Source organism: Streptomyces sp. NPDC101118, from assembly GCF_044759445.1.
Taxonomy (GTDB): Bacteria; Actinomycetota; Actinomycetes; order Streptomycetales; family Streptomycetaceae; genus Streptomyces.
The window spans coordinates 57672-167901 of sequence record NZ_JBIVZG010000005.1 but is presented as its reverse complement, the minus strand read 5'-3'; the positions used below and the strand labels follow the sequence as shown (position 1 = coordinate 167901).

General features: G+C 72.5%; 113 protein-coding genes and 2 pseudogenes (2 of these 115 only partly in view). 62 read left to right on the top strand and 53 right to left on the bottom strand.

The genetic code is table 11. From position 1 onward, the window contains the following. The 3 genes from ACIQUQ_RS11880 to ACIQUQ_RS11870 all read right to left on the bottom strand — a co-directional run. Positions 1-436, bottom strand: the beginning of a protein-coding gene (locus ACIQUQ_RS11880) for a sigma-70 family RNA polymerase sigma factor (RefSeq protein WP_403974200.1). 542 nt of this gene lie to the left of the window's left edge; only the first 436 of its 978 coding nucleotides appear in the window; the start codon lies at positions 434-436; the stop codon falls past the left edge of the window. Between the two features lie 73 nt (positions 437-509). Continuing rightward, positions 510-1247: a L,D-transpeptidase gene (locus tag ACIQUQ_RS11875; protein WP_403974197.1), complete on the bottom strand. Its 738-nt coding sequence runs from the start codon at positions 1245-1247 to the stop codon at positions 510-512. Between the two features lie 100 nt (positions 1248-1347). After that, a complete protein-coding gene (locus ACIQUQ_RS11870; protein WP_403974195.1) occupies positions 1348-2619 on the bottom strand; it encodes an MFS transporter in 1272 nt (423 codons plus the stop codon). A gap of 98 nt (positions 2620-2717) precedes the next feature. Between ACIQUQ_RS11870 and ACIQUQ_RS11865 the strand changes: the two genes are divergently transcribed. Next, positions 2718-3665: a LysR family transcriptional regulator gene (locus ACIQUQ_RS11865; RefSeq protein ID WP_403974521.1), complete on the top strand. Its 948-nt coding sequence runs from the start codon at positions 2718-2720 to the stop codon at positions 3663-3665. A gap of 501 nt (positions 3666-4166) precedes the next feature. On the opposite strand, the gene ACIQUQ_RS11860 is transcribed toward ACIQUQ_RS11865, so the two are convergent. Next, complete coding sequence (locus ACIQUQ_RS11860) at positions 4167-5360, bottom strand: LuxR C-terminal-related transcriptional regulator (protein WP_403974192.1); 1194 nt, start codon at positions 5358-5360, stop codon at positions 4167-4169. 155 nt (positions 5361-5515) lie between these two features. Between ACIQUQ_RS11860 and ACIQUQ_RS11855 the strand changes: the two genes are divergently transcribed. Then, positions 5516-6691 carry an ATP-grasp domain-containing protein gene (locus ACIQUQ_RS11855; RefSeq protein ID WP_403974189.1) on the top strand — a complete coding sequence of 392 codons (1176 nt, stop codon included), beginning with the start codon at positions 5516-5518 and terminating at the stop codon, positions 6689-6691. A 70-nt stretch (positions 6692-6761) separates the two neighbouring features. Here ACIQUQ_RS11855 and ACIQUQ_RS11850 read toward each other — a convergent pair whose 3' ends face one another. Further along, entirely contained in the window at positions 6762-7463 is a 702-nt protein-coding gene (locus tag ACIQUQ_RS11850; RefSeq protein WP_403974187.1) for an alpha/beta hydrolase, read from the bottom strand. Between the two features lie 114 nt (positions 7464-7577). On the opposite strand from ACIQUQ_RS11850, the gene ACIQUQ_RS11845 reads away from it, so the two are divergent. The 3 genes from ACIQUQ_RS11845 to ACIQUQ_RS11835 all read left to right on the top strand — a co-directional run bounded on the left by ACIQUQ_RS11845 (position 7578) and on the right by ACIQUQ_RS11835 (position 9987). Then, positions 7578-8726: an adenosine deaminase gene (locus ACIQUQ_RS11845; RefSeq protein WP_399946393.1), complete on the top strand. Its 1149-nt coding sequence runs from the start codon at positions 7578-7580 to the stop codon at positions 8724-8726. A 139-nt stretch (positions 8727-8865) separates the two neighbouring features. Further along, a complete protein-coding gene (locus ACIQUQ_RS11840) occupies positions 8866-9135 on the top strand; it encodes a hypothetical protein (protein ID WP_403974184.1) in 270 nt (89 codons plus the stop codon). A gap of 126 nt (positions 9136-9261) precedes the next feature. Continuing rightward, on the top strand, positions 9262-9987 hold the full coding sequence (locus ACIQUQ_RS11835) for a hypothetical protein (protein WP_403974182.1): 726 nt from the start codon (positions 9262-9264) through the stop codon (positions 9985-9987). Positions 9988-9997: 10 nt separating this feature from the next. On the opposite strand, the gene ACIQUQ_RS11830 is transcribed toward ACIQUQ_RS11835, so the two are convergent. Genes ACIQUQ_RS11830 through ACIQUQ_RS11820 form a run of 3 tightly spaced genes read right to left on the bottom strand, consistent with a single transcriptional unit; the run spans position 9998 to position 11500 of the window. Beyond that, on the bottom strand, positions 9998-10201 hold the full coding sequence (locus ACIQUQ_RS11830; protein ID WP_399946401.1) for a PspC domain-containing protein: 204 nt from the start codon (positions 10199-10201) through the stop codon (positions 9998-10000). 36 nt (positions 10202-10237) lie between these two features. Then, positions 10238-10825 (bottom strand): VanZ family protein, encoded by a 588-nt coding sequence (locus tag ACIQUQ_RS11825; protein WP_403974180.1) that lies wholly within the window; start codon positions 10823-10825, stop codon positions 10238-10240. A 51-nt stretch (positions 10826-10876) separates the two neighbouring features. Further along, positions 10877-11500 (bottom strand): PH domain-containing protein, encoded by a 624-nt coding sequence (locus tag ACIQUQ_RS11820; protein WP_403974178.1) that lies wholly within the window; start codon positions 11498-11500, stop codon positions 10877-10879. A 150-nt stretch (positions 11501-11650) separates the two neighbouring features. Between ACIQUQ_RS11820 and deoC the strand changes: the two genes are divergently transcribed. From deoC to ACIQUQ_RS11805, 3 genes are read left to right on the top strand one after another with little or no spacing between them, the layout of a single operon-like run. Further along, on the top strand, positions 11651-12610 hold the full coding sequence (gene deoC, locus ACIQUQ_RS11815) for a deoxyribose-phosphate aldolase (protein ID WP_403663909.1): 960 nt from the start codon (positions 11651-11653) through the stop codon (positions 12608-12610). A gap of 5 nt (positions 12611-12615) precedes the next feature. Next, on the top strand, positions 12616-14052 hold the full coding sequence (locus tag ACIQUQ_RS11810; RefSeq protein ID WP_403974176.1) for an aldehyde dehydrogenase family protein: 1437 nt from the start codon (positions 12616-12618) through the stop codon (positions 14050-14052). After that, a complete protein-coding gene (locus tag ACIQUQ_RS11805) occupies positions 14045-14938 on the top strand; it encodes an aldehyde dehydrogenase family protein (RefSeq protein ID WP_403974174.1) in 894 nt (297 codons plus the stop codon). The genes ACIQUQ_RS11810 and ACIQUQ_RS11805 overlap by 8 nt, the downstream gene beginning before the upstream one ends. 73 nt (positions 14939-15011) lie before the next feature. On the opposite strand, the gene ACIQUQ_RS11800 is transcribed toward ACIQUQ_RS11805, so the two are convergent. Beyond that, positions 15012-15353 (bottom strand): hypothetical protein, encoded by a 342-nt coding sequence (locus tag ACIQUQ_RS11800; RefSeq protein ID WP_403974172.1) that lies wholly within the window; start codon positions 15351-15353, stop codon positions 15012-15014. Between the two features lie 284 nt (positions 15354-15637). Here ACIQUQ_RS11800 and ACIQUQ_RS11795 point away from each other — a divergent pair. Continuing rightward, a pseudogene (locus ACIQUQ_RS11795) lies at positions 15638-15835 on the top strand (zinc ribbon domain-containing protein); the annotation flags it as partial. 64 nt (positions 15836-15899) lie between these two features. Beyond that, a complete protein-coding gene (locus ACIQUQ_RS11790) occupies positions 15900-16544 on the top strand; it encodes an ATP-binding protein (RefSeq protein ID WP_403974169.1) in 645 nt (214 codons plus the stop codon). A gap of 336 nt (positions 16545-16880) precedes the next feature. Here the strand turns inward: ACIQUQ_RS11790 and ACIQUQ_RS11785 are convergent, their stop codons facing one another. Then, positions 16881-17576, bottom strand: coding sequence for a SigE family RNA polymerase sigma factor (locus ACIQUQ_RS11785; RefSeq protein WP_403974166.1), 696 nt, complete (start codon positions 17574-17576; stop codon positions 16881-16883). 191 nt (positions 17577-17767) lie between these two features. On the opposite strand from ACIQUQ_RS11785, the gene afsQ1 reads away from it, so the two are divergent. The 4 genes from afsQ1 (at position 17768) to ACIQUQ_RS11765 (ending at position 21447) form a co-directional block, all read left to right on the top strand. Then, positions 17768-18445, top strand: coding sequence for a two-component system response regulator AfsQ1 (afsQ1, locus tag ACIQUQ_RS11780; protein WP_399946423.1), 678 nt, complete (start codon positions 17768-17770; stop codon positions 18443-18445). Then, positions 18442-19932 (top strand): ATP-binding protein, encoded by a 1491-nt coding sequence (locus ACIQUQ_RS11775; protein ID WP_403974164.1) that lies wholly within the window; start codon positions 18442-18444, stop codon positions 19930-19932. Before afsQ1 ends, ACIQUQ_RS11775 begins: the two co-directional genes overlap by 4 nt. Next, entirely contained in the window at positions 19929-20534 is a 606-nt protein-coding gene (locus ACIQUQ_RS11770; protein ID WP_403974161.1) for a hypothetical protein, read from the top strand. Before ACIQUQ_RS11775 ends, ACIQUQ_RS11770 begins: the two co-directional genes overlap by 4 nt. 121 nt (positions 20535-20655) lie before the next feature. Beyond that, complete coding sequence (locus tag ACIQUQ_RS11765; protein ID WP_403974158.1) at positions 20656-21447, top strand: VOC family protein; 792 nt, start codon at positions 20656-20658, stop codon at positions 21445-21447. Between the two features lie 162 nt (positions 21448-21609). On the opposite strand, the gene ACIQUQ_RS11760 is transcribed toward ACIQUQ_RS11765, so the two are convergent. The 4 genes from ACIQUQ_RS11760 to ACIQUQ_RS11745 form a co-directional block, all read right to left on the bottom strand. Continuing rightward, on the bottom strand, positions 21610-22047 hold the full coding sequence (locus ACIQUQ_RS11760) for a CBS domain-containing protein (RefSeq protein ID WP_403974155.1): 438 nt from the start codon (positions 22045-22047) through the stop codon (positions 21610-21612). A gap of 122 nt (positions 22048-22169) precedes the next feature. Continuing rightward, complete coding sequence (locus tag ACIQUQ_RS11755) at positions 22170-23819, bottom strand: phospho-sugar mutase (protein WP_403974152.1); 1650 nt, start codon at positions 23817-23819, stop codon at positions 22170-22172. Between the two features lie 41 nt (positions 23820-23860). Then, the gene (locus ACIQUQ_RS11750) at positions 23861-24667 is read right to left on the bottom strand and encodes a purine-nucleoside phosphorylase (protein ID WP_399946438.1); all 807 of its coding nucleotides are present in this window, start codon (positions 24665-24667) and stop codon (positions 23861-23863) included. A 159-nt stretch (positions 24668-24826) separates the two neighbouring features. Continuing rightward, complete coding sequence (locus tag ACIQUQ_RS11745; protein WP_399946441.1) at positions 24827-25264, bottom strand: gamma-glutamylcyclotransferase; 438 nt, start codon at positions 25262-25264, stop codon at positions 24827-24829. A 219-nt stretch (positions 25265-25483) separates the two neighbouring features. Here ACIQUQ_RS11745 and ACIQUQ_RS11740 point away from each other — a divergent pair, with 219 nt between their 5' ends. After that, complete coding sequence (locus tag ACIQUQ_RS11740) at positions 25484-26923, top strand: NAD(P)H-quinone dehydrogenase (RefSeq protein ID WP_403974148.1); 1440 nt, start codon at positions 25484-25486, stop codon at positions 26921-26923. A 165-nt stretch (positions 26924-27088) separates the two neighbouring features. Continuing rightward, on the top strand, positions 27089-28030 hold the full coding sequence (locus ACIQUQ_RS11735) for a DeoR/GlpR family DNA-binding transcription regulator (RefSeq protein WP_403974145.1): 942 nt from the start codon (positions 27089-27091) through the stop codon (positions 28028-28030). A gap of 65 nt (positions 28031-28095) precedes the next feature. Here the strand turns inward: ACIQUQ_RS11735 and ACIQUQ_RS11730 are convergent, their stop codons facing one another. Further along, positions 28096-29859 carry an acetyl/propionyl/methylcrotonyl-CoA carboxylase subunit alpha gene (locus ACIQUQ_RS11730; RefSeq protein WP_403974142.1) on the bottom strand — a complete coding sequence of 588 codons (1764 nt, stop codon included), beginning with the start codon at positions 29857-29859 and terminating at the stop codon, positions 28096-28098. A 385-nt stretch (positions 29860-30244) separates the two neighbouring features. Here ACIQUQ_RS11730 and ACIQUQ_RS11725 point away from each other — a divergent pair, with 385 nt between their 5' ends. Then, a complete protein-coding gene (locus tag ACIQUQ_RS11725; protein ID WP_403974140.1) occupies positions 30245-30685 on the top strand; it encodes a hypothetical protein in 441 nt (146 codons plus the stop codon). Between the two features lie 118 nt (positions 30686-30803). Here ACIQUQ_RS11725 and ACIQUQ_RS11720 read toward each other — a convergent pair whose 3' ends face one another. The 4 genes from ACIQUQ_RS11720 to ACIQUQ_RS11705 form a co-directional block, all read right to left on the bottom strand. Further along, positions 30804-31415, bottom strand: coding sequence for a Maf family protein (locus ACIQUQ_RS11720; protein WP_403974138.1), 612 nt, complete (start codon positions 31413-31415; stop codon positions 30804-30806). Between the two features lie 11 nt (positions 31416-31426). Further along, a complete protein-coding gene (gene mmpB, locus ACIQUQ_RS11715) occupies positions 31427-31555 on the bottom strand; it encodes a morphogenic membrane protein MmpB (protein WP_403974135.1) in 129 nt (42 codons plus the stop codon). Between the two features lie 150 nt (positions 31556-31705). After that, positions 31706-31912 carry an acyl-CoA carboxylase epsilon subunit gene (locus ACIQUQ_RS11710; protein WP_403974132.1) on the bottom strand — a complete coding sequence of 69 codons (207 nt, stop codon included), beginning with the start codon at positions 31910-31912 and terminating at the stop codon, positions 31706-31708. 23 nt (positions 31913-31935) lie between these two features. Beyond that, positions 31936-33531 carry an acyl-CoA carboxylase subunit beta gene (locus ACIQUQ_RS11705; protein ID WP_403974130.1) on the bottom strand — a complete coding sequence of 532 codons (1596 nt, stop codon included), beginning with the start codon at positions 33529-33531 and terminating at the stop codon, positions 31936-31938. 107 nt (positions 33532-33638) lie between these two features. Between ACIQUQ_RS11705 and ACIQUQ_RS11700 the strand changes: the two genes are divergently transcribed. The 5 genes from ACIQUQ_RS11700 (at position 33639) to hutH (ending at position 39608) form a co-directional block, all read left to right on the top strand. After that, positions 33639-34511, top strand: coding sequence for a biotin--[acetyl-CoA-carboxylase] ligase (locus ACIQUQ_RS11700; protein WP_403974128.1), 873 nt, complete (start codon positions 33639-33641; stop codon positions 34509-34511). 167 nt (positions 34512-34678) lie between these two features. Beyond that, the gene (locus ACIQUQ_RS11695; protein ID WP_403974126.1) at positions 34679-35845 is read left to right on the top strand and encodes an adenylate/guanylate cyclase domain-containing protein; all 1167 of its coding nucleotides are present in this window, start codon (positions 34679-34681) and stop codon (positions 35843-35845) included. A 25-nt stretch (positions 35846-35870) separates the two neighbouring features. Then, on the top strand, positions 35871-36686 hold the full coding sequence (locus ACIQUQ_RS11690; RefSeq protein WP_403974123.1) for an enoyl-CoA hydratase/isomerase family protein: 816 nt from the start codon (positions 35871-35873) through the stop codon (positions 36684-36686). A gap of 209 nt (positions 36687-36895) precedes the next feature. Beyond that, positions 36896-38011 carry a diguanylate cyclase domain-containing protein gene (locus ACIQUQ_RS11685; protein ID WP_403974120.1) on the top strand — a complete coding sequence of 372 codons (1116 nt, stop codon included), beginning with the start codon at positions 36896-36898 and terminating at the stop codon, positions 38009-38011. Positions 38012-38063: 52 nt separating this feature from the next. Next, entirely contained in the window at positions 38064-39608 is a 1545-nt protein-coding gene (gene hutH / locus ACIQUQ_RS11680) for a histidine ammonia-lyase (RefSeq protein WP_403974518.1), read from the top strand. Positions 39609-39685: 77 nt separating this feature from the next. Here hutH and ACIQUQ_RS11675 read toward each other — a convergent pair whose 3' ends face one another. Next, positions 39686-39967, bottom strand: coding sequence for a hypothetical protein (locus ACIQUQ_RS11675; protein ID WP_403974118.1), 282 nt, complete (start codon positions 39965-39967; stop codon positions 39686-39688). Between the two features lie 107 nt (positions 39968-40074). On the opposite strand from ACIQUQ_RS11675, the gene ACIQUQ_RS11670 reads away from it, so the two are divergent. The 3 genes from ACIQUQ_RS11670 to ACIQUQ_RS11660 all read left to right on the top strand — a co-directional run bounded on the left by ACIQUQ_RS11670 (position 40075) and on the right by ACIQUQ_RS11660 (position 43032). Next, positions 40075-40443, top strand: coding sequence for a hypothetical protein (locus ACIQUQ_RS11670; protein ID WP_403974116.1), 369 nt, complete (start codon positions 40075-40077; stop codon positions 40441-40443). Between the two features lie 105 nt (positions 40444-40548). Next, on the top strand, positions 40549-41817 hold the full coding sequence (locus ACIQUQ_RS11665) for an Ig-like domain-containing protein (protein ID WP_403974114.1): 1269 nt from the start codon (positions 40549-40551) through the stop codon (positions 41815-41817). 237 nt (positions 41818-42054) lie between these two features. Continuing rightward, positions 42055-43032 (top strand): GNAT family N-acetyltransferase, encoded by a 978-nt coding sequence (locus ACIQUQ_RS11660; protein WP_403974112.1) that lies wholly within the window; start codon positions 42055-42057, stop codon positions 43030-43032. Between the two features lie 47 nt (positions 43033-43079). Here the strand turns inward: ACIQUQ_RS11660 and ACIQUQ_RS11655 are convergent, their stop codons facing one another. Further along, positions 43080-43541 carry a GNAT family N-acetyltransferase gene (locus ACIQUQ_RS11655; protein ID WP_403974110.1) on the bottom strand — a complete coding sequence of 154 codons (462 nt, stop codon included), beginning with the start codon at positions 43539-43541 and terminating at the stop codon, positions 43080-43082. Next, a complete protein-coding gene (locus ACIQUQ_RS11650) occupies positions 43538-44401 on the bottom strand; it encodes a helix-turn-helix transcriptional regulator (protein WP_403974108.1) in 864 nt (287 codons plus the stop codon). Before ACIQUQ_RS11650 ends, ACIQUQ_RS11655 begins: the two co-directional genes overlap by 4 nt. A gap of 153 nt (positions 44402-44554) precedes the next feature. On the opposite strand from ACIQUQ_RS11650, the gene ACIQUQ_RS11645 reads away from it, so the two are divergent. Next, complete coding sequence (locus tag ACIQUQ_RS11645; protein ID WP_403974106.1) at positions 44555-45625, top strand: NAD(P)-dependent alcohol dehydrogenase; 1071 nt, start codon at positions 44555-44557, stop codon at positions 45623-45625. Between the two features lie 52 nt (positions 45626-45677). Here ACIQUQ_RS11645 and ACIQUQ_RS11640 read toward each other — a convergent pair whose 3' ends face one another. The 4 genes from ACIQUQ_RS11640 to ACIQUQ_RS11625 form a co-directional block, all read right to left on the bottom strand. Next, complete coding sequence (locus ACIQUQ_RS11640; RefSeq protein WP_403974104.1) at positions 45678-45950, bottom strand: hypothetical protein; 273 nt, start codon at positions 45948-45950, stop codon at positions 45678-45680. After that, entirely contained in the window at positions 45947-46300 is a 354-nt protein-coding gene (locus tag ACIQUQ_RS11635; RefSeq protein WP_403974515.1) for a hypothetical protein, read from the bottom strand. Before ACIQUQ_RS11635 ends, ACIQUQ_RS11640 begins: the two co-directional genes overlap by 4 nt. Positions 46301-46392: 92 nt before the next feature. Then, the gene (gene msrA, locus ACIQUQ_RS11630) at positions 46393-47058 is read right to left on the bottom strand and encodes a peptide-methionine (S)-S-oxide reductase MsrA (RefSeq protein WP_403974102.1); all 666 of its coding nucleotides are present in this window, start codon (positions 47056-47058) and stop codon (positions 46393-46395) included. Between the two features lie 99 nt (positions 47059-47157). Continuing rightward, positions 47158-48264, bottom strand: coding sequence for a hypothetical protein (locus ACIQUQ_RS11625; protein WP_403974100.1), 1107 nt, complete (start codon positions 48262-48264; stop codon positions 47158-47160). Positions 48265-48524: 260 nt separating this feature from the next. Here ACIQUQ_RS11625 and ACIQUQ_RS11620 point away from each other — a divergent pair, with 260 nt between their 5' ends. After that, the gene (locus ACIQUQ_RS11620) at positions 48525-49109 is read left to right on the top strand and encodes a hypothetical protein (protein ID WP_403974097.1); all 585 of its coding nucleotides are present in this window, start codon (positions 48525-48527) and stop codon (positions 49107-49109) included. Between the two features lie 63 nt (positions 49110-49172). After that, complete coding sequence (locus ACIQUQ_RS11615; RefSeq protein WP_399954260.1) at positions 49173-50321, top strand: cystathionine gamma-synthase; 1149 nt, start codon at positions 49173-49175, stop codon at positions 50319-50321. 90 nt (positions 50322-50411) lie between these two features. Here ACIQUQ_RS11615 and ACIQUQ_RS11610 read toward each other — a convergent pair whose 3' ends face one another. The 3 genes from ACIQUQ_RS11610 to ACIQUQ_RS11600 all read right to left on the bottom strand — a co-directional run bounded on the left by ACIQUQ_RS11610 (position 50412) and on the right by ACIQUQ_RS11600 (position 51773). Then, positions 50412-50663, bottom strand: coding sequence for a hypothetical protein (locus ACIQUQ_RS11610; RefSeq protein ID WP_403974095.1), 252 nt, complete (start codon positions 50661-50663; stop codon positions 50412-50414). After that, on the bottom strand, positions 50660-51193 hold the full coding sequence (locus tag ACIQUQ_RS11605) for a sigma factor-like helix-turn-helix DNA-binding protein (protein WP_403974091.1): 534 nt from the start codon (positions 51191-51193) through the stop codon (positions 50660-50662). The genes ACIQUQ_RS11610 and ACIQUQ_RS11605 overlap by 4 nt, the downstream gene beginning before the upstream one ends. A 70-nt stretch (positions 51194-51263) precedes the next feature. Continuing rightward, positions 51264-51773: a MarR family winged helix-turn-helix transcriptional regulator gene (locus tag ACIQUQ_RS11600; protein ID WP_403974089.1), complete on the bottom strand. Its 510-nt coding sequence runs from the start codon at positions 51771-51773 to the stop codon at positions 51264-51266. 144 nt (positions 51774-51917) lie between these two features. Here ACIQUQ_RS11600 and ilvA point away from each other — a divergent pair, with 144 nt between their 5' ends. The 3 genes from ilvA (at position 51918) to ACIQUQ_RS11585 (ending at position 55136) form a co-directional block, all read left to right on the top strand. Beyond that, positions 51918-53147 carry a threonine ammonia-lyase gene (gene ilvA / locus ACIQUQ_RS11595; RefSeq protein ID WP_403974086.1) on the top strand — a complete coding sequence of 410 codons (1230 nt, stop codon included), beginning with the start codon at positions 51918-51920 and terminating at the stop codon, positions 53145-53147. A gap of 127 nt (positions 53148-53274) precedes the next feature. Beyond that, on the top strand, positions 53275-54291 hold the full coding sequence (locus tag ACIQUQ_RS11590) for an ATP-binding cassette domain-containing protein (RefSeq protein ID WP_403974084.1): 1017 nt from the start codon (positions 53275-53277) through the stop codon (positions 54289-54291). Further along, complete coding sequence (locus tag ACIQUQ_RS11585) at positions 54288-55136, top strand: ABC transporter permease (RefSeq protein WP_403974081.1); 849 nt, start codon at positions 54288-54290, stop codon at positions 55134-55136. Before ACIQUQ_RS11590 ends, ACIQUQ_RS11585 begins: the two co-directional genes overlap by 4 nt. 144 nt (positions 55137-55280) lie before the next feature. Here the strand turns inward: ACIQUQ_RS11585 and greA are convergent, their stop codons facing one another. Together greA and ACIQUQ_RS11575 are read right to left on the bottom strand one after the other, a co-directional pair. Beyond that, on the bottom strand, positions 55281-55778 hold the full coding sequence (gene greA / locus ACIQUQ_RS11580; RefSeq protein WP_399954284.1) for a transcription elongation factor GreA: 498 nt from the start codon (positions 55776-55778) through the stop codon (positions 55281-55283). Positions 55779-55899: 121 nt separating this feature from the next. Further along, entirely contained in the window at positions 55900-56307 is a 408-nt protein-coding gene (locus tag ACIQUQ_RS11575) for a DUF4307 domain-containing protein (protein ID WP_399954287.1), read from the bottom strand. 120 nt (positions 56308-56427) lie between these two features. Here ACIQUQ_RS11575 and mca point away from each other — a divergent pair, with 120 nt between their 5' ends. Then, positions 56428-57309 carry a mycothiol conjugate amidase Mca gene (gene mca / locus ACIQUQ_RS11570; RefSeq protein ID WP_403974078.1) on the top strand — a complete coding sequence of 294 codons (882 nt, stop codon included), beginning with the start codon at positions 56428-56430 and terminating at the stop codon, positions 57307-57309. Continuing rightward, a complete protein-coding gene (locus ACIQUQ_RS11565) occupies positions 57302-57538 on the top strand; it encodes a hypothetical protein (protein WP_403974075.1) in 237 nt (78 codons plus the stop codon). The genes mca and ACIQUQ_RS11565 overlap by 8 nt, the downstream gene beginning before the upstream one ends. Before the next feature lie 88 nt (positions 57539-57626). Here ACIQUQ_RS11565 and ACIQUQ_RS11560 read toward each other — a convergent pair whose 3' ends face one another. Continuing rightward, positions 57627-60869 carry a tetratricopeptide repeat protein gene (locus tag ACIQUQ_RS11560; RefSeq protein WP_403974073.1) on the bottom strand — a complete coding sequence of 1081 codons (3243 nt, stop codon included), beginning with the start codon at positions 60867-60869 and terminating at the stop codon, positions 57627-57629. 275 nt (positions 60870-61144) lie between these two features. Here ACIQUQ_RS11560 and ACIQUQ_RS11555 point away from each other — a divergent pair, with 275 nt between their 5' ends. After that, complete coding sequence (locus tag ACIQUQ_RS11555) at positions 61145-63190, top strand: thioredoxin domain-containing protein (protein ID WP_403974071.1); 2046 nt, start codon at positions 61145-61147, stop codon at positions 63188-63190. A 102-nt stretch (positions 63191-63292) separates the two neighbouring features. On the opposite strand, the gene ACIQUQ_RS11550 is transcribed toward ACIQUQ_RS11555, so the two are convergent. Beyond that, positions 63293-63952: a hemolysin III family protein gene (locus tag ACIQUQ_RS11550; protein ID WP_403974069.1), complete on the bottom strand. Its 660-nt coding sequence runs from the start codon at positions 63950-63952 to the stop codon at positions 63293-63295. Positions 63953-64179: 227 nt separating this feature from the next. On the opposite strand from ACIQUQ_RS11550, the gene ACIQUQ_RS11545 reads away from it, so the two are divergent. Continuing rightward, complete coding sequence (locus ACIQUQ_RS11545) at positions 64180-66003, top strand: phosphoenolpyruvate carboxykinase (GTP) (protein ID WP_403974067.1); 1824 nt, start codon at positions 64180-64182, stop codon at positions 66001-66003. A gap of 187 nt (positions 66004-66190) precedes the next feature. On the opposite strand, the gene ACIQUQ_RS11540 is transcribed toward ACIQUQ_RS11545, so the two are convergent. The 7 genes from ACIQUQ_RS11540 to ACIQUQ_RS11510 all read right to left on the bottom strand — a co-directional run bounded on the left by ACIQUQ_RS11540 (position 66191) and on the right by ACIQUQ_RS11510 (position 74066). After that, a complete protein-coding gene (locus ACIQUQ_RS11540) occupies positions 66191-67159 on the bottom strand; it encodes a S41 family peptidase (protein WP_403974064.1) in 969 nt (322 codons plus the stop codon). A gap of 42 nt (positions 67160-67201) precedes the next feature. Next, entirely contained in the window at positions 67202-67816 is a 615-nt protein-coding gene (locus ACIQUQ_RS11535; protein WP_403974062.1) for a hypothetical protein, read from the bottom strand. Next, complete coding sequence (locus tag ACIQUQ_RS11530; protein WP_403974060.1) at positions 67803-69383, bottom strand: substrate-binding domain-containing protein; 1581 nt, start codon at positions 69381-69383, stop codon at positions 67803-67805. The genes ACIQUQ_RS11535 and ACIQUQ_RS11530 overlap by 14 nt, the downstream gene beginning before the upstream one ends. Beyond that, positions 69380-70564 (bottom strand): toxic anion resistance protein, encoded by a 1185-nt coding sequence (locus tag ACIQUQ_RS11525; protein ID WP_403974058.1) that lies wholly within the window; start codon positions 70562-70564, stop codon positions 69380-69382. The genes ACIQUQ_RS11530 and ACIQUQ_RS11525 overlap by 4 nt, the downstream gene beginning before the upstream one ends. Continuing rightward, on the bottom strand, positions 70564-71655 hold the full coding sequence (locus ACIQUQ_RS11520) for a substrate-binding domain-containing protein (protein WP_403974055.1): 1092 nt from the start codon (positions 71653-71655) through the stop codon (positions 70564-70566). The genes ACIQUQ_RS11525 and ACIQUQ_RS11520 overlap by 1 nt, the downstream gene beginning before the upstream one ends. A 52-nt stretch (positions 71656-71707) precedes the next feature. Beyond that, positions 71708-72787: a diiron oxygenase gene (locus tag ACIQUQ_RS11515; protein WP_403974052.1), complete on the bottom strand. Its 1080-nt coding sequence runs from the start codon at positions 72785-72787 to the stop codon at positions 71708-71710. 280 nt (positions 72788-73067) lie between these two features. Next, positions 73068-74066 (bottom strand): LuxR C-terminal-related transcriptional regulator, encoded by a 999-nt coding sequence (locus ACIQUQ_RS11510; RefSeq protein WP_403974050.1) that lies wholly within the window; start codon positions 74064-74066, stop codon positions 73068-73070. Between the two features lie 326 nt (positions 74067-74392). Between ACIQUQ_RS11510 and ACIQUQ_RS11505 the strand changes: the two genes are divergently transcribed. The 4 genes from ACIQUQ_RS11505 (at position 74393) to ACIQUQ_RS11490 (ending at position 77560) form a co-directional block, all read left to right on the top strand. Continuing rightward, positions 74393-74569 carry a hypothetical protein gene (locus ACIQUQ_RS11505; RefSeq protein ID WP_403974048.1) on the top strand — a complete coding sequence of 59 codons (177 nt, stop codon included), beginning with the start codon at positions 74393-74395 and terminating at the stop codon, positions 74567-74569. A 385-nt stretch (positions 74570-74954) separates the two neighbouring features. Further along, positions 74955-75764: an SDR family NAD(P)-dependent oxidoreductase gene (locus tag ACIQUQ_RS11500; protein ID WP_403974046.1), complete on the top strand. Its 810-nt coding sequence runs from the start codon at positions 74955-74957 to the stop codon at positions 75762-75764. A 4-nt stretch (positions 75765-75768) separates the two neighbouring features. Beyond that, entirely contained in the window at positions 75769-76521 is a 753-nt protein-coding gene (locus ACIQUQ_RS11495; RefSeq protein ID WP_403974044.1) for a TSUP family transporter, read from the top strand. 61 nt (positions 76522-76582) lie between these two features. Then, on the top strand, positions 76583-77560 hold the full coding sequence (locus ACIQUQ_RS11490) for a TauD/TfdA family dioxygenase (protein WP_403974042.1): 978 nt from the start codon (positions 76583-76585) through the stop codon (positions 77558-77560). A gap of 90 nt (positions 77561-77650) precedes the next feature. Here the strand turns inward: ACIQUQ_RS11490 and ACIQUQ_RS11485 are convergent, their stop codons facing one another. Together ACIQUQ_RS11485 and ACIQUQ_RS11480 are read right to left on the bottom strand one after the other, a co-directional pair. Continuing rightward, entirely contained in the window at positions 77651-78028 is a 378-nt protein-coding gene (locus ACIQUQ_RS11485) for a hypothetical protein (protein ID WP_403974040.1), read from the bottom strand. Positions 78029-78187: 159 nt separating this feature from the next. Beyond that, a complete protein-coding gene (locus ACIQUQ_RS11480; RefSeq protein ID WP_403974037.1) occupies positions 78188-79399 on the bottom strand; it encodes a pyridoxal phosphate-dependent aminotransferase in 1212 nt (403 codons plus the stop codon). Between the two features lie 289 nt (positions 79400-79688). Here ACIQUQ_RS11480 and ACIQUQ_RS11475 point away from each other — a divergent pair, with 289 nt between their 5' ends. Together ACIQUQ_RS11475 and ACIQUQ_RS11470 are read left to right on the top strand one after the other, a co-directional pair. Next, the gene (locus tag ACIQUQ_RS11475; RefSeq protein ID WP_403974035.1) at positions 79689-80126 is read left to right on the top strand and encodes a MarR family winged helix-turn-helix transcriptional regulator; all 438 of its coding nucleotides are present in this window, start codon (positions 79689-79691) and stop codon (positions 80124-80126) included. Between the two features lie 58 nt (positions 80127-80184). Beyond that, positions 80185-80772 carry an isochorismatase family protein gene (locus ACIQUQ_RS11470; protein WP_403974033.1) on the top strand — a complete coding sequence of 196 codons (588 nt, stop codon included), beginning with the start codon at positions 80185-80187 and terminating at the stop codon, positions 80770-80772. A 28-nt stretch (positions 80773-80800) separates the two neighbouring features. Here ACIQUQ_RS11470 and ACIQUQ_RS11465 read toward each other — a convergent pair whose 3' ends face one another. The 3 genes from ACIQUQ_RS11465 to ACIQUQ_RS11455 form a co-directional block, all read right to left on the bottom strand. Continuing rightward, the gene (locus ACIQUQ_RS11465) at positions 80801-81811 is read right to left on the bottom strand and encodes a YdcF family protein (protein WP_403974031.1); all 1011 of its coding nucleotides are present in this window, start codon (positions 81809-81811) and stop codon (positions 80801-80803) included. Between the two features lie 67 nt (positions 81812-81878). After that, positions 81879-83450 (bottom strand): amidohydrolase family protein, encoded by a 1572-nt coding sequence (locus tag ACIQUQ_RS11460; RefSeq protein WP_403974029.1) that lies wholly within the window; start codon positions 83448-83450, stop codon positions 81879-81881. 66 nt (positions 83451-83516) lie between these two features. Further along, positions 83517-84806: an alanine racemase gene (locus ACIQUQ_RS11455; protein WP_403974026.1), complete on the bottom strand. Its 1290-nt coding sequence runs from the start codon at positions 84804-84806 to the stop codon at positions 83517-83519. Between the two features lie 118 nt (positions 84807-84924). On the opposite strand from ACIQUQ_RS11455, the pseudogene ACIQUQ_RS11450 reads away from it, so the two are divergent. The 3 genes and pseudogenes from ACIQUQ_RS11450 to ACIQUQ_RS11440 all read left to right on the top strand — a co-directional run. Then, a pseudogene (locus tag ACIQUQ_RS11450) lies at positions 84925-85788 on the top strand (sugar kinase); the annotation flags it as partial. A 177-nt stretch (positions 85789-85965) separates the two neighbouring features. Then, complete coding sequence (locus ACIQUQ_RS11445) at positions 85966-86766, top strand: IclR family transcriptional regulator (protein ID WP_403974512.1); 801 nt, start codon at positions 85966-85968, stop codon at positions 86764-86766. 9 nt (positions 86767-86775) lie between these two features. Next, positions 86776-87186, top strand: a complete 411-nt coding sequence (locus ACIQUQ_RS11440) for a RidA family protein (protein ID WP_403974024.1) — start codon at positions 86776-86778, stop codon at positions 87184-87186. A gap of 115 nt (positions 87187-87301) precedes the next feature. Here ACIQUQ_RS11440 and ACIQUQ_RS11435 read toward each other — a convergent pair whose 3' ends face one another. Together ACIQUQ_RS11435 and ACIQUQ_RS11430 are read right to left on the bottom strand one after the other, a co-directional pair. After that, positions 87302-88633: a M14 family metallopeptidase gene (locus ACIQUQ_RS11435; protein ID WP_403974022.1), complete on the bottom strand. Its 1332-nt coding sequence runs from the start codon at positions 88631-88633 to the stop codon at positions 87302-87304. 158 nt (positions 88634-88791) lie between these two features. Then, positions 88792-90486, bottom strand: coding sequence for a chitinase (locus ACIQUQ_RS11430; protein ID WP_403974020.1), 1695 nt, complete (start codon positions 90484-90486; stop codon positions 88792-88794). Positions 90487-90891: 405 nt separating this feature from the next. Between ACIQUQ_RS11430 and ACIQUQ_RS11425 the strand changes: the two genes are divergently transcribed. The 15 genes from ACIQUQ_RS11425 (at position 90892) to ACIQUQ_RS11355 (ending at position 104347) form a co-directional block, all read left to right on the top strand. Beyond that, complete coding sequence (locus tag ACIQUQ_RS11425) at positions 90892-91737, top strand: hypothetical protein (RefSeq protein WP_403974017.1); 846 nt, start codon at positions 90892-90894, stop codon at positions 91735-91737. Positions 91738-91976: 239 nt separating this feature from the next. Beyond that, positions 91977-92678 (top strand): Flp pilus assembly protein CpaB, encoded by a 702-nt coding sequence (gene cpaB, locus ACIQUQ_RS11420; RefSeq protein ID WP_403974015.1) that lies wholly within the window; start codon positions 91977-91979, stop codon positions 92676-92678. Between the two features lie 7 nt (positions 92679-92685). Next, entirely contained in the window at positions 92686-93996 is a 1311-nt protein-coding gene (locus ACIQUQ_RS11415; protein ID WP_403974012.1) for a CpaE family protein, read from the top strand. Positions 93997-93999: 3 nt separating this feature from the next. Beyond that, entirely contained in the window at positions 94000-94386 is a 387-nt protein-coding gene (locus ACIQUQ_RS11410) for a TadE family protein (protein WP_403974010.1), read from the top strand. 1 nt (position 94387) lies between these two features. Then, complete coding sequence (locus ACIQUQ_RS11405; protein ID WP_403974008.1) at positions 94388-94759, top strand: TadE/TadG family type IV pilus assembly protein; 372 nt, start codon at positions 94388-94390, stop codon at positions 94757-94759. A gap of 8 nt (positions 94760-94767) precedes the next feature. Next, the gene (locus tag ACIQUQ_RS11400) at positions 94768-96105 is read left to right on the top strand and encodes a CpaF family protein (protein WP_403974006.1); all 1338 of its coding nucleotides are present in this window, start codon (positions 94768-94770) and stop codon (positions 96103-96105) included. A 26-nt stretch (positions 96106-96131) separates the two neighbouring features. Beyond that, positions 96132-97070: a type II secretion system F family protein gene (locus ACIQUQ_RS11395; RefSeq protein ID WP_403974004.1), complete on the top strand. Its 939-nt coding sequence runs from the start codon at positions 96132-96134 to the stop codon at positions 97068-97070. 13 nt (positions 97071-97083) lie between these two features. Beyond that, positions 97084-97971 (top strand): DUF5936 domain-containing protein, encoded by an 888-nt coding sequence (locus tag ACIQUQ_RS11390; RefSeq protein WP_403974510.1) that lies wholly within the window; start codon positions 97084-97086, stop codon positions 97969-97971. Positions 97972-97974: 3 nt separating this feature from the next. Further along, a complete protein-coding gene (locus ACIQUQ_RS11385) occupies positions 97975-99288 on the top strand; it encodes a sensor histidine kinase (protein ID WP_403974002.1) in 1314 nt (437 codons plus the stop codon). Positions 99289-99341: 53 nt separating this feature from the next. Next, positions 99342-100238: a response regulator gene (locus ACIQUQ_RS11380; protein ID WP_403974000.1), complete on the top strand. Its 897-nt coding sequence runs from the start codon at positions 99342-99344 to the stop codon at positions 100236-100238. A gap of 197 nt (positions 100239-100435) precedes the next feature. Then, a complete protein-coding gene (locus ACIQUQ_RS11375) occupies positions 100436-100669 on the top strand; it encodes a hypothetical protein (protein ID WP_403973998.1) in 234 nt (77 codons plus the stop codon). Beyond that, positions 100669-101289 carry a pilus assembly protein TadG-related protein gene (locus ACIQUQ_RS11370; RefSeq protein WP_403973995.1) on the top strand — a complete coding sequence of 207 codons (621 nt, stop codon included), beginning with the start codon at positions 100669-100671 and terminating at the stop codon, positions 101287-101289. The genes ACIQUQ_RS11375 and ACIQUQ_RS11370 overlap by 1 nt, the downstream gene beginning before the upstream one ends. Positions 101290-101322: 33 nt before the next feature. After that, entirely contained in the window at positions 101323-101919 is a 597-nt protein-coding gene (locus ACIQUQ_RS11365) for a hypothetical protein (protein WP_403973993.1), read from the top strand. A 4-nt stretch (positions 101920-101923) separates the two neighbouring features. Continuing rightward, on the top strand, positions 101924-102583 hold the full coding sequence (locus ACIQUQ_RS11360) for an OmpA family protein (RefSeq protein ID WP_403973991.1): 660 nt from the start codon (positions 101924-101926) through the stop codon (positions 102581-102583). Positions 102584-102856: 273 nt separating this feature from the next. Further along, positions 102857-104347 (top strand): hypothetical protein, encoded by a 1491-nt coding sequence (locus ACIQUQ_RS11355; RefSeq protein WP_403973989.1) that lies wholly within the window; start codon positions 102857-102859, stop codon positions 104345-104347. Here the strand turns inward: ACIQUQ_RS11355 and ACIQUQ_RS11350 are convergent. Together ACIQUQ_RS11350 and ACIQUQ_RS11345 are read right to left on the bottom strand one after the other, a co-directional pair. Further along, the gene (locus ACIQUQ_RS11350) at positions 104344-104931 is read right to left on the bottom strand and encodes a Uma2 family endonuclease (RefSeq protein WP_403974508.1); all 588 of its coding nucleotides are present in this window, start codon (positions 104929-104931) and stop codon (positions 104344-104346) included. The two genes, ACIQUQ_RS11355 and ACIQUQ_RS11350, sit on opposite strands and share 4 nt — an antisense overlap. 58 nt (positions 104932-104989) lie before the next feature. Then, positions 104990-105598: a TetR/AcrR family transcriptional regulator gene (locus tag ACIQUQ_RS11345; RefSeq protein WP_403973986.1), complete on the bottom strand. Its 609-nt coding sequence runs from the start codon at positions 105596-105598 to the stop codon at positions 104990-104992. Positions 105599-105733: 135 nt separating this feature from the next. Here ACIQUQ_RS11345 and ACIQUQ_RS11340 point away from each other — a divergent pair, with 135 nt between their 5' ends. Continuing rightward, entirely contained in the window at positions 105734-106144 is a 411-nt protein-coding gene (locus tag ACIQUQ_RS11340) for a nuclear transport factor 2 family protein (protein ID WP_403973983.1), read from the top strand. A 10-nt stretch (positions 106145-106154) separates the two neighbouring features. On the opposite strand, the gene ACIQUQ_RS11335 is transcribed toward ACIQUQ_RS11340, so the two are convergent. The 4 genes from ACIQUQ_RS11335 to ACIQUQ_RS11320 form a co-directional block, all read right to left on the bottom strand. After that, a complete protein-coding gene (locus tag ACIQUQ_RS11335; protein ID WP_403973980.1) occupies positions 106155-106712 on the bottom strand; it encodes an RICIN domain-containing protein in 558 nt (185 codons plus the stop codon). A gap of 161 nt (positions 106713-106873) precedes the next feature. After that, positions 106874-107701 (bottom strand): hypothetical protein, encoded by an 828-nt coding sequence (locus tag ACIQUQ_RS11330; protein ID WP_403973977.1) that lies wholly within the window; start codon positions 107699-107701, stop codon positions 106874-106876. 104 nt (positions 107702-107805) lie between these two features. Further along, positions 107806-107997 carry a hypothetical protein gene (locus tag ACIQUQ_RS11325; protein WP_403973975.1) on the bottom strand — a complete coding sequence of 64 codons (192 nt, stop codon included), beginning with the start codon at positions 107995-107997 and terminating at the stop codon, positions 107806-107808. Positions 107998-108006: 9 nt separating this feature from the next. Then, on the bottom strand, positions 108007-108858 hold the full coding sequence (locus ACIQUQ_RS11320; RefSeq protein WP_403973972.1) for a helix-turn-helix domain-containing protein: 852 nt from the start codon (positions 108856-108858) through the stop codon (positions 108007-108009). A 268-nt stretch (positions 108859-109126) separates the two neighbouring features. Between ACIQUQ_RS11320 and ACIQUQ_RS11315 the strand changes: the two genes are divergently transcribed. After that, entirely contained in the window at positions 109127-109651 is a 525-nt protein-coding gene (locus tag ACIQUQ_RS11315; RefSeq protein ID WP_403973969.1) for an ATP-binding protein, read from the top strand. 284 nt (positions 109652-109935) lie between these two features. Further along, positions 109936-110230 carry the beginning of a restriction endonuclease fold toxin gene (locus ACIQUQ_RS11310; RefSeq protein WP_403973967.1) on the top strand. Its footprint extends 6737 nt past the window's final position, so the window shows 295 of its 7032 coding nt (coding positions 1-295); its start codon is at positions 109936-109938; its stop codon lies beyond the right edge, outside the window.

The window sequence follows — 110230 nt, the reverse complement described above, 5'->3', positions numbered from 1 at the left end:
TGGCCGGCAGGTGCTGGAGCGCGGCCATGAAGGCCAGCCGCACGGACTCCTTGGCCAGCGCCATCTCCGCAGGGTCCGCGGTCTGCGGCAGCACCCGCCCGTCCGGCACCGGCTCCAGCCACGTCACCTCGGGCCGGCTGTTGAGCACCGCGGTGGCCTGGTGCCCCTGGTCGGTGAGGTCCATCGGGCGGGCCCGCTTGTTCCCCGCGTTCAGCTGGTCCAGGCAGACGTTGGTCGCGATGCGGTAGAGCCAGGACCGCAGCGAGGAACGGCCCTCGAACCTGTCGTACGAGCGCCAGGCGCGCACGAAGGTGTCCTGCACCGCGTCCTCCGCGTCGAAGGACGAGCCGAGCATGCGGTAGCAGTACCCGGTCAGTTCCCGCCGGTACTGCTCCATCGCGGCGTCGAGTTCGGGTCGTGTCGCCAGATCGCTCATGCCTGCCGTCCCCCAGGTAGGTCCTTTCCTCCGGAACCTACCCGAGGGCACTGACAGCGGCAGCCGGAAAGGCTCAGGTGCCCGGCTTCCGCCCGTACACGAACACGTCCTCGCCGTTCTTGAGCAGGTTCCAGTACGCCTTGGCGTCCGCGGGCCGCATGTTCACGCACCCGCCGGAGCCCGGCGGGTTCCACATGGACTTGTTCGTGGAGTGGAAGGCCTGCCCGCCGTCGAAGAACTGCGAGTACGGCATCCACACCTTGTAGATCGTCGACCAGTGGTTGATGTTGCGGTAGTAGATCTTCTTCAGGCCGGTCCTGGTCTCGGTGCCGTCCTTGCCCGTCCGCACCGGCACCGGCCCGTACTTGAGCGTCCTGCCGTCCTGGATCCAGCTCAGCTGCCGGGTCAGGTCGACGCACGCGATGCGCCCGCGGTTCACCGGGCAGGTGCCCGCCTTGTTCGGGTTGTTGCCCGCCGCGCGCTGGGCCAGCATCGTGCTCATCGTGCGCCAGGTGAGCGGCCCGGCGTACCCCACGGTCGGGGTGATGCCGTGCTTCGCCTGGAAGGCCCTGGTGGCCTCGCAGTCCGCGAGCGACTGCCGGCCGTCCACCGGCCGCCCCAGGAACTTCTCCACCTGCGACTGGTAGGGGCCCGTGCTCAGGTTGCACGACGCCGCCTGTGCCGGGGTGCCCCCGGCCACCACCGCGAGCGGCGCGGCGAGCGCGGCCACCGCACCCGCCAGTCCGGCCCTGCGTCCCAGCCGTACCTTCCGCCCCGTCCGTACCTTGCGTATCGCCGCCAACGCCCCCATCGCGTCCTCCCGTCCCCGCACACCGTGATAGGTCTCGGGGGTTGGACGCGTGGGGGAGCGGGGGCAGTTGCGCGGCGAACGGCCGTAGATGTGCCCGTACTTACGCGGTACGCGGGCCCAGACGCTCCAGCCGGGCCACCCGGGACCCGTACAGCGTGATCGACACGACGCCCAGCACGGCGCCGAGCCCCAGCGCGACCGTCGCCCCCCACCCGGCGGCGTGGTAGGCCATCGCGCCGAGCGTGCCGCCCGCGCTGGACCCGAGGTAGTACGCCGACTGGTAGAGCGCCGAAGCCTGCGCGCGCCCGGTCTTCGCCGCGCGGCTCACCGACGAGGACGCCACCGCGTGCCCCGCGAAGAACCCCGCGGTGATCAGCACCAGCCCCGCCAGGATGGCCGCCAGCGCGTCCGAGAGGGACAGCAGCAGGCCCGCGGTCGTGGTCGACACCGCCAGGTACAGCGCGCCGCGCCGGCCCGTCCTGGCCACGAGCTGCCCGGCCGCCGCCGAGGACGCCGTACCGACCAGGTAGACCAGGAAGACCGAGCCCACCACGCCCTGCGGCAGCGAGAACCCGTCCACCAGCCGGTAGCCGATCACCGTGTAGACCGCGCCGAACACGGTCATGAACAGCGCGCCGATCCCGTACAGCCTCAGCAGCAGCGGGTCCCGCAGGTGGCCGGCGACGGTACGGCCCACCGCGCGCGGGTCGAGGGAGGCGGGCGAGAAGAACCGCGCCCGGGGCAGCAGCAGCCGGAAGACCACCGCGCACGCCAGCGCCAGCACGCCGACCGCGGCCAGCCCGGCCCGCCAGCCCCACAGCTGCGCGGCCCAGCCGGTCACCAGGCGGCCGCTCATCCCGCCGACGGAGTTGCCCGCGACGAACAGGCCGATCGCGCCGACCAGGGCCCTGGGCCTGACCTCCTCCGCCAGGTACGCCATCGCGCTCGCCGGCAGCCCCGCCAGGGCGGCTCCCTGCACCGCCCGCAACGCCACCAGCCACTCCAGGTTCGGCGCGAAGGGCACCAGCAGCCCGACGCCGACGGCCACCGCGAGGGAGGCGGTCATCATCCGGGTCCGGCCGAACCGCTCCGACAGGGCGCTCAGCGGCAGGACGAACAGCGCGAGCGCGCCGGTCGCCGCCGACACCGTCCAGCTGGCCTGACCGGCCGTCACCCCGAAGGAGGCGGAGACGGCGGGCAGCAGCGCCTGCGTGGAGTAGAGGAGCGCGAAGGCCGCGAGTCCGGCGGCGAAGAGCGCGAAGCTCATCCGGCGGTAGCCGGGGGCGCCGGGGTCGAGGGGGGCGGGCGAGCCGGGGGACGACGGGGTGGAGGCACCCAGGGTGCTGGGTGCCCCGGTATGAGCGGGAGGCATGCCTCAAAACTAGGCCCGCCCATTTCATGCGTCCAATGCGTGAATTCGGGATAATCGATGCGCTGACGTATGAGCAGAGGTCACAGGGGTGGATGTCGATGAGCCGTTACGAAGAAGATATTGCGGTGACACAGTTGCTCGCCCCCCGCCTCGCCTGGTTCGAGGCGGTCGCCCGCCACGAGCACGTCACCCGGGCCGCCCACGAACTGGCCGTCCCCCAGCCGACCTTGTCCCGCGCGATGGTCCGTCTGGAGGCCGACCTCGGGGTGGCGCTCTTCGCCCGCAAGGGCCGCACGGTCTCCCTCACCCCGGCCGGGCGCGCCTTCCTCGCCGGCACCGAGAAGGCCCTCGCCGAGGTCGGCCGGGCCGCCGACTCCGTACGGGCGGACGCCGACCCGTCCACCGGCAAGGTCGCCTTCGGCTTCCTGCACACCATGGGCTCCGAGACCGTACCCGCCCTGCTCCGGGCCTTCCGGGTGGACCACCCGGGGGTGCGGTTCTCCCTCGTCCAGAACTACGGCGAGGCGATGATCGAACGCCTCCGGGCCGGCGAACTGGACCTCTGCCTGACCTCCCCCGTGCCGGAGGCCCCCGACCTGGTGGCCCGGCGGCTGGACGAGCAGCGGCTGCGGCTGGTCGTCCCGGACGACCACCGCCTGGCCGGGCGCAAGCGGATCCGACTCGCGGAGGCCGCGGAGGAGACGTTCGTGACCCTGGAACCGGGGTACGGCCTGCGCCGCATCACCGACGACCTGTGCGCCGAGGCCGGCTTCAAGCCGCGGGTGGCGTTCGAGGGCGAGGAGGCCGAGACGCTCCGCGGGCTGGTGGCGGCCGGACTGGGCGTCGCCCTCCTGCCGCCGCCCGCGGTGGCGCGGCCGGGGGTGGTCGAACTGACCGTCACCGCCCCGCGGGCCGTCCGCGAGATCGGCGTCGCCTGGCTCGACGGCCACCCCGACACCCCACCGGTAGCCGCCTTCAAACGCTTCCTCCTCTCCCGCCGTGGCTCCCTCCTCAGGGACGCGCACGCCGCCGCCGCACCCGAATGAATCCACCCCTCCCCGCACCGGGACTCCACCCCTCCCCGCACCGGGACTCCCCCCCTTCCTGAACCGGGGCTCCGCCCCGGACCCCGCGCCTCAAACGCCGGCGAGGCTGGATTTCGCCGAGCGAACCCAGCCCCCGCCGACACATCCCTCGCCACAGGCACATCCCGCGCCACCAGAGCATCCGCGCCGCAGGCATATCCCGTGCCGCCGGCACATCCGCGCCGCAGGCATATCGAGTGCCGCCGGCAAATCAAGCCCCTCCGGCGTTTGAGGAGCGGGGGTCCGGGGGCGGAGCCCCCGAAGGGGTCCGGGCGAAGCCCGGGGAACGGAGGAAGGGCGGGTAGGGGACCAGCCCCGCAGGGCAACGGACCCGCCCCCGACAACGCCCCGCACCCGATCGGCACGGCACGGCACCGGCAACGGCCCGCACCCGGCACGGGACCGGCACCGGCACGGGACCCGCACCCGGCAACGACGGCGCACCCGGCACGGGAGCGGGACCTAATCCGCCCCCGGCACGGGACCGGCACCCGGCACGGGACCGGCACCCGGCACGGGACCGGCACCCGGCCCCAGCGGCGGGAGCGACCCGGCACGGATCAGGTAGCCCGCCTGGAAGCGGCTCTTCGCCCCCACCCCCCGCATGATCTCCGCGATGTGCCGCTGGCACGTCCGCTCCGACATCCCCAGCCGCCGCGCGATCGCCTTGTCCTCCAGCCCCTCCGACAGCAGCCGCACGATCGTCCCCCGCAGCTCGTCCGAGATCGAGCGCGCCAGATCGGGACCCACCGTCGTGGGGAACGGCTCCGCCCCCAGCCAGGACCGCTCGAAGGCGCCGGTCATGAAGTGGACGACGTTCGGCTCCCGCACCACCAGCGCCGCGCCCCGCGTGTCCCGCACCGCCATCAGCCCCGTGTGCCGGTCGAAGATGATCATCCGCATGAGCCCGTCGCCGAGGGTGCGGACCTGCGCCCCCAGCGCCGTCACCCGCTCCACGTACGCCGCCGTGGGCCGCGAGTAGCGCGCGGTGTGCTGGTAGATCGTCCGCATCCGCACGCCCCGGGCCAGCATCGACTCGTCCCGCCCGATGGCGTCCTCCAGCGCGTCGACCGGCCGCCCGCCACCCGGCTGCGAGGTCAGCAGTTCGTGCTCGCAGGACTCCGCCAGCTCCGCGATGATCCCGCGGACCGTGCCCAGGTCGGTCACCAGCTCCAGCGGCCCCGCCCGGCCCGCGTCCCGCTGCGCCGCGCCCGCCTCGTACGCCGGCACCAGCGCCTCCAGCGCCGCGCTCAGCCGGTCCATCTCGCCCTGCGCCTCCCGGACCTGCCGCGCCAGCGGGGCCAGCGCCCGGGCCGCCGCCGCCCGCGGCGCCACGGCGCTCCAGCGGTCGCCGCCGCCCGGCGCGCGCTGGAGCAGGTGCCCGGCGGTCAGCTCGGCCAGCGCGCCGTCCGCGTCCGCCCCGAAGGCGCACACGGCCTCCTGGGTGCCGAAGGAGTGCCGGTCGACGGCCCAGGCGTACAGGCGCCGGGCCTCCGGGCTCAGCAGCGGCTCCGCCGCGTCCTCCGGCGGAGGCGGACCGGCGGGCGGCTCGGCGGAGGGCTCGGCGGGCGGCTCAACGGAGCGCTCGGCAGGAGTCCCGGCGGAGCGCTCGGCTGGGGTCCCGTCAGGCACCCCGGCGGGCAGGTCGGCTGGCATATGCGTATTGGTCCCGGTATCCGATGCTTTGTAAACCCCTCGTGTTCCCGTCAGACGCGAACCTGACGCCTGGATCCGCCACGACGGCATATGACACCGGGGCAGAGTGGTCGCACGGCGTGAAGGGGGAGCGCGGTATGCGACGAGGACGGCCAGTGGCGGTTCTGCTGAGCCCGCGCCCCGCCGTGCTGGCGGCGGCCCGCCGGGCCGGCGCACAGCCCGTGGTGGTCGCGCCCGGCCTGCCCGTGCCATCCGACCGTGAGGGGGCGGAGCGGCGGGTACGGACGGACTGGCGCGACCACCCCCGGCTGGTCGGCGCGCTCGGCGGCCTCGCGGAGGTGCGCGCCGGGCGCGCCGCGGTCTTCGGCTTCGGCGCCGCCAGTGCGCTGGCCGCGGCCCGGGCCAACGAGGAGCTGGGCCTGCCGGGCACGCCCTCCGCGGCCGTCACCGCCCTGATGGACAAGGCCTCGCTGCGGGCCCGGGTCAACGGCCTGGGCGGCCGCCCGGTCTCCTTCGCCCGCTGCGGGCGCGCCGACCTGCTGCCCTTCATCGCGAACCTCATCGGCTACCCCTGCGTGGTCAAGCCCCGGGCAGGTGCCGACGGCGAGGGGGTCCGCCGGATCCTCGACCCGGCGGACGCGGTGGTCGCCGCGCCGGCCTACCCGGCGATCACGGACCTGGTGGTGGAGGAGTTCCTGGAGGGGCCCGAACTGACCGTCGAGGCGTTCTCGCGCGGCGGCCGGCACCGGATACTCGGCTGGGCGCGCCGGCTGCCCGCGGGCGACGACCGCCTCGCCGCGACCGGGCACGAACTCCCGTACTCCCTCAGCCCGTCGGTCCGCGCCGCGGTCCACCGGCTGGTGGCCGCCGTACTGGACCTGACCGGGCACCGCGACGGCCCCTCGCACACCGAGCTGATCATCACCGAGCACGGCCCCCGTCTCGTGGAGACCCATGCCCGGCCCGGCGGCGAGGAGCTGGCCGCCCTGTTCCGCCTGGCCCACGGCACCGACCCGCTGGCCCTGGCCCTGGCCGCCGGCCTCGGCCTGCCCGAGCCGGTACGCCGCCCGGGCGCCCCGCACGTGGGCCTGCGCTACCTGGACTTCCCGCCGGGGCACCGGACCTCGCAGCGGGAGCTGGCCGCGGCCCGCGCGGTGCCGGGCGTGGTCCGGGTGACGCTCAGGATCCCGGTCGGGGCGACGGTACGCCGGCCCCCCTCGGGCTCCTTCCACCACGCGTACGTCCTGGCCACGGCGCGCACCGCCCCGGCCCTGGCCGCCACGCTCGCCCACGCGTCGGCCCTGCTGCACCCGGTCGCGAGCCGGCGCTAGGCCGTTTCCTCCGGATCGGGCCGGGCCCGCGGCCGAAGGACCCACGGCGCCGGGCCGGCGCCTGCCCGCCCTATCCCCGCAGCGAGCGGCCGAAGCCCGAGGCCAGCGGCATCCGCAGGCCCAGCGGCGGCGGGGCGGCCAGCGCGTCGGTCACCGGGCGCGAGTACCGGCGGGCGAGCACCGCGCCCAGTACGAAGTCCACGGCCAGGGCCACCACTTCGGCCCGGTGCTCACGCAGTCCGTGGCCGTCGGAGTGCACCTCGAAGCGGGCCGTGCTGCGGTTCGCCTTCTTCGCGCGGGCGGCCAGCCGGAACGACAACTCCGGGTCCGTGCGGGCGTCGTCGGTGCCGTGCACGATCAACACCTGCCGCCCGGAAAGCTGTTTCACCGGTTCAGGGGAGGGCCCCGCCTCGCCGTCCGGCACGCAAGGCGCAAGTGCCAGGGCCGAGTTGACGGCCCCGTGCCCGGCCGCGCGCAGTGCCGCCAGTCCGCCCGCCCCGAAGCCGGCCAGGCATATCGGTACGTCGCCGTAGCGCCGTACCGCCTCGTCCGCGCCCCACTCCGCGTCACGGGCCAGGTCCCCGCGCCGGTCCCCGTACCGCACGACGTGGGTGACCAGGCCCTCGGCCGCCCCGGCCCGCGCCAGCCCCCGGGCCAGTGGCCGGACGGGACCGGGGAGTAAGGGGGAGGAACCCGGCAGCAGGAGCACCACACCGCTGACCGCCCGTGCCGTGCCGTTCGCCCGTCCGAGACGGGCCACATGCCGATCCATGGCGGAACAGTCTCAGACCGGGAGGTGTACGCCACCCGTCCGCACGGTCACTGTTACGTATCGACCGACACCGTTGCCGCAGCGCTCTACGCGCGTAGGCGTTAAAGTGCGGAGATGACGAGCGAGACCCCCAACCTGCCCACGCCGGATCAGATCCGCCGCTCCCCGAAGGTCCTGCTGCACGACCACCTGGACGGCGGGCTGCGCCCCGGGACGATCATCGAGCTGGCCGCCGAGGCGGGCTACGAGAACCTCCCCGAGACCGACGCCGACAAGCTCGGCATCTGGTTCCGGGAAGCCGCCGACTCCGGCTCCCTGCCGCGCTACCTGGAGACGTTCGCGCACACGTGTGCCGTCATGCAGACCCGGGACGCGCTGTTCCGCGTCGCCGCCGAGTGCGCCGAGGACCTGGCCGAGGACGGCGTGGTCTACGCCGAGATCCGCTACGCGCCCGAGCAGCACCTGGAGGGCGGCCTGACCCTCGAAGAGGTCGTCGAGGCCGTCAACGAGGGCTTCCGCGAGGGCGAGCGCCGGGCCAAGGCCAACGGTCACCGCATCCGCGTCGGTGCGCTGCTGACCGCGATGCGCCACGCGGCCCGTGCCCTGGAGATCGCCGAGCTGGCCAACCGCTACCGGGACAACGGCGTCGTCGGCTTCGACATCGCCGGCGCGGAGGCGGGCTTCCCGCCCACCCGCCACCTCGACGCGTTCGAGTACCTCAAGCGCGAGAACAACCACTTCACGATCCACGCGGGCGAGGCCTTCGGCCTGCCGTCGATCTGGCAGGCGCTCCAGTGGTGCGGCGCCGACCGGCTCGGCCACGGCGTGAAGATCATCGACGACATCGAGGTCGCCGCCGACGGCAGCGTGACGCTGGGCCGCCTGGCCTCGTACGTGCGGGACAAGCGCATCCCCCTGGAGATGTGCCCCACCTCGAACCTGCAGACCGGTGCGGCCGCCTCGTACGCCGAGCACCCGATCGGCCTGCTGCGCCGCCTGCACTTCCGGCTGACGGTCAACACCGACAACCGGCTGATGAGCGGCACCAGCATGAGCCGCGAGTTCGAGCACCTGGTCGACACGTTCGGCTATTCGCTCGACGACATGCAGTGGTTCACCGTCAATGCCATGAAGTCCGCGTTCATTCCTTTCGATGAACGACTTGCGATGATCAACGACGTGATCAAGCCCGGCTACGCCGAGCTCAAGTCGGAGTGGCTCTTCCGCCAGACCGCCTCCACCAGCGGTTCTGTCTCCGCCTAGCGGCCGGACGGCTGACACGGTGAAGCGCCCGGGAATCAATTCCCGGGCGCTTCCTCGTATTTAAGGATGTTTGCGGGACGTGGTTTGGCATGGCTAGTTTGCGGAGCCGCTCAATTCCCCGTCGCAAGGACTGGATTTCATGAAGCAGTCAGCTGCCAAGACCCTCGGTGTCGCCGTCCTCGGCGCCGCCTTCGCCGCGGCCGCCGCCGGCACCGCCTCCGCGACCCCGGCCGTGGGCGTCGCCGACGCGCTCGGCACCGTCGCGGGTGTCGCCGGTCCGCTCCAGAACACCCTGAACCACACCCAGGACGCCGAGGGCGGTCAGGTGTCCCAGAGCGACTCCTCCGACCCGGTCGCCGGCCTCACCGGCCTGCTCGGCGGCGTGCCGCTCGGCGGCCCCCTCGGCTGACGTTGCCGCGCTCGAACGCGGGCACCCTGGGGCGCACACCCTTTCGACCGGGTGTGTGCCCCACCGTGCACTGTGCCACCATCGCCCCCAACTTCCGCTCTACATCCGGATGATGAGGTCACCATCATGCGCGTGAAGGCCAGGGGCGCGGCGGCGCTCCTCACCGTCCCTGCCCTGCTGCTCGCCGCGGGATGCGGCGGCGGCACGGAGAACCGCCCCGAGGGCAAGAGCTCCGGAAGCCCCGGCGCGAGCGGTGCCCCGGGCGCCGCGACCCCCGCCGGCACCCCGCTGGAGCGGGCCGCGCTGGTCCAGGGCGACCTGACCGGCTACCAGATCTCGGCACAGGCCAAGAACCCCTCGGCACCGGACGGCCAGCCGCAGGCCGACAGGAAGGCCTGCCAGCCGCTGGCGGACGTCATGGGCGACAAGCCCGACCCGGCCGCGGGCGAGACCGTGAACCGTGGCATCGGCTCGCAGAAGCAGGTCGGCCTCGCGGTCTCCGCCTCCCTCAGCAGCTATGCCGAGGCCGACGCGAAGCGTCTGGTCGACCGGCTGCGCGATGCCGTGGCGGCCTGCGGCGAAGGGTTCTCCGCCACGGTCGAGAAGCAGACCGGCACCTACACCGAGGTGCGGGCGGCCGACTACCGGGTGGGCGGCGACGAGAGCATCAGCTGGACCACCACCGCGGCCGCCGAGGGCGTCTCCGCGCCGGTGCACCTGGTCGTCGTACGCAAGGGCTCCACTGTCGTCCGGATGATGGCGCTCAACGTGGCCGCCGCGGGCAAGAAGGCCGAGGTCCCCCACGAGGTGGCGGACAAGCAGCTGGAGAAGCTGGCCCACGCCGCCCACTGAGCGGCGTGTCCTACCAGGCGGTCTTCGGGCTCTTCTCCGAGGGCAGCAGCGCCCACAGCGCCAGGTACAGCAGGAACTGCGGACCCGGCAGCAGGCACGACACCAGGAAGATCACCCGCATCGTGGTCGCCGAGGTGCCGAAGCGTCGCGCCAGCGCGGCGCAGACGCCGCCGATCATTCGTCCTTCGGAGGGGCGGATAAGAGGCGCGCTCATGGTCACTCCTTGTGTCGGCTCGCTTTCTGCGATGCCTCAATACTCCCGCGGCACCGCGGACAGAACCTCGCTCCACGGGGCGATCCCGACCCTGGAAATCCTCGGGGTCGACCCCTGAGATCCGGGCCCGGCGGGCGGCTCGGCGGCCCGCGCCGCCGCCCGCGCGCGCCGCAGCCGCGCCCGCAGCACCGGTACGACGGCCAGGTGCGCCAGTGCCACGCCGACGGTGTTCAGCAGCAGCGAGTCCACGTCCACCACCTGCCCCGGCACCCCGGTCTGCAGCAGCTCGATGGCCGACGAGACGAGCGCCCCGGCGGCGGTGGTGCGGACGAACGAGGCCAGCGGCGAGACGGTCAGCCGCCCGCCGGCCAGCGGGAGCAGGACACCGAGCGGCGCCAGCAGCACGAGCCCCTCGCCGATCCTGCGCGCCGCCTCCACGGGCCCGTACGCGAGGTCCGCCCGGATCCCCTCCAGCGGGCTCAGGTTCGCGGCCGCCGCCCACGGCACGTCAAGCGGGCGCAGCGTCACCCAGCCGACCAGCGCGAGGTGCGCGAGGAGCAGCACGCAGCTCACGGTGCGGAGTCGTATGGCGGCACTGCCGCCCAGCTCATGACGGTGTTGCACGCCTTGAGTGACGCCGGGGCCGCCCGGCGCGGTTCCGGGTGGTTGCCCGGGTCACCCTGTGGCGAGCAGCACCACGAACATGACCACCCCGGCGGCGAGCGGCACGAGGATCTCGTACGCCCAGCGGACCGTGATCTCGCCCTGCGCGGTCGGCCGCCCGGCGTTCCGCTCGTGGAGTTCGTTCAGCTCCGCGATGGTGCGGTCGGCGGTGGCCCGGCGGTCCTCCCTGGGTGCCGCGGCCGACCCGGCCGAGGTGCCGGTGATCGCGTCGCGGCGGCTGAAGGTGCGGTTGGCACGCTTCCGCTGGCGCAGGGAGACCGGGACCGACCAGAGCTGGTACTTCCTGCCGCCCGCGAGCAGTTCCGCGGAGTACGCGGCGCGCAGCGCGTCCACGGCCCCCCAGGGGGCCACGATCAGCCGGAACGGGTTGCGCACGCGCAGCCGGTCGTCGTTGGCGAAGACCACCGGCCGCAGGGTGAAGGCGACGATCAGCGGCACGCCCAGCAGCAGCGAGGCCCCGGCGAACCAGGGCGCCCGCCCCGTGCCGCGCACGATCGCGTCCCCGCACAGCCAGCCGAGGAGGCCCAGCAGCAGGACGCCGGCCACCAGCGCGGCGGGGGACCGGTAGGTGCGGTCCGCGTAGACGGGCTCGGCGGGGGGCGGGGGAGTGGTCATGTGCGCGATTCTGCCTCACCGCGCCCCGCGGGACGCAGCGGAGAGGTGCCGTCGGCGGCCCCCACCCATCACAGATGTGTCACGTCGGGCTCGGAGGAGCGGTGGGGGGTGACAGGTCGCTACGCGCGTAGATATGCTCATCTGGTGACCATGCCCACCATCACCGCATTCGCTGACGTGACGACGTCCGACAGCGCACTGCGCCGCTTCCTCCACGGGCTGCCCGGCGTGGACGCCGTCGGCCTGGAGGCGCGCGCTGCCGCGCTCGGCACCCGTTCGATCAAGACCACGGCCAAGGCGTACGCCATCGACCTGGCCATTTCGATGATCGACCTGACGACGCTGGAAGGCGCTGACACCCCGGGCAAGGTCCGGGCGCTCGCCGCCAAGGCCGTCAACCCCGACCCGACCGACCGCACCACCCCGATGACCGCCGCCGTCTGTGTCTACCCCGACATGGTGGCCACGGCCAGGGAAGCGCTGAACGGCGCCGACGTGAAGGTGGCCTCCGTGGCCACGGCCTTCCCCGCCGGCCGCGCAGCCCTCCCGGTGAAGCTCGCCGACACCCGCGACGCCGTCGCCGCCGGTGCCGACGAGATCGACATGGTCATCGACCGCGGCGCGTTCCTCGCGGGCCGCTACCTGGAGACCTACGAGCTGATCAAGGCCGTCAAGGAGGCGTGCGTCCGCGAGGACGGCAGCGCCGCCCGGCTGAAGGTCATCTTCGAGACCGGCGAGCTGTCGACGTACGACAACATCCGCCGCGCCTCCTGGATCGGCATGCTCGCGGGCGCCGACTTCATCAAGACCTCGACCGGCAAGGTCGGCGTCAACGCCACCCCCGCCAACACCCTGCTCATGCTCGAAGCCGTTCGTGACTTCAGGGCGCAGACTGGAATCCAGGTGGGCGTGAAGCCCGCCGGAGGCATCCGGACCACCAAGGACGCCATCAAGTTCCTGGTCCTGGTCAACGAGACCGCGGGCGACGACTGGCTGACCAACGAGTGGTTCCGCTTCGGCGCGTCCAGCCTGCTGAACGACCTGCTCATGCAGCGCCAGAAGCTGAGCACCGGCCGTTACTCCGGCCCCGACTACGTGACGGTGGACTGATTCCCATGGCATCCGCATTCGAGTACGCACCGGCGCCGGAATCGCGTTCCGTCGTCGACATCGCACCGTCGTACGGCCTGTTCATCGACGGCGAGTTCACCGAGGCCGCCGACGGCAAGGTCTTCAAGACCGTCTCGCCGTCCTCCGAGGAGGTCCTCGCCGAGGTCGCCCAGGCCGGTGCCGCCGACGTCGACCGCGCCGTGAAGGCCGCCCGCAAGGCCTTCGCGTCCTGGTCCGCGCTGCCCGGCTCCGAGCGCGCCAAGTACCTCTTCCGCATCGCCCGGATCATCCAGGAGCGCAGCCGCGAGCTCGCCGTCCTGGAGACCCTGGACAACGGCAAGCCGATCAAGGAGACCCGCGACGCGGACCTCCCCCTGGTCGCCGCGCACTTCTTCTACTACGCGGGCTGGGCCGACAAGCTCGACCACGCCGGCTACGGCGCGAACCCGCGCCCCCTCGGCGTGGCCGGCCAGGTCATCCCGTGGAACTTCCCGCTGCTCATGCTGGCCTGGAAGATCGCCCCGGCGCTCGCCACCGGCAACACCGTGGTCCTGAAGCCGGCGGAGACCACCCCGCTCTCGGCGCTGTTCTTCGCGGACATCTGCCGCCAGGCCGGCCTGCCCAAGGGCGTCGTCAACATCATCCCCGGCTACGGCGACACGGGCGCGGCCCTCGTCGAGCACCCGGACGTCAACAAGGTCGCCTTCACCGGCTCGACCGCGGTCGGCAAGGCCATCGCCCGCCAGATCGCCGGCACCGACAAGAAGGTCACCCTGGAGCTGGGCGGCAAGGGCGCCAACATCGTCTTCGACGACGCCCCCATCGACCAGGCCGTCGAGGGCATCGTCAACGGCATCTTCTTCAACCAGGGCCAGGTCTGCTGCGCGGGCTCCCGCCTGCTGGTCCAGGAGTCGATCCACGAGGAGCTGCTGGACTCCCTCAAGCGCCGCCTGTCCACCCTGCGGCTGGGCGACCCGCTGGACAAGAACACCGACATCGGCGCCATCAACTCCGCCGAGCAGCTCGCCCGCATCACCGCCCTCGCCGAGACCGGCGAGGCCGAGGGCGCCGAGCGCTGGTCCCCGGCCTGCGAGCTGCCCTCCTCCGGCTACTGGTTCGCCCCGACCCTGTTCACCAAGGTCACCCAGGCCCACACCGTCGCCCGCGACGAGATCTTCGGCCCGGTGCTGTCCGTGCTGACCTTCCGTACGCCGGACGAGGCCGTCGCGAAGGCCAACAACAGCCAGTACGGCCTGTCCGCGGGCATCTGGACGGAGAAGGGCTCCCGCATCCTCGCCGTCGCGAACAAGCTGCGCGCCGGCGTCGTCTGGGCCAACACGTTCAACAAGTTCGACCCGACCTCGCCCTTCGGCGGCTACAAGGAGTCGGGCTTCGGCCGCGAGGGCGGCCGCCACGGCCTGGAGGCTTACCTCGATGTCTGAGTCGACCCGTCTGAACGTCTTCAAGACCTACAAGCTGTACGTCGGGGGCAAGTTCCCCCGCTCCGAGAGCGGCCGGGTGTACGAGGTGACCGACAGCAAGGGCAAGTGGCTGGCCAACGCTCCGCTCTCCTCGCGCAAGGACGCCCGTGACGCCGTCGTCGCGGCCCGCAAGGCCTTCGGCGGCTGGTCCGGCGCGACCGCGTACAACCGCGGCCAGGTCCTCTACCGCATCGCCGAGATGCTGGAGGGCCGCCGGGACCAGTTCGTGCGCGAGGTCGGCGAGGCCGAGGGCCTGTCGAAGTCCAAGGCCGGCGCGGTCGTGGACGCGGCGATCGACCGCTGGGTCTGGTACGCGGGCTGGACCGACAAGATCGGCCAGGTCGTGGGCGGCGCCAACCCGGTCGCGGGTCCGTTCTTCAACCTCTCCACCCCGGAGCCGACCGGCGTCGTGACCGTCGTCGCCCCGCAGGACTCGTCCTTCCTGGGCCTGGTCTCGGTGGTCGCCCCCGTGATCGCCACCGGCAACACGGCCGTCGTGATCGCCTCGGAGAAGTCCCCGCTCCCCGCCCTCTCCCTGGGCGAGGTGCTGGCCACCTCCGACCTGCCCGGCGGCGTGGTCAACATCCTCTCCGGCAAGGCCGCGGAGATGGGCCCGCACCTGGCCGCGCACCAGGACGTCAACGCGATCGACCTGGCGGGCGCCGACGCGGCCCTCGCCAAGGACCTGGAGGTCGCGGCGGCGGACAACCTGAAGCGCGTCCTCCGTCCACAGCCTGTGGACGACTGGGCGGCCGACCCGGGCACGAAGCGCATGACGGCCTTCCTGGAGACGAAGACCGTCTGGCACCCCACGGGCTCCCTGGGCGCCTCCGGCTCCTCGTACTGACCCGCAGGACCCCGTACGGAGCCCCCGGCCGCACACACCGCGGCCGGGGGCTCCGTCGTACCCGGTACGCGCCTCAGCCCGGCAGCAGCGGCGAGAGCAGCGCGACCCCCGGCAGCTCGCCGATCTTCGCGCCCCTGGTGACCGTGTCCGTCACCGCCGTGGTGCTGACCGGCTTGAACCCGCCCACGGAGGTGCCCACCCCGTTGTCGAGCGGGTCCACCCCGGTGTTGGCCAGCGGATCCACCTGCAGCCCCTTCACGGGACCCACCGCCCCCGCCAGCGCGTGCGGCACGGAGATCTCCTCCGCCTGCGCTGCCGAGCTCGCGATGCCGAGCGCCGCCCCGGCCATCGAGACCGTCAGTCCCGCGCCGAGCAGCGCGCGCCGGGTGTTTCCTGGGAGTGCGTGACGTGCCATGGGATCCCACCTGATCGGGGTAATCGGATGCGCACGCAGCGTAGTTGACATGTGATGCCGAATACCAACAGGGCCTCCGATGGGTCCCCTACGCGGGGGACCGCGCAGTCACCCGTTCGTGGCCGGTTCCGCGAAGCCGGCCCCGCCGCCCGGCGCCGGAGCTACGGTCGGCTCCGTGACGACAACCCCCAGGCCGGCCGGCACCTCGTACGCCCGGTTCACGTACCGCCTCCGGGTGTCGTCGACGGCCCTGACCGCACTGCTCGGCGAGTGGGACCGCTGTCCTGGACTGCGGACGGTGCGGAGCGAGAGCCAAGCACGCGCTGCCGCTGTCGGAACGAACCCATACCTGCACCGCGTGCGGCGCGGTCTCTCCCCGGGACAAGAACTCCGCGCGCGTGATGCTTACCCGGGCCGGTCTCGCCCCGGCTGGTGCTGATCGCGGAAGACCCGGCAGGCCGACGGCCCGCCGGGCTGCGTGAGCCAGGAATCCCCTCCTTGCAGGCCTTTTGGCTTTTGGAGAGGGAGGAGTCAAACTGGTGTTCCGTGAGCTGTTCATCTCCTCTTCCGACGCGCGTCGTCCTGCTGACGGGTCCCTCGGGGTCCGGCAAGTCCTCGCTGGCCGCCCGGTCCGGGCTGCCCGTGCTGCGCCTCGACGACTTCTACAAGGAGGGCACCGACCCCTCCCTCCCCCTGGTCGAGGGCAGCTCCGACATCGACTGGGACTCCCCGCTCTCCTGGGACGCCGACACGGCCGTGGCCGCCGTCGCCGCGCTGTGCCGCACCGGGCGCACCGAAGTGCCGGTCTACGACATCTCGACGAGCTCGCGCACCGGCACGGAGACGCTGGACATCTCCCGGACCCCGCTGTTCATCGCCGAGGGCATCTTCGCGGCGGACATCGTGGCCCGGTGCCAGGAGCTCGGGCTGCTGGCCGACGCGATCTGCCTGCGCGGCCGGCCGTCGACGACGTTCCGCCGCCGGCTGCTGCGCGACCTGCGCGAGGGCCGGAAGTCCGTGCCGTTCCTGCTGCGCCGCGGCTGGCGGCTGATGCGGGCCGAGCGCGGGATCGTCGCCCGGCACACCGCACTGGGTGCCCACGCGTGCGCCCGGGACGAGGCGCTGGGCCGCCTCGCCGCGGCGGCCGCCGGCCGGCACCGCTCCACGGCCGACACCACCGCCGCCGCGTAGGCCGTGTCTTTCGGATCAGGCCGGGCTCGCGGGGCCTGGCACGCACGCTCGCCGCGTTGTCGTCGGTCGCCAACGTCCCCCAGCTACCGCTGGGGGTGCCCCCACCGCGTTGACTCTCTCCTCCGCCTTGCGATCGCACGCACCAGGCCCCGCTCCCTGATCCGGCCTGATCCGAAAGACACGACCTAGCCGCGTCGTACGGAAACGCGAAGGAGCGGGACCTTCAGCCGACCCCCGACGGCTTCCGGTCCCGCTCCCTCATCCCCCATGGCCCCCGTCCCACCCCCGTAGGACGGTCCCCCGTGGCCGGTGGTACCCAGCTGGTGGCGTGTGCGACTACGCCACCAGCTCGCCGAAGGACTCCGCCTCGGACTGGCCGAAGCTCAGAGTCTCGTCGTCGCGCAGCCGGCGCAGGGAGCGCCAGATGCTCGACTTCACGGTGCCGACGCTGATGTCCAGGATCTCCGCGATCTCCGGGTCGGTGCGGCCCTCGTAGTAGCGCAGCACCAGCATCGTGCGCTGCGGCTCGGGCAGCTTCGCCAGCGCCTGCCAGAGCACCGCGCGCAGCTCGGTGCCGCGCATCGCGTCCGTCTCGCCGACCGTCTCGGGCAGCTCCTCGGTCGGGTACTCGTTGAGCTTGCGCCGGCGCCAGGCGCTGATGTGCAGGTTGGTCATCGTGCGGCGCAGGTAGCCGCCGACGGCCGCCTTGTCGCTGATCCGGTCCCAGGCGCGGTAGGTGGAGAACAGTGCGCTCTGGAGCAGGTCCTCGGCCTCGTGGCGGTCGCCCGTCAGGTGGTACGCGGTCGCGTAGAGCGAGGCGCGGCGCTCCTGGACGTAGGCGGTGAACTCGGCCTCGGCCGTCGAGGAGAGCTGCTCCTCGACCGGGACCCCGTAGGTGTTCGCGTCGATGGCCACCACGTGTGCGGACCGCTGGCGGATCCCGGTACGGACACCCGCACCACCCGCTCGACGGGTCGCATCGTGCAGCCGCGTGACAACCGCGCTGGTGGTGGTGCTGTGCAGCGTGTTCATCTCGCGCCCCCCGTCGTGGAGTCTGTTCGTTCCGTTGACCAGAAGCCTGCCCGTCCGACTTAACCGGGGTGTCCGTCGACTGTCACAGGCCTGTCACAGCGACCGGCGCGTCCCCGCGCGGCGCGGCGCGGCGGCGGGAAGGGACGTCCTGACGGTCGAAAGCGGAACGGGCCATGGGACAGAATGAGCGCGTGCCTTTCCTGTTGCTGATCGAGGACGACGACGCCATCCGCACGGCCCTCGAACTCTCCCTGTCACGCCAGGGCCACCGTGTGGCCACCGCGGCGACGGGCGAGGACGGCCTGAAGCTGCTGCGCGAGCAGCGGCCGGACCTGATCGTGCTGGACGTGATGCTGCCCGGGATCGACGGCTTCGAGGTGTGCCGCCGGATCCGCCGCACCGACCAGCTGCCGATCATCCTGCTCACCGCGCGCAGCGATGACATCGACGTGGTGGTCGGGCTGGAGTCCGGGGCCGACGACTACGTCGTCAAGCCCGTCCAGGGCCGGGTCCTGGACGCCCGTATCCGTGCCGTGCTGCGCCGCGGCGAACGCGAGGCCAGTGATTCCGCGGTCTTCGGGTCGCTGGTGATCGACCGGGCCGCCATGACCGTGACCAAGAACGGCGAGGACCTGCAGCTCACGCCGACGGAGCTGCGGCTGCTGCTGGAGCTGAGCCGCCGGCCGGGGCAGGCGCTGTCGCGCCAGCAGCTGCTGCGGCTGGTCTGGGAGCACGACTACCTGGGTGACTCGCGCCTGGTGGACGCGTGCGTGCAGCGGCTGCGCGCCAAGGTCGAGGACGTGCCGTCCTCGCCCACGCTGATCCGGACCGTGCGCGGCGTCGGCTACCGCCTGGACTCCCCGCAGTGATCCGCCCGCTGCTCGCGGGCAGGCGCTGGACCAGCCTGCGACTGCGGCTCATCATCGTGTTCGCGCTGGTCGCGCTGACCGCCGCCGTGTCCGCCTCCGGGATCGCGTACTGGCTCAACCGCGAGGCCGTGCTGACGCGTACCCAGGACGCCGCCCTGGGGGACTTCCGGCAGGAGATGCAGAACCGTGCCGCCGCGCTGCCCGGTGACCCGACGCCGGAGGAACTCCAGCGCACCGCGGAGCTGATGGCGGGCAGCAGCCCGGGCTACAGCGTGCTGCTGGTGGACGAGAAGAAGGACGGCCGGAAGGTCTTCGGCTCGGCGGGTCCCGACGCGTTCTCGCTGGCCGAGGTGCCCAAGTCGCTCCAGCACGCGGTGAACGACCGTCAGAAGGTCACCGCGGCGAACGACTCCGAGTACCACGTGTACTGGCAGCGTACGAAGCCCAGGGGCAACCCGTACCTGGTCGGCGGCACCCGGATCGTCGGCGGCGGGCCGACCGGCTACATGTACAAGTCGCTGGCGCAGGAGCGGGCGGACCTCAACTCGCTGGCCTGGTCGCTCGGCATCGCGACGGCGCTGGCGCTGCTGGGTTCCGCGCTGCTCGCGCAGGCGGCGGCCACCACCGTGCTCAAGCCCGTGCAGCGGCTGGGCGACGCGGCCCGGCGGCTGGGCGAGGGCGAGCTCGACACGCGCCTCGACGTGTCCGGTACGGACGAACTCGCCGACCTCTCGCACACGTTCAACAAGACGGCGGAGGCGCTGGAGAAGAAGGTCGCGGACATGAGCGCCCGCGAGGAGTCCAGCCGCCGGTTCGTGGCGGACATGTCGCACGAGCTGCGCACGCCCCTGACGGCCCTGACCGCGGTCACGGAGGTGCTGGAGGAGGAGGTGGACGGCCTCGACCCGATGATCGCGCCCGCGGTGACGCTCGTGGTGAGCGAGACGCGGCGGCTCAACGACCTGGTCGAGAACCTCATGGAGGTCACCCGCTTCGACGCGGGCACGGCCCGCCTGGTGGTCGACGACGTGGACGTCGCGGACCAGGTGACGGCCTGCATCGACGCCCGGGCCTGGCTGGACGCGGTCGAACTCGACGCGGAGCGCGGGATCGTGGTGCGCCTGGACCCGCGCCGCCTGGACGTGATCCTGGCGAACCTGATCGGCAACGCCCTCAAGCACGGCGGGTCCCCGGTGCGGGTGTCCGTGCGCACCGAGGCGGCCCGGGACGGCGACACGCTGGTCATCGCCGTCAAGGACAACGGCCCCGGCATCCCGGAGGACGTGCTCCCGCACGTCTTCGACCGGTTCTACAAGGCCAGTGCCTCCCGGCCGCGTTCGGACGGCAGCGGTCTCGGGCTCTCCATCGCGATGGAGAACGCCCACATCCACGGCGGCGACATCACCGCCGAGAACGCGCCGGAGGGCGGCGCGCTGTTCACGCTGCGGCTGCCGGTGCCGCCGCTCGGAGAGGCCGGTGCACGATGAGGGCCCGCTGGGTGTGGGGCGTGGTCGCCTCGGTGGTGGGCGTGGGACTGCTCGGTTCCGGTTGCGGGATCCGGGCCACCACCGTGCCCGTCGACGTGGGCGCGGCCCCTTCGCGGGTCTCGTGCGACACGCCGGCCGACCAGGTGCGCCCGGTCGGCGACGAGGTGACGGCCGACGTGGAACTGGTCTGCGGCTCCCAGCTGGTGGGCGTGAAGCGGGTGCTGCCGGGCGTCGAGAAGAAGCCGGTGCGCGAGGCGCAGGCGCTGCTGGCCGAGCTGCAGAAGGACCCGACCGCGGAGGAGCGGGACGCCGGGTTCTCGACCGGGGTGCCGGACGGGCTGGGCGTGGCGCCCGCGCGGGCCGGTGACCCCAAGGGGACGCTGCGGCTGAGCCGCAAGCCCGAGGACCTGCCGCCGCTGGCGCTGGCGCAGATCGTGTGCACCTTCGCGGACACCGCCGCGCGGCCCGGGGGCCCGGTGGTGCTGGGCGGCCCCGACGCCGACCCGCCGCGCGCGTGGGAGTGCACCGAGGCGGTGCGGGCCCGGCCCGAGGCCGTGCCGACGCTCGGCGAGATCGTACGGGCGACCCCCTCGCCTACGTAGGACGCCGTGGCCGGGGGTCCTCCGAGGGGATGACCCCGCGGGGAGTCGGGGGCGCGGGGAGTGCCGTTTCCGCCAGGGTGGCCGGGGACATCCGCACCCGGAACCCCTGGAGGGATCCCGCATGCTCGGTACCGCATTCGTGCACGGCTCGCCCAGCTGGCTCGACCTCGGTTCGCCCGACACCGACGCGACGGCCGCGTTCTACGGCGCCGTCTTCGGCTGGCACTTCGTCTCCGCGGGCCCCGAGGCCGGGGGTTACGGCTTCTTCGAGCTGGGCGGCAAGACGGTCGCCGCCGTCGGCCCGCTCACGGAGGAGGGCGCCCGGCCGGCCTGGATGGTGTACTTCAGCACCGACGACGCCCAGGCGACCGCGCAGGCCGTGACCAAGGGCGGCGGCACGGTCCGCGCCGAGCCGATGGACGTGATGGGGGAGGGCTGGATGGGCCAGTTCACCGACCCCGGCGGCGCCCAGTTCGCCATCTGGCAGCCGGGCAGGACCAAGGGGCTCGGCAAGACCTCCGAGGACGACACGCTGGTGTGGGTCGAGCTGATGGCCGACGACCCGGTCGCCTCGATCGATTTCTACGGCTCCCTGTTCGGGTGGCGGTCCCAGGAGATGCCCACGCCCGGGATGACGTACCGCGTGCTGTCGACGGCCGACGGCGACATCCAGGACGCCTCCTTCGGCGGGGTCGCGCCCTCCGACGCGGTGCCGCACGCCGAGGAGGTGCCGGCGCGCTGGATCCCGTACTTCGCGGTGGCCGACGCGGCCGCGACGGTCGCGAAGGCGGAGGCGGCGGGCGGATCGGTGCTGATGCCGCCGACGGACCTGCCGGACGTCGGCACCATCGCCTGGATCGCGGACCCGCACGGGGCGCCCTTCGCGGTGCTCAAGCCCGCACCGATGCCGTAGGGCACGCGGGGCCTGCGCGGGGCACGCGGGGCCTGCCCGGGGCAGGCGGGGCACGTGCGTCCGGCCGTGCGGCGGTGCGGCCGCCGGCCGGGGCGCGTGTGCGGGACGTCCCGGCCGGCGTGGGGGTGTGGTTCCGGTGTGGCGTCGCGGCGCGGCGTGCCGTCAGTGGGCCACGTACACGCGGCTCACGAAGGCGGCGATCTCCGCGTCCGACAGGTTCTTCGCCACGTTGGCCTCGGTGATCATGCCGATCAGACGGTGTCCGTTGGACACGTCGATCACCGGCAGGCGCTTGATCTGGTGGACCTCCATCGTGTCCACCGCTTCCTGGGCGCTGGCCTCGGCGGACACCCAGTGGAGGGTGCCGGCCAGCTCGCCGCACTTCATCGTGGCCGGGTCCAGGCCCTCGGCACAGCACTTCATCACGATGTCCCGGTCGGTGATCAGGCCCTGGAGGCGCTGGTCGTCGCCGCATATGGGCAGACAGCCGACGTCGAGGTCCCGCATCATGCGCGCGGCGTCGAGCAGCGTCTGGTGCTCGCCGCAGCACTGCACACCCGCGGTCATGATGTCGCGGGCCCGCAGGTTCTTGGTCGCCATGGTTCCTCCCGTACTCGCGGGGCTTTCCCACTTACGAGCACAGCACGGTCCGGCACGGCACGCGCGCCGGGACGCGGAAGGGCCCCGGACCGGCAGGTCCGGGGCCCTTCGCGGTGCCGGGGTCAGATGCCCGCGGCGGCCGCGAGGTCCTTCTTGACGCCCGCCAGCACCTCGGCGCCGCGTGCGCGGGCCGGGGCCAGGTCGGCGGCGTCGGCGACCGGCACGACGACCTCCAGGTAGCACTTGAGCTTGGGCTCCGTGCCGGACGGGCGGACGATCACCCGCGCCTTGTAGGTGCCGTCGAGGTAGTAGCGCAGCCCGTCCGTGGGCGGCAGCTTGCCGGCGCCCTCCGACAGGTCCTCGGCCGAGACCACCCGCAGGCCGGCCAGGGAGACCGGCGGCCGCTCCCGCAGGGCGCGCATCGCGTCCGCGATGACCGACAGGTCCTGGACCCGCACCGACAGCTGGTCGGTGGCGTGCAGGCCGTGCTCCATGGCCAGGTCGTCCAGCAGGTCGGTGAGGGTGCGGCCCTGCTCCTTGAGCACCGAGGCCAGCTCGGCGACCAGCAGGGCGGCGGTGACGCCGTCCTTGTCGCGCACACCCTCGGGGTCCACGCAGTAGCCGAGCGCCTCCTCGTACCCGTAGCGCAGGCCCTCGACGCGGCTGATCCACTTGAAGCCGGTCAGCGTCTCCTCGTACGGCAGGCCCGCGGCGTCCGCGATCCGGCCGAGCAGGGAGGAGGACACGATCGACTCGGCGAACGTGCCCTGCGCGCCCTTGTGCACCAGGTGGGCCGCCAGCAGCGCGCCGACCTCGTCGCCGCGCAGCATCCGCCAGCCGCCCTCGGCCGCGTCGTCCGGGACCGCGACCGCGCAGCGGTCCGCGTCCGGGTCGTTCGCGATCACGATGTCCGGGCTCACGCGGGCGGCCGTGGCGAACGCCAGGTCCATGGCGCCCGGCTCCTCCGGGTTGGGGAAGGCCACCGTGGGGAAGGCCGGGTCGGGCTCGGCCTGCTCCTCGACCAGCACGGGCGCGGGGAACCCGGCCCGGTCGAAGGCGGCCAGCACCACGTCCTTGCCGACGCCGTGCATGGCCGTGTAGACGGTCCGCACGCCCCGGGGGGACCCGGGGGTCAGGACGGCGTCCGTACGTGCCAGGTAGGCCTCCAGGACCTCGTCGCCCAGCTGCTGCCAGCCGTTGTCCGGGCGGGGTACGGAGGCCAGCGCGCCGACCGCCGCGATCTGCTCGGCGATCTCCGCGTCCGCGGGGGACACGATCTGCGAGCCGTCGCCCAGGTAGACCTTGTAGCCGTTGTCCCGGGGCGGGTTGTGGCTCGCGGTCACCTCGACGCCGGCGACGGCGCCCAGGTGCCTTATGGCGTAGGCGAGGACGGGCGTGGGCAGCGGGCGCGGCAGCACGGCCGCCCGCAGCCCGGCGCCGGTCATCACGGCGGCGGTGTCGCGCGCGAAGTCGGCGGACTTGTACCGCGCGTCGTAGCCGACGACGACGAGGCCGCCGTCGTGGCCCTTGGCCTTGAGGTACGCGGCGAGACCGGCCGCGGCGCGGATCACCACGGCGCGGTTCATCCGCATCGGGCCGGCGCCGAGCTCGCCGCGCAGTCCCGCGGTGCCGAACTGGAGGGTGCCGGAGAACCGGTCGGCCAGCTCCGCGGTGTCACCGGCGTCGACGAGCGCGGCCAGTTCCGCCGCGGTCTCCGGGTCCGGGTCCTCGGCCAGCCAGGCCCGGGCCCGGGTGATCAGGTCGTCCTGCACTACATCCGCCTCTTCTCGTACGTCGCGTCGCGTCCTGCGGCTCAGATCCGGGCGAGGACCTGGGTGAGCAGCTGGCCCATGCGGGCGGCCGAGTCGCGGCCCGCCTGCAGGACCTCCTCGTGGTTCAGGGGCTCGCCGGACAGGCCCGCCGCCAGGTTGGTGACCAGGGAGATGCCCAGGACCTCGGCGCCCGCCTCACGGGCCGCGATGGCCTCCAGGACGGTCGACATGCCGACCAGGTCGGCGCCCAGGACGCGGATCATGTTGATCTCGGCCGGGGTCTCGTAGTGCGGGCCGGGGAACTGCACGTAGACACCCTCCTCCAGGGAGGGGTCGATCTCCTTGCACATCGCGCGCAGGCGCGGCGAGTACAGGTCGGTCAGGTCCACGAAGTTCGCGCCGACGATCGGCGAGGCCGCGGTGAGGTTCAGGTGGTCGCTGATCAGGACCGGCTGGCCGGGCTTCATGCCCTCGCGCAGACCGCCGCAGCCGTTGGTGAGGACCACGGTCTTGCAGCCGGCGGCGACGGCCGTGCGGACGCCGTGGGCGACGGCGGCGACGCCGCGGCCCTCGTAGTAGTGGGTGCGGCCGAGGAAGAGCAGCGCGCGCTTGTCGCCGATCTTGTACGAGCGGATCTTGCCGCCGTGTCCCTCGACGGCCGGCGGCGGGAAGCCGGGCAGCTCGGTGACGGGGAACTCGGACTCGGGGGCGCCCAGGGCCTCGGCGGCGGGGGCCCAGCCGGAGCCCATCACCAGGGCGACGTCGTGCGTCTCGGCGCCGGTCAGCTCGCGCAGACGGGCGGCGGCGTCGGCGGCGGCAGCGTGGGGGTCGGTAACAGATGCGTTCACGCGGACGAGGGTAGCCGCTCAATCCCTACGCGCGTAGATGGCACAGCTCACGGTGTTCCGATCGTTGCTTTGTCGTTTCCGACGATTTGCCGCTTGTGGTGTCGCGGGACGGCTCCCGGAGGCGCGGGAAGGTCCGCCGGGGGGCCTTCCCGCCGGCCGTCAGCAGGGGCGCTTGCGCAGCTCCATCACGTAGTCGTGGGGGGCGCCGGCGGACTCGGCGGCGTCGGCGATCTCCCCGAGGTAGCGGGCGGAGGGCAGACCGCCCTCGTAGCCGTTCAGCACGTACACCCAGGCCGGCTCCTCGCCGTCCAGGGTGTCGACGCGGACCCGCATCCGGCGGTAGATGTCGAGGCCGACACCCTCCCAGCGGTCCATGGAGTCCTCGTCGAGCGGGGCGATGTCGTACAGGGCGACGAAGACCTGGGAGCGGGGGGCCTCGACGATCGTCGCGAGGGCGCCCTCCCAGCCCATCTGCTCACCCCCGAAGGTGAGCCGCCACCCGTTGAGCCACCCCGTGCCACGCAGCGGGGAGTGCGGTGCGCGGCGGGTCATCAGCCGCGCGTCGAGGTTGCCGGCGTACGCGGCGTAGAGCGACATGGTGTCGAGGGTACGGGAGGGGCGGGCGTGGGTGCCGTCCGAGTGTGCCGCGGATCCCCGTCGGCCGGGCTGCGATTCCGTCGTCGCGCGTCGGAGACGGCCAGTCGAACCGAGCCTTGGAGATGCTGGACAATGGGGTACGGACAGCATCCCCCGGGGTTCACCCCCGGACCCCGGCCGGGGCGGCAGCCGGCCGGGTTGACGTGAGGCGGCTTTTTCGTGACCCGGATCGTGATCATCGGCGGCGGACCCGGCGGGTATGAGGCGGCGCTGGTTGGCGCCCAGCTCGGCGCGGAGGTGACCGTCGTCGACTGCGACGGTCTGGGCGGGGCGTCGGTGCTGACCGACTGCGTTCCGTCGAAGACCCTCATCGCGACGGCCGAGGTGATGACCACCTTCGACTCCTCCTACGAGGAGCTCGGCATCATCGTCGCCGACGACACCCCTCCGCTGGAGGAGGCGGCCCGGGTGCACGGCGTGGACCTCGGCAAGGTCAACCGGCGTGTGAAGCGCCTCGCGCTGGCCCAGTCCCACGACATCACGGCCTCCGTCACCCGCGCCGGTGCCCGCGTCATGCGCGGCCGCGGCAAGCTCGGCGGCCCGCAGGGCATCGACGGCACCCGGGACGTCATCGTCACGGCCGCCGACGGCACCGAGACCATCCTGACCGCCGACGCCGTGCTGATCGCGACCGGTGGCCACCCGCGGGAGATCCCCGACGCGCTGCCCGACGGCGAGCGGATCCTCAACTGGACCCAGGTCTACGACCTGGAGGAGCTGCCCGAGGAGCTCATCGTGGTCGGCTCCGGTGTCACCGGTGCCGAGTTCGCCGGCGCGTACCAGGCGCTGGGCTCCCGCGTCACGCTCGTCTCCTCCCGCGACCGCGTGCTGCCGGGCGAGGACCCGGACGCGGCCGCCGTGCTGGAGGACGTGTTCCGCCGCCGCGGCATGAACGTCATCTCCCGCGCCCGTGCCGAGTCCGCCAAGCGGGTCGGGGACCGGGTCGAGGTCACGCTGGCCGACGGCCGGGTCATCTCCGGCACGCACTGCCTGATGGCGGTCGGCGCGATCCCGAACACCAGCGACATGAACCTGGAGGAGTCCGGCGTCCGCCTGAAGGACTCGGGCCACATCTGGACCGACAAGGTCTCCCGCACCTCCGCCCCCGGCGTGTACGCGGCCGGCGACGTCACCGGCATCTTCGCGCTGGCGTCGGTGGCGGCCATGCAGGGCCGCATCGCGATGTACCACTTCCTGGGCGACGCGGTGGCCCCGCTGAACCTCAAGACGGTCTCCTCGAACGTCTTCACCGACCCGGAGATCGCCACCGTCGGCTACACGCAGGCCGACGTGGACGCGGGCAAGATCGAGGCCCGTACGGTCAAGCTGCCGCTGCTGCGCAACCCGCGCGCCAAGATGCAGGGCATCCGGGACGGCTTCGTGAAGCTGTTCTGCCGCCCCGGCACGGGCATCGTGGTCGGCGGCGTGGTCGTTTCCCCGCGTGCGAGCGAGCTGATCCACCCCATCTCGATCGCGGTCGACAACAACCTGACGGTCGAGCAGATCGCAAACGCGTTCACGGTGTACCCCTCGCTGTCGGGTTCGATCGCGGAGGTCGCCCGTCAGCTGCACACCCGCAAGGCGACCGGCGAGGTCTAACCCCCCTTTTCCGCAAGGGCATTGGGGCGGGGCGACGAGCCGCCGCGGGCGGTACGCACAGTCTTTGGCTTGCGTATACCACTAGTTGCCCCGCCCTGCGAACAACTCCTGTAATTCGGCGCAAAGAGCTGAAAGCAGACGGTCGTTGGGGTTACTGTCAGTTTCGTGTTCGCTGCTGAACGTCGCCAACTGATCCTCGAAATGGTGCGTGCCAACGGGGCGGTATCGCTCCGTGAGCTCGCCCGCGTCGTCCAGACCTCCGAAGTGACCGTACGGCGGGACGTGCGGGCACTGGAGGCAGAAGGACTCCTCGACCGCCGGCACGGCGGTGCGGTCTTGCCGGGCGGTTTCACGCGGGAGTCCGGCTTTCCGCAAAAGTCCCATCTCGCGACGGCGGAGAAGACCGCCATCGCCGATGTCGCCGCGGGTCTCGTCGAAGAGGGCGAGGCCGTGGTCGTCGGCGCGGGCACCACGACCCAGGAGCTGGCCCGCCGGCTCGCCCGGGTGCCCGGACTGACCGTCGTCACCAACTCCCTCCTGGTGGCCCAGGCGTTGGCCCATGCCAACCGGGTCGAGGTCGTGATGACCGGCGGCACCCTGCGGGGCTCCAACTACGCCCTGGTGGGCAGCGGTGCCGAGCAGTCCCTCCAGGGGCTGCGGGTCTCGCGGGCCTTCCTCAGCGGCAGCGGGCTCACCGCGGAGCGCGGCCTGTCGACCTCCAACATGCTCTCCGCGAGCGTGGACCGGGCGCTGGTGCAGGCGGCGGCCGAGGTGGTGGTCCTCGCCGACCACACCAAGCTGGGCACCGACACGATGTTCCAGACGGTGCCGACCGACGTGATCACCCGGCTGGTCACGGACGAGCCGCCGGCGCACGACGACCGGGCGCAGACCGAGCTCCAGGCGCTGGCCGACCAGGGCGTCCAGATCACCGTCGCGGGCACCGCGGTGCCGTCCGGCGGGGAGGGCCTGCCGGGCCGGCGCCCGCGCCGGGAGTCACCGCTGCCCGTCCAGCGGCGCGGCGGGCCCCAGCTGCGCAGTGCGGTCTCCCTCCCGGACCCGGGAGCGGCCGACCGGCCCCGCGTGGCGGACATGCGGCGGCGCTGAGAGCGGTACGCGAAGGCCCCGGCCGGGAGATCCCGGCCGGGGCCTTCGTACGGCTGCGGCGGACGTCAGTCCTTGATCTCGCAGATCGCGGCGCCGGAGGTGATGGAGGCGCCGACCTCGGCCGCGAGGCCCTTGATCGTGCCGGAGCGGTGCGCGTTCAGCGGCTGCTCCATCTTCATCGCCTCGAGTACGACCACCAGGTCGCCCTCCTTGACCTCCTGGCCCTCCTCGACCGCGACCTTCACGATCGTGCCCTGCATCGGGGAGGCCAGCGTGTCGCCGGAGGCGGCCGGGCCGGACTTCTTCGCGGCGCGGCGCTTCGGCTTGGCGCCGCCGGCGGCGGCGGTGCGGGCCAGCGTCATGCCGAGGGAGGACGGCAGGGAGACCTCGAGGCGCTTGCCGCCGACCTCGACGACCACGGTCTCGCGACCCGGCTCCTCGTCGGCCTCCTCGGCCGCCGGGGCGGCGAAGGCCGGGATCTCGTTGACGAACTCGGTCTCGATCCAGCGGGTGTGGACCTTGAACGGGGTGCCGTCGGTCGGCGCGAACGCCGGGTCGGACACGACCGCGCGGTGGAACGGGATGGCCGTGGCCATGCCCTCCACGTTGAACTCCGCCAGCGCGCGGGCGGCACGCTGCAGCGCCTGCTCGCGGGTGGCGCCGGTGATGATCAGCTTGGCCAGCAGGGAGTCCCAGGCCGGGCCGATGACCGAGCCGGACTCGACGCCGGCGTCCAGGCGGACACCCGGGCCGGTCGGCGGCGCGAAGACGGTGACGGTGCCGGGCGCGGGCAGGAAGTTGCGGCCCGGGTCCTCGCCGTTGATGCGGAACTCGAAGGAGTGGCCGCGCAGTTCGGGGTCGCCGTAGCCCAGTTCCTCGCCGTCGGCGATGCGGAACATCTCGCGGACGAGGTCGATGCCGGTGACCTCTTCGGTGACCGGGTGCTCGACCTGGAGACGGGTGTTGACCTCCAGGAAGGAGATCGTTCCGTCGAGGCCGACCAGGAACTCGACCGTGCCGGCGCCGACGTAGCCGGCCTCCTTGAGGATGGCCTTGGAGGCGCGGTACAGCTCCGCGTTCTGCTCGGCCGACAGGAACGGCGCGGGGGCCTCCTCGACGAGCTTCTGGTGGCGGCGCTGGAGCGAGCAGTCACGGGTCGAGACGACCACGACGTTGCCGTGGCTGTCGGCCAGGCACTGGGTCTCCACGTGACGCGGCTTGTCGAGGTAGCGCTCGACGAAGCACTCGCCGCGGCCGAAGGCGGCCACGGCCTCGCGCACGGCGGAGTCGTACAGCTCCGGAACCTCTTCGAGGGTGCGCGCGACCTTCAGGCCGCGGCCACCGCCGCCGAAGGCGGCCTTGATCGCGATCGGCAGGCCGTGCTCCTCGGCGAACGCGACGACCTCGTCCGCACCCGAGACCGGGTCCGGGGTGCCCGCGACGAGCGGGGCGCCCGCGCGCTGCGCGATGTGACGGGCGGCGACCTTGTCACCGAGGTCGCGGATGGCCTGCGGCGGCGGGCCGATCCACGTGAGGCCCGCGTCGATCACGGCCTGGGCGAATTCGGCGTTCTCGGAGAGGAAGCCGTATCCGGGGTGGACGGCGTCGGCTCCGGAATCGGCTGCGGCCTGGAGCACCTTGGCCATGTCCAGGTAGCTGGCGGCCGGGGTGTCACCGCCCAGCGCGAAAGCCTCGTCGGCCGCGCGGACGTGCAGAGCGTCCCGGTCCGGGTCGGCGTAGACGGCTACGCTCGCGATCCCGGCGTCCCGGCAGGCCCGGGCAACGCGGACAGCGATTTCGCCTCGGTTGGCGATGAGCACCTTGCGCACGATGTCTCCCTCCTTGAAACAAGCTGAGTTTAGGGACTGCCGACACGGCCTTTCGACCCGTCCCCAACGGTGACCTTGCCCACATGGAGTGTCCATCGAGGCTCTCTCGAGGCGCGAAAACCCTTGTGGCGACACGGACCAGGGAAATCCCCAACTGCACAGTAACCCCGTCGTGTGGCCAAGGTCTCTGTCCGCGCGCGCAGCGGCCCGGTGGGTTTCTTTGTGGGGACCCTACGAAGCCCCTGATCAATCTTTGCCATCGGGACGAAGCTTGGGGAAGTCATAACGAAGCCGTGCGCACCCCTTGTACCGGCGTTTACTCGTTAGTAGCCTCCGGGGCGTCGAACAAGCGGACATGGACATGCCCGGACGGGGGTGGGGCGCTGTGGCACGGAGACTCGTGGCCGTCGCGGCCGCGATCGTGCTGTTCCTCGAGGCCGCCGGCCTCGTGCTGGTGAACGTCGTCCTCGGCACCGCCGTCGACCGGCAGTCGATGTCCATCGCCGGCATGGACCCGGACCTGATGTCCGGCGCCACCTACGGGCTCGGCGCCTTCATGGGCGCCTTCCTGGCCGCCAGCGCGGTCGTGCTCCTGCTGGTCGCCGCGCGCGACCGGGCCCCCGGCCGGGCCGCCCGCCTCCTGCTGGTCGCCTGCGCGCTCACGCACGGCGTGCTGGGCGCCCTGGTCGTCGGCATGGTGGGCTGGGGCGCCTTCGCCGCGATGATGGTCATCCTGGCGCTCGTCGTCCTCACCCTCATGGCGTACGCCAAGGAGGAAGACGACAACGCGGCGGCCGAGGAGGTACCCCCGCCCGCCGCGGTCTGAGCCCCGCCGAACACCGCCCGAGTCCGTCAGATCGGCCGAACATCAGTCAGTCGGGCCGTCAGCCGGGCCGTCCGTCAGCCAGGCTGTCAGGCCGTCAGGTGCCGGGCCGTCGGGCCGGTCAGGTCCACAGGTCCGTGATCGACACGCCCAGCTCGCCGAGCAGGGAGCGCAGCAGCGGCAGCGACAGGCCGATCACGTTCCCGTGGTCGCCCTCGATGCCCTCGATGAACGGCGCGGAGCGGCCGTCCAGCGTGAAGGCGCCCGCCACGTGCAGCGGCTCGCCGCTCGCCACGTACGCGGCGATCTCCGCGTCCGTGGGCTCGCCGAAGCGCACCGTCGTGGAGGCCGTGGCCGACACCTGGGCGCCGGTGGCCGTGTCGATCACGCAGTGGCCGGTGCGCAGCACGCCCGTACGCCCCCGCATCGACGTCCAGCGGGCGGTCGCGTCCGCCGCGTCGTCCGGCTTGCCCAGCGCCTCGCCGTCGAGCTCCAGCACCGAGTCGCAGCCGATCACCAGCGAGCCGCCGGCCTCGGGCAGCCCGGCGACCACCGCGGCCTTGGCCTCGGCGAGGACCAGGGCCAGCTCGGACGGCGTGTCGGCGCTCAGCGCGTCCTCGTCCACACCGCTGACGATCACGTGCGGGGCGAGGCCCGCCTGCTGGAGGAGGTTGAGCCGGGCGGGGGAGGCGGAGGCGAGCACGAGCCGGCGGGGTTCAGTCATGCGGCCCATCGTAGGAGCCGTCACGGCACCCCGAGGACGTAGACCACCACCACCATCGCCAGGACGAGGACCAGGGTCATCCGGCGGAGCATCGCCTGGGCCGCGCGCATGTCCTCCGGCGGCTCGTTCTCGGGGTCGGACCAGAGCATGTACCGATCCTGCGCCGGAAGACGCCGGTGGCGCCTGAGTACGGGTACTCAAGCGCCACCGGTCTTGGGCCCCGGACACGGTCCGGGAACGCACGCGCCGTCACCGCACGGACGACGCGGGCGGGTACGTGCGGGAACCGCCCCCCGGCCTCACGCGGGCCAGTACGTACGGCCCCACGCGCGCGGACCCGGGCGGGGCGTCCCCGCCCGCGCCACGCGGGCCGGGTCCGACCACCCGTCGGCGACCCTGGGAGCGCCCGACGGCGCCGAGGCCAGCGCCGCCGCGCGCGCTTGGACCACCGCCAGTGCGGCGGCCAGCTCCTCCGGAGTCGGGTTGCCCTTGACGACCCTGATCATGGTGAACTCCCTCTCCAGGCGCCCTACAGGGGGATGTTGCCGTGCTTCTTCGGCGGCAGGGACTCGCGCTTGGTGCGCAGCTGGCGCAGGCCCTTCACGATGTGCTGGCGGGTCTCCGACGGCATGATGACGGCGTCGACGTACCCGCGCTCGGCCGCGATGTACGGGTTGAGCAGCGTGTCCTCGTACTCGGTGATCAGCCGCGCCCGGGTGGCGTCGCCGTCTCCGGCGGCCTCCGCCTCCGCGATGGTACGCCGGTGCAGGATGTTCACCGCGCCCTGCGCGCCCATGACCGCGATCTGCGCCGTGGGCCAGGCCAGGTTCAGGTCCGCGCCCAGGTGCTTGGAGCCCATGACGTCGTACGCGCCGCCGAAGGCCTTGCGGGTGATGACGGTGATGAGCGGGACGGTTGCCTCGGCGTACGCGTAGATCAGCTTCGCGCCGCGGCGGATGATGCCGCCGTACTCCTGGTCCACGCCGGGCAGGAAGCCCGGCACGTCCACGAAGGTCAGGACGGGGATGTTGAAGGCGTCACAGGTGCGGACGAAACGCGCCGCCTTCTCCGAGGCGTTGATGTCCAGGCAGCCGGCGAACTGCATCGGCTGGTTGGCCACGATGCCGACCGGGAAGCCCTCGACCCGCCCGAAGCCCGTGACGATGTTCGGCGCGAACATCCCCTGGGTCTCCAGGAACTCGCCGTCGTCGAGCACGTGCTCGATGACCGCGTGGATGTCGTACGGCTGGTTGGCGCTGTCCGGGACGATCGTGTCGAGCTCGCGGTCCTCGTCCGACTTCTCCAGGTCCGCCTCCTCCGGGAAGGCCGGCGGCTCCGAGAGGTTGTTCGAAGGGAGGTAGGACAGGAGGGACTTGACGTACTCGATCGCGTCCTTCTCGTCGGCGGCCATGTGGTGGGCCACGCCCGAGGTGGCGTTGTGCGTGCGCGCGCCGCCGAGCTCCTCCATGCCGACGTCCTCGCCGGTGACGGTCTTGATGACGTCGGGACCGGTGATGAACATGTGCGAGGTCTTGTCGACCATGACGGTGAAGTCCGTGATGGCGGGCGAGTAGACCGCGCCGCCGGCGCACGGGCCGACGACCAGTGAGATCTGCGGGATCACGCCGGAGGCGTGGGTGTTGCGGCGGAAGATCTCGCCGTACATGCCGAGGGCCATGACGCCCTCCTGGATGCGGGCGCCGCCGGAGTCGTTGATGCCGATGACCGGACAGCCGGTCTTCAGCGCGAAGTCCATGACCTTCATGATCTTCTGGCCGAAGACCTCGCCGAGCGAGCCGCCGAGGACGGTGAAGTCCTGGGAGAACACCGCCACGGGGCGCCCGTCCACCGTGCCGTAGCCGGTGACGACACCGTCTCCGTACGGGCGGTTCTGCTCCATGCCGAAGTCGGTGGAGCGGTGCCGGGCGAACTCGTCCAGCTCGACGAACGAGCCCTCGTCCAGCAGGAGGTCGATCCGCTCACGGGCCGTCAATTTGCCCTTGGCGTGCTGCTTTTCCACCGCACGCTCGGAGCCGGCGTGCACCGCCGCGTCGATGCGGCGCTGGAGATCGGCGATCTTCCCCGCGGTGGTGTGGATGTCGATCGGCTCTGAGGGTTCTGACATCGGGGTCGCGGCTCCCTGCCTGGTCAACCGGATGGCTACTGCCACGTAGCGTAGTGGCGCGCATGGCGCTCGGCAGTGCGGCGTTTCCCACACCTAATGTGGCTTGCATGACGCCCTCAGATGCCTCAGCTCCCGCCTCCGACGGCCGCTGGTCCAGCCTCGACCGGCCGCCCCTCAACGCCCAAGCCCTGCGCCAGGCCCTCGTCCGGCCGGGCGGGCTGTGGACCTCCCTGGAGGTCGTGGAGTCCACCGGGTCCACCAACTCCGACCTCGCCGGACGTGCCGGGGGCCTGCCCGAGGGGGCCGTGCTGGTCGCCGAGGAGCAGACCGCCGGCCGCGGCAGGCTGGACCGGAGCTGGACGGCGCCCGCCCGCTCCGGGCTGTTCTTCTCCGTACTCCTGAAGCCCGAGGGGGTGCCGTCCGCGCAGTGGGGGTGGCTGACCCTGCTCGCCGGGGTGGCCACGGCCGGCGCCGTCTCCCGGACCGCCGGCGTGGACACGGCCCTGAAGTGGCCGAACGACCTGCTCGTCACCGTGGAGGGGGAGGAGCGCAAGACCGGCGGCATCCTCGCCGAGCGGGTGGCGGGCGACCCGGGCGGGGTGGTGATCGGCATCGGCCTCAACGTCACGCTCGGTGCCGGCGAGCTGCCCGTGCCGAACGCCGGGTCCCTCGCGCTCGCCAAGGCCGCCGTCACGGACCGCGACCCGGTGCTCAGGGCCGTGCTGCGGTCGATCGAGGACTGGTACGGGCGCTGGCGGGCCGCGGACGGCGACGCGGCCCGCAGCGGGCTGCTGGAGGCCTACACGGCCGGCTGCGCCACCCTCGGGCGCGAGGTGCGGGCCGAGCTGCCCGGCGGCCGGTCGCTCACCGGTACGGCCGAGGCGCTGGACGAGGACGGCCGGCTGGTGCTCCGTACAGCCGAGGGGACCCGGGAGACGGTGGGCGCCGGGGACGTGGTCCATCTGCGCGGTCTGGCGTGATCCGGCCTCCCGCTGCTCCCGGCCGGTCTCCGGAAGTAGCGTGGAAGTCGTGATGAGTGAGGAGTGAGCTACGGCACACCTGCCGTATGGTTTAGGCGGTCGCCGGTCCCCCCGGTGATCACCCGGCTCGGTGGGGCAGTGTGCACGGAATGGACAGGAGGCGGCCCTTGACCGTCGACGACACGGCTTCCGGTGCGTCCAACACTCCTGTTACCGGCGGGAACGGCCACGGTGCCGCCATCGGGCGTGACCAGCACACTCCTCACCACGAGGTCGACCACACGGTCGAACCGACCGCCGACCCGCTCGCGATCCGGCTGGAACAGCTGATCCTGGGCGCCGAGCGCCGGTACACCCCCTTCCAGGCGGCCCGCAGTGCCGGGGTCTCGATGGAGCTCGCCTCCCGCTTCTGGCGGGCGATGGGCTTCGCGGACATCGGGCAGGCGAAGGCCCTGACGGAGGCGGACGTGCTGGCGCTGCGGCGCCTGGCGGGCCTGGTGGAGGCCGGGCTGCTGAGCGAGCCGATGGCCGTGCAGGTGGCGCGGTCCACCGGGCAGACCACCGCCCGGCTGGCCGAGTGGCAGATCGACTCGTTCCTGGAGGGGCTCACGGAGCCGCCGGAGCCGGGGATGACCCGTACGGAGGTCACGTACCCCCTCGTCGAGCTGCTGCTGCCGGAGCTGGAGGAGTTCCTGGTCTACGTCTGGCGGCGGCAGCTGGCGGCCGCCACGGGCCGGGTGGTCCAGGCGGCGGACGACGAGGAGATGGTCGACCGGCGGCTGGCCGTGGGCTTCGCGGACCTGGTGGGCTTCACCCGGCTGACCCGGCGGCTGGAGGAGGAGGAGCTCGGCGAGCTGGTCGAGGCCTTCGAGACCACCGCGGCCGACCTGGTCGCCGCACACGGGGGCCGGCTGATCAAGACGCTGGGCGACGAGGTGCTGTACGCGGCCGACGACGCCGGCACGGCCGCCGAGATCGCCCTGCGGCTGATCGAGACGCTGGGCGCCGACGAGTCGATGCCCGAGCTGCGGGTCGGGATCGCGTTCGGCACGGTGACGACGCGCATGGGCGACGTCTTCGGCACGACGGTGAACCTGGCCAGCCGGCTGACCTCGATAGCGCCGAAGGACTCGGTGCTGGTCGACGGGGCCCTGGCCGAGGAGCTGGGGCGTACGGGTGACGCGCCGGTCTCGGAGAAGTCGGCGGAGCTGGAGGGCGAGGCGGGCGCCTCGTACCGCTTCGCGCTGCAGCCGATGTGGCAGCGGCCGGTGCGCGGTCTCGGAGTCGTGGAGCCCTGGCTGCTCACGCGGAGGGCGCCTAAGATCCCCGGGTAACGCTCGTTAACCGGGAGGCTCTGTCGTGGGTGCAGTACGTGTCGAGGACCAGCGGTTCGGCGAGTTCGTCGCGGTGACGCGGCACGGCGAGGGCCATGTCGTGGAGCTGGCGCTGGACCGGCCCAAGGCGATGAACGCGGTGTCCTCGGAGATGGCGCGGTCGATCGGGGCCGCCTGTCAGGCACTGGGTGCGGACCCGTCGGTGCGGGTGGTCGTGCTGACCTCGACGCACGAGCGGGCCTTCTGTGTGGGTGCCGACCTCAAGGAGCGGAACTCCTTCACGGACGCGGAGCTGGTGCGGCAGCGGCCGACCGCGCGGGGCGCGTACACGGGCGTCCTGGAGCTGCCGGTGCCGACGATCGCGGCGGTGCACGGCTTCGCGCTGGGCGGCGGCTTCGAGCTGGCGCTGTCCTGCGACGTGATCGTGGCGGACGAGACCGCGCTGGTGGGCCTGCCGGAGGTGTCGGTGGGCGTGATCCCGGGCGGCGGCGGTACGCAGCTGCTGCCGCGGCGGGTCGGGGCGGCCCGGGCGGCCGAGCTGATCTTCTCGGCGCGCAAGGTGGAGGCTGCGGAGGCGCGTGCGCTCGGGATGGTCGACGAGCTGGTGCCGGCCGGGCAGGACCGTACCCGCGCGCTGGAGCTGGCCGGGGTCATGGCGGGCAACTCCCCGGTGGGGCTGCGGGCCGCGAAGCGGGCGCTGCGGCTGGGGCACGGGCTGGACCTGAAGGCGGGGCTGGAGGTCGAGGACGCGGCCTGGCGGTCCGTGGCCTTCTCGGGCGACCGCGCCGAGGGCGTGGCGGCCTTCAACGAGAAGCGCCGGCCGAACTGGCCCGGGGAGTGACCCGGTGGGGGCCGGCGGGCTGCCGGTCCCCATGTGCGCTCCGGTGACCGGCCGGCCCTCCGCGTACGGTGCCGGGGCCGGCCCCCGTGCGCTCCGGTGACCCGTCGGCGTTCCCCACGCGCGCGGGTGCATAACCAAACGTGATGCCGCGACCACCGAATGTCCTATCAATCACTCCAAAATCGGACAATATTCCCTAACCTGGAGTGATGGGTGTGGACGGGCGGCTGCGGGCCGTGGTGGGACTCGCGCAGGCGATGGCTGCGGCGCAGACGGCGAGGGATTCCGCGCGGGCCGCCGCACGGGGGGCCAGGCTGGCCATGGACGGCTCGTTCGCCGCGATCTCCTCCTGGGAGCGTGAGCGGGGACGCCTCCGCGTGCTGGTGAACGAGGGCGAGCGGACCGCGGGGGAGGAGGAGTTCCCGCAGGACGAGTCCTATCCCGTCCACGACTTCCCCGAGATCACCGAGTTCCTGCACGAGCGGTGGGCCGGCGGCGGCGGCCCGCACGCCTGGGTCGAGGTCGCCGGCGGCTCCGGCAACCGCGCCGCGGGCCTCAGGCGGCGCGGGCGCGGCAGCTGCGTCGTCGCGCCGGTCGTGCTGCACGGCCGGGCCTGGGGCGAGCTGTACGTCGCGCGCAACGAGGGCCTGCCCGTCTTCGACGGCGAGGACACCGAGTTCGCAACCGTCCTGGCCGCCGTCATCGCCGCCGGGCTGGCCCAGAGCGAGCGGCTGGAGGAGGTGCGCAAGCTCGCCTTCACCGACCCCCTGACCGGCCTCGCCAACCGGCGGGCCGTGGACCTCGCCCTGGACGAGGCGCTGGAACGGCACCGGCTGGACGGGACCGTGGTCAGCCTGGTGGTGTGCGACCTCAACGGGCTCAAGCGGGTCAACGACACCCTGGGCCACGCGATGGGCGACCGGCTGCTCGAGCGGTTCGGGTCCGTGCTCTCCCTGTGCGGTGCCATGCTCCCGGGCGCGCTGGCCGCGCGCCTCGGCGGCGACGAGTTCTGCCTCGTCTCCGCCGGACCGGCCGCCGACGCGGTCGTGCAGGCCGCCGAGCAGCTCTGCGCCCGGGCCGCCGACCTGGAGCTGGGCGAGGGCGTGGCCTGCGGGATCGCCTCCACCGGAGACCCCATCGGGCCCGTGAAGTCCTCCCGGCGGCTCTTCCGGCTGGCCGACGCCGCCCAGTACAAGGCCAAGGCCGCCCGGTCCCCGAAGCCCGTCGTCGCGGGCCGCGACACCGCCGTCGTGCCGCTGGCGGACGCCCCCGTACCCGGTACGCCCGAGCGGCGGCGCTTCCGCGGACGGCTCGGAGACGAGTGACGGGCGACTAGTGACAGGAAGGCATTCAGTCCGTAGGGTGCTGAATATGGATATGCACACTGTCGTGGTGGGGACGTCCGGTACCACCGCCGAGGACGTCATCGCCGTGGCCCGCGGCAACGCTCGCGTCGAGCTGTCCGCCGAGGCCCTGGACGCACTCGCCCGCGCCCGCGAGATCGTGGACGCCCTGGCCGCCAAGCCCGAGCCCGTCTACGGGGTGTCGACCGGGTTCGGCGCCCTCGCCACCCGGCACATCAACCATGACCTCCGCGCCCAGCTCCAGCGCAACATCGTCCGCTCGCACGCCGCGGGCATGGGCCCGTGCGTCGAGCGCGAGGTGGTCCGCGCGCTGATGTTCCTGCGCCTGAAGACCGTGGCCTCGGGACACACCGGCGTACGCCCGCACGTCGCCCAGACCATGGCCGACCTGCTCAACGCCGGCATCACCCCGGTCGTCCACGAGTACGGCTCCCTCGGCTGCTCCGGCGACCTCGCGCCGCTCTCCCACTGCGCCCTCGCCCTGATGGGCGAAGGCGACGCGGAGGGCCCCGACGGCACCGTCCGCCCGGCCGGCGAACTGCTCGCCGAGCACGGCATCACCCCCGTCGAGCTGCGCGAGAAGGAGGGCCTGGCCCTCCTCAACGGCACCGACGGCATGCTCGGCATGCTCGTGATGGCCATCGCCGACCTCAAGCAGCTGTACAAGTCGGCCGACATCACCGCCGCGCTCTCCCTGGAGGCCCTCCTCGGCACCGAGAAGGTCCTCGCCCCCGAGCTGCACGCCATCCGCCCCCACCCGGGCCAGGGCGACTCGGCCGCGAACATGCTCGCCGTCCTCCAGGGCTCCGGCCTCACCGGCCACCACCAGGACGACTCGCCGCGCGTCCAGGACGCCTACTCCGTGCGCTGCGCCCCGCAGGTCGCCGGCGCCGGCCGCGACACGATCACCCACGCCGAGCTGGTCGCCTCCCGGGAGCTGGCCGCCGCGGTCGACAACCCCGTCGTCCTGCCCGACGGCCGGGTCGAGTCCAACGGCAACTTCCACGGCGCGCCCGTCGCATACGTGCTGGACTTCCTGGCCATCGCCGCCGCCGACCTCGGCTCCATCGCCGAGCGCCGCACCGACCGGCTGCTCGACAAGAACCGCAGCCACGGCCTGCCCGCCTTCCTCGCGGACGACGCCGGCGTGGACTCCGGTCTGATGATCGCCCAGTACACCCAGGCCGCCCTGGTGAGCGAGATGAAGCGGCTGGCCGTCCCGGCCTCCGCCGACTCGATCCCCTCCTCCGCCATGCAGGAGGACCACGTCTCGATGGGCTGGTCCGCCGCCCGCAAGCTGCGCACCACGGTCGAGAACCTCACCCGGATCATCGCCGTCGAGATGTACGCGGCCACCCGCGCGATCGAGATCCGCACCCACGCCCACCTCACCCCGGCCCCGGCCAGCCAGGCCGCCATCGACGCCGCCCGCGCGGCGGGCGTCCAGGGCCCCGGCCCGGACCGGTTCCTGGCGCCCGACCTGGCCGCCGCCGAGGCCTTCGTACGCTCCGGCGGCCTGGTCGCCGCGGTGGAGCCGGTGACCGGCCCGCTGGCCTGACCCGGCGGTACAGAGACGCGCAAGGGCCGCCCCGGACGATTCCGGGGCGGCCCTTCCGCGTACGCGGGTGCGGGCGGCTACGCGGCCCGGGAGCGGCGGGCGGAGAAGGTCACGAAGCCCGCACCGATGCCCAGGAAGAGGGTGCCGCCGAGCAGATACGGAGTGGTGTCCACACTGCCCGTGTCCGCGAGCGCGAGCTGCGGGGTGGACGCCTCGGGCGCGGTCGCGGGGCCGTCGCCGGCACCGGAAGCGGAATGCGAAGGGTGCTCCTGGGTGGCGTTCGCCGAGGGGACGAACCACAGAGCGGTGAGGAGGGTGCCCGCTCCTATGGCGGTGAGAAGCGGTCGTCGTGCGGACACGGTGCGATCCCCCTTGTGGCAGCAGCGAATTGGCCGTGTGCGCCGATGCTAATGAAAGGGGCGGGTCGTGGGAAAGCCGGGGGGTGATCAGGCTTACCCTCCGTGCCATGAGCACTTCTGAGTCATCACGGTACGTACGGCTTCGGGTCGATTTGGTGCTGGAAGTCGCGGAACCGGAAGCCCTGACGGGCGCCGCCCTGGAACACGTCGCGGCGGACGAGTTCATGCCCGACGAGGAACGCGGCCACGCGGAAGCCGCCGTGCGCGAGGACGAAGCGGAAGCCCTCGCCTACCTCGTCGACCCCTTTGACCTGGTCTCCGGCGTCCCCGGCGTCGAGCTCGCCCAGGCCTCCTGGAGCACCGAGGCCGTCGAATACGACCCCGAGTCCCTGGAGTGGGACCTCGACGAGGAAGATGGACCCTTCGACGACGACGAACACGACGACGAGGGCCCGGGTGGGCTTCCCCACACCTGACCCCCGTTGTGGAACCGGATCCCCGCGTGATCGCGTTGTCGTAACGAGGCGGGGAGGTCCCTCGTGGGGCAGCCCTGTCCGGAGATCCCCGGGATTTCGGCAACGATGGAGAAGCGTGTGAGGACGGACAGCAAGCGGTGGCGCAGGGCCCTGGCGGCCGCGTCCGCGCTGCTCGGCGGCGTGCTGGTGCTGACGGCGTGCAGCGGCGACGACAACGGCGCGGGCAGTGCTGACGCGACGAAGAAGTCGCAGGAGGACGCCGACGCGGCAGCGGCCAAGGACACCTCGAAGGCCCGAATAGCGATCTCGCCGAAGAACGGCGCGACCAACGTCGGCATCAACAGCTCCACCGAGGTCACCGTCGCCGACGGCACGCTGACCTCGGTCGAGATGAAGACCTCCGAGGGCGCCGAGGTCAAGGGCGAGATCTCCGCCGACGGCAAGAGCTGGAAGCCGTCCGCGAAGCTCAAGCGCGCCACGAAGTACACGCTGTCCGCGACCGCCAAGGACGCCGAGGGCCGCGAGGCGCACGAGAACACCTCGTTCACCACCGTCTCGCAGGACAACAGCTTCATCGGCTCCTTCACGCCCGAGGACGGCTCCACCGTCGGCGTCGGCATGCCCGTGTCGATCAACTTCGACAAGCCGATCAAGGACAAGAAGGCCGTCCAGTCCGCGATCAACGTCTCCTCCAGCAGCGGGCAGGAGGTCGTGGGCCACTGGTTCAACTCCCAGCGCCTGGACTTCCGGCCCGAGACGTACTGGAAGGAGAACTCCACCGTCACGCTCAAGATGGAGCTGGACGGCGTCGAGGGTGCCGAGGGCGTCTTCGGCGTGCAGGAGCGCACCGCGACCTTCCAGATCGGCCGCAACCAGGTCTCCACGGTCGACGCCAAGGCCAAGACGATGACCATCACGCGCGACGGCAAGGTCTACAAGGTCATCCCGATCTCGGCCGGCGCCCCCGAGAACCCGACGTACAACGGCCAGATGGTGATCTCCGAGAAGTTCAAGGAGACCCGGATGAACGGCGCCACCGTCGGCTTCACCGACGACGACGGCAAGGGCGAGTACGACATCAAGGACGTGCCGCACGCCATGCGCCTGTCCACGTCCGGCACCTTCATCCACGGCAACTACTGGGGTCCCCGCTCCGTCTTCGGCAGCGCCAACACCAGCCACGGCTGCGTCGGCCTCGCCGACGTCAAGGGTGCGAACGACCCGGACCAGCCGGCCGCGTGGTTCTACGAGAACTCGCTCATCGGGGACGTCGTGACGGTCATGAACTCCCCCGACAAGCAGATCAAGCCGGACAACGGCCTGAACGGCTGGAACCTGAGCTGGGCGGACTGGAAGGCCGGCTCGGCCGTCTGATCCCGCGCAGCGCGTTCCGCACGCGCTTCCCCCCTGCGTTCCGTACGCGTTCCGTACGCGTTCCGTACGCGTTCCGTACGCGTTCCGTACGCCGACGGCGGCGGCGCCCACCCGGGCCCGCCGCCGTCGGCGTTCCCGGTACGGCCCCGGGCCGCGCGGCGTACGGGCCCCGGCACCCGCCGCGGCCCTTCCGAAAACGGCGGGTGCCGGGCGCGGGCGCTGCATAGGGTCGGCAGTATGACGATGATCTCCGTGCTCCCCGCGCCGCCGTCCGACGCCGATGCCGACGCGTGGCTGGCGGTCCTCGCCGCCGCCCACGCACACGACCTGCCGGGCGTCCCCGGCCCCACCCGGACCGAGGTCGCCGGACGCATCCAGGTACCCCCGGTGCGCGGCCGCGCCCTGTGCCTCGCGGCCGCCGGCGAGGACGCGGAGCCGCACGACTGGGACGGGGTCGCCGGGCTGCTGCTGTTCACCGACCCCGGCAACACCCACACCGCGTTCCTCGACGCCGCCGTCCGGCCCGCCGCCCGGCGGCGCGGCGTGGGCACCGCCCTCTGGCAGCGGGTGCGCGAGGAGCTGGAGGCGGACGGCCGTACCTCCGTCAGCTGCCTGGCCGACCTCGGCGGCCCGGGCGAGGCCTTCCTCGCCGGCCTGGGCTTCGAGAACGTGCTCACCATGGCCTGGTACGTGCAGGACACCACCGTGGAGCGCGGGGACCCGGTGCTGCCCGCCGGCTACCGCTGGGTCAGCTGGAACGGCATCGTCCCCGACGAGCACGCCACCTCCGCCGCCGTCGCCCACTCCGCGATGGAGGACGCCCCCAGCGGCGGCATGGACGAGAACACCCCGCTGTGGGACGCCGAGCGGGTACGGGCCGCCCAGCGGCTCATCCTCGACCGCGGCGGACGCATCCTGACCGTCGCGGCCGTCACCCCGGCCGGCGACATGGCGGCCTACACCGAGCTCGTGCTGCCGGACCCCCACGGCGTCCGCGCCACCCAGTACGACACCGTCGTCGTCCCCGCCCACCGCGGCCGCGGGCTGGGCCGCGCCGTCAAGCTGCGGGCCCTCGCGGAGCTGCGCGCCCTGCACCCCGGCGTACGGCAGATCGCCACCACCGTCGCCGACGTGAACGGGCCGATGCTGGCCGTGAACGAGGCCCTGGGCTACCGCCGCGAGCGCCCCTGCGGCGTCCTCCAGCTCAAGCTGTGAGGCGCCGCACCGGCCGCCCGTGAACCGGCGGCCGGGCGGAGGAGCCCCTAAGGGAGCCAGGCGTACCGCACGTCCGGCTCCCGTTCCTCGTTCTCCGAGCCGTCCGTGCGCCCGGCCTCCGTGAAGCCGTGCCGCTCGTAGAAGCGGTGCGCCGGCGCGTTCACCTGGAACGTCCACAGCTCCAGGCCCGCCGGACAGAGCTCCTTGGCCAGGGCCACGAAGCGGTCGCCGAGGCCCCGCCCCCGGTGGGCCGGGTCCAGGTACAGCTGTTCCAGCACCCCGTCGCCCAGCACCATCATCCCGGCGGCCGCGCCCTGCGCGTCGCGGGCCAGGTACGTACGCCCCTCCGGCACGACCACGTACCGGAACCAACCCCGCACCTCGTCGTCGGAGTGGGCGCGCCGTACGGCCGGCAGCGCGGCGTCGTACGAGCGGAGCCAGACCTCCGCGACGTCGGGGGCGTCGGCCTCCGTGGCGGTGGCGATGGCGTAGCCGGGCGTGTCGGTCATCTGGCTGAGGTCTCCCTCTCCTCGGTCCCGGCTCCCCACGAGGCCAACAGGCGCAGTGCGTCCGCCGAGGCCGAACCCGGTTCCGCGTGGTAGGTCACCAGGGACTGCTCGGGGTTGTCGGGCAGCTTCAACGTCTCGAAGGACAGGTGTAGTTCACCGACGAGCGGATGGCGAAGGACTTTCCTGCCGTGCGTCTTGTCCGCCACCGTGTGCGCCGCCCAGAGCGTCCTGAACTCCTCGTTCTTCACCGACAGTTCGCCCACCAGCGCCGACAGCCGCGGGTCGTCCGGGTGGCAGCCCGCGTACCAGCGCAGGCCGCTCACCATCTCGCAGGCGCGGCACTCCCAGTCCGCGAACAGGTCCTGCGTGGCCGGGTCGAGGAAGACCAGCCGGGCCATGTTCCGCTCCTCGGGCCGCAGCGCCGCGAAGTCCCCGAACACCGCCCGCCCCATCCGGTTCCACGCAAGGACGTCCGTCCGCCGCCCCAGGATGTACGCCGGTACGCCCTCCATCGCGTCCAGCAGCCCCAGCAGCTCCGGCCGGACGTGCTCGGGCCGCTCCATGTGCCGCTTGCGCTTCGCCTTCGGCTTGGCCAGGTGCGTCAGGTGGGCGCGCTCGGTCTCGTCCAGGCGGAGCGCGCGGGCGATGGAGTCGAGCACCTCGGTGGAGACGTTCTGGCCGTGCCCCTGTTCCAGGCGGGTGTAGTACGCGACCGAGACCCCGGCCAGCTGCGCCAGCTCCTCGCGCCGCAGGCCCGGCACGCGGCGGTGGCGCCCGTACTGCGGCAGCCCCACGTCCTCGGGCTTGAGCCGGGCACGGCGGGAGCGGAGGAACTCACTCAGGTCGGCACGCTGGTCCATGTCAGCCAGTATCCGGGAGCGGCCCACCGGTCAGCCTGACCCTCCCAGTGGTAGGAACGGCGTGCGTAGGCACAGGAGGGGGCTGGGTGCCGGCGGCCCGGCACGGCATCGTTTCGGCCATCACAGGAAATCTGCCGAGGAGAACCCAGCAGCATGAGCAGCATCGCGAACCAGGCCGTCGGTACCCGCCAGGTAGCCGCGTACGCCGCACCGGCGCCCAAGGCCCCGCTGGAGCGCACCACCGTGCCGCGCCGCGCCGTGGGCGAGCACGACGTCCTGATCGAGATCAAGTACTCCGGCATCTGCCACTCCGACATCCACCAGGCCCGTGACGGCTGGGGCGAGGGCATCTACCCGATGGTCCCCGGCCACGAGATCGCCGGCGTCGTCACCGAGGTGGGCGCGGGCGTCACGAAGTTCGGCGTCGGCGACCGGGTGGGCGTCGGCTGCTTCGTCGACTCGTGCCGGGAGTGCGCGTACTGCCTGGCGGGCCAGGAGCAGTACTGCGAGCGCGGCATGACCGGCACGTACAACGGCCGCGACAAGAACGGCGACCCCACCTACGGCGGCTACTCCACGCACATCGTCGTCGACGAGAACTACACGGTCCGCATCCCCGACGGCCTGTCCCTGGACGTGGCCGCGCCCCTGCTGTGCGCCAGCATCACCCTCTACTCGCCGCTGCGGCACTGGGGCGCCGGGCCGGGCAAGAAGGTCGCGGTCGTCGGGCTGGGCGGCCTCGGCCACATGGGCGTGAAGATCGCGAACGCGCTGGGCGCCGAGGTCACGGTCCTCTCGCAGTCGCTGCGCAAGCAGGAGGACGGCCTGAAGCTGGGCGCCACGCACTACTACGCGACCAGCGACGACGCGACCTTCCGGAAGCTGGCCGGCACCTTCGACCTGATCGTCTCCACGGTCTCGGCCCCGCTGGACCTGGGTGCCTACCTGGGCCTGCTGAAGGTGGACGGCGCCCTGGTGAACGTCGGCGCCCCGGAGGAGCCGGTCTCGCTGAACCTCTTCTCGGTCATCGGGGGCCGCAAGACCCTGGCCGGCTCGATGATCGGCGGCATCGCGGAGACCCAGGAGATGCTGGACTTCTGCGCGGAGCACGGCCTGGGCGCGGAGATCGAGACCATCCGCGCCGACGAGATCAACGAGGCCTACGAACGCGTCCTCACCAGCGACGTCCGCTACCGCTTCGTCATCGACACGTCGACGATCTGACCACCCGGCCACACCCGGTACCGGCCCCGCCGCACGACGGCGGCGGGGCCGGCTAGAGGGCGTCGAACGGCGGGATGATGCGGGTCACGACGATGAGACGGGCGCGCGGGGCCACGAGGAAGTAGAACCAGCCGCCGGCGGCGTCCATCCGGCGCAAGCCGCCGGGCCGCGGGCCGTTGCCGAAGTCGCCCACGTCCACGCCGACGGAGGCGAGCTCGACGAGCTGACCCGCCAGGCGTTCCACTTCCGCCACGACGCGTTCCGGGAGGCCGGCGGCGACGTGGGCGTGGTCCGGATCGTATTCCCAGCACCAGCCGGTGGTCACCGGGACGGAATGGACAGAGCGGCGTGGGCCTCGTCGAGGATGCGGCCGATCTCCGCGGCGGCGTGCCGGGCCCGCTCCGCGTCGGCGGTGGCCGCGACGTCCTCCCAGCGTCGGAGCTCCCTCGCGAGGTGCGGCTGGCGCTGGATGTGGACGTACACCGCCCACTGGGCCACGAACCGGCGCAGCGGCGCCAGGTCGGAGCCCTGGCGGGACTCGTCCGCTGCCAGGTCGAGCTCGCGCGTGAACGCCGGCAGCGCGGCAGGCGCGACCTGTGCCAGCGCCTGCCGCAGGGCGGTCACGGTCGCCGGGGGCTGCGGGATGAGCGGCTGCCCGGCGGCGGAGGTTGTCACGGCTGCTCCCATGAGCGAGATCCTGGTCCCTCGGCCCAGCCTAGCCAGCCGCTTGCCGGATTCGACATCCGAACGGGTGACCCGGGCCCCGGTCAGGCGTCGGTGCGGGCCACGCCGATGGGGCAGCTGACGCCCGTGCCGCCGATGCCGCAGTAGCCGGCCGGGTTCTTGTCCAGGTACTGCTGGTGGTACGGCTCGGCCGGCCAGAAGGGGCGGTCGGCGGCCGGGAGGACGGCCGTGGTGATGCCGCCGTAGCCGGCGCCGGTCAGCACGCGCTGGTAGGCCTCGCGGGAGGCCTCCGCCGTGGCCTGCTGCTCGGGGGAGTGCGTGTAGACCGCCGAGCGGTACTGGGTGCCGACGTCGTTGCCCTGGCGGAAGCCCTGGGTCGGGTCGTGGGCCTCCCAGAAGACCTTGAGCAGGGTGTCGTACGAGACGGCGGACGGGTCGTAGACCACCCGGACCACCTCGGTGTGGCCGGTGAGACCGGAGCACACCTCCTCGTACTCCGGGTTCTCGGTGTATCCGCCCTGGTAGCCGACCAGCGTGGTCCACACGCCGGGGGTCTGCCAGAACTTGCGCTCGGCGCCCCAGAAGCAGCCGAGGCCGAAGTCCGCGACCTCCAGCCCCGCCGGGTACGGGCCGGCCAGGGGGTTGCCCAGGACCGTGTGCCGGTCGGGCAGCGCGAACGCGGGCTCCGGGCGGCCCTTGAGGGCCTGCTCGGGCGTGGGCAGCTCGGGGGTACGACGGCCGAAGATCATGGGGGCTCGCTCCTTGCGGACGGGTGGGTGTCAGGACAACGTCCCGGCGGCCCTCAGGATTCCGTCCGGCCGAGCCGGGCCGGGCGCCGGCCCGGCGGGTCAGCGGGGGAGGGTGGCCGGGCTGCCGCCGTTCGCCTCGTAGCCGGCCACGGCCAGGGCGCGGTAGACCGCGTACTCCGCGGCCGGGTCCTCGCTGTGCGACCACGGGAGGGCGCCGACGTAGCCGTCGACGTGGCGGAGCTGCTCCATGGCCTCGGCCCAGCGTTCGCCGCGCACCAGGAAGAGGATCAGCAGGTGGCGTACGTGCGCCAGCATCGGGTCGTCCGGCCGGGCCGAGTTCACCGCGTACAGGGCGCCCTCCATGGCCCGCGAGACCACGGCGCTGCCGTAGAAGTCCTGGACCAGGGCGACCTCGGGGAGGTGCTCGAAGACCCCGAACAGCGGCAGGGCGGCCAGCAGCGAGCCCCGCGGGGCGCGGGCGGCGGCCGCGTGCGTGAAGGCGTCGGCCTTCTCGCGGGAGCCGTGCCACTTCTCGCACCAGTAGTGCAGGGCCGAGAGGTGGGCGCCCATGTGCTCGGGGGACCGGTCGATGACCTTGGCCCACAGGGCGTCGAACTCCGGCTCCGGGTAGGCGAGTCCGCGGGCGATCGCGAGCTGGGAGATGTACGGGACCGGGTCGCCGGGGGCGAGCAGTGCCGCCTCCTCGCAGGCCGTACGGGCCTCCTCCAGGATGATCCGGTGGTCGTCGGTGCCGAAGCCGCCGGAGGCCCGCCAGGCCTGCTGCACCAGGAACTCGGCGTGCACCTGCGCGCCGCCCGCGTCCTTCGGGGACTCCAGCTTCCACGCCCGCAGCCAGGCGGCCCCGGTACCGGGCTGCTGTGCCAGCTCCAGGGAGGCGGCGCCGGCGAAGGCCTGCACCCGCTGCCAGCGCTGCTCGCCCTCCTTGGGGGTGCCGGCCAGCAGCTGTGAGGCCGCGCGCCAGTCCTGCGTGCGCTGCACCAGGTCCAGGACGTCCATCAGGTCCTGGTCGGGTCCGGGCACCCGGATGTCCAGTTCCTCCTGGCGCACGAAGCCGTAGTCGGCCGGGTCGGCCGCGTCCGGGGCGCCGGGCGAGACGAGCCTGATGCCGCCCCTGCGCCGCCGCAGGTAGGGGACGAGGAAGGCGGCCAGCATGCCCATCGCGAGCAGGAACCAGAGAATCTCCATGCCCCCAGCGTTCCACACCCCCGGCGGGTACGGACCGGGGGTGGCGGGGGGCGGGAGGTGCGTCCCGGCCGGGCGGCGAGGGGCGTGGAATTCGGGGGCGCGCGCCGGGGAATTCCGTCGGCCGACCACGTGAATGTGCGGAAAACCTCCATTCGCGCCGGATGGCGCCCGGGAATCGTCCGCGCATTTCGCCCTAGCATCTGGCGCGCAGGCCGATCACCCCACACTCCGGGGCCTGTCCCAGTCAAAAGGAGAAACGCATGCGCATGCGGAGTTCCGTCACCATCGCCCTCGGCGCCCTGGCCCTTTCCGTTGTCCTGCCCGGCACCGCGTCCGCCGATACGGAAAACTTCAATTACTACATTCCGGGGGCCTCGGACTCCGCGGCGGTCCGGATCGAAAACCCGGACGTCGACACCTGCTACGAACTCGAAGCGCTGGAGGAGGGCCAGTTCCCGCAAAGGCTGCACAACGCCACCGGCGCCCTCGCAATTGTCTTCGAGGGTGCGAATTGCCAGGGGGAGGCCTTCGAGCTCGCGCCCGGTGAGGAGCGGGCCGATGAGGAGGTGCCGGCCATGTCCGTCCTCTTCGTCATGCCGGAGGGGGCCGACGGTGCCCAGCCGGCGCAGCCCGCCGAGCCGGGCGAGGAAGGGGAGGAGGGCCAGGAGGAGCAGCAGCAGATCATGCCGGTCGACGAGTCCGGCGAGTCGGGTGAGGCCGAGGGGGCGGACGAGGACGGCTACCTCGACGAGGAGCCCGCGGACGGCGAGCGCGCCGCCCGCGCACACACCGCCGACCACGGCTTCGGCGACTTCACCGAGGACTTCCTGCACGCCTGGGGCTAGATGTCCCAGGCCGACCGGCCCCTGCGGCCGCGCGACCGGCGCGCGGCCGCTTAGGCTCTGACCATGAGCCACGAGCAGCAGAGCTTCGAGACCCGCGCGATCCACGCGGGCAACACCGCAGACCCGCTGACCGGCGCGGTCGTGCCCCCGATCTACCAGGTCTCCACGTACAAGCAGGACGGCGTCGGCGGTCTGCGCGGCGGCTACGAGTACAGCCGCAGCGCCAACCCGACGCGCACCGCGCTCGAGGAGAACCTGGCTGCCCTCGAAGGCGGTCGCCGCGGCCTGGCCTTCGCCTCCGGGCTGGCCGCCGAGGACTGCCTCCTGCGTACGGTCCTCTCGCCCGGCGACCACGTCGTCATCCCGAACGACGCGTACGGCGGCACCTTCCGCCTGTTCGCCAAGGTCGTCTCCCGCTGGGGCGTCGAGTGGTCCGTCGCGGACACCTCCGACCCGGCGTCCGTGCGGGCCGCGCTGACCGACCGTACGAAGGCCGTCTGGGTCGAGACCCCCTCCAACCCGCTCCTCGGCATCACCGACATCGCGGCGGTCGCGGACATCGCCCGCTCGGCCGGGGCGAAGCTGGTCGTGGACAACACCTTCGCCAGCCCGTACCTCCAGCAGCCGCTGGCCCTGGGCGCGGACGTGGTCGTCCACTCGCTGACCAAGTACATGGGCGGCCACTCCGACGTGGTCGGCGGCGCGCTGGTCACCGCGGACGAGGCGCTGGGCGAGGAGCTCGCCTACCACCAGAACGCCATGGGCGCGGTGGCCGGTCCGTTCGACTCCTGGATCGTGCTGCGCGGCATCAAGACCCTGGCGGTCCGCATGGACCGGCACAGCGCGAACGCTGCCCGCGTCGCGGAGATGCTGACCCGGCACCCCAAGGTCACCCGCGTGCTCTACCCGGGCCTGCCGGAGCACCCCGGCCACGAGGTCGCCGCGAAGCAGATGAAGGACTTCGGCGGCATGGTGTCCTTCCAGGTGCAGGGCGGCGAGGCGGCGGCCGTCGAGGTCTGCAACCGCGCCAAGCTCTTCACACTGGGCGAGTCCCTGGGCGGCGTCGAGTCCCTGATCGAGCACCCGGGCCGGATGACGCACGCCTCGGTGGCGGGCTCGGCCCTGGAGGTCCCGGCGGACCTGGTGCGCCTCTCCGTGGGCATCGAGGCCGTCGACGACCTGCTGGCCGACCTCACGCAGGCGCTGGGCTAGCAGCGGGTCCCGCCCCTTCCGTACGGGGCTCCGGGCGCCGGCGTTCCGGCCGGCGGCCCGGACCCCCGGCGGGGCGTGCGCGGGTACGTCTCACCAGTCCAGCGGCGGCGCGATCGTCGACGGCGGCACCACCCACGGCCGGACGACCGAGGCCCACACCGCGAACGCGATCGCGGCCAGCACCAGCAGCGTCCAGCCCGCCCGGCGCAGGGCCCGCCGGCGGCGGAGCAGCCGGGCGCCGCGTACGGCGGCCTGCGCGGCCAGGTCCGTGGGCACCGAGGGGTGCGGGCCCTCCAGCATCCGGCGGACCTCGAGCTCCTTGCGGTCGGGCAGCCCGCTCATGCGGCCCCCGCCCCGGCGCCGCTGCCGGCCGCGCCCGCACCCGTTCCGGCCGACCCGGCCCCGCTCCCGCCGGCCCCGCTGGCGCCCTTTCCGGCCGCCCGCGAGCGCAGTGCCGACGTGGCCCGGCCGGCCAGCGCGCGCACCCGCTCCGGCGGCAGCCCCAGCAGGGCGGCGGTCTGTTCCTCGGCCACTCCCTCGTACACCCGCAGGGTGATCACCAGGCGTGCCTGCGGGGAGAGCCGCGACAGCACCCCGCCCCGGCCCCGGTGCCACCGCCAGGCGCCGCGGGCGAAGGCCAGGGCCAGCTCCGCGCGGGTGCGGTTGTAGGGGTCGTCCGTACGCGCCCGCTCCCACCCGGCGTACGTCCGTGCCAGGGCGCCCGCGAGCAGCCGCCGGGCGCCGGGGTTGTCCTGGTCGGTTTCGGCCGTCAGCAGGGTGGCGACGTGCAGCAGCCGGCCGGCGGCGCCCGCGACGAATGCCTCGAACTCCCGGTCCCGGCGGTGTGCTTGACCGTCCGACCGTCCTGTCACACCCCTCAGTTGAGGGCAGCGGGCGGCCCGGGTCAAGAGGCGGGAAACCGGCGGTCGCGCGCGGTGCGCGTCAGGAGGCGGGACCGCCCTCGCCGGGGGCGCCCATGCGTTCCGAGAGGGACAGGTTGAACCGTGTGAGCAGGGAGGTGAAGGCCTCGCGCTCGTCCTCCGACCAGCCCTCCGTCACCTGCGCCATCAGCTCGCGGCGCGAGGAGCGGACCTCCTCCAGCCGGGCCAGGCCGCGCGGCGAGAGCGCCAGCACCACCGCGCGCCCGTCCTCCGGGTGGGAGGTCCGCTTGACCAGTCCGGTGTCGACCAGCGGGGCCACTTGGCGGGTCACGGTCGAGGAGTCGATGCCCATGCCGGCGGCCAGCGCCTTGACGCCCATCGGGCCTTCCCGGTCCAGCCGGTTGAGCAGCAGGTACGCGGCGCGGTCCATCGAGTTGCGGGCCTGGCCGACACCGCCGAGCCGGGTCTGCTCGGCGCGCCGGGCGAAGAGGGCCACCTGGTGCTGGAGGGCGTCGAGGAGACCGGTTCCGGCCTCGGCCGGCAGGTCGGGGTGGGCCGGGGTAGCGGGCATGGACTGGGGCTCTCTTCGCCAAGGGTCGACAGGATGGGGGACAGCGTACGCGGCTGGCGGGCACCCCGTAGAGGGGCTGCGGAATCCCGGTACGGGTATCCGCCGCCCCGGGCGTCCCGGTGGATCCGCTGCGAGACTTGCGGCATGAACTACCGCCTGTCCGCCCATGTTCCGCCGCTGATCCTCGACGACGTGCGAGGCGCCCAGAAGATGCTCTCGGGGGTCGCGAGGGTCACCGCCATGGAGGGCAGCAGGCACCTCTCCGCGCTGCTCGGCTCCCCGGTCCACCTCAAGTGCGAGAACCTCCAGCGCACCGGTTCCTTCAAGCTGCGCGGCGCGTACGTGCGCATCGCCGGCCTGCGCCCCGAGGAGAAGGCGGCCGGCGTGGTCGCGGCCAGCGCGGGCAACCACGCGCAGGGCGTCGCCCTGGCCTCCGCGCTGCTGGGGGTGCGCTCGACGGTGTTCATGCCGGTCGGGGCGCCGCTGCCGAAGGTGGCCGCGACCCGGGAGTACGGGGCCGAGGTGCGCCTCCAGGGGCACGTCGTGGACGAGACGCTGGCCGCGGCCGAGGAGTACGCCGACCGCACGGGGGCGGTGTTCATCCACCCCTTCGACCACCGCGACATCATCGCGGGCCAGGGCACGGTGGGCCTGGAGATCCTGGAGCAGTGCCCCGAGGTGCGGACCATCGTGGTCGGCGTCGGGGGAGGCGGGCTGGCCGCCGGCATCGCGGTGGCGGTGAAGGCGCTGCGGCCGGACGTGCGGATCGTCGGCGTGCAGGCCGAGGGCTCCGCGGCGTACCCGCCCTCGCTGGCGGCGGGGCACCCGGTGGTGCTGGACAACCCGGTGACCATGGCCGACGGGATCAAGGTGGGGCGGCCGGGTGACGTGCCCTTCGACATCGTCCGGGACTTCGTCGACGAGGTGCGGACGGTCTCGGAGGACGCCCTCTCCAGTGCCCTCCTGCTGTGCCTGGAGCGGGCGAAGCTGGTGGTGGAGCCGGCCGGGTGCAGTCCGGTGGCCGCGCTGCTGAGCGAGCCCGAGCTGTACCGGGGGCCGGTGGTGGCGGTGCTGTCGGGCGGGAACGTCGACCCGCTGCTGCTCCAGCGGATCCTCCGGCACGGCATGGCGGCCGCCGGGCGCTACCTCTCGCTGCGGCTGCGCGTGCCGGACCGGCCGGGGGCGCTGGCCGCTCTGCTGGGGGTGTTGTCAGTGGCGGATGCCAATGTTCTGGACGTGAGCCACGTACGTACGGACCCCCGGCTGGGGCTCACGGAGGTGGAGGTGGAGCTGCACCTGGAGACCAAGGGGCCCGAGCACTGCGCGGAGGTCGCGCGGTCGCTGCGGGACGCCGGGTACACCGTCCTGGCGTGATCGCGGCGGCATGCGCCGTCCACCCGTCCCCGCTCCTGTCCGCCCCGCTCACCCGGCCGGGCGACGCCAGCCCGCCGACCATAGGATTTGCGTAGGAAACACCCGTTTTTACACTGGGAGAATCCATATGCCAGGCGCGATCTACGCCGAAGGTCTGGTGAAGACCTTCGGCGACGTACGGGCCCTGGACGGCGTGGACCTCGATGTGCCCGAGGGAACCGTCCTCGGCCTGCTCGGCCCCAACGGCGCGGGCAAGACCACGACCGTGCGCGTCCTGACCACCCTCATCCAGCCCGACAGCGGAACCGCCTCCGTCGCCGGGATCGACGTGCTCAAGCACCCGAACGAGGTGCGCCGCAACATCGGCCTCTCCGGCCAGTTCGCCGCGGTGGACGAGTACCTCACCGGCCGCGAGAACCTCCAGATGGTCGGCCGGCTCTACCAGATGAACGCGAAGGCGGCGAAGGCCCGCGCGGTGGAGCTGCTGGAGCGCTTCAACCTCGCCGACGCCGCCGACCGCACGGCCAAGACCTACTCCGGCGGCATGCGGCGCCGCCTGGACCTGGCCGCCGCGCTCGTGGTCAGGCCGCCCGTGATGTTCATGGACGAGCCGACCACCGGCCTCGACCCCCGCAACCGACAGGCCCTCTGGGACGTCATCGAGGAGCTGGTCGCGGGGGGCACCACGCTGCTCCTCACCACCCAGTACCTCGAAGAGGCGGACCGGCTGGCCCACGACATCTGCGTGGTCGACCACGGCCGCGTCATCGCCCGGGGCACGTCCGACCAGCTCAAGGCCCAGACGGGCGGCGAGCGCGTGGAGGTCGTGGTGCACGAGCGGGAGCACATCGCGGACGCCGCCGGGGTGCTCTCCGGCTTCGGCAAGAGCCCGGCCACCGTCGAGGAGCACACCCGCAAGCTCATCGTCCCCGTCACGGGCGGCGCCAAGCTGCTCGCCGAGGTCATCAGGGAGCTGGACGCCCGCGGGATCGAGATCGACGACATCGGGCTGCGCCGCCCCACCCTCGACGACGTGTTCATCTCGCTCACCGGCCACGCGGCCGCGCTCGCGGAAGAGGAGAACGGCGCGGCGGGGGCGGACCGGCCCAGGGGCCAGAAGGCCCGTAAGGAGGCGGCCTCGTGACCGTCACCGTCACCGGCACCGCACCGGCCCCGCGTCCGCGCGGCGGCGTGGTCCAGTCGATCGGCGACTCGCTGGTCGTCGCCAAGCGCAACCTCATCCGGATGGCCCGGATCCCCGAGATGATCATCTTCGGTCTGATCCAGCCGGTGATGTTCGTCGTGCTGTTCAGCTACGTCTTCGGCGGGTCGATGCAGGTCGGCGACACCACCGACCCCGCGGTCTACCGCGAGTTCCTGATGGCCGGCATCTTCGCGCAGACGGTCACCTTCGCGACCGCGGGCGCGGGCGCCGGCATCGCCGACGACATGCACAAGGGCCTGATCGACCGGTTCCGCTCGCTGCCCATGGCGCGCGGCGCGGTGCTCACCGGCCGCACCCTGGCCGACCTCGTGCAGACCGCGCTCACCCTGTTCGTGCTGGCGATGGTCGCCCTGCTCGTCGGCTGGCGCACGCACACCAGTGCCGGCGAGGTCATGGCCGGCTTCGGGCTGCTGCTGCTCCTCGGGTACGCGTTCACCTGGATCGGCGCCCTGATCGGGCTGTCCGTACGCACCCCCGAGGCGGCCACCTCCGGCGGGCTGATCTGGCTCTTCCCGGTCACGTTCGTGTCGACCGCCTTCGTCGACACCAGTCAGATGACGCCCTGGCTGCGGCACGTCGCCGAGTGGAACCCCTTCAGCGCGACCGTGCAGGCGTGCCGGGAGCTGTTCGGCAACCCCGGCGTGGTGGACTCGCCGGCCTGGCCGATGCAGCACCCGGTGGAGGCCTCGCTGATGTGGTCCGTGCTGATCGTCGTGGTGTTCCGGACGCTCTCGGTCCGCAAGTACCGGTCGGCGTCGGTCTGACACCGCCGGCCGCCGGCCGCCGGAACCGACTCGACGGAGACACGGACGAACGGATGCGGCAGGACGGATACGGCAGGACGGATACGGCAGGAGCCCCCGCCCGGAACGCTCCGGGCGGGGGCTCCTGCGTGAGCCGTGCGTGCGTCAGCCGGTGTACGGCTTGACGTCGAGGATGCGCACCGAGGCCTTCTTGCCGTTCGGCAGCTCGTACTCCGCGTCCTCGCCGATCTTCTTGCCGGCCACGCCCTGGCCCAGCGGCGACTGCGGCGAGTAAGTGTCGATCTCGGTGGAGGCGTACTCGCGGGAGGCGAGCAGGAAGGACATGGTGTCGTCCGGGTCGCCGTCGAAGGCGATGGTCACGACGGTGCCGGGGGCCACCACGCCGTTGGAGGACGGCGCCTCGCCGACCTTGGCGGACTCGAGCAGCTGCGTCAGCTGGCGGACCCGGAGCTCCTGCTTGCCCTGCTCCTCCTTGGCCGCGTGGTAACCGCCGTTCTCCCGCAGGTCACCCTCCTCACGGGCAGCCGCGATCTTCGCCGCGATCTCCGTGCGTGCGGGACCAGACAGGTACTCCAGCTCGGCCTTGAGCTGGTCGTAGGCGTCCTGGGTCAGCCAGGTGACGCTCTCGCTCGTCTGGGTCACAGGTGCTCCTCGTCGGTACTGGGATTACAAGCCGCCTCGCTCTGCCAGGCGAAACCACGAGCCTAACAATTCGGGGGAAAAAGGGGGAGGAGGCGACGAGTATGAAGTGTGTCAGTGCAGGTCAGCGGGAAGCGGCCGGCTGGCAGCCGACCAGCTCGACCGTCGTGGCCCTGCTGGTCGTCTTCAGCACGACCACCTCGTCGATACGGGATGCCCGCTGATCGAAGACGTAATCCTTGCGGCCGACCTCATTGTGGTCCCGGTCCTGGGAGCTGAGGGTGCACACCCCGCGCACCGAAGAGTCCTTGCGGACCTCCAGGTGCACCTTGACCTCGCCGTCCGAGGCCTGGAACTTGATCACCTCGGCGCTGACGGACTGCCCGGCGACGTAGTCCCAGCCGATCCAGCCGACCACGCCCAGCAGGCCCACGCCGAGCACCGAGCCGATGATCTTGAGCTTCCGGTCCGCGCGCTCGTCCTGGGTACGGCCGTAACGGCCCTCCGGCAAGCCCTCGCGCACCGCGCTCATGATCGTTCCTCTCCTGGGGGCCGTGGAATTTTCCGCCCCCCGATTCGGTCACTATAGAAGCCGCCCCCCGTCCGGCCGGGACGGCCCCGTGTTCGGCGCCGAAACACTGAGGATCGAGTCTTGACTGAGCAGCTTCGCCTGATGGCAGTCCACGCGCACCCCGACGACGAGTCGAGCAAGGGCGCGGCGACGATGGCCAAGTACGTGTCCGAGGGGGTGGACGTGCTGGTCGTGACCTGCACGGGCGGCGAGCGCGGCTCCGTCCTCAACCCCAAGCTCCAGGGCGACAAGTACATCGAGGAGAACATCCACGAGGTGCGCCGCAAGGAGATGGACGAGGCCCGCGAGATCCTCGGCGTCTCCCAGGAGTGGCTGGGCTACGTCGACTCCGGCCTCCCCGAGGGCGACCCGCTGCCCCCGCTGCCGGAGGGCTGCTTCGCGCTGGAGGACGTCGACGCCGCGGCCGGCCGCCTGGTCGCGCAGATCCGCGCGTTCCGTCCGCAGGTCATCACGACCTACGACGAGAACGGCGGCTACCCGCACCCCGACCACATCATGACCCACAAGATCTCGATGGTGGCGTTCGAGGGCGCGGCGGACACCGAGAAGTACCCGGAGGCGGAGTTCGGCCCCGCCTACCAGCCCCAGAAGCTCTACTACAACCAGGGCTTCAACAAGCCGCGCACCGTCGCCCTGCACGAGGGCCTGCTGGCCCGCGGCCTGGAGTCCCCGTACGGCGAGTGGCTGGAGCGCTGGAAGGAGTTCGAGCGCACGGAGCGGACCCTGACCACCCACGTCCCGTGCGGCGAGTTCTTCGAGATCCGCGACAAGGCCCTGATCGCCCACGCCACCCAGATCGACCCCGACGGCGGCTGGTTCCGCGTCCCGCTGGAGATCCAGAAGGAGATCTGGCCCACCGAGGAGTACGAGCTGGCGAAGTCGCTCGTGGACACCACCCTCCCCGAGGACGACCTCTTCGCGGGCATCCGCGACAATGCCTGACATGAGCGCTACTCACGCGGCACTGGCCCAGCTCCTCCCGCTCGCCGGGGACACCTTCGACAAGAACAAGGTGACCCCCGGCATCCTGGGCTTCATCGTCTTCGCGGTGCTGGCCGTCGGGACGTGGGGCCTGATGAAGTCGATGAACCGGCACATGGGCCGGGTGAACTTCGAGGAGACCCCGGAGCCGGCGGCCGCCGACGCCCCCTCGAAGCCGGCCAAGGCCTGACCCGCGCCCCGGGCGCCGGCGGGACCGGAGACCGGTCTCCCCGGCGCCTGAGGCATGGGCTGAGGCATGGGCCGCGGGGCGGCGCGCCTCAGCCGGTGCCGGCGGTGTCCGCGTCCCGGGCCGGGACCGGGACGCCCATGACCTCGCGGGCGTGGCGGGACGGGATCATGCCCAGGCGGTAGCCCTGCCAGCCCTCGGCGGGGTCCACGCCGCGGTCCAGCATCACGGCGTACGCCTCCACGCAGTCCGCCAGCTTCGGATCCCGGGCCGGGTGGCCGCCGGCCAGCGACGCCAGCGCCTCCCGCGCCGCCTCCTCGCCGCCCGCGGCGGCGTACGGCAGCAGGGTGGCCCGCAGCAGCGCCGCCCAGTCCGCGCCGCGCAGGTCCCCGTACGAGCGGAACAGCGCCAGTGCCTCCTCGCACAGCGCGACCGCCTGCGCGGCCTTGCTGTTCCCCGCGTCCACCACCGCGAGCTCCAGGCACGTCCACGCCTCCCCGTGGGCCACCCCGATCCGGTGGAAGTCCGCCCGCGCGTCCACCAGCAGCTGCCGGGCGAAGCCCGAGTTCCGCAGGTTCCCGGTCTGGGCCGCGCGGAGGTCCCGCGTCACACGCCCCGAGTGGTGCCGGGCACAGGCCAGCCCGTACACGTCCCGCATCCGGGAGAACATCGTGCGGGCGCGCTCCAGCTCCCGTACCGCCTGGTCCCCGTCGCCCTGCTCCTCCAGCGCCTGGCCCAGGTAGTACAGGGTCCACGCCTCGCCCCGCGCGTCCTCCGCCTCCCGGTGCCGCAGCAGCGCCTCCCGCAGCTGGTCCACCGCCGCCGAGGCGTCGCCGTCCACCAGCCGCGCCCGGGCCAGTTGCGTCAGCGCCCACGCCCGGCCGCGGTCGTCGTGCGTGCGCCCGTACAGCTCCAGCGCCAGCCGCAGCTCCGCGTCCGCCGCCGGCACGTCGCCCGTCCGCAGGTACACCTGGCCGCGCTGGAAGTGCGCCCAGGCCTCGCCGTGCAGGCTCTCGCTGTCCCGGTGCAGCCGCAGCGACTCCGCCAGCAGCTCCAGCGCCTCGCCCAGCCGCGCGTTGTCCCGCTCCACCGAGGCCAGCGCGTGCAGCGCCCAGGCCCGGTCGCCGGCCAGCTCCTCGCCGGTCTGCAGCGCCAGCGCCTCGCGGATCCGGGCCGCCGCCTCCGTCAGGTTGCCCTGGTGGTGCAGGGTGATGCCCAGCGACACCAGGGCCCGTGCCGCGCCGGACTCGTGCCGGGCCTCGAAGTACGAGTCGACCACCGACGCCAGCGTGGTGCGCGCCTTGTCCAGCTCGCCCAGCTGCCGGGCCGCGATGCCGGTGCGCCACTGCACCGACCGCACCAGCAGCCCCTGGTCCACGGCCTGGGTCAGCTCGTTGATCTCGCCCAGCCGGTACAGGTCGCCGCGCAGCAGGCAGTAGTCGCACAGCGCGCCGAGCAGGTCCAGCACCGCCCGCTGGTCCACGCCCTCGGTGTGCCGCAGTGCCGCCGTGATGAAGCTCGACTCGTCGTCCAGCCACTGCAGCGCCGCCTCCAGGGAGGTGAAGCCGTGGCCGCCGACCGCGCCCTTCACGAAGGTGTCGGCGCGCGTCGAGGTCTTGCCGTCGACCATCCGGATCACGGTGTCGGCCAGCTGCGCGTAGTTCCGGATGAGGCGCTCGTGCGCCGCCGCGATCTCGGTGCGGTCCTCCTCTTCCGCCAGCTTCGCGGCCGCGTACGAGCGCACCGCGTCGTGCAGCCGGTACCGCTCGCCGCGCACGTGGTCGATCAGGCCGGTCTTGGCCAGCTTGCCCAGCAGCCGCTGGGCCTCCGCCTCGTTGGTCTCCGTGAGCGCGGCCGCGGCCGCCGCACCGAGTGAGACCCGGCCGGCCAGCGCCAGCCGCCGCAGCAGCCGCCGCGCGGGGTCGGCGAGGTGTGCGTACGACAGGTCGAGCGCCCGCTCGGTCACGTCGAGCGAGCCCGCGCGGTCCCGCAGGTGCAGCTCGAAGCGGCGGGCCGTGTGCGTGCCGAGCAGCGGGCCGGTCAGCCGCAGCGCCAGGGGCAGACCGCCGGTGAACCGCTGGATCGCGGCCAGCGCCTGCTCGTCGTACACGCTCGTGCCGGCCGCCTCGACCGCCTCCCGCAGCACCTCGGCGCCGTCCGCGTCGGCCAGCGCGGTCACCGGCAGCTGGTACACCCAGGCCGGGGTGTCATCGGGCAGGACCAGCGGCCGGCGCGCGGTCACCAGCACCAGCGAGTCCGAGCGCTCCGGCACCAGCAGCCGCACCTGCGCCGGGTCGGCCGCGTCGTCCAGGACCACCGTCACCGGCAGCCCCTGGAGGTGCTGGTGGTACAGCTCCGCCAGCCGCCGTACCTGCTGTTCCGCGGAGGACCGCTCACGGAAGAGGAGCTGCTCGCGGGGGGCGCCCAGCCGGTTCAGCAGGTGCAGCAGCGCCTCCCGGGTGGGCAGCGGGGTCTCGCCGCTGAGCGAGCCGCCCCGCAGGTCCACCACGCAGGCACCGCGGTACTGGTCCCGGAGGTGGTGGGCGGTCCGCACGGCCAGCGTGGTGCGGCCCACGCCCGGTTCGCCGTGCAGCACGACGACCACGGGCCGGGTCTCGGTGCTGGCCCGCGCGGCCTGCACCCACTGGGCGATCCGGGCCACCTCGGCCCGCCGCCCGGCGAACGGTCCGGCCGGCTCCGGCAGCTGCCCGAAGGACTGGGCCAGTACGTTCCGCCGCCGGGCCGCCGCGCTGCGGTCCGCGCCGCGCAGCTGCGGGGCGGTGGCGGTCTGCTTCGGGACGGTGCGGCGGGCGGCCTCGGAGACCATCCGCTGCTGGTCCAGGAAGGGCCGTACGCCCCGCACCTCCAGCGCCGTCAGCCACTGGAGCCGCAGCTGCTCGGGGCCGCCGGGCTGGCCCAGGGCGCCGGCCTGCCGGTGGGCGGCGGGCCAGTAGGCGGCCGCGACCTTCGCAGCGGTGGCCGCCGCGCCGGCCGCCGCGACCACCGCCCCGGCACCGAGTGCCGCGCCGGCCTCCAGGCCCAGGGCCAGGTCGGTGACGGAGGCGGTCAGCGCGGCAACACCGGTCACCAGAGCGGCCGTTGAGGCGTTCACCCGGAAGGCGGCGCCGAGCGAGGGTGCCCCGGCGGCGGCTTCGTCGAGCGCCCGGGTGTAGGCGGCGTACTCGGGGGCCGCGGCGGCCGCCATCGCGTCCAGCGCCTCTCTCGCCCGGACGAGCAGCGGCCCCTGCTCCAGCCGCCCGCCGGACCGCCGCACCTCCTCCTCGACGGCCCGCGCCACCAGCTGCTCCGCCTCGCTCCGATGGCCGTCACGCATGCGCATCCCCCTCCGAGAGCCTGGCCAGGAGGACCAGTGTGCGGCGCGGAGGACGCCCGCGCGAGAGAACCCCGCCCGGATCAACCGGAGTTGAGCAGGATCAGAGCTTCGCGCTAAACCTCCGGGCGGAACCTCCGTGCGGCCGTCCGCGGCCGCGCGGGCCCGGCGCCGCCCCGGCGCGTCCATCGGGACCTCCTCCCCTTTTCCGGTACTGGGGCCGGGTCCGGTTCGTGGCTTCCGGTGGTGGCGTTCCGGGCGTGGGGCAGGATGTGCGCATGCCGAACCACCTCGCTCATGAGACCTCCCCGTACCTCCTGCAGCACGCGGACAACCCGGTGGACTGGTGGCCCTGGTCGCCGGAGGCGTTCGCCGAGGCGCGTGAGCGGGGGGTGCCGGTGCTGCTCAGCGTCGGGTACTCGAGCTGCCACTGGTGCCACGTGATGGCGCACGAGTCCTTCGAGGACGAGCTGACGGCGGCCTACCTCAACGAGCACTTCGTCAACGTCAAGGTGGACCGGGAGGAGCGGCCGGACGTCGACGCCGTCTACATGGAGGCGGTGCAGGCGGCCACCGGGCAGGGCGGGTGGCCCATGACGGTGTTCCTGACGCCCGATGCCGAGCCCTTCTACTTCGGTACGTACTTCCCGCCGGAGCCGCGGCACGGGATGCCGTCCTTCATGCAGGTGCTGGAGGGCGTGCGCACGGCCTGGGTCGGGCGCCGGGACGAGGTGGCCGAGGTCGCGAAGAAGATCGTGCGGGACCTGGCCGGGCGGCAGCTCGACTACGGGCGGGCCGGCGTGCCGGGGCCCGAGGAGCTGGCCCAGGCGCTGCTCGGGCTGACCAGGGACTACGACTCCCGGCACGGCGGGTTCGGCGGGGCGCCCAAGTTCCCGCCGTCGATGGTGGTCGAGTTCCTGCTGCGGCACCACGCCAGGACCGGCGCGGAGGGCGCGCTCCAGATGGCCGCCGACACCTGCGAGGCGATGGCGCGGGGCGGCATCTACGACCAGCTCGGGGGCGGCTTCGCGCGGTACTCGGTGGACCGGGCCTGGGTGGTCCCGCACTTCGAGAAGATGCTGTACGACAACGCGCTGCTGTGCCGCGCGTACGCGCACCTGTGGCGCAGCACCGGCTCCGACCTGGCCCGGCGGGTGGCCCTGGAGACCGCCGACTTCATGGTGCGGGAACTGCGCACGCGGGAGGGCGGGTTCGCGTCCGCGCTGGACGCCGATTCCGACGACGGCACGGGGAAGCACGTCGAGGGCGCGTACTACGCCTGGACCGCCGCCGAGCTGCGCGAGGTGCTCGGCGACGAGGACGCCGGGACGGCGACGGCGTACTTCGGGGTGACCGAGGAGGGCACCTTCGAGCACGGCAAGTCGGTGCTCCAGCTCCCGCAGGACGGGCCGGTGGTCGAGGCCGCGCGGATCGCCTCCATCAGGGAGCGGCTGCTGGCCGTGCGGGCGGGGCGGCCCGCGCCGGGCCGGGACGACAAGGTGGTGGCGGCCTGGAACGGCCTGGCCATCGCCGCGCTGGCCGAGTGCGGCGCGTACTTCGACCGCCCCGACCTGGTCGAGCGCGCCACCGAGGCGGCGGACCTGCTGGTGCGCGTCCACTTCGACGCGGCCTCCGGGCGCGCGCGGCTGGCCAGGACGAGCAAGGACGGCGTGGTCGGCGGCAACGACGGGGTGCTGGAGGACTACGGCGACGTGGCGGAGGGCTTCCTCGCGCTGGCGGCGGTGACGGGCGAGGGGGTCTGGCTGGAGTTCGCCGGTTTCCTCGCCGACCTGATCCTGGACCAGTTCACCGCCGAGGACGGCACGCTGTACGACACCGCGCACGACGCGGAGCAGCTGATCCGCCGGCCGCAGGACCCCACCGACAACGCGGCGCCGGCCGGCTGGACCGCCGCCGCGGGCGCGCTGCTCTCGTACGCCGCCCACACCGGCTCGGAGGCGCACCGCACCGCGGCGGAGCGTGCGCTCGGCGTGGTGCACGCCCTGGGTCCGCGCGCCCCGCGGTTCATCGGGTGGGGGCTGGCCGTCGCGGAGGCGCTGCTCGACGGGCCGCGCGAGGTCGCCGTGGTCGGGCCCGCCGAGGACGCCGCCCTGCACCGGCTGCACCGTACGGCGCTGCTCGGGACGGCGCCGGGCGCGGTCGTGGCGGTGGGGGAGCCGGGCGGGGACGAGTTCCCGCTGCTGGCCGACCGGCCGCTGGTCGGGGGCCGGCCGGCGGCGTACGTCTGCCGGCACTTCGTCTGCGCGGCGCCGACCGGGGACGACCGGGCGCTGGCGCGCGAGCTGGGGGCCGTCAGGTCGTAGTCGTGGAAGTGGAAGCGGGAGAGGCCGTCGGCTGGGCGCCGGCGGCCTCTTGCGCGTGCGCGCGCGCCGCTTCGGTACGCGCGTGCGCGTGCGCCGCCCTCGCTACGTGTGCGCGTACGCCACCAGCGAGATGCCCACGTAGTGGGTGATGAAGGCCGCGAGGGTGAGCGAGTGGAAGACCTCGTGGAAGCCGAAGAAGCGCGGTGAGGGGTTCGGACGCTTCATGCCGTAGATGACCCCGCCCGCGCTGTACAGCAGGCCGCCGACGATCACCAGGACCAGTACGGCGATCCCGCCCGCGCGCATGAACTCGGGGAGGAAGAAGACCGCGGCCCACCCCATCGCGATGTAGCAGGGGGTGTAGAGCCAGCGCGGTGCCCCGACCCAGAAGACGCGGAAGGCGATGCCGGCGGCGGCCGCGATCCAGACGGCCCAGAGCAGGGTCCGGCCGGTGGAGTCGGGCAGCAGCAGCACGGTCAGCGGCGTGTACGTCCCCGCGATGATCAGGAAGATGTTGGCGTGGTCCAGCCGCCTCAGGACCGCCTCGCCGCGCGGCCCCCAGGTGCCCCGGTGGTAGAGCGCGCTGATCCCGAAGAGCAGGCAGGCGGTGAGCGCGTACACGCCGCAGGCCACCCGCGCGCGGGTCGAGTCCGTGAAGGCCATGAGGACCAGGCCCGCGATCACCACGGCGGGGAACATCCCGGCGTGCAGCCAGCCGCGCATGACCGGCTTGGCGGGGGCATCAAGAGTCATGGCGGCCATGCTACCTACGGGTCCGTAGGTAGCCGGGAGGTGTCTTTTGCCGATTGTTCGCTTTGCCGAAGATTGAACCGAGTGGCGATGCTCACGTGAGAGGCCCCCTGGACATATGGGCACACGACACGGATGATCAGATGAGTGCGGTCGGCACCGGATGAGCAGCTACGACGCGTCCGGGTCGCAGCCCCCACGGGGCATACATCTTAAAAACCCCTCTACAAGGAGCAATCGTGGCGCGCGACAACGCGGCTCCCCTTTCCACCCCCACCAACCACCAGGAGCTCGTCTCCTGGGTCGAGGAGATCGCAGCCCTCACCCAGCCCGACCGGATCGTCTGGTGCGACGGTTCCGAGGCCGAGTACGAGCGCCTGTGCGAGGAGCTCGTCGCCAAGGGCACGTTCAAGAAGCTCGACCCGATCAAGCGCCCGAACTCGTACTACGCGGCCTCCGACCCCACCGACGTCGCGCGCGTCGAGGACCGCACCTTCATCTGCTCCGAGAAGGAGGAGGACGCCGGCCCGACCAACCACTGGAAGGCCCCGGCGGAGATGAAGGACATCTTCGCGGGAGAGAAGGGCATCTTCCGCGGCTCCATGAAGGGCCGCACGATGTACGTCGTGCCCTTCTGCATGGGCCCCGTCGGCTCGCCGCTGTCCGCGATCGGCGTCGAGATCACCGACTCCGCCTACGTCGCCGTGGCGATGCGCACCATGACCCGCATGGGACAGCAGGTCCTGGACGAGCTCGGCACCGACGGCTTCTTCGTCAAGGCCGTCCACACGCTCGGCGCGCCGCTCGCCGAGGGCGAGGCCGACGTGCCGTGGCCCTGCAACAGCACCAAGTACATCTCCCACTTCCCGGAGACCCGCGAGATCTGGTCCTTCGGCTCGGGCTACGGCGGCAACGCCCTGCTCGGCAAGAAGTGCTACGCCCTGCGCATCGCGTCCGTCATGGCCCGCGACGAGGGCTGGCTGGCCGAGCACATGCTCATCCTGAAGCTCACCCCGCCGCAGGGTGAGGCCAAGTACGTGGCCGCCGCCTTCCCGTCCGCCTGTGGCAAGACCAACCTCGCCATGCTGGAGCCCACGATCCCCGGCTGGACGGTCGAGACCATCGGCGACGACATCGCCTGGATGCGCTTCGGCGAGGACGGCCGCCTCTACGCGATCAACCCCGAGGCCGGCTTCTTCGGCGTCGCGCCCGGCACCGGCGAGCACACCAACGCCAACGCCATGAAGACCCTCTGGGGCAACTCGGTCTTCACCAACGTCGCGCTGACCGACGACGGCGACGTGTGGTGGGAGGGCATGACCGAGGAGGCGCCCGCGCACCTCGTCGACTGGAAGGGCAACGACTGGACTCCGGACTCGGAGACCCCGGCCGCCCACCCCAACGCCCGCTTCACCGTGCCGGCCGCGCAGTGCCCGACGATCGCCCCGGAGTGGGAGGACCCCAAGGGCGTCCCGATCTCCGCGATCCTCTTCGGCGGCCGCCGCGCCTCCGCGGTGCCGCTGGTGACCGAGTCCTTCGACTGGAACCACGGCGTCTTCCTCGGCGCGAACGTCGCCTCCGAGAAGACCGCCGCCGCCGAGGGCAAGGTCGGCGAGCTGCGCCGCGACCCCTTCGCCATGCTGCCGTTCTGCGGCTACAACATGGGCGACTACATGGCCCACTGGGTCAAGGTCGCGGCCGACAAGGACCAGGCGAAGCTCCCGAAGATCTACTACGTGAACTGGTTCCGCAAGAACGACGCGGGCAAGTTCGTGTGGCCGGGCTTCGGCGAGAACAGCCGCGTCCTGAAGTGGATCGTCGAGCGCCTCGACGGCAAGGCCGAGGGCGTCGAGACCCCCATCGGCATCCTGCCGGCCAAGGACTCGCTCGACACCGAGGGCCTGGACCTGCCGGCCGAGGACCTCGACTTCCTCCTGACGGTGGACAAGGAGGTCTGGCGCGAGGAGGCGGCGCTGGTCCCCGACCACCTCAACACCTTCGGTGACCACACCCCGAAGGAGCTGTGGGACCAGTACCACGCGCTCGTCGAGCGCCTGGGCTGAGCCCTGACCCCCCGCGAGGGGGTGACGAAGAACGTGGGAGCCCCCGACCAAGCGGCACCCGACGCAGCAACGGCCCGCCGGTCCTCGTGACCGGCGGGCCGTCGCCGTTCCGCGGCGGGGGCGGTCCGCAGTCCCGGCAGCCGTCCCGCGCGGGCTGGTCCTCAGCCCCGGCAGCGCGGGCCGGTCCTCAGCCCCGGCAGTCGTCCTGCGCGCGCAGCCACTTTGCGGCGGCCTCCGGCGCGCGCTCCTCGCCGGTCTCCTCGTCCGGGGCGAGCGGGCCCTTGTGGACCGTGCCCGTCCGGTCGGCCTCGTACGAGCCGGCCAGCAGCAGCAGGGCGCCGTCGGACAGCCGGTGGGCCGCGTTCCCCGTCGTCAGACCGGCCGTCGGCTCGCCGAACGCACGGGTCGCCGGGCGGCCGCGGAAGGCGATGGCCGCGGCCTCGGCGGCGCTGGCCGTGCGGTTGCTGGTCAGCACCGCGACCGGCGGCGCGGGCCGGGGGAGCGGCTCGGCCGGTCCCCAGTCGCGGAGCTGCCCGCTGGGCGTACCGCTGCGGACGACCCACGGCGTACGCGCCCCGCCGGGCGTCACGAACGACCCCACCGTGCCGTCACCCAGTACGGCCCCCACCGCGCCCAGCAGCGGGAACATGTCGCCGCCCGGGTTGGACCGCAGGTCCACCACCCACCCGCACGCCCCCGCCGCGGCCGCCTTGCGCACGGCCTCCCGCCCCCGGCGCACGTACTCCGCGCCGGCCCGCTCGTTCGGCACGGCCGGCAGCGTGACGTGCGCGATCCGCCCCGGCAGCAGCTCCACGACGGGCGGCTCCGCCTCCGCCGCGCCGGTGGCCTCCGCCGCCTGCGCCGGATCCAGCAGTTGGCTGTGCCGGTCCCCCAACTCCCGCAGCGCGTCCCGGATCGCCGGGTACGTCTGCGCGGGCGTCCGGGCCCGGTCCCGCTCCGCCCGCCGGAACGCGACCGCCCGCACCGCGCCCCAGTCGGCGGTGTCCCGCAGCACCGAGTGCCGCTCCGCCACGGCGAGCGCGTCCTCCAGATACGCCCGCGCCCCGGCCCCCAGCACCCCGTCACCCGCCCCGCCCCCGGAGCACCCGGCCCCGGCCAGCACGACCCCGGCCACCACGACCGCCCACCTGCGCACAGCGCCCCCCCGTTGATCACCGGTGGGCCGACCCTAGCCGGGTCAGGACCGGCCGCGGTCCTCCAGGTAGGTCGTGTGGGTCTGCTGGCGGCGGGATTCGGCTTCGCGGAGGGTGGTGGTGAGGCGGTCGGCCTCGTCGTAGAGGAGGGTCAGCTGGTGTTCCAGGTGGCGGTCCGGGGATTCGGTGCCGGGGTTCAGGCGGCTCCACCAGCGGGCGCGGTGGTACGTGTCCACGCACTCCGGGACGTCCTGGCGGACGGCCCGGGAGAGGGTGTGGACGGCCTCCGGGTCGGCGGCCAGGACGTCCGAGACCCAGGTCGGGTCCAGCAGCGCCTCGTACCGGTTCATCAGCTCCGTCAGCTTGCCCGCCGCCGCAGGGTTCGGCTCCACCTCCGCGATGTACCGCTTCAGCGTCGCGAAGTCGTCCCGGAGGGTGCTCAGCTGCTCCGCCGGGTCCGGGAAGTCCGGGACGACCACGTGCTCCGGCGGGGCGATCAGGGCGGCCGCACCGTACAGGCCGGCCACCACCACCGGCCAGTACGGGCCCGCCACACCGGCCAGGGTGAGGCCGACGCCCACGACGCCGGCCGCGCTGCCGGCCAGGTTCTTCTTCGATTCCAGGTAGGCGAGGGCCCGGTTGCCCCTACTGGTAGCCACGGATCTCCTCGAAGGCTCCGTCCAGCTTGTCGTTGCCGCCCGTCGCGTCGAACAGGCGGCCGCCGGTCAGCTCGGTGATGTGCGTGAGTTCGGCCTGGTCGGAGTCGCCGAAGAGGATCGCGAACACCGGCGTGGACTTCCCCTCCGGGGACTGCCGGGCGTAGAAGGCGTCGAACTCCGAGGCGTCCGCGCCCTCCGTGTTCTCGCCGTCCGTCATCAGGACGATCGAGGTGAAGGCGTCCCCGCGGCCGCCGCCGATGTGCTCGTACGCCTCCTTCAGGCTGCTGTAGACCGCCGTACCGCCGTCCGGCGAGAGCGCGTCGATGTCCGAGCGGATCGCGTTCAGGGCGGTCGTCGGGCTGCCCGGGTCCACCACGTGCGTCGTCGTCTTCTTCACCGTCGAGCCGAAGGGCATCAGCGTCACCTCCTCCCGGTCCCGGAAGCGCCGGCCCACCGGGGAGTCCCCGCTGCCCGTCAGCCTCGCCAGGGCGTCCCGGAGCCTGCCGATGCGGTTCTCCTCCTCCATCGAGCCCGAGGTGTCGAGCACGTACACCGTCCGCGACGGGCGGCGCAGCTCGTTCTCGTACGAGGCCAGCAGGCCGTCCGCCACCGACCGGGTGCCGGGGAAGGGCAGTTCGCGGCGCTTGGTGGGCGACAGGCCCGGCCCCGGCGCCACGCCCGCCGTCACCGGCCGCCGCAGCGTCGTGTCCGTGATCCGCTTCTGGGCCTCCGCCGTCCGCAGGTACGCGGTCAGCGAGCGCATCGAGGCCCGCGCGCCCTGCGGCGCCGAGGTGAGCAGCGCGAGCGGGTAGTCGGCCGTGACCACGCCGTCCTTCGGGCGGATCACCGTCAGGTCCTGCTTCAGGGAGAGCAGGACGGATTCGTAGTTGACGAGGGCGTCCACCGAGCCCCTGCGGGTGTAGGCGTCCGCCAGCCAGCCCGAGGAGCCCGAGGTCAGCTTCTGGCCCTTGAAGAACTCCTTCAGGGCCGGGGAGGCCTCGTCCACGTCCGCGTCCGTGAGGGCAGCCTGCGCGCCCGACAGCCCCGAGGCCACCGAAACCAGCGCGGAGAAGCCCGAGTTGGAGCGGACCGGGTCGGTCATCCCGTACGTCAGCTGCCCGGCCTTCACCGCCTGGTGCAGCTGCGACCAGGTCAGCTCCCCGTCCTTCCAGCCCAGCCGGTCGGCGGTGGCGCGCTTGACGCCGATCGCCACCGGCGAGGTCATCACCGGCGTCTCGTTGGTGACCTTGCCGCCCGCCTCGGGCCGCAGCCTGAGGTAGTCGTTGGAGGACAGCCAGACGGCGTCGTACGCGCCGTCCGCCTTCCCCGAGGCCAGCTTCTCCACCGCGTCGAGCGTGCCCGACCAGGTGAACTTCACCGTGACGCCGGTCTTCTCGCGGGCCGCGTCCAGCACCGGCTGCATGTCGGACAGCTCGGAGGAGGCCAGCACCCGCAGCGTGCCCTCCTGGTACGGGAGGGGGCCGGCGTCGGGCTCCGGCGCGCTGTCGCACGCCGTCAGCACCAGGCCCAGCGCGAGCAGGGCGGCCGTCGTGATGCGCTTCCTCACCGGGCACCGCCTTCCAGGGCGCCGGTCTGCCGCGTCCGCTCCAGGTACGCCGTCGCCGCCTGGAGCTCCCCGGTCAGCGACTCGACCGTCGCCGCCATCGACTCCGTGGCCTGCACCTTGTACGTGTCGATCGCGTCCAGCGTCTTGTAGATCTGCCCGAACGCGGTGCGCAGCGTCTCCGCGCCCACCGCCGGGTCCGCCGCGATCCGCTGGATCTCGCCGGTCTGCGTGGCCAGCATCTCCGCGTTGCCCCGGATCAGGTCCTCGGTCGTCCCCCGCAGGGCGTTGACCTGCTCGACCACCTTGCGCTGGTTGTCCAGGGCGGAGGCCAGCATCACCGCGATGCGCAGCGCCGACACCGTCGTGGTCGCCGCCCGCTCCACGCCCTTGATCAGCTCGTCGTTGTTGCGCCGGACCACGTCCATGGCCAGGTAGCCCTGGGCGCAGACCGCGAGCTGGGTCAGCAGGTCCTGGTGCTTCTGTCGGACCGGGAAGAGGACGTCCGCGCGCAGCGCGTCCGCCTGCTGCGGGTCGGCGGCCGCGACCTCGGCGACGCGCTGTTCCACCGCCGCGTCGAGCGCCTCGGTGAGCACCGCGTACTCCTGGAGCTTGCCCATGGTCTCCCACAGGCGGGTGCGCTCGGTGTGCAGCGCCGCGTTGTCGCGGCGCAGCTCGTCCTGGCCGCCGCGCAGGGCGCCGACGATGCGGTTGAGGGTGGCCTGCGACGAGGCGTACTTCGCGACGTGGTCGCGGAACCTGTTGCCGCCCGGCAGCCTCGACAGCAGCTTGCCGAGCCCCTTGCCGGGGGTGTCGCGCGGGTCGAGGTCCTCGACCGTGCGGCGCAGCTCCACCAGCGAGGAGGCGACGCGGGCCTGGGCCTCGCCGCCGCCGTCCGCCTCCAGGGAACGTACGGCCCGGTCCAGCATCCGGTTGGACTGCTGGGCGGCGCTGCGGATCTCGCCCGCGCCCAGCCCGGCGATCTCCCCGATGCGTCCGGCGAACTCCGGCGAGCGGGCGTCGAGGCCGGCCAGCGAGCCGACGTACTCCCCGGCCCGGCGGGCCATCTCCTCGCGTACGCCGTCCTGGAGCGGCACCAGGCCGGCGGCCTGCTCCTTGCGGACCGGGGCCACGGGCTCCGGGGCGGTCAGGACGAGCTGTCCCGGCTCTTCTGCGGTGGTCATCAGTGGCCCCCCTGGCCCTTCGCCCGCGCGGCCATCTCGTGCAGGACCTCGACGGTCGGCACGGGCGCCTGGCGGATCCCCGTCAGCTTCTGGTTGAGGTAGGCGGTGTGCGGCGCGGTGGCCGCGGTGAACTCGGACAGCGCGCCCTGCGGCCGGTAGCCGTGCCGTACGGCCAGCTCGCGCAGCCGCTTGTCGGTGCTCAGCAGCTCGCCGAGCGCCTTGCCGTCCTCGGTGAGCGGCACCAGGGTGTGGTCGCTGGGGACCGTGGTGTCGGGGTAGAGGACCACCAGGTCGCCGGTGTCCTGCTTCTGCTGGAGCAGGGAGGCCACCTGGGACTCGTACACGAGCACCAGGGGGTTGCCCACCCCGCTGATGAAGTCCCGGAACGGCGCGTCGGTGCTGGTCTGCTGGGCGCCCTGGGGGGCGATCAGCTTGCGCAGCAGCGGCGCCGTGCGGTCGATCCCGGCCTTGTCGGCGACCACCCTCTGCCGCTCGGCGACGAAGGAGGTCATGGCCAGGTACAGGGCGCCGGAGTTGGAGCTGGCCGGGTCGGTGGTGCTGATGTAGAGGGAGCCGCTCAGCTCGGCGTGCGCGTCGGCGCCCTTGAGCTGCTGCCAGGTGCGGTCGGCGGCCACGGCCTTCAGGAACGGGTCCATCAGCAGTGTGCCGGACTTGGCGCCGGCCTTGCGGACCAGGCCGTTGTCGGCCAGCACCCCCGCGGCCGCGCTGTGCGCCACGATCACCAGCGGCGAGTAGAAGGGGCGGGCCGCGGTCACCTTCAGGGGTGACTTCGCGCGGACCGCGTCGGCGGGAGCCCTGCTCCCCGGAAAGGCGAAGTCGTAGTCCTTCAGCGGGAGCTGGTCCATCGCCCAGGACCCCGAGGTCTCCGTCTCCACCGTCCAGCCCTTGCCTGCAAGGGCCTCGACCACGTCGGGATCGTCGAAGAACTCGGCCTTCTCCGACCCGATCACACCACGCACGGTCTTCGTTGCCGTGCCGCCTATTCCCTGACCTCCGCGCCCCGCCAGGACGGCGAAGACAACTCCGCCGATCAGCAGGACCGCCAGGGCGATTCCCAGGATGCGTCTCACAGGGGGCAGCGTGCTCGCGGAAACCCAGGTTCCGGTGTTGGTTGAATGAACGTCAGGTGACGTGCGCGTCCCAACTGAGCCCGTACGCGGCCAGTTCCTCACGTACGTACGGATCGTCCAGCACACCCAGCTCCGCGAAGTGGCGCAGGACGGGCCGGGCGGCCTCGCGGCCGTACGCGGCCACTGCGTCCGGCGGGTGGGTCTCGGCCAGCACCTGCTCGGCCTCGCCGGGCCGCAGTCCGGCCGCGGCCAGGTCGGCGCGGAGGGCGGGGAGGTCGGGGCCGAGGAACGCGGCGACGGCCCGTGGGGCCAGCCGGCCGGCCGTGCGCCGCTGGCCGGCGTCGAGCCGGGTCCAGAGCAGGCGCAGGAAGGCCGCGAAGTAGGCGTGGTGGCGGGCCTCGTCCCGGGCGTGGTCGCGCAGGGTGTCGCGGAGCGCGGCGGGCATCAGGGGGTCCTCGGCGCCGGCCGGCAGGGTGGCGGAGACCAGGGTCTCCGAGCAGACCACGAAGACCAGTTCGGCGAGCTGCGCGGACCGGGGCCCGACGGCCTCCCGGACCGCCGCCAGCCGGGCCAGGAAGGCCGGGGCGCCGGCTTCGGGCGCCGTGACGCCGGTGGCGTGGCGGAGCTGGCGGGCGAGGTCGGCGGCGGTCAGCGCGTGCCAGGCCTCGTCGCAGTAGAGCTTGTACGCGTCGAAGCGCATCTCCTCCGGCAGGTCGACGCCGAGGGTGCCGTGCGCGATGCCGAGGGCCGTGCGGTTGACGACCAGGTGCTCCAGGCGGGCGGTGAAGTCGAGGTAGCGGTGGGCGTGCAGCGCGAGCAGCCGGGTCCGGGCGGGGGCGGGCAGCGCGCGGACCAGGGGGTGCCCGGTGACGGGCGCGAGGGCCGGCGAGAAGGGGGCCGTCCCCTCGGGGAGCAGGAGGGTCCGGCGCAGCGGCGGCCGGGCGGTGACCCGCTCGTACCAGTCGCCGAAGGGGCTGCGGTACGGGGCGGGGCCGTACGGGGAACCGTCCGCGGCGGCGTCCGCCGGTGCGGCCGCGTACGGGGGGCCGCCCGCGACCGGGGGGCCGGGCGGCGGCGGGGGACAGGGGGTGAGGGCGGTACAGCCCGTGAAGAGCCCGGCTACGCCGCACATGACGAATCCACCTCGGGGAAAGGGGCCTTAAGGGGGTGAATCGATCATGAGTCGGTCCGGCCCGGGACGCCAGGGCCCGGCGCTGGCCACAACCAGCCGCGGCCTCACCCGGCCAGTGGCCGCGACCGGCCGTGCGGGAGCTGCGGGACGCGTGGGCGGTGCGGGCCGTGCGGCAGGTGGGGGTCGTGTGGGCGGCGCGGGCCTGCTGGGAGGGGGCAGGTGCCTCGGCTCGGTCCGGGGCCCACCGCCGGTCCCGGACCGGCCCGCGCCCCGTCCCGGCTCACTCCTCCGTGAGCCAGCCGCGGGCCATCGCGCGGGCGCCCGCCTGGAAGCGGCTGTCGGCGTCCAGTTTGGCCATCACGTCCGTCAGCAGCCGGCGCAGGGTGCGCGGCGAGACGCCCAGGGAACGGGAGATGGCGTCGTCCTTCATGCCCTGGAACAGCATCCGCAGCAGCGCGCGCTCGCGTTCCGTCAGGGGGTCGTCGGCGGGCGCCGGCGGTTCGTTGTCCGGCAGCTTGGCCCCGTGCACCCAGAAGTGCTCGAAGACCCGGCACAGCACCTCGACCACCCGCGGGTCGGTCATCAGCACCGCCGCCTGACGGTCGTCGGGGGAGGGGGCCGCCGCGTACGCCTGGATCCCGTCGACCACGATCAGCCGGAACGGCAGCACCGGCGCGATCCGCACCTCCGCTCCGGCCTCCTCCAGCGCCCGCAGGTGGGCGCGGCCGTGCGGGACCCGCAGCATCGCGTCCAGCTGGAGCGTCCGCATGCCCACGCCCCGGTCGAGGAGTTCGTGGTTGCGCCGCATGCCGTCGGCGAGCTGCGCCGGGCTGCGGGGGCGGCCCGGGTGCATGGAGAGGATCTCCTTGCGGGCCCGGGCGGTGGCACTCTCCAGGGAGGCGCCGATCTCGGCCTCGCCCACGATCAGCTCGCTGCCCGAGCCGAGTGCGGGCTCGGCCAGACCGGGCGCGGAGGTCAGCCGCGCGTCGATGGCCGCGAGGGTGGTCTGGAGCTGCTGGAGCCGGGCCGTCCGCTCGGCGTTGTACTGCTGCTCCTGCTCGAAGAGCCGGGCGAGGGCGGCCTCCGGGGTGACCGGCAGGGGCTCCCCGGTCACGGCGTGCCGGTGGACCAGCCCGCACTGGGTCAGCCCGGCCAGCGCCGCGGCGAGTTCCGCCTCGGAGAGGAGCAGCTCGGCGCGGAGTGCGGCGAGCGGTCTGCCGGGCGCGGCGATCAGCTGCCGGAACACCTCATGGGTGAAGTCGAACTCTTCCTTCTGCATGGTCAGAAACCCCCCGCGGTGGCCCGTCCCCCCTGGCCGTCCCCACCGCGCGGGATCATAACTATGTGAGCCTCTGAATGCCCACCGTGATTGGTTCGGTCCAATATGCGGGCGGCGGCGAGGGCCCCGATGTCCAGGATGCGGACTGCCATCTCGTCATGGCCGTGTCCAGCCATGGCCGAACCTGGCCGATGGAACTCCCTTTCCCAGCTCCTGTGGCCGGGACAAGATCTCCTTGAAAGCGCCGACCAGGGAGCGGCGCCGCCCGGCCGGGCTTCCGGTCGTCCCGGCACCGGCTCCCACTCGCCCTCAAGGACTGAGAACTTATGCGCCTCTCCGCTCTGCTGCCCTCCTCCGCCTCCGTCGCGGCCGCCGTCGCCCTCGCCGCCGGCTCGCTGGTCGTCGCGGCGCCGCTCGCGGCCGCGGCCGGCACCACCGCGCAGCCGGGCCAGACCGTCACCGCCCCGGCCGCCGGCGCCGGCACGGACGACATGACCTGGTAACTCCCGCCGCTCCCGGGCCACTTGGTCCAGGGCCGTCGGCGCCATCCCGCTCGACCGCACCACCCGTACGACGCACCACCCGGCCCCACCGCCCCACCCCGCGCGCCGTACCCGCGCCCCGTACCGCCCGCGCCCCACGCGACCCGTGCGCCACCCGCACCGCCCGCGCCCCGCGCCGCACCACCGCTCACCGCTCACCACCCGCGCCGCCCGGACCCGTACCGGTCCGGCTGCACGGCACCCGCGCGCCATCCGCGCCGCACCACCCGCACCACCGACGGCAGTCCTGACGGCCCCACGCGCCGCAGGACCGGGCCGCCATGCCCCGGCACGCCCCACGACCGGCCGCCGGGCACGAAGGAACCGCACTCAGGAGGACACTCACTTGACCCCCACACCCACCCCCACGGACGCCGGCGCCCCCGCCCGCCGCGTCAGCGTCGTCACCGGTGCCGGCAGCGGCATCGGGGCCGCCACGGCCCGCGCCCTGGCCGCGGCCGGCCACCACGTGGTCCTGACCGGCCGCCGCGCCGAGCTCCTGGAGCGCGTGGCCAAGGAGATCCAGGCGGCCGACGGCACCGCCGCGTCCGGGGGCAGCGCCGAGGTGTACCCGCTCGACATCACCGACGCAGCCGCCGTACGCGCCTTCGCCGAACACGTCGGCCCGGTCGACGACCTGGTCAACAACGCGGGCGGAGCGGTCGGCGCCGAGAGCGTCGCCGACGCCGACCCGGCCGACTGGCGCGCGATGTACGAGGTCAACGTCCTCGGCACGCTCCGGCTGACCCAGGCCCTGCTGCCCGCCCTGGAGGCGAGCGGCCGCGGCACGGTCCTGGTGCTGTCCTCCACTGCGGCCTTCACCGCCTACGAGGGCGGCGGCGGTTACGTCGCCGCCAAGGCCGGCGCCCACGCCCTGGCCGCCACGCTCCGCCTGGAGCTGTGCGGCCGCCCGGTGCGCGTGGTCGAGATCGCCCCCGGGATGGTCAGGACCGACGAGTTCGCCGTCAACCGCTTCCGCGGCGACGAGGCCAAGGCCGCCGCCGTCTACCAGGGCGTGGCCGAGCCGCTGCTCGCCGAGGACGTGGCCGACACCGTCGTGTGGTCCCTGACCCGCCCCCCGCACGTCAACGTCGACCTGCTCGTCGTCCGTCCCCGGGCCCAGGCGGCCCAGCACAAGATTCACAGAGAGGCCTGAGCCCGTGGAGATCGGACTCCTCACCGCGGCGGCCTTCGTCGCCGGATTCATCGACTCGATCGCCGGCGGCGGCGCCCTGATCCTCGTACCGGCGGTGCTGTTCGCCGGCTACGCGCCCCAACTCGCCCTGGGCACCGAGAAGTACGTGTCCACGGTCGGCACCGTGGCCGCCCTGTGGAACTTCGCCCGCAGCAAGAAGGTCATCTGGAAGCTGGTCGGCGCGGGCGTGGTCTTCGCGCTCGTCGGCGCGTACGTCGGAGCCAAGGTCATCCTGCTCTTCGACGCCGACACCATCGGCAAGCTGATCACCTTCCTGATCCCGGTCGGACTGCTGCTGACCCTGCTGCCCAAGCGCAACAAGCACGCCGAGACCCTCGCCGAACTGCACGGCCTCACCCTGTGGCTGTGGGTGCCGCTGCTCTGCTTCGGCATCGGCTTCTACGACGGCTTCTTCGGCCCCGGCACCGGCTCCATGCTGATCCTCGGCTTCCACCTGCTGCTACGGGTGGGCCTGGTGGAGTCCTCGGCGACCGCGAAGGTCTTCAACCTCGCGTCCAACGTGGGCGCGCTCGTCGCCTTCGTCATCTCCGGCCACATCCTGTGGCTGATCGGCATCCCGATGCTGCTGGCGAACATCGCGGGCAACTGGGTCGGCAGCAAGGCCACCCTGCGCGGCGGGGCCAAGGTGGTCCGCGCCACCCTCGTCGCCTCGCTCAGCGTCCTCTTCGCCTCCCTGATCCTGCGCTACGTCGTCTGACGCGCGCCGAAAGAAAGCAGGTCCCTTCGCGGGGACACCCTCTCAAGGAGCAGATATCACCGTGCTCAGCACCGCAGTACCGCCCGTCGTCCAGCTCGCCCTCACCGACGCCGAGTCGGAGCGGGCCCACCGCAGCATCCTCGCCAACCTCCCGCCGGACGGGCTCGACCCGGACCTGGAGACCGTCATCCTCGGCCGGATCGGCGCCGAGGCCCTGATCGGCGCGCTGTCCCCGGAGGCGCTGGCCGAGGTGGCCGGCTTCCCGCGCTCCGGCTCCTGCCTGATCGTGGTGCGCAACCTGCCGCAGCAGGAGCGCTGGCCCGCCTCGCCCACCAGCGGCTGGGCCGCCGAGCGCGACCTGTCCGTGGTCAACGCCCTGCACCTGGGCATGCTCCAGCTGATGGGCATCGCGCCGTTCGCGGTCGGGTACGAGAACGCCGGGCACCTGCTGCGGAACGTCGTCCCCAACCCCGCGGCGGCCGGCACCACCAGCTCCTGGGGCGCCGACCAGGAGTTCTTCTGGCACACCGACAACCCCCACCTGGGCTTCGGAGCCCCCGGCTGCGACCCGCGCCGGTACGTGCCGCGCTTCCTGACCTTCTGCGGCATCCGCAACGAGGAGCAGGTCCCCACGGACGTCATGCCCCTGCCGTACGCGCTGGAGGCGATGGACGAGGGGCTGCGCGAGGACCTCGGCCGGGCCTGGTTCGAGGTGGCCGCGCCGGACTCGGTGCGCGCGGGGGAGGGCGGCGACCGCCAGGCGCTGCGGTCCGTCCCGCTGCTGGAGCCGGCCGGGGCCGAGGGCGGGCTGCCGCGGATCCGCTTCGACCGCGGGACCACCACGGCGGCGGTGCCGGAGGCGTTCGACGTGCTGGCGCGGTTCTCCGACGCGCTGGAGTCGGCCCCGTACGAGAGCCTGCTGCTGGGTGCCGGGGACTTCCTGGCCTTCGACAACTACCGGGTGCTGCACCGGCGCGTGGGCTTCACCCCGGCGGGCAGCGGTCGCGAGCGCTGGCTGCGCCGCTGCTACGCGGGCTGAGCGGCTGCCGCGCGGGCCCGAGCGGGCCGAGCGCGTACCGGAAGGTCGTGGCACCCGGTCCGGAGCCTCCCCGGCCCCGGACCGGGGCCGTCAGTGGGCCGCGGCCGGCTTGAGGGCGGCGGTGTGGGCGTCCATGCGCGTGGCGGCCAGGATCGCGGCGGCGGTGTCGGCACGGGACGCGGCGACGACCAGCGCGCGGGCGGCGAGGTCGTGGGCGCGGTGGTGCAGGGCCTCGGCGTCGGTGTCGGAGAGTCCGGCGTGCCGGGCCGGCGGGGTGCCCCGGAGGCGGGCCACCTGGCCCGCGATCTCCTCGGCCGCCTCGTCCAGGCCGAGCTCGTCGGTCACGGCGAGGAGGGCGGCCAGGTGCCCGGCGAGCTGGATGTCCAGCTCCTCACCGCGGCTGCGGTGGGGGTAGTCGGGGCGGCCGGGCATGCGGTGGACCGACTTGGTGCGGATCGGCTCGTACATGGGGATGGCCTCCTGGCGTGGTCAGGAGGCCATCCTACATTGGAATGGTTCTAAAGTAGAGCTGGGTCCAGGATGTGTGTCAGATGGGATCCGCGTCGGACGAGGACCCGGGCCCCGCTCCCCCTGCTGTGCGACAGGAGGTGCGGGGCCCGAAGTGCGTCACGGCTGGCCGTAGCCGTCGAGGAAGTTCCCGATCCTGGTCACCGCGTCGCCGAGGTCCTTGGCGTTCGGCAGGGTGACGATCCGGAAGTGGTCCGGCTCGGGCCAGTTGAAGCCCGTACCGTGCACGACCATGATCTTCTCGGCCCTGAGCAGGTCGAGGACCATCTGCCGGTCGTCCTTGATCTTGTAGACGGCCGGGTCCAGCCTCGGGAAGAGGTAGAGCGCACCCTTGGGCTTCACGCAGCTGATGCCCGGGATCTGCGTGAGCAGCTCGTACGCCGTGTCCCTCTGCTCCAGCAGCCGCCCGCCGGGCAGCACCAGGTCCTCGATCGACTGCCGCCCGCCCAGGGCCGTCGCCACGGCGTGCTGCGAGGGCATGTTCGCGCACAGCCGCATGTTGGCGAGGATGGTCAGGCCCTCGATGTACGAGGCCGCGTTCTTCTTCGGGCCGCAGACCGCCATCCAGCCGGCGCGGTAGCCGGCGACGCGGTAGTTCTTCGAGAGGCCGTTGAAGGTCAGGGTGAGCAGGTCCGGCGCGATGGCGGCGGTGTTGGTGTGCGTGGCGCCGTCGTACAGGATCCGGTCGTAGATCTCGTCGGAGCAGACGATCAGGTTGTGGCGGCGGGCGATGTCCGTGAGGCCGCGCAGCATCTCCTCGTCGTAGACCGCACCCGTGGGGTTGTTCGGGTTGATGATCACGATCGCGCGGGTGCGGTCGGTGACCTTGCGCTCGATGTCGGCGAGGTCCGGCATCCAGTCGGACTGCTCGTCGCAGCGGTAGTGCACGGCGGTGCCGCCGGCGAGGGAGACCGAGGCCGTCCACAGCGGGTAGTCCGGCGCCGGTACGAGCACCTCGTCGCCGTCGTCCAGCAGTGCCTGCATCGACATCTGGATCAGCTCGGAGACGCCGTTGCCGAGGTAGATGTCCTCGACGTCCAGCTCGATGCCCTTGGTCTGGTAGTGCTGCATCACGGCGCGGCGTGCCGAGAGGAGGCCCTTCGCGTCCCCGTAGCCGTGGGCGTTGCCCAGGTTGCGGAGCATGTCCTCGAGGATCTCGGGAGGGCACTCGAAACCGAACGCCGCCGGGTTTCCGGTGTTGAGCTTGAGGATGCGATGACCTGCTGCTTCAAGCCGCATCGCCTCTTCGAGCACAGGGCCCCGGATCTCGTAACAGACGTTCGCGAGCTTCGTCGACTGGATCACCTGCATACACAGGAGACTACGGGGCCGCGCGGGCGGCCCGCTGGCCCTTTTCGTCACCCGCCCGTCCGGTGATTTGTCCGATTTCCCCCTTCGTAAGGTTCCCCGGCTCCGGCCCCTTTGGATTCCTGCCCGCGGCCCGGTCCGGGCCTGTGGATCCCACCCCTCCGGTCGCCGCCCGCCGCCCGGGTGTTGCGCTCGTCACGCTGCTGCGCGCGGGGGCGTGCGGGGGGCCCTGGCGGGTCGATGTCGACAGGCAGCCTTGTCAGTTTTGCTGTTTGCCCGTTATGTTCCATCCGTGCGTCCGCTCGACCCGCAGCCAGACGAGACGGCGGAGGAGCTCCGGATCGCCGTCGCGCGGCTCGTCAGACACCTGCGGGCCGCCGCCTCCGGCAGCGGGGTCACGCTGTCCCAGACCTCCGTCCTCAAGCGGCTGGACCGCGCCGGCCCGGCCACGTCGGCCGACCTGGCCCGCGCCGAGGCCGTCCGCCCCCAGTCCCTCCTCGCGACGGTCGGCGCGCTGGAGGCCCTCGGGCTGGTGGCGCGCACCCCCCACCCCACCGACGGCCGCCGGCAGCTGGTCGGCCTCACCGACGCGGGCCGCACCTGGCTGCGCGAGCGGCACGAGGCCGGCCGCCACCGGCTCGCCGAGCTGATCGCCGAGCGGCTGGACCCGGAGGAGCGGCGCACCCTGGCGGAGGCCGTCGTACTCCTGCGGCGCCTCGCCGAAGACTGACGCACGCCCCGCGCGGTACGTACGCACCCCCGCCCCCCCCCGACGCCATGGAGCCCACATGACCGAGCTGAAGAACCTCGCCGACCGGACCGCGCTCGTGCTGGTCGACCTCCAGCAGGGCATCCTCGCCCGCGAGACCGCCCGCCCCAGCGGCGAGGTGCTGGCCCGCGGCATCCGGCTCGCCGGGGCCTTCCGCGCCCGCGGGCTGCCCGTGGTGCTGGTGAAGGTGGCCTTCCACCCCGACGGCGGTGACCTGCCCGTCGACGACACGGACGCACGGAACTTCCCGCCCGTCGCGCCCCCGCCGGAGTTCTCCGTCCTCCCCGCGGAGCTGACCGGCGGCCCCGGCACCGAGAACGACATCGTGGTCACCAAGCGCCACTGGGGCGCCTTCACCGGAACCGAGCTGGACCTCCAGCTCCGCCGCCGGGGCGTCGACCGGATCGTGCTCGCCGGCATCTCCACCTCGATCGGCGTGGAGTCCACCGCGCGCAGCGCCTGGGAGCTGGGCTACCGGCTGGTCTTCGCCGAGGACGCGACCACCGACCTGGACGCCGCCTCCCACGCGCACACCTTCACGAAGATCTTCCCCCGCATCGGCCGGGTCGCCGCCACGGACGCGATCGTCGACGCCCTGGGCGCGTGAGGCGCCCGGGGGACGGTCCCGGAGGGCGTCAGAGGGCGTTGGCCGTGGCCAGCGCCCCGAAGGCGACGATCAGGGCGCTGATGGTGAGGTTGACGGCCCGGTGCTCCCAGAAGACCGCCACGAACTCGCGGATGGTGGCGCTCGGCCAGAAGTAGCGGGCCGTCGGGGACCCCAGCACCTGACCGTTGACCCCCGCCCGACGGGCCGTCATGGCGGCCCGGAAGGCGTGGAAGTTGTTGGTGACGACCACGCAGCGGTACGTCGGGTCCTCCGCCCGCATCAGCTCCCGGCTGAACCGCATGTTCTCGTCCGTCGTGCGGGACCGGTCCTCCGTCCGCAGGTGCTCCTCCGGCACGCCCCGCTCCCGCAGCCAGCCGGCCATCGCCCGCGCCTCCGGCAGCTTCTCGTCCGGCCCCTGCCCGCCCGAGGTCAGCAGCAGCGGCGCCGGCCCGCCGCGGGCCACCTGGGCGGCGTAGATCTCGCGCCCCTTCTCCAGCCGCGAGGCCAGCAGCGGCGGGACGCGCTCGCCGCCGGTCAGCCCGGAGCCCAGCATCACCACGAAGTCCACGTCGCCGCGCACCCGGATCCGGCCGTAGAGGTAGGCGTACCCGAGGAAGCACAGGAAGATGAACGAGACGTAGGCGACCAGCATCACCAGCGTGCCGACGATCCCGTCCAGCACCGGCGACCCCTCCGTGCCGACGGCCACCAGCAGCCCGATCATGCAGAAGATGCCCACGCCCGCCATCAGGGACAGCAGGTTGGCCGGACTGCGGCCCTCCTTGCGGACCATCGTCATCCCGTTGGCGACCAGGAAGACGCCGAGCGCGACCGTGCCGAGCGCGGGCACGGCGAAGACGGTCAGCAGGATGATCTCCGCCGCGACGTACGGGAGGTGGCGGATCTGGGCCAGCAGCGCCAGGGACAGCGTGATGAAGGTCAGGCCGAGCAGCACCGCGTTGCGGAAGCGGCGCCGGTCCTCGCGGACGCTCAGGCAGAAAGCGGCGAAAAGCAGGACAGCGGGGACGAAGGCGAGCATGCCGCCATCGTAGGCCGCACACGTTCGATTACGCGGGGTTCCCGGTGATCCGCCCGGGGCGCCCGGATCAGTCCCCGCGCCGGACCGCGCGCCCCGCCAGCACGTCCGTCCGCCGCCCGTCCCGCACCGTGAAGCGCCCGTCGACCAGCACGTACGGGATCCCGGCCGGCGGGGTCCGCGGCGCGGCGAAGGTCGCGCCCGCCGCCACCGTCTCCGGGTCGAACAGCACCAGGTCCGCCCGGTACCCCTCGCGGACCAGTCCCCGGTCGGACAGGCGCAGCCGGGCCGCCGGGCGGCCGGCGAGGTGCGCCACGCACTCCTCCAGCGAGAGCACGCCGAGTTCGCGCACGTACCGGCCCAGGTAGTGCGGGAAGGTCCCGTGGGCGCGGGGGTGCGGCTTGGCGCCCTGGAGGATGCCGTCGGAGCCTCCGGTGTGTGCGCGGTGGCGCATGATGGCCCGTACGTTCTCCTCGTGGCCCACGTGCTGGAGCACGGTCGGCCCCAGCCGGTCGCCGAGCAGCAGCCGCCGGGCCGTCTCCCAGCCGTCCAGGCGCCGCCCCACGTACCCGGCCAGCACCGGGTCCGACACCCCGGAGACCTCGACCGACGACCAGTCCACCGGCACCCCGTGGCACCCGTCCGAGCCCTCCACCTCCATGGCGTGCCGGATCCGCGCCGCGGTCGCGTCGTCCCGCAGCCGCGCCAGCACCGCCTCCGGGCCGCCCTCGTTCGCCCAGCCCGGCAGCAGCGCCACCAGGGTCGTGCAGCCCGGGGTGTAGGGATAGGTGTCCAGCGTGAGGTCGGCGCCGGCGGCCAGGGCCCGGTCCAGCAGGGCGAGCAACTCGCCCGCCCGGCCCGCGTTCTCGGCGAAGTTCATGGTGGCGTGCGCCAGGTGCAGGGCGCAGCCCGCCTCCTGCGCGAGCGCCACCATCTCCTCGTACGCCGCCAGTGCGCCGCGCCCGTACGAGCGGTGGTGCGGGCAGTAGTAGCCGCCGTACTCCGCCACCACCCGGCACAGCTCGGTCAGTTCGGCGCCGTCCGCGTACATGCCCGGCGTGTAGGTCAGGCCCGAGGACATGCCGACCGCGCCCTCCGCCAGGCCCTGGGCGACGAGTCCGCGCATCCGGTCCAGCTCGTCCGGGCGGGCCGGCCGGTCGCCCCAGCCCATCACGTACGCGCGGACGGTGCCCTGCGGCACCAGGTAGGCGGCGTTCACGGCGATGCCCTCGCCGCCGAAGCCCCGGTCGAGGCGGTCGAGGTACCCCGCGACGGTCCGCCAGTCGAAGTCGACGTCCGAACCGTCGCCGTTCCAGCCGGTGATGGCCCCGCGCACCTCGCCCAGGGTGCGGTCGTCCACCGGCGCGTACGACAGGCCGTCCTGGCCCAGCACCTCCAGGGTCACGCCCTGGAGGGCCTTGGCGCCGTGGTCGGGGTCGCGGAGCAGGGCCAGGTCGCTGTGCGCGTGCATGTCGACGAAGCCCGGGGCCAGGGCGAGCCCGTGGCCGTCGAGGGTCTGCCGCCCGCCGCCGGGGATCCGGCCGATCGCGGCGATCCGCCCCTCGTGCACGCCGACGTCGGCGGTGTACGAGGGGCCGCCGCTGCCGTCGACGACGCGGACTCCGCGCACCACCAGGTCCACGGCGGGGGCTCCTTCGCTCGGGGCGGTCGAGGCGGTCGGGCTCAGGGGTGGGGCCCGGGGCGGGGCTCAGAAGAAGGTGCGGACGAATTCGGTGACCGTGCCGTCGTCCGCCACCACCGGGATCAGCGGCCACTTCTCGAAGATCGTGCACGGGTGGGCCATCCCCAGCCCGACCCAGTCGCCGACCTCCAGGTCCTCTTCCGCGGCCGTCTCCAGCCAGGCGTGCTGGTCCGACAGCTTGACCACGGCCGTCCCTTCGGGCGCGGGCCGCTCGACCCCGTCGCGGGCCCCGCGCACCGCTTCGACCACCGGGAGCCCGAGGTCGTACGCGATGTCGCGCTTGCCGGCGTTGACGAAGGCCTGGGTGGGCGTGGGCCGGGAGACGACCTGGGTCCACAGCCGGAACGCGGGCAGCAGGCCACCCTCCTCCGGGACGCGGTTGAAGGGGGTCAGCCCCTCGTACCAGCCCCGGTCGTGGGAGACGTACGCGCCGGAGCGCAGCAGCCGCAGCACCGGCAGGGACAGCTCCGGCACCTCCGCGAACACCTCGGCGACGGCGTCGAACCACTCGCTGCCGCCCGCGCTGACGACGATCTCCGCCAGCCCGGTCCCGGCGAACCGGCCCGCCTTGTCGAACTCGGCGGCCAGCCCGGTCAGCCGGCGCAGCCAGGCCCGCACGCTGCCGGCGTCGGCGCCGGGCATGGTGGCCTCGTACCCGGCCACGCCCACCAGACGCAGGGTGTCCGCGGCGGCGACCGCGTCCGCGACGGCCGTGCAGTCGGCCTCGGTACGGGCGCCCGTGCGGCCCTCGTCCCCGGCGCCCAGCTCTACCACGACGTCGACCGGCCGGCCCGCGCCGGCCGCCCGCAGCGCCGCGTCCATCAGCTCGACGCCGCGCACGGAGTCGACGTAGCAGACGAAGCGGAAGTCCGGGTCGGCGTCGAGCTCGCGGGCCACCCAGGCCAGGGCGGCCGCGTCGACCAGCTCGTTGGCCAGGAAGATCCGCCGGATGCCGAACGCGCGGTAGACCCGGGCCTGGTGGGGCATGGCGGCGGTGATGCCCCAGGCGCCGTGGTCCAGCTGGCGCTCGAACAGCTGCGGGGCCATGCAGGTCTTGCCGTGCGGGGCGAAGGCCAGGCCGTGCCGGGCCGCGTACGTCCCGAGCGCGGTGAGGTTGTGCTCCAGGGCCGTGGCCGAGAGCGTCAGGACGGGCGTGGTGAACCCGCCGGTGTAGAGGTCGCGGTGCTGGGCGGCGAGCTCGCCGACGGTGAGCCCGGCGGCCTCCGCGTCCGGGGGCAGCCCCTTGAAACGGTGGTCGACGGTCTCCTGTGCGAGTCGCCGCACGCGGTCCTCCATGCCCAGCCTCCAACTGCCGTACGGGTGTTGCGTATGTTGCAACGGTCGTTGCGGTGCTCGCTCCACGCTGTCTAGCATCCGGGTGGAGCGCTGGTCAACGAGCCTAGGCGGGTGACGGATGGATCTGGTCGCGGTGGGCGAGTCGATGGTCGCCCTGCGGCCCGCCGCCCCCGGCGCGGGACTCGCTGACGCCGACACCTTCGTACGGACCGCCGGCGGGGCCGAGTCGAACGTCGCCTGCGCCCTCGCCGCCGCCGGACACCGCACCCGCTGGCTCAGCCGGGTCGGCGACGACGCCTTCGGCCGGTACGTCACCGCCGGCGTGGCCGCGTACGGGGTGGACGTCTCCGGAGTCGTACGCGACCCCGCGCGCCCCACCGGGATCTACTTCCGCACCGCCGCCGACCGGGCCGGCGGAGCGGACGGCGTCGCCTACTACCGGGCCGGCTCGGCAGCCTCCGCTATGGCCCCCGGCTGCTTCGACCCCGCCCTGCTGGCCGCCCGCGTCCTGCACCTCACCGGCATCACCGCCGCCCTCTCCGACGGCTGCGCCGACCTGCTGCTCGCCCTCACCGGGGCGCCCCGCGCCTCCCTGGTCTCCTTCGACCTCAACCACCGCCCCGCCCTCCGCCAGGACCCGGCCCTGCTGCTGACCCTGGCCCGCCGGGCCGGCCTGGTCTTCGCGGGCGCCGACGAGGCCGCCGCCCTCTGGGGCACCACCGGCCCCGCCGCGCTGCGCGCCCTGCTGCCCGAGCCCGCGCAGCTGGTGGTCAAGGACGGGGCGCGCGGGGCCACCCTGTTCACCCGGGAGGCCGGCACCGGCGACACCGAGGTCTTCGTGCCCGCCCCGCGCGTGGACGTGGTGGCCGCCACCGGTGCCGGCGACGGGTTTGCGGCCGGCTACCTCGCGGGGGTACTCAGGGGGCTGCGCCCCGGGGAGCGGCTGCGCCTGGCACACCGGTTCGCCGGGGCCGCCCTCGCCACACCGGGCGACGTGCCACCGCCGGGGGCGACCACCCCGACCCCGGCAACGGCGCCGGCAGCGGCCCCGGCAGCGGCCCCGGCAACGACGCCGGCCCGGGACACGGCCCCGCCGGCACCCCCCGGCAGCGGCCCCGGCCACACCCCCGGCCACCACCCCACCAGCGGAGGACACCCCATGAGCCAGACCGTCGACCGGGCCCTCGGCATCCTGCCACTGCTCGCGAAGGGCCCCGCCGACCTCGGCACCGTCGCCGCCGCGCTGGACGTCCACAAGTCCACCGCCCTGCGCCTGCTGCGCACCCTGCACGAGCACCGCTTCGTCCACCGCCAGCAGGACGGCCGCTACCGCCTCGGCGCCCGCCTCTTCGCGCTCGCCGCACAGGCCGTGGAGAACCTCGACGTGCGCGAGATCGCCCACCCGCACCTCGCCGAGCTCAACGAGCGCACCGGCCACACCGTCCACCTCGCCGTCCACCAGGACAACGAGGTGCTCTACATCGACAAGATCGACAGCCGCTACCCGGTCCGGATGTACAGCCGCATCGGCAAGCCCGTCGCCATCACCGTCGCCGCCGTCGCCAAGCTGCTCCTCGCCGACCTGCCCCTCCCGGAGCGCACCGCGCTCGCCGAGCGCCTGGACTACCCCGCCTACACGCCGCGTTCGACGCCGGACGCCCGGGCCTTCCTGGCCGAGCTGGCCACCGTACGGGACCAGGGCTGGGCCACGGACCTGGGCGGGCACGAGGAGTCCATCAACTGCGTGGCCGCACCGGTGCGCGACTACGCGGGCCGGGTCGTCGCCGCGCTCTCGCTCTCCGCCCCCAACGTCGTCGTCAGCGCCGAAGGGCTGCTCGCGCTGCTGCCCGAGGTGCGCCGCACCGCCGAGTCGGTGGGCCACGACTATGCAGGAACCGACAGCACGGACCGCAGCGACAGCACGGACCGCAGCCCCAGCACGGACCGCACCCACAGCTAAGGAATCGACGTGACCGAGAAGACCGCCGTCACCCCGCCCACCCACACCGCCCCGCCCGCGGCCTTCTCGCACGGCGTGCGCAAGGGCAACATCCTCCAGGTCGCCGGGCAGGTCGGTTTCCTCCCGGCCGTGGAGGGCCGGCCGCCCACGGTCGCCGGGCCCACCCTGCGCGAGCAGACCCTCCAGACCCTGGAGAACGTCCGCTCGGTGCTGGAGGCGGGCGGCGCCAGCTGGGACGACGTGATGATGATCCGCGTCTACCTCACCGACACCGGCCACTTCGCCGAGATGAACGAGATCTACAACGCGTACTTCGAGGAGCAGGCCCTCAAGCAGGCCCCGGCCGCCCGCACCACCGTCTACGTCGGCCTCCCGGCCGGCCTGCTCATCGAGATCGACGCCCTGGCCGTCCTCGGCTGACGACCCCTCCGTCCGTCCGTCCGTCCGGCCGGCCGGCCCGCCCGCCCGTCCGTCCGGGACACGGGAAAGGGGCGCCCCCCTGGCGGTGGGGCGCCCCCTGGTCACGCGGCGCGCGTCAGACGCAGTACGTCGACTCCTTGCCGATGGACCGGTACATGCAGTCCGCGTTCTCCAGCAGCTGGAGCACCGCGTCCTTGTTCCGGCTCGTCTCGCGCTCGATCACCTCGTCGGGCGGGTAGAAGCCGCCCTCCCAGGAGGTCTCCGGGTACATCTCGAAGGTGTAGCCGAAGATCTTGTGCGCCCCCCACAGCCAGTCGTCGATGGACCCGTCCGTGATGTAGAGGTCGCTCGACTGCTCGGGGGTGTAGCCGTTGCTGGCCGCCATCTTGCCGCCGACGGTCGCGAAGGCCTTCTGGTCGTCGACGGTCAGCCCGGCCGCCGTGTCCGCCGTGGTCCAGCCGTACGGCCACAGCACCAGCTCGCTGTACGTGTGGAAGTCGATCGCGGCCTTGATCTGCTGCTTGCCGCCGACCACCCGGCTGCGCACGAAGTCCGAGACCACCTTCACCTCGGGCGCCGACTCGGGCGCGGCACCGCGGTAGGTCTCGGAGGACTTGCTGCCGCTGGAGCCGCCGCAGCAGCCCCACTTGTAGTTCCAGTTGCGGTTCTCGTCCGTGCCGACGTACGAGGAGCCGGAGTTGGGCTGGCGGTTCTTGCGCCACGAGCGGTACGAGCCGGTGGCGATGTCGTACTCGCCGCCGTCGGGGTTGAGGTCCGGGACGATCCAGATCTCGCGCTCGTTGACCATCTTGGTGATGCGGGCGTCGGAGCCGTACCCGGCGCCGAACTCGCGGAGCAGGTAGAGCGCCATTTCGACGGTCAGGTGCTCGCGGGCGTGCTGGTGGTGCGTGAAGAGCACCTCGGGCTCGGCCTCGTCGGTGCCGACGTTGTCGCTGATCTTGATCGCGATCAGGTCGCGGCCCTGGTACGACTTCCCGATCACCCGCTTGCTCATGATGGACGGGTACGCGGCGAGCCGGGTGTCGATCTCCGCGTTCATCTCGGCGTAGTTGTGGTACCGGGAGTCGGCCGAGGGGAAGTCCATCGGGGTGGCCGCGACGCCGGGGGCGTTGCGGTTCGCCGGCCCGGGCAGCGCCTGGAGGCGGTAGCCCATCGAGCGCAGTTTCTTCGCCTGCATCGGGTCGGCGCTGACGACGACCGTGTGGTCGCCGACCTCGTCGATCGACACACCCGTCCGGGCCACCGCGGTCCGGTCGGCGGGCGTCGAGGGGCCGTGGATCTCGTACTGGACGATCGCCTCGTCCTGCGTCGCCGTCGACGGAACGGGAGCGGGCGAGGCGTTGGCGCTGACACCGACGGCGGGTGCGCCGAGGGCGAGCGCGAGAAGGGCCGCGAGGGTGGCGGCCTTTCTGGGGCGTAGCCGCATTGAGGTCTCCTGGGGTCGGAGGTGTGGGGGTGGCTCCGTGCGGACGCGCACAGCGTGCGCTCATGACATGACCCGGTCAAGAGCCGGACTTCGGCCAAATCCGCACCCGTCCGCTAGACGTACACCCCCACACCCCTCACTCAGGGCACGGCACTCCCTCAGGGGAGGGCGTGGACCTTCGGGCCCACCGCATTGGACCAGGCGCTGCCGGCCTTGGCGTCCCAGTTCGTGGACCAGGTCATGGCTCCGCGCAGGCCCGGGTAGGTCTTCGAGGGCTTGAAGGAGCCGCAGTTCGTGCCGCGGGCCAGGCAGTCCAGGGCGTTGTTGACGACCGCCGGGGAGACGTAGCCGCTGCCAGCGCCGCTGGTGGAGGCGGGCAGGCCCAGTCCGACCTGCGAGGCGTCGAGGCCGCCCTCCAGCTGGATGCAGGCCAGGGCGGTGAGGAAGTCCACCGAGCCCTGCGAGTACACCTTGCCGTCGCAGCCGAGCATCGCGCCGCTGTTGTAGTACTGCATGTTGACGACGGTGAGGATGTCCTTCACGTTCAGCGCTGTCCTGAAGTAGGCGTTCGACGTCGACTGCATGTCGATCGTCTGCGGAGCCATCGTCAGGACCAGTCCCGGGCCCGCCTTCTGCGAGAGGGACCGGAGCGCCTGGGTCATGTAGGTGGCGTTGAGGCCGTTCTCCAGGTCGATGTCGATGCCGGAGAAGCCGTACTCCTGCATCAGGGCGTACGCGGAGTCGGCGAGGGCGTTGGCCGAGGCCGAGTCGTTGACGGTGATCGTGCCCTTCTCGCCGCCGATGGAGAGGATCACCGACTTGCCGGCCGCCTTCTTCGCCGCGATGTCGGCCTTGAACTGCGCCACCGTGTAGCCGCCGAGTCCGGCCGAGTCGAGGTTGAAGGTGATGGCGCCGGGCGTGGCGGTGGCGTCGGCGAAGGAGACCGCGATGATGTCGTACTGCGCGGAGACGTCGGAGATCCGCTGGACGGTCGCGCCGTTGTTGAAGTTCTGCCAGTAGCCGGTCAGGGCGTGCTTGGGCACGGACGGGTTCGGGTTGGTCCCGCCGCTGGTGGTCGTGGCGCTCACGGCGGGCGACTTCGGGCCCTCGCCGGCCGCGTTGTACGCGCTCACGGCGAAGGAGTACGTGGTCGACGCGGCCAGTCCGGTGACGGTGGTGCCCGTGGCTCCGGTGACCGTCTTCACCCGCCGGCCGTCCTGGTAGACGTAGTAGCCGCCGGCCCCGCCCACCGCGTTCCACGTGAGGTTCACGGAGGAGGCGGTGGGGCCGCCTGAGGTCAGGCCGCCGGGTGCGCCGGGTACGGAGGGGCCGGGGTCGGTGCCCCCGCCGCCGTCCGGGCCGAAGACGCTGAACTCGTCCGCGAGGTAGGCCGGCTGGCCGTACCAGCCGTGCGTGTAGACGGTCACCTGGGTGGTGTTGGCGCCGGTGGTGAAGGTGGTGGAGAGCTTCTGCCAGGCGCCGGTGCCGCCGGGCGTCCAGGTGGAGACGTCCGAGGTGCCGGTGCCGGTCGCGCCCAGGTAGACGTACGAGCCCTGCACCCAGGTGCTCAGCGTGTACGTCGAGCCCGGCTTGACGGTGACGGTCTGCGCGCAGCGGGCGTTGTCCTGGCCCGAGGGGGTGGCCTTGAGCGCCGCGGTGCCGGTGTGGACGGGGGAGGAGACGGTGGTGCCGCTGCCGGCGGAGCAGGTCCAGTCGGCGAGGCCGTTCTCGTAGCCGCCGTTGCGGGCGACGTTGACGTCGGCCGCCAGGGCCGTGCCGGCGGCCAGGGCGGTGAGGCCCGTGGCCGTCAGGACGACGGCGGAGAGCAGGGAAAGGGAGCGTATGCGGTTCACGAAGGCTCCGTGGGGGGAGTGTTGGCGGTGGTGGGGGCGCCCGCCATCAAGTTGGTCCAGACCAATCGTCCTGTCAAGGGTCTGGCCGCCATTGCCCCGCAAGGGGAGGCGCTGACCGGGTTTGATCATGTGTTGGCATAGGTAAATCGGCCAGTGACCGAATTCCTGCGCTCCCGTCACATTTCTTTTCGGGTCCCGGGGTAGAACTGCGGGATCGCCCTCCGCACCCTCTTGTCCCGGTTTTCAGCCAACTGTGACCCGTCGTCAGCCCACGGGAAAGAACAAGGCCCTGCCCCGGCAGGTATGACGCGGATAAGGTGCTGGAGCAGGAGGGACGAGCAGTGATCATTTGCGGTCGCGCAGCACGTGTGCGCCCGCGGTGAACGGGGTGAACGGGGGATTCACGTGCCGACCGCCATCGCAGTCACCAGTGCCGACCTGGTGCTGCCCGCTCCGGACCGCCACACTCCGCCCGCGGTGACCCTCCAGTCCCCGGAGGCCGTGGACCTGGAAGGCTCGCTCGCCGAGACGGCGGCGTTGCTGGAGCGCCACGGCTACCTGGTCGTGGTCGTACCCAGCTCGCTTCCGCCCGCTTTCGTCCGCCGCCTGCACACCGTCCGGGCGATTCTGGAGAGTGACCGGATCGCACTGCTCGACATCGATCTGCCGCCCCTGGGCATCGCCCTGCTGGTGCGTCAGCTCCGTCAGCTCTCGATCTGCGACTTCAGCCCCGGCGTCCTGGCCTCGGCCGCCCGGCTGCTGGCCCACTACGTCTACGCCGGCGCGCTGCTCGGCACCGTGGCCCGGCTGGACCGCGTACCGGTCAGCCTGAAGAGCCACGCCAAGTCCTGGATGCCGGGCTCCCAGTTCGCCGTGCTCGCCAACCCGCAGCCGCGCCTGGTCCGCCTCGGCGCCCAGGGCGCGGAGCCCCTCCCGGGCCCCGACTTCGGCACCCAGCTCACCTTCGCCCGCGGCCAGCTGACCTCCGAGTGGGTGGCCGCCGAACTCGCTCCCGCCTGGCAGGTCCAGGGGGTACTGGAGAGCCCGCTGCCGGCCGACTCCGCCCGCTGGTGGGGCACCCCGCGCCTGGTGGAGTTCGCGGCCGCCATCCCCGACATCTCCGTGCTGTACCAGCTGGTGGCGTCCGTACGCCGGGCCGACTGCCACTGGTGCGGCCTGGAACTCATCGGCGACCGCTGCGGCTTCTGCCAGGCCCCGCTCGCCCCGCCACCGCTGGCGTCGGCCTCGTAGGCGTGCGGGGCGTCCGGCCGCCGCAACGGCCGGTGGGGCGCCCCGCAAGGCCGCCCGGGAGCCGGAGCCCCGCGCCCGCCCCGACTCGACCGGAACCCGACCCACCCCCGACCCACCCCAGACCCCGACCCGAGACCCACCGCCCAGAACCCGAACCGCCCCGAACCCGAACCGCCCAGAACCGCCCTCACGTCCGAGCACCACCCGCCCGACTCACGACCGACGAGGTAGCCCGGCTCATGAACTCACGCCAGCGACGCGGTGTCATCCTGCTCCTCCTCTCCGTCCTGTGCGCCTTCGCGGCCTTCGTCGGAGTCCTCTCCGTGATCAGCGACGTCAACTCCAAGGTCGGCCCCGAGGCCGTCGCGTACCGCGTGAAGAGGGACATAGCCCCGTACGCGGAGCTGTCCGCCGCCCAGTTCGAGCAGGTCAAGATCCCCAAGCGCTGGCTGCCCGACACCGCGGTCACGGACATCGCCGCGGTCGAGCGGAAGACCGCACTCACGACGCTCCAGGCCGGCTCGCTGCTCCAGGCCGACATGATCGTGGACCGGCCGCAGCTCAAGACGGGCGAGCAGGAGATCGCCATCATGATCGACGCCGAGACGGGCGTGGCGGGCAAGATCCACCCGGGCGACAAGGTCAACATCATCGCCACCTTCGAGGGCAAGAAGGACGGTGCCCCGGACGTCTCCAAGATCATCGTCACCAACGCCCGCGTCCTGAACGTCGGCAAGCTGACCGCCCTGGAGAACGAGGGCGACCGCCGCAGCTCCTCCGAGGCCGTCCCGATCACCTTCGCCCTGGAGACCAAGGACACCCAGCGCGTCGCGTTCGCCGAGTCCTTCGCCGAGCACGTCCGGCTGGCCCTCGTCGCCCCTGGCAGCGACACCTCCCTGACCCCCGCCGAACGCATGTACACCCTCGAAGGGGACAAGTGAGGCCCGGATGACCACACGTATCCTCCCGGCGGTCGGCGACCCGGACGCCGCCCGCTCCATCACCACCCTCCTCAGCCAGCTCCCGTCCGCGGAGCCCGGCGCGCCCGTCACCGACTCCACCTCCCTGCTCGACACGCTGGCCCGCCTCGCGGCCGAGTCGATCGAGGAGCTCCCCGAGGTCGTCCTGGTCCACGAACGCATCGGCCCGGTCCCCGCCCTCGAACTCATCCGCGAGGTCGCGCTCCGCTTCCCGGCGGTCGGCGTCGTGCTGGTCACGGCGGACGCCGGCCCGGCCCTCTTCTCGGCGGCCATGGACTCGGGCGCCCGCGGCCTGATCGGGCTGCCCCTCTCGTACGAGGAGCTCGCCGCCCGCGTCCAGGCCGCCGCCCAGTGGTCCGTGGGCGTACGCCGCCACCTGGGCCGCGGCGGTGACGTGTTCACCGGCCCCGGCGGCTCCGTCGTCACCGTCACCGGCGCCAAGGGCGGCGTCGGCACCACCTTCGCCGCCGTCCAGTTCGCCCTGGCCGCCGCCGCGTCAGGCCGCCGTACCGCCCTGGTGGACATGGACCTGCAGGCCGGGGACGTCGCCTCGTACCTGGACGTACAGTTCCGCCGCTCGATCGCGGACCTCGCCGGGATCCAGGACATCTCCCCGCGCGTCCTCCAGGACGCGGTGTACGACCACAGGACGGGGCTGGCCCTGCTGCTGGCCCCCGGCGACGGCGAACGCGGCGAGGAGGTGAACGACCGTGCGGCCCGGCAGATCGTGAGCGCCCTGAGGAACCGGTACGAGCTGGTCGTCATCGACTGCGGCACGCAGATGAACGGCGCGAACGCGGCAGCGGTGGAGATGGCCGACGTCGCCGTCCTGGTGACCACCCCCGACGTGGTGGCGGTCCGGGCGGCCAAGCGCATGGTGCGCATGTGGGAGAGGCTCCAGGTCAGGAAGGCGGAGGAGACGGCGATGGTCGTCAACCGCTACACCAAGCACACCGAGATACAGCCCTCGCTGGTCGAGAAGATCACCAAGACGAAGGTGGCCCGCATCGCGGTCCCGGCCGCCTACAAGGAACTCCAGGGCGTCGTGGACGCGGGCCGCGTCCAGGACCTCGACAACCGGTCGACGGTCAAGCAGGCCCTGTGGGGCCTGGCGGGCGAACTGGGCCTGACGAAGACCCCGGACGACCAGCCCCAGGCCCCTACGGGCCGCGGCGGCCAACTGGCCCTCCGCGCGGGCGGCGGCGACCGCGGCTCGATCGGCCTGTGGAAGCGCCGCGGCACGGGAGCCCCGGCACTGCCGGCGGGGGAGGGGGACTGAGCCATGTCCGGGATACGGAGGCTCCGGCCCGCGACCGGCGCGGACCGGGGGCAGACGGCCGTGGAGTTCGTGGGCACTGTGCCCTGGATCATCATCCTGGGCCTGGCAGTGTGGCAGTGCGTGCTCGTCGGCTACACGATCAGTCTGGCTGGAAACGCCGCGGACCAAGGGGCCCGTGCCGGGGCCGCCCATGGTGCCGCCGCGTGCGACGCGGCCGCGAAGCGGCATCTGCCCCGTCGGTGGAACACCCCGTCGGTGTCCTGCGAAGAGCGGGCCCAGATCTACAAGACCGAAGTGGTCCTCCGGGTGCCTGTGCTAATTCCAGGGGTACTTGACTTCCCCGTGGACGTTCCAGGCCACGCCGGAGCTGCACGGGAGGAGTCGGATTAGCGTGCGCTCACGATCAGGCCGCGACCGCGGTCAGGTGGCCATCGAATATGTCGGCTGGCTCCCGCTCCTGCTGCTGGTGGCCCTCATCGGCATCCAGGTCGGCCTCGTCTCGTACGCCGCGCAGGCGGCTGGCACGGCGGCACGTACCGCAGCCCGCGTGGAATCCCTCCATCCGGAGCAAGGCCGGACCGCCGGTGAGGCGGCCGTCGGCGAGACCTGGGCCAAGCGATTGACCTGGGACCAGGCCGACGCCGGCGGCACCGCGGTCACGTTCACCGCCAGGGTCCAGATTCCTTCGATCGTCCCGGGGCTCCGGTTCGACGACGCCGTGCGGACGTCCACCATGCCCAACGACGTGCCCGGCAGGAGCTGATCCGCACCATGAGTCTGCGCTCACGCGTGAACAACCCGGACGAGCGGTACAGTGCCCGGGAGGACGGTCACCTCGTCGCCTCCTACCGGGCCAAACTGCTGGAGGAGATCGACCTAGCGGAGATGTCCTCGCTCGCGGCCACGGATCGCCGCGCGCGACTGGAACGGGTCCTCGGGCACATCATCAGCCGGGAAGGCCCGGTCCTCTCCACAGCCGAGCGCTCGCAGCTGATCCGCCGGGTCGTCGACGAGGCGCTCGGTCTCGGCGTGCTGGAGCCATTGCTCGAGGACGCGTCGATCTCCGAGATCATGGTCAACGGCCCAGACCAGATCTACGTGGAGCGCGGGGGCCGGGTGGAGCAGCTTCCCATGCGGTTCGCCTCCCACGAGCAGCTGATGCAGACCATCGAGCGCATCGTCTCCACCGTCAACCGCCGTGTGGACGAGGCCAACCCGATGGTCGACGCCCGCTTGCCCAGCGGCGAGCGCGTGAACGTCATCATCCCGCCGCTGTCCCTCACAGGCGCGACGCTCACTATCCGGCGCTTCCCGCGTGCCTACACGCTCCGGGAGCTGATCGGTCTCGGCTCGCTCGACGAGCAAATGCTCCTGCTTCTGGCAGGCCTAGTGCAGGCGAAGACCAATGTGATCGTCTCGGGTGCCACCGGTACCGGCAAGACGACCCTGCTCAACGCCCTTTCCGGTCTGATCCCCGACGGCGAGCGGATCATCACCATCGAGGACTCGGCCGAGCTCCAGCTGCAGCAGTCGCATGTGATCCGGCTGGAGAGCAGGCCGGCGAACGTCGAGGGCAAGGGTCAGATCACCATCCGCGACCTGGTCCGCAACTCCCTCCGCATGCGTCCCGACCGCATCATCGTCGGCGAGGTCCGCGGCGGCGAGACCCTCGACATGCTCCAGGCCATGTCCACCGGCCACGACGGCTCGCTCGCCACCGTCCACGCCAACAGCGCCGAGGACGCGCTGATGCGCCTCCAGACCCTTGCCTCCATGTCGGAGGTCGAGGTGCCGTTCGTGGCGCTCCAGGACCAGATCAACAGCGCTGTCGACGTGATCGTCCAGCTCACCCGCCATGCGGACGGCTCCCGAAGGATCACTGAGATCGCGATCCTCGATTCGCACGGCCGAGAGCCGTTCCGCATCACGTCGGTCTGCCGCTTCCTCGCCCAGCCCATGGCCACGGACGGGCGCGTGTACGGCCACTTCGAGTACTACCCGTTGCCCCGACGCGTCGCGGATCGCCTGTACATGAACAACCAGCCGATCCCGCAGGCGTTCGGCGTCGCCGTGACAGAGGACCAGCTCGCCACCCGAGTAGCCGTCTAGGAACCAGAGGAAGCCGACCACCTGTCATGAACAACTTTGTGCTCATCACGATTGGTGTGACGCTGCTGAGCTGCGTCTTCGTGGTCATGGGTGTGCACACCTATTCCGCGGGACGGGCCCAGCAGGCGGCTCTGGTGCGGCGCCTCTCGTCGGCGGGCGAGCTTGGCCATGCGGGACGCCAGCGCCGCTTCCGCCGTGTGGATCGCCGTCTGCGGAGGACCAAGCTGGGCCGCCGGATCGAACTCAAGTTGGGAGCGACCGGCCTCGACTTCACTCCGGGCGAGTTCTTCGTCTACACCCTCGCAGGAATCGTCGGTGTCTGGGCGATCGCAGCTTCCCTGCTCGCGTCGTTCTTCGGCCCTGTTGCCGCTCTGATCGCACTTTGGGGCGCCAACGCCTTCCTCAACTGGCAGCGCGCCAAGCGCACGGAGAAGTTCATCAACCAGCTTCCCGACCTCACTCGGATCCTTGCCAACGCGACACAGGCCGGCCTGGCTCTGCGTACGGCCATCAGCATGGCAGCCGAGGAACTGGAGGCACCGGCAGGCGAGGAACTGGGGCGCGTGGCCAACCGCCTCGCAGTCGGCCATTCCATCGACGACGCGCTGAGCGAACTCTCCGAACGGCTCCCGTCCCGCGAACTCGTCGTGTTGGTGACCACTCTGGTGCTTTCCAGCCGTGCGGGCGGAGCCATCGTCGGTTCGTTGCGCAACCTCACCGTGACCCTGGAACAGCGCAAGGAGACCCGCAGAGAGGTGAAGACGCAGCTGTCCCAGGTCACCGTCACGGCGTACGCCATCCCCGTGATCGGGATCGGCTCGCTCCTCATGCTCGACGCGATCATGCCCGGGGCGCTCGACCGGATGACCGGTGCGTTCATCGGTCAGACGGCCGTCATCGTGGCGATCGGGCTCTACACGGTCGGTTTCGCCCTCATCCGCCGCATGTCCAAGATCGACGTCTGAGGGGGTCGACGTGATCGCTCTGCTCTTGGCCCTCCTCATGGCTGTGTGTGTCATAGGGATGTTCCAGGGTGTCCGCATGTACCGGGCGGACGCGAAACTGCCCTCCGACCTCGTCTTGGCGTTGGAGGTCGGATCCACTCGCACGACGGCTGTCGGCTCGGGGATCGACCGCCTCGGCATCCGATGGGCTCCCACGGTTCTGCGGCTCATGGGCCCCAAGCGGGTCGACAAGAAGCGCAAGCAGATCGACATGGCGGGCAATCCGGCCGGCCTGACGATCGACCGCTACGCCGCCCGACGGGCCGTGTACGGAATTCTGGGCGCGGCGGCCGCGCTGTCGATGCTGCTGCGCGGACAACTCGTGCTCGCCCTGCTGATGGTCGCCTTTGGCCTGTTCTGGATCGAGGTCGGCCTCTGGTCGGCTGTCAGGGTGCGCAGGGACCACATTGAGCGAACCCTCCCAGACTTCCTCGACGTCCTGGCAGTCGTGGTCAGCGCAGGCCTCGGATTCCGACAGGCTTTGGAGCGGGTGGCAGACAAGTACGAAGGCCCCTGGGCGGACGAGCTGCGGATAACACTTCGGCAGATGGACATGGGCGTCAGCCGCCGCCAAGCCTTCGAGGAGCTCCGGCGCCGGAATGACTCGGAACAGGTGGCCCAGTTCGTCACGGCACTCCAGCAGGGTGAGGAACTTGGCTCGCCGATCGTCGAGACTCTGATCCAGATCGCCGACGACATGCGCCGCACAGACGCCCAGAACGCCCGCCGCAAGGCCGCCAGGGCCGTACCCAAGGCGACATTCGCGGTGACCACGTTCATGCTCCCCGGCACGCTCATTCTGCTCGTCTGCGGATTCGTCTACGGAGCCAACGTGGACTTCGGCTCCTTCACGGCCGGGTGACGCGTGGGCGCCCACCTGACCCAGCCCACGATCCAGCTGCGCCGACCGTTGCGGGAGCTGGACGCACCCGCCCGGCCGGGAGTGGTCCAGCACCCTGCGCCGGCCCTCTCGATTCAGGTCAACGCCCTGCAGGCCATGTGCCGCCAGGTGTTCGGCTTCCGCCTCGCCATGATCGCTCTGGGCGCACCCTTCGCGCTGGGTCGTACCGCCCCGGGCCTGGCCACATGGCTCGTGGGCGCGGCCGTACTGGTCACGTTCATGGGCTCGTATGTGCTCTTCCGCGACTGGGAGCGCTTCGGGCCGATGCTCTTGAAGTACCGCTGGGTGCTGGCTGTCGACATGTTCTTCAGCACCCTGCTGCTGATAACCGCGACCCCTGAATCCCCGCTCGGCTTCGTCATCGTTTGCACACCGTTGCTGGCAGGACTGGTGTACGGCTGGCGGGGGTCGGCCGTCTATGCCGCCCTGCAGGCGGTGGCTGTGGCTGGCGCGTACTCGGTTGACTCAGATCTGAAAGCCACGGCCGTGGGGGCCGTCATGCTGCCGGGGCTCTGTCTCATCGCGGGCGCCGTGGGCGTGGCCCTGCGCAACCTCCTCTTCCGCTTCGGCACCGCCAGCCAGGCGCTCACCGAGACCCGCGCCCGCCTCGCCGTCACCGAGGCCGTGGGCGAGGAGCGGTCCCGCCTCGCACGGGAGATGCACGACTCGGTGGCCAAGACCCTGCACGGCCTCGCCCTCGCCGCGGACGGGCTGGCCGCCTCGGCCGGCCGCATGGACCCGCTCACGGTGAAGCACCAGGCCGAGGTGGTGGCGCGCGCGGCCCGCCGGGCGGCCGCGGAATCGCGCGAACTGCTGGCCGACCTGCGCCGCGACGGAGACCTGGACGGCGGCGTCCAGGTCGGGGAGGAACTCGACGCACGCGTACGTGACTTCGGTGCGCGGACCGGCATCCCGGCCGAGTTCCGCCGCCTCGGATCCACTCCCGTCCCCGCCGTACCGCACACCGTCGCCCGCGAACTCCTCACCGTCGCCTCCGAAGCGTTGGAGAACGCCCACCGGCACGCCCGGGCCCGGCACGTGGTGGTCGAAGCAGGCATCGTCAACAGCCTGCTCCGCATCAGCGTGCTGGACGACGGGACGGGCCTGCCGCCCGGCACCACCCTCGAAGAACTCCGCAGGTCCGGCCACTTCGGCCTGGTCGGCATGGTCGAGCGCGCCGCCTCCATCGGCGCCCGCATCCGCATCGGCCGCGGCCGCACCGCCTCCGGCACGGAGGTACGCCTCGACCTCCCGGTGGCGGCCCTGACCCCGCACTAGAACCGCACGTTCCCGCTCACGTCCCCGCAACCCCACGAGAGGAGGCCGCACCCATGCCGGACGACCCGTTCCACGTATCCCAGCACAGCAGCTCCGGAGCCGCACCGCTCCGCTCCGAGCACACGCCCGCCCACGTGCCGGTCCCCCCGCCGGCCGCGGCGTTCCCCGATCCCTTCCAGTCCCCTCCGCTCCGCGTGGTCGTCGCCGACGACAACCCCGTCGTACGGGCGGGCCTCACGGTCCTGCTCGGCGGCCGCGCGGACATCGAGGTGGTCGCCGAGGCCACCGACGGCCGCCAGGCCGTCCAACTCGCCCAGCAGCACCGGCCGGACGTGGTCCTGCTCGACGTGCGGATGCCGGGTGTCGACGGCATCTCCGCGCTGCCGTACCTGGTGCAGATCGCTCCCGTGATGATGTTGACGTACAGCCGCGAGAACGAGATCGTCCGTGAGGCGCTGAGGCTGGGCGCCGGCGGGTACCTGGTGCACGGCGAGTTCACCGCCGACCAGCTGGTGCACGCCGTACGGGACGTGAAGGAGGGCCGGGCCCACTTCACGGCGACGGCCGCGAGTGCGTTGCTGGCGCAAGTGCGGGAGGGGGTGACGGGCCGGGGTCCGCTGCCGGAAGGGTTGGGGCAGGTCTTTGCGACGGGTATTCCGTATGCCGGGATTCCTCAGCACACCCCTTCGCAAACGCAACCGCATATGGCACAGTCTTCTGAGCGGGCACACAATCGCACCGGTTTCGGGCTGAGTTCGAGGGAGGTGGAGATCATGGACCTGATCGCATCCGGGATGAGCAACCAGCAGATCGCCGCCACCTGCTTCATCAGCGAGAAGACGGTCAAGAACCACATCAACCGCATCTTCGCGAAGCTCCACACCGCCAGCCGCAGCGAGGCCATCGCGGTCTGGCTGGGCACGGCCCGCCCGGGGGTGGGCCATGCGTGAGCGTCACCCGGGCCCGGGGGCCCTAATCGTAGATTGGGCCCGACAGTGGGCCCTGGGGCCCTCCAGCGGGAAGGTGCTCCGGCCGTACGTTTCCAGTGTCGAAAGCGCGACCGGCGAACAGGCCGGGAAGCGCGACGACTCTACCGAGACTTGCGCGTCGGCCGATCACCGGTCGGCCGGACCGGGAGGGGAATCCCATGTCGAACAACACGATGCTCAAGGCCACGGTGCGCGTGAACGGCTGGGCCGACACGGCGGTCGCACGTATCCAGAAGCGCTACGCGGCGAAGGACCGGGGGCAGACCGCCTTCGAGTACTTGGGCATCATCCTGGTGGTCGTGGCGCTGATCGCGGGGATCGTCGCGTCTGGCATCGGCGGCGCGATCACCGCTCGGATCACCGGACTCGTCGGGTCCATCACCGCTGGCTGATGCTCCGTCTCGCTAATCGCGACAAAGGGCAGGCTTTCCCCATCTATGCGTGGATGGTGGCGGGCCTGCTCTTTCTTGCGCTTGCCTTCTTCGCCGTCGGCCAAGCGGCCGCCAAGCGAAACGGTGCGCAGGGGGCTGCTGATGCGGCGGCGCTGGCGGCTGCTCAAGAAGCCAGGGACACTCTCGGCCCTGGCTGGCATCTGGGCCTACTGGACCGAGATGGATGGGAAGCCATGCTCGACGGCAAGGCCTTCTCGGCTGCGCAGTCCTGCGCAGCCGCTGAGGATTTCGCGGCGGCGAACTCGGCGCAGGTGGTAGCTGGAGGGTGTCACGTCGCCACTCCGCGGTTTCATGTCGCTGTCCAGACCACAAGCGCGGTGGGCAACTCTGTAGTTCCCGGCACTGAAAACATCCATGCCAAGGCCAGCGCCACTGCAGTGATCGAACCCCGCTGTGAGATCGGGTCGTGGACCGACCCCCCGCCGGACAGCGACTCGGACCGTCCGTCAGGCCCCTTCGAGATCACGTGCAAGGGCCGCCCGGTGCGCATCGACCCCAGCGACCTTGACCCCTGGCGCACCCTCGCGAAAGTGCTCTTTGATGTGCGCTTGGCCGACTGACAGCAAATCGAACGAGACAAGGAACCGTCATACATGAGCATTCGGAGCACTACGAAGGCCCGCCGGGGGGCGGCCGCCATCGCCGTGGCGGCCGCATTGGTCCTCGCCGTGTCCGGTTGCGGAGGGGATGGCGGTAGCGAGCCGGAGTCGAAGTCGCCGTCCAAGTCCGCTGATGCTCAGAACTCCAAGCCAACGATTGACCCGTCGAGCGAAGGCGCCAGCGAGCCTCGGATGAAGCTTGCTGAGGTCAAGGGGACGGGTGGGGTGGTATTCACCATCAACGAAGCCAAGCGCGATGCTGGTGGGTTCCTCACTGTCAGCGGAAGCATCACCAATGAGGGAGATTCGCCTGTCAACACCTCGCCGTGGGCAGGGATCGAGGTGGATGTAGTCTCCAAGAATCCAAACTCGGTCGCGGGAGCCACGCTCGTCGACAAGCTGGGGAAGAAGCGCTACTACACGCTCCGCGACACAGACGGGCGTTGCCTCTGCACGACTGGCTTGGGTTTGGCCATGCCGAAGAAGACGCTCAACGTCTTCATGCAATTCCCGGCTCCGCCAGAGGGGACGGCTGAGGTCGACTTCAGCCTTCCCACCTTCGCGACGGCGACTATCAAGATCTCCGGGTGACGATATGGCCGACAATGCCAAGCCAGGACGTGCAAGGCCAACACATCTGGTCGCCACCACCGCCGCTGCGGTGCTGTTCATTGCCGGAGCGCATGTACTTGGTGCAACGTCGGTACGCGCGGATGACAAGCCGTCGGTTCCGCCGGGCACGGAAGCCGACGCCGAGGCACCCGTGCCGATCGACTCCAATTCGCCGGGGCTGAAGCTGCCGCAGGGTGCCACCCTGGCGCCTCCCAAGGTGCTCGACATCGCTCAGGTTGTTGAGGACCTAGGGGGCGAGGAGCGCCGTGAGGACACCAATGAGACCGTGATGATGGCGTTGCAAGCCGAGGTGCTGTTCCCCAAGGACAGCGCCGTCCTCAACGCCCGGGCCACCGCCCGCATCCAGGCCATCGCCGCCGAGATCAACAAGCAGAAGGCCACCAAGGTCCGCGTCTTCGGGTTCACCGACAACCTCGGCACCTACGAGCACGGCAAGGTGCTCTCCAAGCAGCGCGCCGACGCCGTCCAGCGACAGCTCGCCAAGGACCTCGACCCCGGCATCACCTTCGACATCCGCGGCTACAGCGAGGACTACCCGATCGCCGACAACGGCAGCGAGGAAGGCCGCAAGAAGAACCGCCGCGTCGAGATCTCCTTCCCGCGCGGTGAGGGCGGGCAGTAGCAAGGGAAGTAGTACAGGAACGAACAGACGAACCAACCGACCTCCGCACCGTCGGTCCATGTCAGAACCGGCTCCGCCACCCACCCGGCGGGGCCGGTTCTGGCACGCGTACGTGTACGTGCACACCCGCACACCGCACACCAGACAGACGCAACGGGCGCCAGCCGAGGGGGAGACGAAGCGATGGCCGGTTCGGGGAGACGTTCGACCACCGGGGCAGCAGCCCCGGCATTCGCGTACGGGGGAGGGGGACCGCGGGCCCACGACCCCGGGATGCCCACGCAGCTGAGGGCCGTGGTCGTGCTGCTCTACGTGCTGTTCGGGTTCACGCTGCTCGGCGCCGCCGGCATGCTGCTGGCCCAGGGTCGGCTGGACGGTGCGCTGTTCGGCAGCCTCGCCGTCACCGCCGCGCCCGGGCTGCTGGCCTGGGTGCTGGCCCGGCTGGTCAGGACCGGTGGGCTGGTGGTCTGGGCCGGCATCGTGCTCGTACAGGCCTGGCTGCTGCTCTTCGCCGCCGCCACTGCCCTCCGCGGCGACCTGCGCGGCTACAGCCAGCTCCTCGTACCGCTCCTGATCGTCCTCGCGCTCGCCCACCCCGAGAGCCGCGCCTGGTTCGGGATCGGACGCGGAGGAGGAAGGGGCGGGGACAGGGGTCAGAGTGCCGTCGAATACCTGGGCATCGTCCTCGTCGTGGTCGTGATCATCGGTGCGATGGCGGTCAGCAGTGTGGGCGGCCAGGTCACCGGCCGGCTTGAGCAGGCCGTGTGCGCCCTGGGCGGTGGCGGGTCCTGTGGCGGAGACGGTACGGGCGACCTCGCCGGCAAGCCGCTCATCAGGCCGCCGTGGCCCGACCCCACCGGCGAGCCCGGCCCGGGCGAGGGCAGCGGCCGCCAACGCGGGGAGGACGACAGCTCCGACGGCCGGCGGCGCGCGAGCGGCGGCCTCGAAGGCGGCAGCACGGCGGCCGGCCTGGGCGGCGGCGCCATCGGCGGCGGCGGGGGAGCGCTGGGTGGCGTCGGGGCCGGTGCCGTGGGCGGCGGCGGTGGAGGAGCGCTCGGCGGCGTCGGAGGCGGTGCCGTGGGCGGGGGCGGCGGCGGAGCCCTGGGCGGCGCCGGCGGAGGCGCGGCCACCACGGAGGGCCAGCGGGCCACCAACGGCGGTACGGACGGACGGCGGCACGCCACCTCAGGCGGCACCGAAGGACAGCGCGGCATCGGCGAAGGCGGCCAGGAAGGCACCCGACGCCGGGCCGGTGACTTCCTCCAGGACGCCGGCGCCATCCTCATCCCCGGGTACGGCGCCGGAGGCATCGGCGGCGTCGGGGGCGGCGCAGGAGTCGTCGGCGCCGGAACAGGCACCGGCATCGGCGGCGGCATCGGCGGCGGCGCAGGAGCAGTCGGCGCCGGCAACGACAACGGCCTCGGCACGGGCACCCCCGGCACCGGCGACCGGAACCACATCGCCGGCGCCGCGGGCGAGGTCGGCACCCTCGCCGACCAGGCCGAACGCGCCGCCCGCGAGGCCCGGCAGGCCCGCGAGGCGGGGGACGCGAAGGCCGCCCGGATCGCCGCCGCGGAAGCCGCCCGCCGGGCAGCGCAGGCGGCCGCCACCCTGGAACGCGAGAAGGACTGCATCGGCGGCCGGCAGGTGGCCGGCCTCTGCAACGCCACCCCGGCCGAACTCGCCGCCATGGACCGCGCCCGCCAGGCCGAGGCCGACGCGAAGGCCCAGGCCGAGAACGCCGAACGCGAGCGCCGGGACTAGGACCCGGCGGACGCGAACGTGGACGTGTCGAGCTCGAAGCCGAACGGCTCGGGGACGCGCAGCGGCTCCCCGAACGAGACCGTCGTCCTGGACCGGTAACCGTGCGGAGAGGGGTCGGAGAAGCAGGTGATCTCCGACTCCTGCATGTCCACGACCAGGTACACCGGCACCAGCCGCCCGTACACGTCGAGCTTCTCTTCCCAGTCCGCGTCCTTCGTCGACACGGAGGTGAACTCCGCGACCAGGGAGAGAGCCTCCCCGTCAGCGTGCCGTCCGTCGGCGTCGAATGCGGACTCGTCCACCACGTAGAGATCCGGTCCGAAGGCGCGGTGTGCGCCCGGGAACGAAAAGAGGAACGGCGAAGTGTCGGCAAAGTGGCCCTTCGGGGCCTGCGCCTGGAGCTGCGCGCGCAAATCACGCATGGGCCTGGAATAGCGCAGCTTGGACCACGGTGACACGATGATCTTCCCCCGGATGAGCTCGGCCTTGAAGCCGTCTGGCGTGTCCATCTCCTCGACCGTGCGCAGGAGCGCGTCGAAGGTCGGCGGTGTCGCCGTCTCTATGGGTGTGGCCTGCTCGGTCATGCGGGTCACCGGAGTCCTCCGCCTGGCGGTTCTGGGTGCTGGTCCCTGCCCTGTTTCCTCAGGTTAGTGCGCCCCGGGCCGCGCCGCCCGGGTCCTGGCCCGCACCCCTCGTCCGGGTGAGGAGCAGTTCCGCCACCTCCCGCGCCTGCGCGGCGGGCGCTGCCGTCAGGGCCGGGGCCACCCCCGCCACCACCGTCGCCCCCTCCACCAGCACCATCAGCCGGTCGGCGAGGCCGTCACCCCCGCCCGCCCCCTCGGCCAGCTCGACCAGGAACCCCCGCAGCCGCGCCTTGTGGGCCCGTACGACCTCGGTCACCGCCGGCACCGCGGTGCCCAGCTCCCCGTACGCGTTCAGGAAGGCGCACCCGCGGAAGCCCGGCTCGGCGAACCACTCGCCCAGCCAGTCGAAGACGGCGAGCACCCGCTCGCGGGCGTCCGGGCGCGCGAGTACGTACGTGCGCAGCGAGGTCGTCCACCGCTCGTCCCGGCGCTCCAGGTACGCCGCCACGAGCGCCTCCTTCGCAGGGAAGACCCGGTACAGCCGCTTGAGCGGGACGCCGGACTCGGCGCGCAGCCGGTCCATGCCGACGGCCTGCACGCCGTGGGCGTAGAAGAGCGCCTCGGCGGCGTCCAGCAGGCGGGTCCTGTCCTCGGTGTCGGTGCTCATGCCGCCATTATCGCTTGCGCGGAGAACGGCCGTTCTCTAGGCTCCGGACAGAACGGAGAACGATCGTTCTCCAATCTCTCCCCGACCCCTCCCCGACCCCTCTCCGACCCTCCCCGCCCCCCGAAGGGATCCGCCATGAACCCGCGCCCGCCCCTGCCGCCGTTCACCGAGGAGTCCGCCCGCGCCAAGGTCCAGGCCGCCGAGGACGCCTGGAACACCCGCGACCCCGAGCGCGTCGCCCTCGCCTACACCGAGGACTCGGTCTGGCGGAACCGCGACCGCTTCCTGACCGGCCGCGACGAGATCCGCGCCTTCCTGCGCGAGAAGTGGCAGCGCGAGCTGGACTACCGGCTGCGCAAGGAGCTGTGGGCGTACACCGGCAACCGCATCTCGGTCCGCTTCGAGTACGAGTGGCACGACGCGGACGGCCAGTGGTGGCGCAGCCACGGCAACGAGCAGTGGGAGTTCGACGGGGACGGGCTGATGCGCCGCCGCGAGGCGAGCATCAACGACGTCCCCATCGACGAGACCGACCGCCGGCTCTGACCCCTCGCCGTCAGCTGTAGAGCGACCAGTGGTGGTCGTCGCTGTCGCTGCAGTAGTAGAGCGTGAGCTTCGCGTCGTTGCCGCCGGTCCGCACCCCGTCCACGTCCAGGCACAGCCCGCTGGCCTGGTTGACGAGCCAGAAGTGCCCGTCGGGCCGCTGGGAGAGCCAGTAGAGCTGGTTGTCGCCGCTCGGGCGGCACCAGTACTCGGTGACCACGGTGCCCGCGGCGACCGGCCCGTAGTTCGGGACGTCCAGGCAGAGGCCGTCCTTCGCGTTGCGGATCGTGTACTGGAGGTACCCGCCGATGACGCCCTGGTAGTCGAAGTGAAAGAGCTGGTTGTCGCCGGAGGTGCCGTTGCAGGTGTACTGGTAGACGCCGCCGTTGACCGTGCCCGGGCCGTAGTTCGGGAGGTCGACGCACTTACCGGTGACGTTGTTGAAGATCAGGTACGGGCCGGCCGCGAGGGCCGCCGCGGACGCCTCGCCCGTGGGGCCGAAGGCGAGCAGCGCGACGGCTGCGGAGAAGGTGGCGCCTAACCGTGCGATGCGCCTGCCGAGCTTCTTCATGGGGCTGGGTTCCTTCCGTGGTGCGTGGACGTACGGAATGACCTGGCGCCCGGAATGCTGTCGCGCCCCCGGCCGGCGTGCGGCGGGGGCGCGGGGGAATGGCCGGTTCCCGGGCCGGGTCCGACCGGCCGCGAGCTGTTGACGGGGCCCAGGGCCCACACTTACGCCTTGACCCGGATCCCGTTCTCGTCGCAGGGGAGGGGCCGGCCCGGGTGGTCCTCGGCGAAGTCCTCGGTGATGTCGCCGGCCGTGTCGGCCATCGCCTCGCTCGTGATCCTGATGCTGCCCGAGAACGGCCGGTCGATGTCCTCGATGAGCAGCAGCGACCCGGTGAACAGCGCCGCCAGCACCACGAGCAGTGCCAGGTGCGCGGGTCCGCGCTTGCGGGGCAGCCCGAAGGCGAAGGCGCCGACGGTGGCGGCGAGCGAGAGCACCATGAACCAGTACACGACCGACGGGATCGCGGGCGCCGCCTCCGAGAGCCGGGTCTGACGGGCGACGGACCGCTGGTCGTCGGCCTCCACGAGGAGGGGGAACGACGTGTCGTCCCCCTTCTGGGCCAGGGCCTTGAACTGCCGGCGGAACTCGCCCGACCAGACCGACGCCTGGGGCGCCTTCACGCCGTTCCCGTCCATCGTGGGCCACTCGTACGTGATGATGGCGCGCGCGTAGCAGACGGCCGCACCCTGGAGTCCCTCGCGCTGGGGCTCGGGGGCGTAGTCGGCCACCTCGTACAGCTGGTCCACGCGGTGCGCCTCCGCGCCCACGGCGGTGCCGGCGGCGCCGTACGACTCCGCCGCGACGACGATCACGAAGGCGACCAGCAGCACGGCGAGGGTTTCGAGCGGGCTGATCAGGTCGCTGACCGATGCCTCCTCCCCGTCGTCCTCCCCGTCCGCGTTGACGTGCCGACGGCGCCGCAGGTGGTTGGCGAGCAGGCCGCCGACCAGGGCGACGGCCATGATGGCGATGGTGATGTACGTGGACATGGGCGGCCCCGGGTAGGCGGTCGTTCTGTTCCGGCTCCCACCGCACCACGCGGTCCCGCCCGGTGCGCGACGGGTGCGCCGGGTGGCCTACCGTCCCGTCCGGCCTACAGCAGGTGGTCCGCCTTGCCTGCCTTGATGTCGCGGATCAGCTGCCGGAGGGCTTCGCCGGAGTCGGTGAGGTACCGCTCCTCGCTCCCGGCGACCGCGATGTAGCTGTTCCCTTCGGCGTCAACGCCGATGCGGTAGCAGCTCGCGCCTTCGGCGCAGAAGGGTTCTTCCCAGACGATGTCGGCCATCGGGTCTCCTCAGAGTTGGCGAGCCAGGTGGTGGATGAAGTCCCGCGACGCCTCCGGCGTCAGGCTGAGCCGCTCCATCCATTCCAGGTGGGCGCGGTACTTGGCGAGCTGGGCGTCCGCGTGGAGGAAGTCGGGACCGTGGGTGCTGTCCACCTGGACGGTATCGAGCTGGGGCACCCGGCCCTGTACGTAGTTGACCGTCTGGCCGGCGCCGGGAAAGCCGCCGGCTTCGAACGTCAGCACGCGCAGGATGACGTTGTCGTGCTCGGACATGTGCAGCAGGTGCTCCAGTTGCGAACGGGCCACCTTCGGGCCGCCGAACTGCATACGCAGGGCCGCCTCGTGCACCATGCCCCGGTATTCGGGTGCGCCGACGCCTTCCAGCACCTGCTGCCGTTCCATCCGAAGGGCCAGGCGCAGCGCCAGCTCCTGCTCGGGTAGGGCAGGCACCGCAAACCGGAAGATCGCGAGTGCGTGGTCGCTGGTTTGCAGGAGCCCGGGAATGTGCACGGAGTGCGCGTAGTGCATGCGGCTCGCGTGCGCTTCCAGTTCCGCGATGTCCAGCAACGCCGCCGACAACGACCCGCGGTACCGCTCCCACCAGCCCCGCTGCCGCGGCTGTGCCATCTCCACGAGGGCGGCGATGTACTGCTCGTCGGCGCAGTCGCAGTGGCACGCCAGCGTCCGCAGGCGCTCCTCGCTGATGGTGCGGATGCCCGACTCGATGGCGGACACCTTGGAGCGGTCGACGCCCAGCAGGCCGGCCGCCGATTCGGCCGAAACCCCCGCCGCCAGCCGTATCTTGCGCAGCTCGGCACCGAGTCTCCGCTGCCGCTGGGTGGGTGACGTCCTCTGGGCCATGGGGGCAGTCTGCCCCGGCAGGTGGCGCTCGGGCCACGAGTTGGTCCAAGTTCCTTGATCGGGTGGCCAAAAGGCCACCCGCCGCTCTACATTGAGTAACGCACCGCTCACGCAACGGGAGTTGAAGCGCATCGGTTGGGTATGCCCATGCCTACCGACAGGCCACAACCACCCCACCCGCACCGTGAAGCCATTCGTGCGCGTCGAACTCGCCACGCCCCATCAGTCACGTATGCCACAAACGCCACGTCACTCAAGGGAGTCCGCGATGCTCAGCCCCTTCCTGCCCGCGTCCCGTGCGACCGGCTGCCCCGCCTCACCCCCGGCAGCAGCCCGTACGGACGCACCACCGCCCGAAGGGCTCGCGTGCAGCCTGACCGTCCCCGGGGAGCCGTACAGCGGGCGCATCGCGCGCAGCACGGTCACCGCCGCCCTCCGCGCGCACCGCATGGACCGCTTCGTGCCCGTCGCCGAACAGGTCACCGGCGAACTGGTGGCAGCCGCCTGCCACCTGAACCCCGGCCAGGAGCTCTACCTCTCCGCCCGCTACCGCGACGACGCGCTCCGGCTGATCGTCTACGACGGCCACGCGTCCCACGAGAGCCCGCGGCTCGCCGCCCTCTGCGAGGCCCGCCGCCGCTCCGCACTCCGCCTCCTCGCGGTCATCGTCCGCGAATGCGGCGGCGCCTGGGGCTTCGGCGACTCCCGCGAACCGGGTGGCGGCACCCGCACCTGGGTAACCCTCCCCCGCAAGGGCGCCCACGCCTACTGGACCCCGCAGACCCCCACCTGATGCCTGCGTGTCGGCCACTTCTGGCCGATTGTCTTCGCTAACGCAACGCCAGTAGGAACATCCCCTTGAAAACCGCTCTCCCATTCGATCGACCCCCTGTAGGTTGAGGCCGGTTGCCATGGAACGGGAGTTCGTCGCGTACGCGGCGAGGTGTGCGTTGCTCTGGGGAGGGCGTCATGGGATCTCGGGTTTCTGTGCGTTTGCGTTCGCTAGTTGTGCTGGGGCTGTCTCTGGCCCTTGCCGGAGGAGCGGTCCCGGCCCAGGCCTCGCCGCCACCGAAAGCAGTGAGCCCCGCGACTCCACCTGCCCGGAAGCTGCCGCTCGCCGGGCCCGCGGCTCCTCCGGCAGCAGAGGCCAGACCGGCCACGAGCGACGCGGTCTACGCGTACGACGCGGCCGGCAGGCTCGTCGGCATCACGGATCCCGGTGGCGAAACCGCCCGCTACCGCTACGACGCGGCGGGCAACCGTCTCGGAATCGACCGCTACCCCTCAAGCCGCGTTTCCGTGCTCTCCGTGGTCCCGCCGAGGGCCGCGAAGGGCCGGCAGGTCACCGTCTCCGGCACGGGCTTCTCCACCA

Excerpts from the sequence above, each read along its gene's own strand:
- ACIQUQ_RS11810 (WP_403974176.1), top strand. The coding sequence starts at position 12,616 with ATGGCATCCGCATTCGAGTACGCACCGGCGCCGGAATCGCGTTCCGTC.
- ACIQUQ_RS11670 (WP_403974116.1), top strand. The coding sequence starts at position 40,075 with ATGAGCACTTCTGAGTCATCACGGTACGTACGGCTTCGGGTCGATTTG.
- ACIQUQ_RS11575 (WP_399954287.1), bottom strand. The coding sequence starts at position 56,307 with ATGAGCGCGGTGCGCGAGGGCTTGCCGGAGGGCCGTTACGGCCGTACC.
- ACIQUQ_RS11480 (WP_403974037.1), bottom strand. The coding sequence starts at position 79,399 with ATGCAGGTGATCCAGTCGACGAAGCTCGCGAACGTCTGTTACGAGATC.
- ACIQUQ_RS11315 (WP_403973969.1), top strand. The coding sequence starts at position 109,127 with ATGCTCAGCCCCTTCCTGCCCGCGTCCCGTGCGACCGGCTGCCCCGCC.
- ACIQUQ_RS11860 (WP_403974192.1), bottom strand. The coding sequence starts at position 5,360 with ATGCCAGCCGACCTGCCCGCCGGGGTGCCTGACGGGACCCCAGCCGAG.
- ACIQUQ_RS11330 (WP_403973977.1), bottom strand. The coding sequence starts at position 107,701 with ATGTCCACGTACATCACCATCGCCATCATGGCCGTCGCCCTGGTCGGC.
- ACIQUQ_RS11345 (WP_403973986.1), bottom strand. The coding sequence starts at position 105,598 with ATGAGCACCGACACCGAGGACAGGACCCGCCTGCTGGACGCCGCCGAG.
- hutH (WP_403974518.1), top strand. The coding sequence starts at position 38,064 with ATGCACACTGTCGTGGTGGGGACGTCCGGTACCACCGCCGAGGACGTC.
- ACIQUQ_RS11830 (WP_399946401.1), bottom strand. The coding sequence starts at position 10,201 with ATGAGCGCGCCTCTTATCCGCCCCTCCGAAGGACGAATGATCGGCGGC.
- ACIQUQ_RS11400 (WP_403974006.1), top strand. The coding sequence starts at position 94,768 with ATGAGTCTGCGCTCACGCGTGAACAACCCGGACGAGCGGTACAGTGCC.
- ACIQUQ_RS11435 (WP_403974022.1), bottom strand. The coding sequence starts at position 88,633 with ATGCGGCTACGCCCCAGAAAGGCCGCCACCCTCGCGGCCCTTCTCGCG.
- ACIQUQ_RS11785 (WP_403974166.1), bottom strand. The coding sequence starts at position 17,576 with ATGAACACGCTGCACAGCACCACCACCAGCGCGGTTGTCACGCGGCTG.
- cpaB (WP_403974015.1), top strand. The coding sequence starts at position 91,977 with ATGAACTCACGCCAGCGACGCGGTGTCATCCTGCTCCTCCTCTCCGTC.
- ACIQUQ_RS11515 (WP_403974052.1), bottom strand. The coding sequence starts at position 72,787 with ATGTGCGGCGTAGCCGGGCTCTTCACGGGCTGTACCGCCCTCACCCCC.
- msrA (WP_403974102.1), bottom strand. The coding sequence starts at position 47,058 with ATGATCTTCGGCCGTCGTACCCCCGAGCTGCCCACGCCCGAGCAGGCC.
- ACIQUQ_RS11850 (WP_403974187.1), bottom strand. The coding sequence starts at position 7,463 with ATGGATCGGCATGTGGCCCGTCTCGGACGGGCGAACGGCACGGCACGG.
- ACIQUQ_RS11625 (WP_403974100.1), bottom strand. The coding sequence starts at position 48,264 with ATGGAGATTCTCTGGTTCCTGCTCGCGATGGGCATGCTGGCCGCCTTC.
- ACIQUQ_RS11410 (WP_403974010.1), top strand. The coding sequence starts at position 94,000 with ATGTCCGGGATACGGAGGCTCCGGCCCGCGACCGGCGCGGACCGGGGG.
- ACIQUQ_RS11560 (WP_403974073.1), bottom strand. The coding sequence starts at position 60,869 with ATGCGTGACGGCCATCGGAGCGAGGCGGAGCAGCTGGTGGCGCGGGCC.
- ACIQUQ_RS11645 (WP_403974106.1), top strand. The coding sequence starts at position 44,555 with ATGAGCAGCATCGCGAACCAGGCCGTCGGTACCCGCCAGGTAGCCGCG.
- ACIQUQ_RS11335 (WP_403973980.1), bottom strand. The coding sequence starts at position 106,712 with ATGAAGAAGCTCGGCAGGCGCATCGCACGGTTAGGCGCCACCTTCTCC.
- ACIQUQ_RS11350 (WP_403974508.1), bottom strand. The coding sequence starts at position 104,931 with ATGACCGAGCAGGCCACACCCATAGAGACGGCGACACCGCCGACCTTC.
- ACIQUQ_RS11835 (WP_403974182.1), top strand. The coding sequence starts at position 9,262 with ATGCGCGTGAAGGCCAGGGGCGCGGCGGCGCTCCTCACCGTCCCTGCC.
- ACIQUQ_RS11550 (WP_403974069.1), bottom strand. The coding sequence starts at position 63,952 with ATGGCCGCCATGACTCTTGATGCCCCCGCCAAGCCGGTCATGCGCGGC.
- ACIQUQ_RS11665 (WP_403974114.1), top strand. The coding sequence starts at position 40,549 with ATGGAGAAGCGTGTGAGGACGGACAGCAAGCGGTGGCGCAGGGCCCTG.
- ACIQUQ_RS11770 (WP_403974161.1), top strand. The coding sequence starts at position 19,929 with ATGAGGGCCCGCTGGGTGTGGGGCGTGGTCGCCTCGGTGGTGGGCGTG.
- mmpB (WP_403974135.1), bottom strand. The coding sequence starts at position 31,555 with ATGCTCTGGTCCGACCCCGAGAACGAGCCGCCGGAGGACATGCGCGCG.
- ACIQUQ_RS11470 (WP_403974033.1), top strand. The coding sequence starts at position 80,185 with ATGACCGAGCTGAAGAACCTCGCCGACCGGACCGCGCTCGTGCTGGTC.
- ACIQUQ_RS11360 (WP_403973991.1), top strand. The coding sequence starts at position 101,924 with ATGGCCGACAATGCCAAGCCAGGACGTGCAAGGCCAACACATCTGGTC.
- ACIQUQ_RS11615 (WP_399954260.1), top strand. The coding sequence starts at position 49,173 with ATGAGCCACGAGCAGCAGAGCTTCGAGACCCGCGCGATCCACGCGGGC.
- ACIQUQ_RS11620 (WP_403974097.1), top strand. The coding sequence starts at position 48,525 with ATGCGCATGCGGAGTTCCGTCACCATCGCCCTCGGCGCCCTGGCCCTT.
- ACIQUQ_RS11820 (WP_403974178.1), bottom strand. The coding sequence starts at position 11,500 with ATGACCACTCCCCCGCCCCCCGCCGAGCCCGTCTACGCGGACCGCACC.
- ACIQUQ_RS11700 (WP_403974128.1), top strand. The coding sequence starts at position 33,639 with ATGACGCCCTCAGATGCCTCAGCTCCCGCCTCCGACGGCCGCTGGTCC.
- ACIQUQ_RS11600 (WP_403974089.1), bottom strand. The coding sequence starts at position 51,773 with ATGCCCGCTACCCCGGCCCACCCCGACCTGCCGGCCGAGGCCGGAACC.
- ACIQUQ_RS11845 (WP_399946393.1), top strand. The coding sequence starts at position 7,578 with ATGACGAGCGAGACCCCCAACCTGCCCACGCCGGATCAGATCCGCCGC.
- ACIQUQ_RS11865 (WP_403974521.1), top strand. The coding sequence starts at position 2,718 with ATGAGCCGTTACGAAGAAGATATTGCGGTGACACAGTTGCTCGCCCCC.
- ACIQUQ_RS11395 (WP_403974004.1), top strand. The coding sequence starts at position 96,132 with ATGAACAACTTTGTGCTCATCACGATTGGTGTGACGCTGCTGAGCTGC.
- ACIQUQ_RS11870 (WP_403974195.1), bottom strand. The coding sequence starts at position 2,619 with ATGCCTCCCGCTCATACCGGGGCACCCAGCACCCTGGGTGCCTCCACC.
- ACIQUQ_RS11720 (WP_403974138.1), bottom strand. The coding sequence starts at position 31,415 with ATGGGCCGCATGACTGAACCCCGCCGGCTCGTGCTCGCCTCCGCCTCC.
- ACIQUQ_RS11370 (WP_403973995.1), top strand. The coding sequence starts at position 100,669 with ATGCTCCGTCTCGCTAATCGCGACAAAGGGCAGGCTTTCCCCATCTAT.
- ilvA (WP_403974086.1), top strand. The coding sequence starts at position 51,918 with ATGAACTACCGCCTGTCCGCCCATGTTCCGCCGCTGATCCTCGACGAC.
- ACIQUQ_RS11655 (WP_403974110.1), bottom strand. The coding sequence starts at position 43,541 with ATGACCGACACGCCCGGCTACGCCATCGCCACCGCCACGGAGGCCGAC.
- ACIQUQ_RS11505 (WP_403974048.1), top strand. The coding sequence starts at position 74,393 with ATGCGCCTCTCCGCTCTGCTGCCCTCCTCCGCCTCCGTCGCGGCCGCC.
- ACIQUQ_RS11555 (WP_403974071.1), top strand. The coding sequence starts at position 61,145 with ATGCCGAACCACCTCGCTCATGAGACCTCCCCGTACCTCCTGCAGCAC.
- ACIQUQ_RS11565 (WP_403974075.1), top strand. The coding sequence starts at position 57,302 with ATGCCTGACATGAGCGCTACTCACGCGGCACTGGCCCAGCTCCTCCCG.
- ACIQUQ_RS11415 (WP_403974012.1), top strand. The coding sequence starts at position 92,686 with ATGACCACACGTATCCTCCCGGCGGTCGGCGACCCGGACGCCGCCCGC.
- ACIQUQ_RS11325 (WP_403973975.1), bottom strand. The coding sequence starts at position 107,997 with ATGGCCGACATCGTCTGGGAAGAACCCTTCTGCGCCGAAGGCGCGAGC.
- ACIQUQ_RS11465 (WP_403974031.1), bottom strand. The coding sequence starts at position 81,811 with ATGCTCGCCTTCGTCCCCGCTGTCCTGCTTTTCGCCGCTTTCTGCCTG.
- ACIQUQ_RS11485 (WP_403974040.1), bottom strand. The coding sequence starts at position 78,028 with ATGTACGAGCCGATCCGCACCAAGTCGGTCCACCGCATGCCCGGCCGC.
- ACIQUQ_RS11805 (WP_403974174.1), top strand. The coding sequence starts at position 14,045 with ATGTCTGAGTCGACCCGTCTGAACGTCTTCAAGACCTACAAGCTGTAC.
- ACIQUQ_RS11760 (WP_403974155.1), bottom strand. The coding sequence starts at position 22,047 with ATGGCGACCAAGAACCTGCGGGCCCGCGACATCATGACCGCGGGTGTG.
- ACIQUQ_RS11320 (WP_403973972.1), bottom strand. The coding sequence starts at position 108,858 with ATGGCCCAGAGGACGTCACCCACCCAGCGGCAGCGGAGACTCGGTGCC.
- deoC (WP_403663909.1), top strand. The coding sequence starts at position 11,651 with ATGCCCACCATCACCGCATTCGCTGACGTGACGACGTCCGACAGCGCA.
- ACIQUQ_RS11745 (WP_399946441.1), bottom strand. The coding sequence starts at position 25,264 with ATGTCGCTCTACGCCGCGTACGCCGGCAACCTCGACGCGCGGCTGATG.
- ACIQUQ_RS11610 (WP_403974095.1), bottom strand. The coding sequence starts at position 50,663 with ATGAGCGGGCTGCCCGACCGCAAGGAGCTCGAGGTCCGCCGGATGCTG.
- ACIQUQ_RS11375 (WP_403973998.1), top strand. The coding sequence starts at position 100,436 with ATGTCGAACAACACGATGCTCAAGGCCACGGTGCGCGTGAACGGCTGG.
- ACIQUQ_RS11660 (WP_403974112.1), top strand. The coding sequence starts at position 42,055 with ATGACGATGATCTCCGTGCTCCCCGCGCCGCCGTCCGACGCCGATGCC.
- ACIQUQ_RS11355 (WP_403973989.1), top strand. The coding sequence starts at position 102,857 with ATGCCCACGCAGCTGAGGGCCGTGGTCGTGCTGCTCTACGTGCTGTTC.
- ACIQUQ_RS11590 (WP_403974084.1), top strand. The coding sequence starts at position 53,275 with ATGCCAGGCGCGATCTACGCCGAAGGTCTGGTGAAGACCTTCGGCGAC.
- ACIQUQ_RS11525 (WP_403974058.1), bottom strand. The coding sequence starts at position 70,564 with ATGACCACCGCAGAAGAGCCGGGACAGCTCGTCCTGACCGCCCCGGAG.
- ACIQUQ_RS11365 (WP_403973993.1), top strand. The coding sequence starts at position 101,323 with ATGAGCATTCGGAGCACTACGAAGGCCCGCCGGGGGGCGGCCGCCATC.
- ACIQUQ_RS11710 (WP_403974132.1), bottom strand. The coding sequence starts at position 31,912 with ATGATCAGGGTCGTCAAGGGCAACCCGACTCCGGAGGAGCTGGCCGCC.
- ACIQUQ_RS11685 (WP_403974120.1), top strand. The coding sequence starts at position 36,896 with ATGGGTGTGGACGGGCGGCTGCGGGCCGTGGTGGGACTCGCGCAGGCG.
- ACIQUQ_RS11800 (WP_403974172.1), bottom strand. The coding sequence starts at position 15,353 with ATGGCACGTCACGCACTCCCAGGAAACACCCGGCGCGCGCTGCTCGGC.
- ACIQUQ_RS11380 (WP_403974000.1), top strand. The coding sequence starts at position 99,342 with ATGCCGGACGACCCGTTCCACGTATCCCAGCACAGCAGCTCCGGAGCC.
- ACIQUQ_RS11455 (WP_403974026.1), bottom strand. The coding sequence starts at position 84,806 with ATGGAGGACCGCGTGCGGCGACTCGCACAGGAGACCGTCGACCACCGT.
- ACIQUQ_RS11875 (WP_403974197.1), bottom strand. The coding sequence starts at position 1,247 with ATGGGGGCGTTGGCGGCGATACGCAAGGTACGGACGGGGCGGAAGGTA.
- ACIQUQ_RS11765 (WP_403974158.1), top strand. The coding sequence starts at position 20,656 with ATGCTCGGTACCGCATTCGTGCACGGCTCGCCCAGCTGGCTCGACCTC.
- ACIQUQ_RS11445 (WP_403974512.1), top strand. The coding sequence starts at position 85,966 with ATGAGCCAGACCGTCGACCGGGCCCTCGGCATCCTGCCACTGCTCGCG.
- ACIQUQ_RS11650 (WP_403974108.1), bottom strand. The coding sequence starts at position 44,401 with ATGGACCAGCGTGCCGACCTGAGTGAGTTCCTCCGCTCCCGCCGTGCC.
- ACIQUQ_RS11340 (WP_403973983.1), top strand. The coding sequence starts at position 105,734 with ATGAACCCGCGCCCGCCCCTGCCGCCGTTCACCGAGGAGTCCGCCCGC.
- ACIQUQ_RS11705 (WP_403974130.1), bottom strand. The coding sequence starts at position 33,531 with ATGTCAGAACCCTCAGAGCCGATCGACATCCACACCACCGCGGGGAAG.
- ACIQUQ_RS11510 (WP_403974050.1), bottom strand. The coding sequence starts at position 74,066 with ATGCAGAAGGAAGAGTTCGACTTCACCCATGAGGTGTTCCGGCAGCTG.
- ACIQUQ_RS11840 (WP_403974184.1), top strand. The coding sequence starts at position 8,866 with ATGAAGCAGTCAGCTGCCAAGACCCTCGGTGTCGCCGTCCTCGGCGCC.